This is a genomic window from Streptococcus infantis, assembly GCF_019929575.1.
GTDB classification, from domain to species: domain Bacteria; phylum Bacillota; class Bacilli; order Lactobacillales; family Streptococcaceae; genus Streptococcus; species Streptococcus infantis_L.
In genome coordinates, this window is the sequence record NZ_JAHZPU010000003.1 from 1 (window position 1) to 108,361 (window position 108,361).

General features: G+C 39.8%; 114 protein-coding genes and 2 pseudogenes. 100 read left to right on the forward strand and 16 right to left on the reverse strand.

Features of this window, described 5'->3' with window-relative positions; genetic code table 11:
- Positions 1-157: 157 nt before the first annotated feature.
- From yfmF to tsf, 13 genes are all read left to right on the forward strand, one after another.
- Complete coding sequence (yfmF, locus tag K1I67_RS01860) at positions 158-1,408, forward strand: EF-P 5-aminopentanol modification-associated protein YfmF (protein ID WP_223338548.1); 1,251 nt, start codon at positions 158-160, stop codon at positions 1,406-1,408.
- Positions 1,405-2,688 carry an EF-P 5-aminopentanol modification-associated protein YfmH gene (gene yfmH, locus K1I67_RS01865; protein ID WP_223338549.1) on the forward strand — a complete coding sequence of 428 codons (1,284 nt, stop codon included), beginning with the start codon at positions 1,405-1,407 and terminating at the stop codon, positions 2,686-2,688. The genes yfmF and yfmH overlap by 4 nt, the downstream gene beginning before the upstream one ends.
- A gap of 37 nt (positions 2,689-2,725) precedes the next feature.
- The gene (gene rodZ, locus K1I67_RS01870) at positions 2,726-3,550 is read left to right on the forward strand and encodes a cytoskeleton protein RodZ (RefSeq protein WP_075226780.1); all 825 of its coding nucleotides are present in this window, start codon (positions 2,726-2,728) and stop codon (positions 3,548-3,550) included.
- Positions 3,551-3,562: 12 nt separating this feature from the next.
- Positions 3,563-4,102, forward strand: a complete 540-nt coding sequence (gene pgsA / locus K1I67_RS01875; RefSeq protein ID WP_049530373.1) for a CDP-diacylglycerol--glycerol-3-phosphate 3-phosphatidyltransferase — start codon at positions 3,563-3,565, stop codon at positions 4,100-4,102.
- 2 nt (positions 4,103-4,104) lie between these two features.
- Positions 4,105-4,932 carry an energy-coupling factor ABC transporter ATP-binding protein gene (locus tag K1I67_RS01880; RefSeq protein WP_223338550.1) on the forward strand — a complete coding sequence of 276 codons (828 nt, stop codon included), beginning with the start codon at positions 4,105-4,107 and terminating at the stop codon, positions 4,930-4,932.
- Complete coding sequence (locus K1I67_RS01885; protein ID WP_223338551.1) at positions 4,917-5,756, forward strand: energy-coupling factor transporter ATPase; 840 nt, start codon at positions 4,917-4,919, stop codon at positions 5,754-5,756. The genes K1I67_RS01880 and K1I67_RS01885 overlap by 16 nt, the downstream gene beginning before the upstream one ends.
- Positions 5,749-6,543 (forward strand): energy-coupling factor transporter transmembrane component T family protein, encoded by a 795-nt coding sequence (locus tag K1I67_RS01890; protein WP_223338552.1) that lies wholly within the window; start codon positions 5,749-5,751, stop codon positions 6,541-6,543. Before K1I67_RS01885 ends, K1I67_RS01890 begins: the two co-directional genes overlap by 8 nt.
- A gap of 31 nt (positions 6,544-6,574) precedes the next feature.
- The gene (mreC, locus tag K1I67_RS01895; RefSeq protein ID WP_223338553.1) at positions 6,575-7,396 is read left to right on the forward strand and encodes a rod shape-determining protein MreC; all 822 of its coding nucleotides are present in this window, start codon (positions 6,575-6,577) and stop codon (positions 7,394-7,396) included.
- Entirely contained in the window at positions 7,393-7,887 is a 495-nt protein-coding gene (gene mreD / locus K1I67_RS01900; protein ID WP_223338554.1) for a rod shape-determining protein MreD, read from the forward strand. Before mreC ends, mreD begins: the two co-directional genes overlap by 4 nt.
- 91 nt (positions 7,888-7,978) lie before the next feature.
- The gene (pcsB, locus tag K1I67_RS01905; protein ID WP_223338555.1) at positions 7,979-9,184 is read left to right on the forward strand and encodes a peptidoglycan hydrolase PcsB; all 1,206 of its coding nucleotides are present in this window, start codon (positions 7,979-7,981) and stop codon (positions 9,182-9,184) included.
- A 304-nt stretch (positions 9,185-9,488) separates the two neighbouring features.
- Positions 9,489-10,703, forward strand: a complete 1,215-nt coding sequence (locus tag K1I67_RS01910) for an aminoacyltransferase (protein ID WP_223338556.1) — start codon at positions 9,489-9,491, stop codon at positions 10,701-10,703.
- A gap of 434 nt (positions 10,704-11,137) precedes the next feature.
- Positions 11,138-11,920 carry a 30S ribosomal protein S2 gene (gene rpsB, locus K1I67_RS01915; RefSeq protein WP_000268462.1) on the forward strand — a complete coding sequence of 261 codons (783 nt, stop codon included), beginning with the start codon at positions 11,138-11,140 and terminating at the stop codon, positions 11,918-11,920.
- Positions 11,921-11,999: 79 nt separating this feature from the next.
- Positions 12,000-13,040 (forward strand): translation elongation factor Ts, encoded by a 1,041-nt coding sequence (tsf, locus tag K1I67_RS01920; protein WP_000808094.1) that lies wholly within the window; start codon positions 12,000-12,002, stop codon positions 13,038-13,040.
- A gap of 123 nt (positions 13,041-13,163) precedes the next feature.
- Here tsf and cysK read toward each other — a convergent pair whose 3' ends face one another.
- From cysK to K1I67_RS01935, 3 genes are all read right to left on the reverse strand, one after another.
- The gene (cysK, locus tag K1I67_RS01925; RefSeq protein WP_153224651.1) at positions 13,164-14,090 is read right to left on the reverse strand and encodes a cysteine synthase A; all 927 of its coding nucleotides are present in this window, start codon (positions 14,088-14,090) and stop codon (positions 13,164-13,166) included.
- Positions 14,091-14,186: 96 nt separating this feature from the next.
- Positions 14,187-14,630 carry a PH domain-containing protein gene (locus K1I67_RS01930; protein WP_223338557.1) on the reverse strand — a complete coding sequence of 148 codons (444 nt, stop codon included), beginning with the start codon at positions 14,628-14,630 and terminating at the stop codon, positions 14,187-14,189.
- A 16-nt stretch (positions 14,631-14,646) separates the two neighbouring features.
- The gene (locus K1I67_RS01935) at positions 14,647-15,282 is read right to left on the reverse strand and encodes a YigZ family protein (protein WP_070458162.1); all 636 of its coding nucleotides are present in this window, start codon (positions 15,280-15,282) and stop codon (positions 14,647-14,649) included.
- A 55-nt stretch (positions 15,283-15,337) separates the two neighbouring features.
- Here K1I67_RS01935 and K1I67_RS01940 point away from each other — a divergent pair, with 55 nt between their 5' ends.
- The 9 genes from K1I67_RS01940 (at position 15,338) to polA (ending at position 26,085) form a co-directional block, all read left to right on the forward strand.
- Positions 15,338-16,636 carry a DEAD/DEAH box helicase gene (locus tag K1I67_RS01940; RefSeq protein WP_223338558.1) on the forward strand — a complete coding sequence of 433 codons (1,299 nt, stop codon included), beginning with the start codon at positions 15,338-15,340 and terminating at the stop codon, positions 16,634-16,636.
- On the forward strand, positions 16,633-17,295 hold the full coding sequence (locus K1I67_RS01945; protein WP_223338559.1) for a ComF family protein: 663 nt from the start codon (positions 16,633-16,635) through the stop codon (positions 17,293-17,295). The genes K1I67_RS01940 and K1I67_RS01945 overlap by 4 nt, the downstream gene beginning before the upstream one ends.
- A gap of 79 nt (positions 17,296-17,374) precedes the next feature.
- Positions 17,375-17,917, forward strand: a complete 543-nt coding sequence (gene hpf / locus K1I67_RS01950; protein WP_045762429.1) for a ribosome hibernation-promoting factor, HPF/YfiA family — start codon at positions 17,375-17,377, stop codon at positions 17,915-17,917.
- A gap of 148 nt (positions 17,918-18,065) precedes the next feature.
- Positions 18,066-20,039 (forward strand): DHH family phosphoesterase, encoded by a 1,974-nt coding sequence (locus K1I67_RS01955; protein ID WP_223338560.1) that lies wholly within the window; start codon positions 18,066-18,068, stop codon positions 20,037-20,039.
- The gene (gene rplI / locus K1I67_RS01960) at positions 20,036-20,488 is read left to right on the forward strand and encodes a 50S ribosomal protein L9 (protein WP_000864204.1); all 453 of its coding nucleotides are present in this window, start codon (positions 20,036-20,038) and stop codon (positions 20,486-20,488) included. The genes K1I67_RS01955 and rplI overlap by 4 nt, the downstream gene beginning before the upstream one ends.
- A 42-nt stretch (positions 20,489-20,530) precedes the next feature.
- Positions 20,531-21,889 (forward strand): replicative DNA helicase, encoded by a 1,359-nt coding sequence (gene dnaB, locus K1I67_RS01965; protein WP_000852500.1) that lies wholly within the window; start codon positions 20,531-20,533, stop codon positions 21,887-21,889.
- Positions 21,886-22,152, forward strand: a complete 267-nt coding sequence (locus K1I67_RS01970) for a Veg family protein (RefSeq protein WP_000128621.1) — start codon at positions 21,886-21,888, stop codon at positions 22,150-22,152. Before dnaB ends, K1I67_RS01970 begins: the two co-directional genes overlap by 4 nt.
- A 101-nt stretch (positions 22,153-22,253) precedes the next feature.
- Positions 22,254-23,387 carry an N-acetylmuramoyl-L-alanine amidase family protein gene (locus K1I67_RS01975; protein ID WP_223338561.1) on the forward strand — a complete coding sequence of 378 codons (1,134 nt, stop codon included), beginning with the start codon at positions 22,254-22,256 and terminating at the stop codon, positions 23,385-23,387.
- A 64-nt stretch (positions 23,388-23,451) separates the two neighbouring features.
- On the forward strand, positions 23,452-26,085 hold the full coding sequence (gene polA / locus K1I67_RS01980; RefSeq protein WP_223338562.1) for a DNA polymerase I: 2,634 nt from the start codon (positions 23,452-23,454) through the stop codon (positions 26,083-26,085).
- 116 nt (positions 26,086-26,201) lie between these two features.
- Here polA and K1I67_RS01985 read toward each other — a convergent pair whose 3' ends face one another.
- Entirely contained in the window at positions 26,202-27,650 is a 1,449-nt protein-coding gene (locus tag K1I67_RS01985) for an APC family permease (protein ID WP_223140384.1), read from the reverse strand.
- Positions 27,651-27,857: 207 nt separating this feature from the next.
- A complete protein-coding gene (locus K1I67_RS01990; RefSeq protein WP_223338563.1) occupies positions 27,858-29,942 on the reverse strand; it encodes a GH92 family glycosyl hydrolase in 2,085 nt (694 codons plus the stop codon).
- A gap of 172 nt (positions 29,943-30,114) precedes the next feature.
- Here K1I67_RS01990 and K1I67_RS01995 point away from each other — a divergent pair, with 172 nt between their 5' ends.
- The 10 genes and pseudogenes from K1I67_RS01995 to K1I67_RS02040 all read left to right on the forward strand — a co-directional run bounded on the left by K1I67_RS01995 (position 30,115) and on the right by K1I67_RS02040 (position 43,541).
- The gene (locus K1I67_RS01995; RefSeq protein ID WP_223338564.1) at positions 30,115-31,395 is read left to right on the forward strand and encodes a glycoside hydrolase family 125 protein; all 1,281 of its coding nucleotides are present in this window, start codon (positions 30,115-30,117) and stop codon (positions 31,393-31,395) included.
- Between the two features lie 76 nt (positions 31,396-31,471).
- A complete protein-coding gene (locus K1I67_RS02000) occupies positions 31,472-34,117 on the forward strand; it encodes an alpha-mannosidase (protein ID WP_223338565.1) in 2,646 nt (881 codons plus the stop codon).
- An 85-nt stretch (positions 34,118-34,202) separates the two neighbouring features.
- The gene (locus K1I67_RS02005; RefSeq protein WP_223338566.1) at positions 34,203-35,072 is read left to right on the forward strand and encodes an ROK family protein; all 870 of its coding nucleotides are present in this window, start codon (positions 34,203-34,205) and stop codon (positions 35,070-35,072) included.
- The gene (locus K1I67_RS02010; RefSeq protein ID WP_223338567.1) at positions 35,066-36,946 is read left to right on the forward strand and encodes a beta-N-acetylhexosaminidase; all 1,881 of its coding nucleotides are present in this window, start codon (positions 35,066-35,068) and stop codon (positions 36,944-36,946) included. The genes K1I67_RS02005 and K1I67_RS02010 overlap by 7 nt, the downstream gene beginning before the upstream one ends.
- A gap of 202 nt (positions 36,947-37,148) precedes the next feature.
- Entirely contained in the window at positions 37,149-38,078 is a 930-nt protein-coding gene (locus K1I67_RS02015) for an ABC transporter permease (RefSeq protein ID WP_049530327.1), read from the forward strand.
- A gap of 13 nt (positions 38,079-38,091) precedes the next feature.
- Positions 38,092-39,012 (forward strand): carbohydrate ABC transporter permease, encoded by a 921-nt coding sequence (locus K1I67_RS02020; RefSeq protein ID WP_006149055.1) that lies wholly within the window; start codon positions 38,092-38,094, stop codon positions 39,010-39,012.
- Between the two features lie 109 nt (positions 39,013-39,121).
- Complete coding sequence (locus K1I67_RS02025) at positions 39,122-40,606, forward strand: ABC transporter substrate-binding protein (protein WP_223338568.1); 1,485 nt, start codon at positions 39,122-39,124, stop codon at positions 40,604-40,606.
- A 157-nt stretch (positions 40,607-40,763) separates the two neighbouring features.
- A pseudogene (locus K1I67_RS02030) lies at positions 40,764-41,442 on the forward strand (lysostaphin resistance A-like protein).
- A gap of 131 nt (positions 41,443-41,573) precedes the next feature.
- Entirely contained in the window at positions 41,574-42,560 is a 987-nt protein-coding gene (gene trhO / locus K1I67_RS02035) for an oxygen-dependent tRNA uridine(34) hydroxylase TrhO (RefSeq protein WP_004251023.1), read from the forward strand.
- Positions 42,561-42,683: 123 nt separating this feature from the next.
- Positions 42,684-43,541, forward strand: coding sequence for a DUF4299 family protein (locus K1I67_RS02040; RefSeq protein ID WP_070458551.1), 858 nt, complete (start codon positions 42,684-42,686; stop codon positions 43,539-43,541).
- A gap of 156 nt (positions 43,542-43,697) precedes the next feature.
- On the opposite strand, the gene K1I67_RS02045 is transcribed toward K1I67_RS02040, so the two are convergent.
- The 7 genes from K1I67_RS02045 to K1I67_RS02075 form a co-directional block, all read right to left on the reverse strand.
- Positions 43,698-44,666, reverse strand: a complete 969-nt coding sequence (locus K1I67_RS02045; RefSeq protein ID WP_223338569.1) for a DUF6574 domain-containing protein — start codon at positions 44,664-44,666, stop codon at positions 43,698-43,700.
- Positions 44,667-44,753: 87 nt separating this feature from the next.
- Positions 44,754-45,662, reverse strand: coding sequence for a DUF4097 family beta strand repeat-containing protein (locus K1I67_RS02050; protein ID WP_223338570.1), 909 nt, complete (start codon positions 45,660-45,662; stop codon positions 44,754-44,756).
- Positions 45,655-46,248 carry a DUF1700 domain-containing protein gene (locus K1I67_RS02055; RefSeq protein ID WP_223338571.1) on the reverse strand — a complete coding sequence of 198 codons (594 nt, stop codon included), beginning with the start codon at positions 46,246-46,248 and terminating at the stop codon, positions 45,655-45,657. The genes K1I67_RS02050 and K1I67_RS02055 overlap by 8 nt, the downstream gene beginning before the upstream one ends.
- Complete coding sequence (locus K1I67_RS02060; RefSeq protein ID WP_223338572.1) at positions 46,235-46,561, reverse strand: PadR family transcriptional regulator; 327 nt, start codon at positions 46,559-46,561, stop codon at positions 46,235-46,237. Before K1I67_RS02060 ends, K1I67_RS02055 begins: the two co-directional genes overlap by 14 nt.
- A gap of 173 nt (positions 46,562-46,734) precedes the next feature.
- Entirely contained in the window at positions 46,735-47,160 is a 426-nt protein-coding gene (locus K1I67_RS02065; RefSeq protein ID WP_223338573.1) for a hypothetical protein, read from the reverse strand.
- Between the two features lie 41 nt (positions 47,161-47,201).
- Positions 47,202-48,698 (reverse strand): gliding motility protein, encoded by a 1,497-nt coding sequence (locus K1I67_RS02070; RefSeq protein WP_223338574.1) that lies wholly within the window; start codon positions 48,696-48,698, stop codon positions 47,202-47,204.
- 585 nt (positions 48,699-49,283) lie between these two features.
- Entirely contained in the window at positions 49,284-50,450 is a 1,167-nt protein-coding gene (locus K1I67_RS02075) for a CynX/NimT family MFS transporter (RefSeq protein WP_223338575.1), read from the reverse strand.
- Positions 50,451-50,667: 217 nt separating this feature from the next.
- Here K1I67_RS02075 and K1I67_RS02080 point away from each other — a divergent pair, with 217 nt between their 5' ends.
- The 4 genes from K1I67_RS02080 (at position 50,668) to K1I67_RS02095 (ending at position 54,675) form a co-directional block, all read left to right on the forward strand.
- Positions 50,668-51,498, forward strand: coding sequence for a glycosyltransferase (locus K1I67_RS02080; RefSeq protein WP_223338576.1), 831 nt, complete (start codon positions 50,668-50,670; stop codon positions 51,496-51,498).
- 70 nt (positions 51,499-51,568) lie between these two features.
- Positions 51,569-53,419 carry a polysaccharide biosynthesis protein gene (locus K1I67_RS02085; RefSeq protein ID WP_223338577.1) on the forward strand — a complete coding sequence of 617 codons (1,851 nt, stop codon included), beginning with the start codon at positions 51,569-51,571 and terminating at the stop codon, positions 53,417-53,419.
- Positions 53,420-53,680: 261 nt separating this feature from the next.
- On the forward strand, positions 53,681-54,106 hold the full coding sequence (locus K1I67_RS02090; protein WP_223338578.1) for a DUF805 domain-containing protein: 426 nt from the start codon (positions 53,681-53,683) through the stop codon (positions 54,104-54,106).
- A gap of 152 nt (positions 54,107-54,258) precedes the next feature.
- Positions 54,259-54,675: a DUF805 domain-containing protein gene (locus K1I67_RS02095; protein ID WP_223338579.1), complete on the forward strand. Its 417-nt coding sequence runs from the start codon at positions 54,259-54,261 to the stop codon at positions 54,673-54,675.
- Between the two features lie 86 nt (positions 54,676-54,761).
- On the opposite strand, the gene K1I67_RS02100 is transcribed toward K1I67_RS02095, so the two are convergent.
- The 3 genes from K1I67_RS02100 to sdaAB are packed head-to-tail and all read right to left on the reverse strand — an operon-like array spanning position 54,762 to position 56,979.
- Positions 54,762-55,403, reverse strand: a complete 642-nt coding sequence (locus K1I67_RS02100) for an HAD hydrolase-like protein (RefSeq protein WP_223338580.1) — start codon at positions 55,401-55,403, stop codon at positions 54,762-54,764.
- Positions 55,404-55,426: 23 nt separating this feature from the next.
- Complete coding sequence (gene sdaAA / locus K1I67_RS02105) at positions 55,427-56,299, reverse strand: L-serine ammonia-lyase, iron-sulfur-dependent, subunit alpha (RefSeq protein WP_223338581.1); 873 nt, start codon at positions 56,297-56,299, stop codon at positions 55,427-55,429.
- A gap of 8 nt (positions 56,300-56,307) precedes the next feature.
- Positions 56,308-56,979 (reverse strand): L-serine ammonia-lyase, iron-sulfur-dependent subunit beta, encoded by a 672-nt coding sequence (gene sdaAB, locus K1I67_RS02110; protein ID WP_001191178.1) that lies wholly within the window; start codon positions 56,977-56,979, stop codon positions 56,308-56,310.
- A gap of 241 nt (positions 56,980-57,220) precedes the next feature.
- Between sdaAB and K1I67_RS02115 the strand changes: the two genes are divergently transcribed.
- The 62 genes and pseudogenes from K1I67_RS02115 to gap all read left to right on the forward strand — a co-directional run bounded on the left by K1I67_RS02115 (position 57,221) and on the right by gap (position 104,352).
- The gene (locus K1I67_RS02115; RefSeq protein WP_223338582.1) at positions 57,221-57,847 is read left to right on the forward strand and encodes a LysM peptidoglycan-binding domain-containing protein; all 627 of its coding nucleotides are present in this window, start codon (positions 57,221-57,223) and stop codon (positions 57,845-57,847) included.
- Positions 57,848-58,044: 197 nt separating this feature from the next.
- Positions 58,045-59,166, forward strand: coding sequence for a tRNA 2-thiouridine(34) synthase MnmA (gene mnmA, locus K1I67_RS02120; RefSeq protein WP_223140405.1), 1,122 nt, complete (start codon positions 58,045-58,047; stop codon positions 59,164-59,166).
- Positions 59,167-59,185: 19 nt separating this feature from the next.
- Positions 59,186-59,800, forward strand: a complete 615-nt coding sequence (locus tag K1I67_RS02125) for a MarC family protein (protein ID WP_223338583.1) — start codon at positions 59,186-59,188, stop codon at positions 59,798-59,800.
- Positions 59,801-59,944: 144 nt separating this feature from the next.
- Entirely contained in the window at positions 59,945-60,400 is a 456-nt protein-coding gene (locus tag K1I67_RS02130) for an NUDIX hydrolase (RefSeq protein ID WP_045762459.1), read from the forward strand.
- Positions 60,401-60,408: 8 nt separating this feature from the next.
- Positions 60,409-60,840, forward strand: a complete 432-nt coding sequence (locus K1I67_RS02135; RefSeq protein ID WP_223338584.1) for an NUDIX hydrolase — start codon at positions 60,409-60,411, stop codon at positions 60,838-60,840.
- Entirely contained in the window at positions 60,830-62,746 is a 1,917-nt protein-coding gene (mnmG, locus tag K1I67_RS02140) for a tRNA uridine-5-carboxymethylaminomethyl(34) synthesis enzyme MnmG (RefSeq protein WP_223338585.1), read from the forward strand. Before K1I67_RS02135 ends, mnmG begins: the two co-directional genes overlap by 11 nt.
- Positions 62,747-62,830: 84 nt before the next feature.
- Positions 62,831-62,965: a hypothetical protein gene (locus K1I67_RS09920; RefSeq protein ID WP_263284456.1), complete on the forward strand. Its 135-nt coding sequence runs from the start codon at positions 62,831-62,833 to the stop codon at positions 62,963-62,965.
- A 44-nt stretch (positions 62,966-63,009) separates the two neighbouring features.
- Positions 63,010-64,563: a damage-inducible protein CinA gene (locus K1I67_RS02145; protein WP_223338586.1), complete on the forward strand. Its 1,554-nt coding sequence runs from the start codon at positions 63,010-63,012 to the stop codon at positions 64,561-64,563.
- A 119-nt stretch (positions 64,564-64,682) separates the two neighbouring features.
- On the forward strand, positions 64,683-66,890 hold the full coding sequence (gene nrdD, locus K1I67_RS02150) for an anaerobic ribonucleoside-triphosphate reductase (RefSeq protein WP_223338587.1): 2,208 nt from the start codon (positions 64,683-64,685) through the stop codon (positions 66,888-66,890).
- An 11-nt stretch (positions 66,891-66,901) separates the two neighbouring features.
- Positions 66,902-67,042: a hypothetical protein gene (locus K1I67_RS02155; RefSeq protein ID WP_000521611.1), complete on the forward strand. Its 141-nt coding sequence runs from the start codon at positions 66,902-66,904 to the stop codon at positions 67,040-67,042.
- 37 nt (positions 67,043-67,079) lie between these two features.
- Positions 67,080-67,580 carry a GNAT family N-acetyltransferase gene (locus tag K1I67_RS02160; protein ID WP_223338588.1) on the forward strand — a complete coding sequence of 167 codons (501 nt, stop codon included), beginning with the start codon at positions 67,080-67,082 and terminating at the stop codon, positions 67,578-67,580.
- 5 nt (positions 67,581-67,585) lie between these two features.
- The gene (gene nrdG / locus K1I67_RS02165; protein WP_223338589.1) at positions 67,586-68,182 is read left to right on the forward strand and encodes an anaerobic ribonucleoside-triphosphate reductase activating protein; all 597 of its coding nucleotides are present in this window, start codon (positions 67,586-67,588) and stop codon (positions 68,180-68,182) included.
- A complete protein-coding gene (locus tag K1I67_RS02170) occupies positions 68,179-68,802 on the forward strand; it encodes a uridine kinase family protein (protein ID WP_223338590.1) in 624 nt (207 codons plus the stop codon). Before nrdG ends, K1I67_RS02170 begins: the two co-directional genes overlap by 4 nt.
- Positions 68,803-69,067: 265 nt before the next feature.
- On the forward strand, positions 69,068-69,376 hold the full coding sequence (gene rpsJ, locus K1I67_RS02175) for a 30S ribosomal protein S10 (RefSeq protein ID WP_003009585.1): 309 nt from the start codon (positions 69,068-69,070) through the stop codon (positions 69,374-69,376).
- 216 nt (positions 69,377-69,592) lie between these two features.
- A complete protein-coding gene (gene rplC / locus K1I67_RS02180) occupies positions 69,593-70,219 on the forward strand; it encodes a 50S ribosomal protein L3 (protein WP_000160197.1) in 627 nt (208 codons plus the stop codon).
- 24 nt (positions 70,220-70,243) lie between these two features.
- Positions 70,244-70,867, forward strand: coding sequence for a 50S ribosomal protein L4 (gene rplD / locus K1I67_RS02185; protein ID WP_000024549.1), 624 nt, complete (start codon positions 70,244-70,246; stop codon positions 70,865-70,867).
- Positions 70,867-71,163, forward strand: coding sequence for a 50S ribosomal protein L23 (locus K1I67_RS02190; RefSeq protein ID WP_001055347.1), 297 nt, complete (start codon positions 70,867-70,869; stop codon positions 71,161-71,163). Before rplD ends, K1I67_RS02190 begins: the two co-directional genes overlap by 1 nt.
- A gap of 17 nt (positions 71,164-71,180) precedes the next feature.
- Positions 71,181-72,014 (forward strand): 50S ribosomal protein L2, encoded by an 834-nt coding sequence (gene rplB / locus K1I67_RS02195; RefSeq protein WP_223338591.1) that lies wholly within the window; start codon positions 71,181-71,183, stop codon positions 72,012-72,014.
- A gap of 102 nt (positions 72,015-72,116) precedes the next feature.
- Complete coding sequence (gene rpsS, locus K1I67_RS02200; protein WP_000533766.1) at positions 72,117-72,398, forward strand: 30S ribosomal protein S19; 282 nt, start codon at positions 72,117-72,119, stop codon at positions 72,396-72,398.
- Positions 72,399-72,409: 11 nt separating this feature from the next.
- Positions 72,410-72,754, forward strand: a complete 345-nt coding sequence (rplV, locus tag K1I67_RS02205) for a 50S ribosomal protein L22 (protein ID WP_000818137.1) — start codon at positions 72,410-72,412, stop codon at positions 72,752-72,754.
- Between the two features lie 12 nt (positions 72,755-72,766).
- Positions 72,767-73,420, forward strand: coding sequence for a 30S ribosomal protein S3 (rpsC, locus tag K1I67_RS02210; protein WP_000529936.1), 654 nt, complete (start codon positions 72,767-72,769; stop codon positions 73,418-73,420).
- A gap of 3 nt (positions 73,421-73,423) precedes the next feature.
- Positions 73,424-73,837: a 50S ribosomal protein L16 gene (rplP, locus tag K1I67_RS02215; protein ID WP_000960948.1), complete on the forward strand. Its 414-nt coding sequence runs from the start codon at positions 73,424-73,426 to the stop codon at positions 73,835-73,837.
- 9 nt (positions 73,838-73,846) lie between these two features.
- Entirely contained in the window at positions 73,847-74,053 is a 207-nt protein-coding gene (gene rpmC / locus K1I67_RS02220; RefSeq protein WP_000772918.1) for a 50S ribosomal protein L29, read from the forward strand.
- A gap of 24 nt (positions 74,054-74,077) precedes the next feature.
- On the forward strand, positions 74,078-74,338 hold the full coding sequence (gene rpsQ, locus K1I67_RS02225; RefSeq protein ID WP_000440801.1) for a 30S ribosomal protein S17: 261 nt from the start codon (positions 74,078-74,080) through the stop codon (positions 74,336-74,338).
- 25 nt (positions 74,339-74,363) lie between these two features.
- Positions 74,364-74,732 (forward strand): 50S ribosomal protein L14, encoded by a 369-nt coding sequence (gene rplN / locus K1I67_RS02230; RefSeq protein WP_000616548.1) that lies wholly within the window; start codon positions 74,364-74,366, stop codon positions 74,730-74,732.
- A 72-nt stretch (positions 74,733-74,804) separates the two neighbouring features.
- The gene (gene rplX, locus K1I67_RS02235; RefSeq protein WP_000497691.1) at positions 74,805-75,110 is read left to right on the forward strand and encodes a 50S ribosomal protein L24; all 306 of its coding nucleotides are present in this window, start codon (positions 74,805-74,807) and stop codon (positions 75,108-75,110) included.
- Between the two features lie 23 nt (positions 75,111-75,133).
- Positions 75,134-75,676, forward strand: a complete 543-nt coding sequence (gene rplE / locus K1I67_RS02240; protein WP_000013542.1) for a 50S ribosomal protein L5 — start codon at positions 75,134-75,136, stop codon at positions 75,674-75,676.
- Between the two features lie 17 nt (positions 75,677-75,693).
- Complete coding sequence (locus K1I67_RS02245) at positions 75,694-75,879, forward strand: type Z 30S ribosomal protein S14 (protein ID WP_001085697.1); 186 nt, start codon at positions 75,694-75,696, stop codon at positions 75,877-75,879.
- A 213-nt stretch (positions 75,880-76,092) separates the two neighbouring features.
- Positions 76,093-76,491, forward strand: a complete 399-nt coding sequence (rpsH, locus tag K1I67_RS02250) for a 30S ribosomal protein S8 (protein ID WP_000245504.1) — start codon at positions 76,093-76,095, stop codon at positions 76,489-76,491.
- A 187-nt stretch (positions 76,492-76,678) separates the two neighbouring features.
- The gene (gene rplF / locus K1I67_RS02255; RefSeq protein WP_000086625.1) at positions 76,679-77,215 is read left to right on the forward strand and encodes a 50S ribosomal protein L6; all 537 of its coding nucleotides are present in this window, start codon (positions 76,679-76,681) and stop codon (positions 77,213-77,215) included.
- 83 nt (positions 77,216-77,298) lie between these two features.
- A complete protein-coding gene (gene rplR / locus K1I67_RS02260; protein ID WP_000624044.1) occupies positions 77,299-77,655 on the forward strand; it encodes a 50S ribosomal protein L18 in 357 nt (118 codons plus the stop codon).
- 17 nt (positions 77,656-77,672) lie between these two features.
- Entirely contained in the window at positions 77,673-78,167 is a 495-nt protein-coding gene (gene rpsE, locus K1I67_RS02265) for a 30S ribosomal protein S5 (protein WP_000874203.1), read from the forward strand.
- A 13-nt stretch (positions 78,168-78,180) separates the two neighbouring features.
- Positions 78,181-78,363: a 50S ribosomal protein L30 gene (gene rpmD / locus K1I67_RS02270; protein WP_000057241.1), complete on the forward strand. Its 183-nt coding sequence runs from the start codon at positions 78,181-78,183 to the stop codon at positions 78,361-78,363.
- Between the two features lie 145 nt (positions 78,364-78,508).
- On the forward strand, positions 78,509-78,949 hold the full coding sequence (gene rplO, locus K1I67_RS02275; protein ID WP_000766078.1) for a 50S ribosomal protein L15: 441 nt from the start codon (positions 78,509-78,511) through the stop codon (positions 78,947-78,949).
- Between the two features lie 12 nt (positions 78,950-78,961).
- Positions 78,962-80,272 (forward strand): preprotein translocase subunit SecY, encoded by a 1,311-nt coding sequence (gene secY, locus K1I67_RS02280; protein ID WP_061863918.1) that lies wholly within the window; start codon positions 78,962-78,964, stop codon positions 80,270-80,272.
- Positions 80,273-80,427: 155 nt separating this feature from the next.
- Positions 80,428-81,066: an adenylate kinase gene (locus K1I67_RS02285; RefSeq protein ID WP_223338592.1), complete on the forward strand. Its 639-nt coding sequence runs from the start codon at positions 80,428-80,430 to the stop codon at positions 81,064-81,066.
- A 117-nt stretch (positions 81,067-81,183) separates the two neighbouring features.
- Complete coding sequence (gene infA, locus K1I67_RS02290; RefSeq protein ID WP_001029883.1) at positions 81,184-81,402, forward strand: translation initiation factor IF-1; 219 nt, start codon at positions 81,184-81,186, stop codon at positions 81,400-81,402.
- Between the two features lie 24 nt (positions 81,403-81,426).
- The gene (gene rpmJ, locus K1I67_RS02295; RefSeq protein ID WP_001808836.1) at positions 81,427-81,543 is read left to right on the forward strand and encodes a 50S ribosomal protein L36; all 117 of its coding nucleotides are present in this window, start codon (positions 81,427-81,429) and stop codon (positions 81,541-81,543) included.
- Between the two features lie 17 nt (positions 81,544-81,560).
- Positions 81,561-81,926, forward strand: a complete 366-nt coding sequence (gene rpsM / locus K1I67_RS02300; protein ID WP_000090783.1) for a 30S ribosomal protein S13 — start codon at positions 81,561-81,563, stop codon at positions 81,924-81,926.
- A gap of 17 nt (positions 81,927-81,943) precedes the next feature.
- Positions 81,944-82,327, forward strand: coding sequence for a 30S ribosomal protein S11 (gene rpsK / locus K1I67_RS02305; RefSeq protein ID WP_001118385.1), 384 nt, complete (start codon positions 81,944-81,946; stop codon positions 82,325-82,327).
- Positions 82,328-82,369: 42 nt separating this feature from the next.
- The gene (locus K1I67_RS02310; RefSeq protein WP_223338593.1) at positions 82,370-83,305 is read left to right on the forward strand and encodes a DNA-directed RNA polymerase subunit alpha; all 936 of its coding nucleotides are present in this window, start codon (positions 82,370-82,372) and stop codon (positions 83,303-83,305) included.
- Between the two features lie 11 nt (positions 83,306-83,316).
- A complete protein-coding gene (gene rplQ / locus K1I67_RS02315) occupies positions 83,317-83,703 on the forward strand; it encodes a 50S ribosomal protein L17 (protein ID WP_000331493.1) in 387 nt (128 codons plus the stop codon).
- Between the two features lie 468 nt (positions 83,704-84,171).
- Positions 84,172-84,438: an ACT domain-containing protein gene (locus tag K1I67_RS02320; RefSeq protein ID WP_223338594.1), complete on the forward strand. Its 267-nt coding sequence runs from the start codon at positions 84,172-84,174 to the stop codon at positions 84,436-84,438.
- Positions 84,439-84,446: 8 nt separating this feature from the next.
- The gene (locus K1I67_RS02325) at positions 84,447-85,784 is read left to right on the forward strand and encodes a PFL family protein (RefSeq protein ID WP_223338595.1); all 1,338 of its coding nucleotides are present in this window, start codon (positions 84,447-84,449) and stop codon (positions 85,782-85,784) included.
- A gap of 329 nt (positions 85,785-86,113) precedes the next feature.
- The gene (gene rnpA, locus K1I67_RS02330) at positions 86,114-86,485 is read left to right on the forward strand and encodes a ribonuclease P protein component (protein ID WP_223338596.1); all 372 of its coding nucleotides are present in this window, start codon (positions 86,114-86,116) and stop codon (positions 86,483-86,485) included.
- The gene (locus K1I67_RS02335; RefSeq protein ID WP_223338597.1) at positions 86,460-87,281 is read left to right on the forward strand and encodes a YidC/Oxa1 family membrane protein insertase; all 822 of its coding nucleotides are present in this window, start codon (positions 86,460-86,462) and stop codon (positions 87,279-87,281) included. The genes rnpA and K1I67_RS02335 overlap by 26 nt, the downstream gene beginning before the upstream one ends.
- A gap of 14 nt (positions 87,282-87,295) precedes the next feature.
- Positions 87,296-88,261 (forward strand): RNA-binding cell elongation regulator Jag/EloR, encoded by a 966-nt coding sequence (gene jag / locus K1I67_RS02340; protein WP_049548843.1) that lies wholly within the window; start codon positions 87,296-87,298, stop codon positions 88,259-88,261.
- A 55-nt stretch (positions 88,262-88,316) separates the two neighbouring features.
- The gene (locus tag K1I67_RS02345) at positions 88,317-88,952 is read left to right on the forward strand and encodes a ribonuclease P (RefSeq protein ID WP_223338598.1); all 636 of its coding nucleotides are present in this window, start codon (positions 88,317-88,319) and stop codon (positions 88,950-88,952) included.
- A 118-nt stretch (positions 88,953-89,070) separates the two neighbouring features.
- Positions 89,071-90,528 (forward strand): PTS ascorbate transporter subunit IIC, encoded by a 1,458-nt coding sequence (locus K1I67_RS02350; protein ID WP_060956301.1) that lies wholly within the window; start codon positions 89,071-89,073, stop codon positions 90,526-90,528.
- 22 nt (positions 90,529-90,550) lie between these two features.
- Positions 90,551-90,832, forward strand: a complete 282-nt coding sequence (locus K1I67_RS02355) for a PTS sugar transporter subunit IIB (RefSeq protein WP_000241466.1) — start codon at positions 90,551-90,553, stop codon at positions 90,830-90,832.
- Positions 90,833-90,908: 76 nt separating this feature from the next.
- Positions 90,909-91,394 (forward strand): PTS sugar transporter subunit IIA, encoded by a 486-nt coding sequence (locus K1I67_RS02360; protein WP_060956300.1) that lies wholly within the window; start codon positions 90,909-90,911, stop codon positions 91,392-91,394.
- 15 nt (positions 91,395-91,409) lie between these two features.
- Positions 91,410-92,075: a 3-keto-L-gulonate-6-phosphate decarboxylase UlaD gene (locus tag K1I67_RS02365; protein ID WP_049548839.1), complete on the forward strand. Its 666-nt coding sequence runs from the start codon at positions 91,410-91,412 to the stop codon at positions 92,073-92,075.
- A gap of 3 nt (positions 92,076-92,078) precedes the next feature.
- A complete protein-coding gene (locus K1I67_RS02370; RefSeq protein WP_223338599.1) occupies positions 92,079-92,942 on the forward strand; it encodes an L-ribulose-5-phosphate 3-epimerase in 864 nt (287 codons plus the stop codon).
- 1 nt (position 92,943) lies between these two features.
- On the forward strand, positions 92,944-93,651 hold the full coding sequence (locus K1I67_RS02375) for an L-ribulose-5-phosphate 4-epimerase (protein ID WP_006153388.1): 708 nt from the start codon (positions 92,944-92,946) through the stop codon (positions 93,649-93,651).
- 166 nt (positions 93,652-93,817) lie between these two features.
- Positions 93,818-95,492, forward strand: a pseudogene (locus K1I67_RS02380) (BglG family transcription antiterminator).
- A gap of 116 nt (positions 95,493-95,608) precedes the next feature.
- Positions 95,609-96,700, forward strand: coding sequence for an L-ascorbate 6-phosphate lactonase (gene ulaG / locus K1I67_RS02385; RefSeq protein ID WP_223338600.1), 1,092 nt, complete (start codon positions 95,609-95,611; stop codon positions 96,698-96,700).
- 114 nt (positions 96,701-96,814) lie between these two features.
- Positions 96,815-98,791 carry a transketolase gene (tkt, locus tag K1I67_RS02390; protein ID WP_223338601.1) on the forward strand — a complete coding sequence of 659 codons (1,977 nt, stop codon included), beginning with the start codon at positions 96,815-96,817 and terminating at the stop codon, positions 98,789-98,791.
- A gap of 117 nt (positions 98,792-98,908) precedes the next feature.
- The gene (gene yajC / locus K1I67_RS02395; protein ID WP_049504890.1) at positions 98,909-99,229 is read left to right on the forward strand and encodes a preprotein translocase subunit YajC; all 321 of its coding nucleotides are present in this window, start codon (positions 98,909-98,911) and stop codon (positions 99,227-99,229) included.
- Positions 99,230-99,277: 48 nt separating this feature from the next.
- Entirely contained in the window at positions 99,278-99,733 is a 456-nt protein-coding gene (locus K1I67_RS02400; protein ID WP_223338602.1) for a low molecular weight protein-tyrosine-phosphatase, read from the forward strand.
- Positions 99,708-100,121: an MORN repeat-containing protein gene (locus K1I67_RS02405; protein ID WP_223338603.1), complete on the forward strand. Its 414-nt coding sequence runs from the start codon at positions 99,708-99,710 to the stop codon at positions 100,119-100,121. Before K1I67_RS02400 ends, K1I67_RS02405 begins: the two co-directional genes overlap by 26 nt.
- 300 nt (positions 100,122-100,421) lie before the next feature.
- Positions 100,422-103,073 carry a bifunctional acetaldehyde-CoA/alcohol dehydrogenase gene (gene adhE, locus K1I67_RS02410; RefSeq protein ID WP_045762481.1) on the forward strand — a complete coding sequence of 884 codons (2,652 nt, stop codon included), beginning with the start codon at positions 100,422-100,424 and terminating at the stop codon, positions 103,071-103,073.
- A 268-nt stretch (positions 103,074-103,341) separates the two neighbouring features.
- Positions 103,342-104,352, forward strand: coding sequence for a type I glyceraldehyde-3-phosphate dehydrogenase (gap, locus tag K1I67_RS02415; RefSeq protein WP_045762475.1), 1,011 nt, complete (start codon positions 103,342-103,344; stop codon positions 104,350-104,352).
- 73 nt (positions 104,353-104,425) lie between these two features.
- Here the strand turns inward: gap and K1I67_RS02420 are convergent, their stop codons facing one another.
- A complete protein-coding gene (locus tag K1I67_RS02420; protein ID WP_317628363.1) occupies positions 104,426-105,301 on the reverse strand; it encodes an RluA family pseudouridine synthase in 876 nt (291 codons plus the stop codon).
- 88 nt (positions 105,302-105,389) lie between these two features.
- Between K1I67_RS02420 and pbp2a the strand changes: the two genes are divergently transcribed.
- Positions 105,390-107,615, forward strand: coding sequence for a penicillin-binding protein PBP2A (pbp2a, locus tag K1I67_RS02425; protein WP_223338604.1), 2,226 nt, complete (start codon positions 105,390-105,392; stop codon positions 107,613-107,615).
- A gap of 172 nt (positions 107,616-107,787) precedes the next feature.
- The gene (locus K1I67_RS02430; RefSeq protein ID WP_223338605.1) at positions 107,788-108,252 is read left to right on the forward strand and encodes a sigma-70 family RNA polymerase sigma factor; all 465 of its coding nucleotides are present in this window, start codon (positions 107,788-107,790) and stop codon (positions 108,250-108,252) included.
- Positions 108,253-108,361: the final 109 nt, after the last annotated feature.

Below are 108,361 nucleotides of genomic sequence, written 5' to 3' on the forward strand. Positions count from 1 at the left end.
CCTCTATACTGTTTTTTGCAACTCTAGTATATCAGATGAACATGTCTTTTGTGTTGCACTTCATTTTACAACAGGGCATTTCTAAAAGGGGTAAAGAGAACAAGAAAATTTTCTCTTTTCATGGTATAATAGAACTCTATGTAGAAGGAGGTAAGAGATGGAGTTAGTACCTGGAATTACAGTGCATTTTATCCAATCAAAAAAATTTAAAACCAATAAAATTACTGTGCGTTTCACAGCTCCATTGTCTTTGGCTTCAATTTCAAGTCGCATGCTAAGTGCCAGTATGCTTGAAACTGCCAACCAAAGTTATCCAACTGCTCAACTGTTTAGAAAACGTTTAGCAACCTTGTATGGAACTGATTTGTCAGCGCACGCCTATCGAAGAGGACAAAGTCATCTTGTGGATTTGAATATTACCTATGTGCGTGATGAATTTTTAAGTAAGAAAAACGTATTAACTTCTCAAATTTTAGAATTACTGCACCAGGTTCTGTTTACACCATTGTCGGATGAGGATGGATTTGAGAAAAATGCTTTTGACATCGAGAAAAAACAGATCTTATCAAGGCTGGAATCAGAATTGGAAGACCCATTCTTCTTTGCACATAAAGAGTTAGATCAATTGTTTTTCCAAGAAGAATCAATGCAGCTAGTTCCAAAAGATTTGATTTCTAGAATTTCAGAAGAGACTTCAAAAACATGTTTTTCAAGCTATCAAAAAATGCTAAAAGAAGACCAAATAGATATTTTCTTCTTAGGTGATTTTAATGAAATTGAAGTTTTAGAGTTTTTACATAAATTTCCTTTAACAGGTCGTAAATCAGCTGTAAACATTCAATACCAGCAACCCTATTCTAATATTCTTAGAGAAGGTATTGTTAGAAAGAGATTAGGACAGTCTGTTTTAGAGATGGGCTACCATAGTTCAGTGGCATATGGTGATGAAGAACAGATGGCAGTGCTTCTTGTAAATGGCCTTTTAGGAGCCTTTCCTCATTCGAAATTATTTACCCAAGTGCGAGAAAAAGAAGGACTGGCCTATACGGTATCAAGTCATTTGGATCTCTTTAGTGGATTTTTACGACTATTTGCTGGAATTGATCGGCAAAATCGAAATAAAGTAAGAAAATTGATGAATCATCAGTTACTTGACATAAAAAATGGCAAGTTTACAGATAAGGAAATTGATCAGACCAAACAAATGATTCGTCGCTCTTTACTACTAGCTCAGGATAATCAAGATTCTATCGTCGATAACTATTATTTGTCAACTTTTTTTGGGAAGGCGAATCTTGATACAAAAACTTTAATCAATAAGCTTGAACAAGTTGATAGAGAAGCAATATGTGAAGCAGCAAACAGTTTTAAGTTGCAGGCTATTTATTTTATGGAAGGAGCAGAATGACCAGACCTACTTTTCAAAAGAAATATTATCCTGCTGTAAAAGAAACTTTGTATCAAACTAGCTTAGAAAATGGTTTGACAGTTACTTTACTACCTAAAAAGGACTTTAACGAGGTTTATGGCGTTGTAAGTGTCCAAGTCGGCTCTGTTGACACAAGGTTTACAGTGGATGATAAGAACTTACAACAATATCCACAAGGAATCGCTCATTTCTTAGAGCATAAGCTTTTTGAAAGAGAAGATTCTGGAGATGTTATGGCAGCTTTTACAGAGTTGGGTGCTGAAAGTAATGCCTTTACGAGCTTTACGAACACTAACTATCTTTTCTCGACTTCTGAAAATGTTCTAGAGTGTTTAGATTTGCTAGAAGAACTTGTCACTACTTTCAATATGACTGAAGAATCTGTGGAGCGCGAAAAGGATATCATTCAACAGGAAAGAGAGATGTATCAGGATGATCCGGATTCTTGTTTATTTTTCAAGACTTTGGCAAATCTCTATCCAGAAAGTCCTTTAGCTTCAGATATTGTTGGTAGTGAAAACTCTATTGATACTATTTGTTTAGAGGATTTAGAAGAGAACTTTAAAGAGTTTTACAGACCTGTCAATAGTAATATCTTTTTAGTGGGGAATTTTGATTTTGAACTGCTTGAAGATTATTTTGCTAAGAAATCTCATCCTCAAGAAAAAAAACATGAGTTTAAGAGAGAAAAAATACCTTTACATCCTGTAAAGACTACTGAAAGTTTACGGATGGACGTGGCTTCTCCAAAATTAGCGATCGGTATTAGAGGAAATGAAGATATCGGAAATCGAGATCAGTATCGTTATCATCTTTTATTGAAATTGTTGTTTACAATGATGTTTGGTTGGACTTCACAAAGATTTCAAAAATTATATGAGACAGGTAAACTGGATGCTTCCCTGTCTCTAGAAATAGAAGTTGATCCTCGTTTCCATTTTGTGATATTAACAATGGATACAAAGGAACCTGTGGCACTTTCTCATCAATTTCGTAAAGCTATTCGCAATTTTGTTAAAGATGAGGATGTAACTGAGGATCACTTGGATATTGTAAAAACTGAGATGTATGGAGAATTTCTTCATAGTATGGATTCCCTAGAATACATTGCCACTCAGTATCATCCAACCGATACAGGTTCTACCCTGTTTGACCTTCCTAAACTTTTGCAGGAAATTACTTTAGAAGATGTTCTAGAGGCTGGACATGATTTGATAGATAATAGCGATATGGTTGATTGTACAATTTTCCCGATATAATCGCTAGAAAATACACTAGAAAGAAGGAATGTTAAGTATGAGAAAAAAAACAATTGGTGAGGTCTTACGTCTTGCAAGAATTAACCAAGGACTGAGCTTAGAGGAATTGCACAGAAAGACAGATATTCAGCTGGATTTGTTGGAGGCAATGGAGTCAGATGATTTTGACAAACTACCGAGTACTTTTTATGCTCGTTCATTTTTGAGAAAGTATGCTTGGGCTGTTGAATTAGATGAAAATATCGTTCTAGATGCCTATGATTCGGGAAGTATGATTACTTATGAAGAAGTTGATGTAGATGAGATTGAACTTTCAGGACGTAGACGGTCTAATCGAAAGAAAAATTCATTTCTCCCGCTATTTTACTTTGTTCTTTTTTCTTTATCAATTTTAATTTTTGTAACTTACTATGTGTGGAATTATATTCAAACCCAACCAACTGCGTCTTCTGCGGCAACTTATAGTGTTGTGAGTTCAACAAGTAGCTCTAGTAGTGTAGCATCAAGTAGTAGTCAAGCTACTAGTTCATCAAGTTCGAGTGAGGCAACTACTTTGACTGTTTCAGGTCAGGGAGATGCTTTATCAGTGGAATATAAGACATCTAAAGATTCTGCGGAGCTTCAGTTGTCTGTAACGGATGCAACAAGCTGGATTAGTGTTTCGGATACTGATTTAGCAGGAGGAGTGACTCTTGAACCTAATAATAAAACAGCTAAAACAACCATTTCTAAAGGTTCTCCAGTAACCATAACATTGGGTGTTGTTAAAGGAGTGTCGGTGAAAATTGATAATAAGGAAATTGACACTTCAAAATTAACTGGTCAAACTGGTTGGATTACTCTAACATTAAGTTCAAACTAAAGGAAGGATAACATGAAAAAAGAGAATATTCCTAATATGCTTACGCTTGGTAGAATTTTATTTATTCCGATTTTTATTCTCCTTCTATCAGTTGGACCATCTCCTGTGTTACATAAAATAGCAGCAGTTATTTTTGCTATTGCCAGTATCACTGATTATCTAGATGGTTATTTAGCTAGAAAATGGCAAGTGGTTAGTAATTTTGGTAAATTTGCAGATCCAATGGCTGATAAATTATTGGTCATGTCAGCCTTTATCATGTTGGTCGGTCTAAAGATGGCACCAGCTTGGGTGGTAGCAGTTATTATCTGCCGTGAACTTGCAGTCACTGGTTTGCGCTTGCTCTTAGTTGAAACAGGAGGTACTGTTCTAGCTGCTGCTATGCCTGGAAAAATCAAGACATTTAGTCAGATGTTTGCGATTATATTCTTGCTACTTCACTGGAATGTGCTTGGTCAGATAACTCTTTATATTGCCTTGTTCTTCACAGTTTATTCTGGTTATGATTATTTCAAGGGAAGCGCATATTTGTTTAAAGGAACCTTTCGTTAGATATGGAATCGATTATTGAGATAAAAGACCTGTCTTTTCGATATCAGGCAGATCAAGAACATTATGATGTTCATAACATTTCGTTTCACGTGAAACGTGGAGAATGGTTGTCTATCGTTGGTCATAATGGTAGTGGAAAATCAACGACAGTTCGCTTGATTGATGGTTTGCTCGAGGCTGAATCTGGAGAAATTTGGATAGACGGTGATTGCCTAACTCCAGAAAATGTCTGGGAAAAAAGACGTAAGATTGGTATGGTCTTTCAAAATCCTGATAACCAATTCGTAGGAGCAACTGTTGAAGACGACGTTGCTTTTGGACTGGAAAATCAAGGAATCCCACTTGAAGAGATGAAGAAACGCGTTTCTGAGGCTTTATCATTGGTTGGGATGGCTGAATTTGCTAAAAAGGAACCAGCTCGCTTGTCAGGAGGTCAGAAGCAGAGAGTAGCTATTGCAGGTGTTGTTGCTCTGCGACCAGATATTTTAATCTTGGATGAGGCTACAAGTATGTTGGACCCTGAGGGACGATTAGAGTTGATTAAGATAGTCCAGAAGATTCGCAAAGACCATCAGATGACAGTCATCTCCATTACGCATGATCTGGATGAGGTGGCCATGAGTGACAGAGTTTTGGTGATGAAAAAAGGAGAAGTCGAGTCAACTAGCACTCCTAGAGAGTTATTTTCTAGATCAGATTTAGATCAAATTGGCTTAGATCAACCCTTTGTCAACCAATTAAGAGAATCGCTACGTACCAGTGGTTTGGACTTGCCAGAGTTCTATCTAACGGAGGAGGAACTTGAGGAGGCTTTATGGGAATTATTCTAGACAATGTTAGTTATACGTATCAGGAAGGAACACCCTTTGCTTCAGCTGCTTTGTCAGATGTCAGTTTGTCAATAGAGGATGGCTCTTATACTGCGATTATTGGGCATACAGGAAGCGGAAAGTCTACAATCCTTCAACTTTTGAATGGTTTGTTGGTTCCTACAGAGGGAAGTGTTCGTGTCTTTGATACATTAATTACATCAACATCTGTCAATAAGCAAATTCGTCAAATTCGCAAGCAAGTTGGTTTGGTATTTCAGTTTGCAGAGAACCAAATTTTTGAGGAAACTGTCCTAAAAGATGTGGCTTTTGGACCTCAAAATTTTGGAGTTTCTTTAGAAGAGGCAGAAGCTATCGCGCGTGAAAAACTAGCTTTAGTAGGAATCGATGAATCCCTCTTTGAACGAAGCCCGTTTGAACTTTCAGGGGGACAAATGAGACGGGTTGCTATTGCTGGAATTTTGGCGATGGAGCCTAGCATTTTGGTCTTAGACGAGCCAACAGCTGGTTTGGACCCAATTGGTCGGAAAGAGTTGATGGCCTTGTTTAAAAAGCTTCATCAAGATGGCATAACAATTGTTTTAGTAACCCACCTTATGGATGATGTGGCCGAATTTGCTGACCAAGTTTATGTGATGGAAAAAGGGAAACTAGTTAAGGGTGGGAAGCCAAGTCTTGTCTTTCAAAATGTCGAATTTATGGAAAAAATCCAATTGGGTGTTCCTAAAATCACACGATTTGCTCAAAGGCTAGTTGACAGAGGAATTTCTTTCGAACAATTGCCGATAACGATAGAGGAGTTTAAGGAGTTTATCAATGGATAATATGATTTTAGGTCGATACATACCAGGAAATTCGATTATTCATCGTCTAGATCCTCGTAGTAAGTTAGTAGCAATGATTTTATTGATTATCATCGCTTTTTGGGCCAATAATCCAATAACAAATTTGATCCTTTTCGTTGCAACAGCTATATTTGTAGCTTTATCAGAAGTTCCCTTATCCTTTTTCATAAAAGGTTTGCGGTCTATGTTTTTTCTAATTGCTTTTACAACCCTTTTTCAACTTTTCTTTATCTCAGGTGGAGATGTCTTGTTCGAGGTAGGGTTTATAAAAATCACAAGCTATGGTATTGAGCAGGCAGGAATTATTTTTTGTCGTTTTGTGTTGATTATCTTTTTCTCAACCTTGCTTACTTTGACAACCATGCCATTGAGCTTGGCAACAGCGGTTGAATCCTTGCTTGGACCTTTAAAAAGATTTAAGGTTCCAGTTCATGAGATTGGGCTCATGTTGTCTATGAGTTTGCGATTTGTACCAACCTTGATGGATGATACGATTCGCATTATGAATGCTCAAAAGGCGCGTGGTGTTGATTTCGGAGAAGGTAATGTAATTCAAAAGGTTAAGGCTATGATTCCTATTTTGATTCCTTTGTTCGCTACAAGTTTGAAACGAGCGGATTCTCTTGCTACAGCCATGGAAGCTAGAGGCTATCAAGGTGGAAATGGCCGCAGCCAGTATCGACAGTTGAAATGGATGAATAAAGATAGTGTAACTCTATTACTTATTTGTGTATTGGGTGGCATTCTATTTTTATTGAAATCCTAAAGTGAAGTGTAGAATGAGATAGGGTAGAGGTATGAACCATTTTAAAAAATCAAAATATATCATTGTTCTATTTGTCGTTATATTAGTGGTATCCGTTTTTTTAGTGACAACACAATCAAGTGCAGTTGTGACAAAAGCTGGAGATGGAATTTCATTAGTTGATAGAATAGTGCAAAAGCCTTTTCAATGGCTTTCTTCCGTAAAATCTGATTTAGGTCGTTTGACCAGAACCTATAACGAGAATGAAACACTCAAAAAAGAACTCTATCAGATGAAGAAGGAAACGAATGAAGCAGACAGTCTGAAAGAAGAAAATGAGCAACTACGTCAGTTACTGGATATGAAATCAAAATTGAATGCAACCAAGTTGATTGCCTCTGACGTTATCATGAGAACTCCTGCAACCTGGAAACAAGAGCTAACAATTGATGCAGGTTCTAAACAAGGTGTGACAAGCAATATGCTTGTTATAGCTGGTGGAGGACTGATTGGAAGCGTGGGAAAGGTTGAAGATAACTCAACTGTGATCAACTTATTGACTAATGCTGAAAATACGGAGAAAATCTCCGTTAAAATCCAGCACGGTTCTACTAGTATATACGGTATTATCATTGGGTACGACAAAGAAAAAGATTTGCTTAAAATTAGCCAGTTAAATAGTAGTAGTGATATCAGCCAAGGAGACAAAGTAGTAACAGGAGGTCTGGGTAACTTTAAAACTACAGACATTCCAGTAGGGGAGGTTGTATCAGTTACCCATAGTAGTGACTATCTAACAAGAGAAGTTATGGTTAAACTACATGCTGATCCAATGAATCTAAAAGTCGTAGAGTTAGTGGGGAATCCATCATGAGACTGTTGAAGCAGATAGGGATGTTTTTACTCTTGCCTATAATTGTCTTAATAGACAGTCATTTAGGGCAATTTGTAAATAGTTTTTTTCCACATTTTCAAATTGTGAGCCACTTTATCTTCATCTTCTTGTTGTTTGAAACTATTGAAGTATCAGAGTATCTATTTTTAGTTTATTGCTTATTTATTGGTCTTATATACGATATTTATTTTTTCCATTTAGTAGGGATTGCTAGTCTTCTTTTCGTTATTATTGGTGCAATCATTTATAAAAATAATGCGGTCATTTTATCAAATAGATGGACTAGACTATTAGCTATTTTAATGATGACTTTCTCTTTTGAATTTGGCAGTTTTCTTGTAGCACAAATGATTGGATTAACTGCTGAAAGTATAACAGTTTTTATCGTTTATGGTCTAGTTCCATCAATGATATTAAACTGTCTATGGATGTTAGTTTTCCAGTTTATTTTTGAAAAATTATATCTATAAGAAAGAAACAAAACTGTAATAAAGGCGTAATATTTATTAGGCCTTTTTTTGATATACTAGTATTGTCTTAAAAGAAGGAGTATTTACACTTATGAAGAAAAAAATCCTAGCATCACTTTTGTTAAGTACAGTATTGGTCTCACAAGGAGCTGTTCTTTCAAGTGTTAAAGCAAATACAACAGATGCAAAGATTGCTGCTCAAGATAGTAAAATTAGTAACTTGACAGCGCAACAGAAAGAAGCTCAAAAACAAGTAGACGAAATTCAAACTAAAGTTTCAGCTATTCAATCAGAGCAAGAAAAATTACAATCTGAAAATGAAAAGCTTCAAGAAGAATCTAAAAAACTTGAAGGAGAAATCGCAGAGCTTTCAAAAAATATCGTAGCGCGTAATGAATCACTTGAAAACCAAGCTCGTAGTGCACAAACGAACGGAACTGCTACAAGTTACATCAATACGATTATTAACTCTGACTCAATCACAGAAGCTATTTCTCGTGTAGCAGCTATGAGTGAAATTGTATCAGCAAACAATAAAATGTTGCAACAACAAAAAGAAGATAAGAAAGCTATTTCTGAAAAACAAGTTGCAAACAACGAAGCAATCAATACAGTTATTGCTAACCAACAAACACTTGCTGACGATGCTCAAGCTTTGACAACAAAACAAGCAGAGTTGAAAGTAGCTGAGTTAAATCTTGCAGCTGAAAAAGCTACAGCAGAAAATGAAAAGGCTAGCTTGTTAGAGAAAAAAGCGGCAGCGGAGGCAGAAGCCAAAGCAGCAGCAGTAGCAGAGGCAGCTTATAAAGCTAAACAAGCAAGTCAACAACAATCGCTTGCAGCTTCAGCTAACACAACTTTTGCTGCACAAGTACAAGCAACTTCAAGTTCGTCATCAGATGATGAATCAAGCTATACACCTGCAGCAACGACTGTAAGTCAACGACCAACTTATAGTTCAAACGCTTCTAGTTATCCTGCAGGTCAATGTACATGGGGTGCTAAGACCTTGGCTCCATGGGCTGGTGATTATTGGGGTAATGGTGGTCAGTGGGCTACTAGTGCAGCAGCAGCAGGTTTCCGTACAGGTTCTACACCACAAGTTGGTGCGATTGCTTGTTGGGATGATGGTGGATATGGACACGTAGCGGTTGTTACAGCTGTTGAATCAACGACGCGTATTCAAGTTTCAGAATGTAACTATGATGGTAGTGGAACTCAACCAATTGGAAATTATCGTGGATGGTTTAATCCTACAGCATCACGTGGTACAGTAAGATACATTTATCCAAACTAACATACTGATTATTACTAAATTTAGGGTGAGATTTTATTAATCTCACCCTTTGTATAGTGCTGAAAAATAAATTTCATTATATAATTACTTGAACTTATTTTCCATTCTTCTAATAGTTTAGTTAAAGTAAAATGAAACGTAGAGATTTAGTACGATTGTAGCATGTTAATAAAAAATTTTCATCAGAATGTTTTTGTCATTATGGAATGAAAGATGGGATGAAAATTATCAGATATGTAGCTAGAATAAATATGTTTATCTAACGAAATAATAACAAGATTTTAAGAGAGTTGGTACTGGAATTATGTTTACTTATAAAATGAATGTTGATGTTCAAGAGTGGGATTTATTTTTAGAAAATCATCCTCAAGGGAATTTATTGCAGAGTAGTGATTGGGCCAAGATAAAGGATACTTGGGGGAATGAGAGAGTTGGATTTTATAAAGAGAATCAACTAGTTGGAGTAGCGAACATCTTAATTCAGCCTCTTCCATTAGGATTTTCCATGTTCTATATTCCAAGAGGCCCAGTTATTAATTATGAAGATAAAGAACTTCTGAAATTTGTGCTTTTAACATTGAAAAAACTTGCTAAAAAAAGCCATGCAATAATGGTTGAATTTGATCCAAGTTTGTTTATCAGTCGAAGTCTTATCGACCAAGAAACTATTCAAAATTCTAAAACTTTTGAAATTGTTGAGGAATTGCAAAAAAACAAAGTTCATTGGACAGGTTTGACAAAGGATATGGCAGAAAACATACAACCTCGTTTTCAAGCTAATATTCATAAAGAAAACTTCTCGCTAGATCAACTATCCAAGTCTACTAGACAGGCAATCCGAACTGCAAGAAATAAAGGATTGGAAGTGAAATTCGGTGGACTCGACTTATTAGATGAATTTTCATTTTTAATGAAGAAAACAGAGTCTCGTAAGAATATCAGTTTACGAGGCAAAGATTATTATCAGAAGTTACTGACTACTTATCCTGATCACTCTTTTATCACACTGAGCTACTTAGATTTACCTAATAGACTGAAAGAAGTTGAGCAGCAACTCGAAAAGAATCTTAAAATAGCGCAGAAATTTACTGATAAAACAAAAGAAGGCAAAATAAAAGAGAATCAGCAAGAGAGAAAACGATTAGAGGAAGAAATTTCTTTTCTTAAGAGCCATATTGATAGAGGGGACAGTGTCGTTCCATTGTCTGGAACTTTAACCATCGAATTTGGGAAAACTTCTGAAAACTTATATGCTGGAATGAATGAGGAATTTAGACATTATCAACCTGCTATTCCAACATGGTTTGAGACTGCTCAGCATTCATTTGAACGTGGAGCAGAGACTCATAATATGGGTGGAATTGAAAATCATTTAGAGGGTGGGTTATTTAATTTTAAATCTAAGTTTAATCCCACTATCGAGGAATTTGCTGGTGAGTTTAATTATCCAACTAGCTCATTGTATTTCTTGTTTAATATAGCCTATAAAATCCGTAAAAAACTGCGAAGTAGCAAGTAGAAAGTCAAAGATTTATTGGCAAGTTTAATCTTTATGAAGCTTTATTTACTAACATAGAGTATGAAGATATGACACTTGCTATCAAAAAATATAAAGTAGATTCTTTCATATCAAAATATTTAAGTTATCAACTCGAAATATTTTGTATTTATCTGAATCTCAACATAAGCGGTTATTGCACATTTAGCAGTAACAATTTATGTTGGGATGTTTTTTATTTAAAGTTAATAAATTTTTTTAAAATTTCTGTTTGGAAGTTAGGTTATGAAGGAAAAACTAGCAAAATTACTTGAAAAAAAGGCTCAACTATGATACAATGTAACTTGTCGTGTAAACGATAATACTCATTCTTGATGAATTGTGAAGCTGTTGCCTTCGGGTCGTTTTGCAAGCTGAAATCAAGGAGAGGAAAAAAACAAAAAGGAGAAATACTCATGGCAGTAATTTCAATGAAACAACTTCTTGAGGCTGGTGTACACTTTGGTCACCAAACTCGTCGCTGGAACCCTAAGATGGCTAAGTACATCTTCACTGAACGTAACGGAATCCACGTTATCGACTTGCAACAAACTGTAAAATACGCTGACCAAGCATACGACTTCATGCGTGATGCTGCAGCTAATGATGCAGTTGTATTGTTTGTTGGTACTAAGAAACAAGCAGCTGACGCAGTTGCTGAAGAAGCAGTACGTTCAGGTCAATACTTCATCAACCACCGTTGGTTGGGTGGAACTCTTACAAACTGGGGAACAATCCAAAAACGTATCGCTCGTTTGAAAGAAATCAAACGTATGGAAGAAGATGGAACTTTTGAAGTTCTTCCTAAGAAAGAAGTTGCACTTCTTAACAAACAACGTGCACGTCTTGAAAAATTCTTGGGTGGTATCGAAGATATGCCTCGTATCCCAGATGTAATGTACGTAGTTGACCCACATAAAGAGCAAATCGCTGTTAAAGAAGCTAAAAAATTGGGTATCCCAGTTGTAGCGATGGTTGACACAAACACTGATCCAGACGATATCGATGTAATCATCCCAGCTAACGATGACGCTATCCGCGCAGTTAAGTTGATCACAGCTAAATTGGCAGACGCTATCATCGAAGGTCGCCAAGGTGAAGATGCTGTTGCAGCAGTTGAAGCAGAATTTGCAGCTTCAGAAGCTCAAGCAGACTCAATCGAAGAAATCGTTGAAGTTGTAGAAGGCGACAACGCTTAATTCATAATAAATAGTAATTACCTAGGAGGGCGGGGCTTAGCCCGGCTCTCCTATTTTTAAAAAATATAGGAGAATCAAAATGGCAGAAATTACAGCTAAACTTGTTAAAGAGTTGCGTGAAAAATCTGGTGCTGGTGTTATGGACGCTAAAAAAGCATTAGTTGAAGTGGAAGGCGATATCGAAAAAGCGATTGAATTGCTTCGCGAAAAAGGTATGGCAAAAGCAGCTAAGAAAGCTGACCGTGTTGCTGCAGAAGGTTTGACTGGTGTTTATGTTGACGGTAACGTTGCAGCAGTTGTTGAAGTAAATGCTGAAACTGACTTCGTTGCGAAAAACGCTCAATTTGTTGAGTTGGTAAACGCAACAGCTAAAGCGATCGCAGAAGGAAAACCAGCTAACAACGAAGAAGCTCTTGCTTTGACAATGCCTTCAGGTGAAACTCTTGAAGCAGCTTATGTGTCTGCAACAGCAACTATCGGAGAAAAAATTTCATTCCGTCGCTTTGCTTTGATTGAAAAAACAGATGCACAACACTTCGGAGCATACCAACACAACGGTGGACGTATCGGTGTTATCTCTGTAATCGAAGGTGGAGACGAAGCACTTGCTAAACAAATTTCAATGCACATCGCTGCTATGAAACCAACAGTTCTTTCATACAAAGAATTGGATGAGCAATTTGTTAAAGATGAGTTGGCACAATTGAACCACGTTATCGACCAAGATAACGAAAGCCGTGCTATGGTTGGTAAACCAGCTCTTCCACACTTAAAATATGGATCAAAAGCTCAATTAACTGATGAAGTGATTGCTCAAGCTGAAGCTGATATTAAAGCTGAGTTGGCTGCAGAAGGCAAACCAGAAAAAATCTGGGATAAAATCATCCCAGGTAAAATGGATCGTTTCTTGCTTGACAATACTAAAGTTGACCAAGCATACACACTTCTTGCACAAGTTTACATCATGGATGACAGCAAGACAGTTGAAGCTTACCTTGAATCAGTTAACGCTTCAGTAGTTGAGTTCGCTCGCTTTGAAGTTGGTGAAGGTATCGAAAAAGCTGCAAACGACTTTGAAGCAGAAGTTGCAGCTACAATGGCAGCAGCCTTGAATAACTAATAAAAAAGTAAGGAAGCTAATTTGCTTCCTTTTCTTTTGTTGGAGGGGGACTCATATGAATCCTTTTTTTATTTTAAAAGGTAAACAAAAAGCCCTATACAAGGGCTTAGTGTATTTAGGAGACTACACTTCGAATTCATAGAGTGCTGTAGATAGATAACGTTCTCCATTATCTGGTGCAAGCGCAAGGACTTTTTTACCTGCTCCAAGTTTTTTAGCGACTTCAATTGCTGCATAGATAGCTGCTGCAGAAGAAATACCGACTAAGAATCCTTCTTTTCCACCGATTTCACGGCCAAGTGCAAGAGCGTTATCTGATGTTACACGAACGATACCATCGTAAGCTTTTGTATCAAGTGTATCTGGAATGAATCCAGCAGAGATACCTTGAATTTTGTGAGGACCTGGTTTTTCACCAGACAAAATAGCTGACTCGTCTGCCTCAACAGCAAAAACTTGAATGTTTGAGTTAGCAGTTTTAAGAGCATGAGAAACACCAGAAATAGTTCCTCCAGTACCAACACCAGCAACAAAGGCATCTAAACCATCAGCTCCGAAATCAGCTAGAATTTCAGCTCCTGTTGTTCTTTCGTGAACTTCTGGGTTAGCTTGGTTATTAAACTGTAATGGTAGGAAACCATCACGCTCAGCAGCAATTTCCTGCGCTTTAGCAATCGCACCTTTCATTCCTTCGCTACCAGGAGTGAGGACTAGTTCAGCTCCATAAGCTTGGATAATTTTACGACGTTCCACGCTCATTGTTTCAGGCATAACGATGACAACTTTGTAACCTTTAGCAGCACCAACCCATGAAAGTCCGATACCAGTATTTCCACTTGTTGCTTCCACAATAGTAGAACCTGGTTTGAGTTTACCCTCTTGTTCTGCTTTTTCAATCATGCTTAGGGCGATACGGTCCTTAACAGACGATCCTGGGTTAAAAGCTTCAAGTTTTACATAAACATCTGCTGCACCTTCTGGTACAATGTTATTTAATTTAACAATCGGTGTTCTACCGATGAGTTCTGTGATATTGTTATAAATTGCCATATTAGCACCTCTTTATATAAGATGCTACTAGTATAACGCTAACTTTAACTTTTGTAAAATATAGAAATCCTATCGGAGTGATAGGATTTTTTTATATCAGTGATTCAAACCATTCATATTCAAATGATTATGATAAGCTAAGTCAAATAGATAGGTGTAAAGAGGTACAATATCAGTTTTCTTTGGAAATTCAAATTTTTGAGAATTAAAATGCTCATTGTGAGATTTTAAAAAGGCATTTTCTAAATAAGTAATCGTAATCTCACTATCATCAATCCCAAGTCCAGCAGTTTCCATCTCAACATTAACGATGTTCATGAGGAAAATTGATTTGATAGACATCTTCCGTCCGGTCGCCCCTTGTTTATCTGTAAAGATGATTCGGATGTTTGTAAAGATAATTGAGTCACGAATGAGTTTATATCCGCTTTGAATTTCTTCATTTTCTAATAAATATTGTCCAAACTCCTTGGTAAGAGCTTCTTTACTTTGCTCACTGAAGTTTCCAGCGAGTCCCTGAATTAATCTTCCAAAAGCCATATGATATTTCCTTTCTTTACGATAGGTTTACAGGTACTTCAACTTCACGTAAACCTTTGTCAGTTAGAGTAACTTTTCCATTGAAAAATTCAATGAGATCAGCCTTGATACCGTCTTTCTTTTCTTTATCAATGAAAATCATAGTGTCAACTTGATCTGTAAAGTTTGTCTCTAATTCTATGAGATTATGCTCTTTAAGAAAATTCCCATATTCTTGATACTGGGCATAGGTCATGTGAATCTGTATCCCTGCCTGCTCTTTGATTTCAATAATGCCAATTTCTTTAACTGCTAGGGCAACACTACCAGCATAAGCGCGTATCAAACCACCAGCCCCTAGTTTAATACCGCCGAAATAACGAGTAACTACCACACAGACATTAGTAAGGTTGTGATTCTCCAGAACTCCTAGCATAGGAATACCAGCAGTTCCACTAGGCTCTCCGTCATCACTGGTTCGCTTGATTTCACTACGTTCACCGACAATAAAGGCAGAGCAGTTGTGGGTCGCTTTATAGTGTTCTTTTTTGATAGCTGTGATAAAATCACGAGCCTCTTCTTCACTATAGACACGCTTGGCATGACAGATAAAGCGTGATTTTTTGATTTCTTCTTGGACTTGTCCGTCCTCTTTTATAGTTCTGTATTCCATATTTTTATTGTACTAAAAAATAGCGTAAAGTTCTACATTTTACGAATAAAGAAATATGAAAGTAAATCCAAATTATCTCGGTCGCCTTTTTACGGAACAAGAATTAAGTTTTGAGGAGAGACAACTAGCAAAACAAATTCCATCCATAAAAAAAGAGAAGGGCCAACAATATTGTCAGCGTTGTGGTAGTCAGATAAAAGAAGAATGGCATTTGCCTGTTGGTGCTTTTTATTGTCGAGAATGCTTGATTATGAAGCGAATAAGAAGTGATCAAAAACTCTATTACTTTCCGCAAGAATGTTTTCCAAAGCAAGATGTACTCAAATGGTCAGGTCAACTGACTCCATTTCAAGAGCGAGTATCACAAGGACTCCTTCAGGCGGTAGATAAGAAGGAGGCCACCTTGGTACATGCAGTGACAGGAGCTGGTAAGACAGAGATGATCTACCAAGTTGTTGCCAAGGTGATAAATCAGGGTGGAACTGTTTGTCTGGCCAGTCCACGAATTGATGTTTGCCTAGAGCTCCATAAACGATTACAAAATGATTTTGCATGTGAGATTGCACTACTACATGGGGAGTCGGATCCCTATTTTCGTACACCTTTAGTTGTAGCAACCACTCACCAACTATTAAAATTTTATCAAGCTTTTGATTTATTGATTGTGGATGAAGTGGATGCCTTTCCTTATGTTGATAATCCTGTACTTTACCATGCTGTCAATAATTGTGTAAAGGAGACCGGATTGAGAATATTTTTAACAGCAACGTCAACTGATGAGTTAGATAGAAAAGTTAAACAAGGGGAGTTAAAGCGTCTCAGTTTACCTCGTCGTTTTCATGGAAATCCTCTCATTGTTCCCAAGCCAATCTGGTTATCGCATTTTAATAGATATTTAGAAAAAAATGGCTTACCTCCAAAATTAAAACTTTACATTGAGAAACAGAGAAAGACGGCCTATCCCTTACTAATCTTTGCCTCTGAGATTAAAAAGGGAGAAAAGCTAAAAGAAATTTTGCAGGAGAAGTTTCCGAATGAGAAAATAGGCTTTGTATCCTCAATTACGGAAGACCGATTAGAGCAGGTACAGGCCTTTCGAGATGGAGAGTTGACGATATTAATAAGCACAACTATATTAGAGCGTGGAGTTACCTTCCCTCGTGTAGATGTTTTTGTGGTGGAAGCCAATCATCAACTCTTTACCAAGTCAAGTTTAGTACAAATTGGTGGACGAGTTGGAAGAAGCATGGATCGTCCTACTGGAGAACTTATATTTTTCCATGACGGACTCAATCAGTCCATTAAGAGAGCCATAAAGGAGATTAAACAAATGAATCAAGAGGCAGGAGTATGAAGTGTTTATTGTGTGGTAAAAGTTTACAAACAGAGATAACTTTTACTAACTTGCTCTGTTTTAAAAAGGAGGAGGAACTAGTCTGTGAATCCTGTATTTCGTCTTTCGAGAGTATTGGTGGTAATCATTGTCCTACTTGTTTTAAAAAAGGAATGTCAATCATCTGTCAAGATTGTCAATTTTGGTGTAAAAAAGGTGTAAAGGTTGATCATGTGGCTCTTTATTCCTATAATCAGGCCATGAAAGAATATTTTAGTCGCTATAAATTTGATGGTGATTATCTTCTTAGAAAGGTATTTTCTGAGATATTGCAAAAAGAGTTAAAGAAGTATAAGAACTATCAGATTGTGATTGTTCCTCTGAGTGACCAGCGTTTAAAAAGCAGAGGCTTTAATCAAGTTGAAGGCCTGATAAAGGAGACAGGGTTAACATATCTGGATATTTTGGTTAAAAAAGAAGTGGAGGCTAGTTCTTCAAAAAATCGATCGGATCGCTTACTTGCAGAATTTCCCTTTTTGTTGAAAGATGGAGTGAAGCTCCCAGAAAATATCTTACTCTTTGATGATATTTATACAACTGGAACTACCTTGAATCGTCTTAAAAGTATGTTTTTAGAGGCTGGTTGTCAGAATATTAAAACTTTTTCCCTCGCAAGATGAGGAAAAAGTTTGCAAAAAAAATATGAAAGCGTTATAATATAATTAGAAAAACAAATATGTTTAGAAAGAAGGTACTTATATGATTAAATATAGTATCCGTGGTGAAAACCTAGAAGTAACAGAAGCAATTCGTGATTATGTAGTTTCTAAACTCGAAAAGATCGAAAAATACTTCCAAGCAGATCAAGAATTGGATGCGCGTGTTAACTTGAAAGTTTATCGTGAAAAGACTGCTAAAGTTGAAGTAACAATTCCGCTTGGATCTATTACTCTTCGTGCAGAAGATATTTCTCAAGATATGTACGGTTCTATTGATTTGGTGACAGATAAGATTGAGCGTCAGATTCGTAAAAACAAAACTAAAATTGAACGTAAGAACAGAAATAAAGTATCTACAAGTCAACTCTTTACAGATGCTTTAGTTGAGGACTTAGATGTAGCACAACCAAAAGTTGTTCGTTCAAAACAAATTGATTTGAAACCAATGGATTTGGAAGAAGCTATCTTACAGATGGATTTATTGGGACACGACTTCTTTATCTATGTAGATGTTGAAGATGAAACAACAAATGTTATTTATCGTCGTGAAGATGGAGATATTGGTCTTCTAGAAGTTAAATAATCAAAAAAATTAGTCTTTGAAAGTGGTTTACACTAGTGTAAACCACTTTTTAGTTTGGATGTTTTACTATTATTTGAAAATAGTGTTTCCTCTTTAAAAGTCGCATTTTGGCTACATTTATGGTATAATAATGCGCAAGAGGTTTGTAATGAAAAAAAATGAAATAAATCCCTTTTTTATGTATCTGATTGCTATAGTAACCTTTACGATTATGACCATTTTGATTGTGTTAGTAAAGGATAATCTTATCACTATAGCAAGTCTATTTTTATTTATCGTATTCTATGTTCTGCTATTTAATTTCCAGAGAAAATATTATAAAAAAACGGATATCGAGCAAATCCAGTATGTCAATCATCAGGCTACGGATAGTTTGAGTGCCCTCCTAGAGCAAATGCCTGTCGGGGTTGTTAAATTAAACATGAACAGCAGTGAGATTGAATGGTTCAATCCCTATGCAGAATTAATTTTAACAACTGAGGATGGAGAAATTGATTTTCCTCAATTTCAAAAGATTTTAAAGAGTTCGATTTCTACTCCAGGGGCTTATGCCATTATTGGGGAGAAACGTTATGCAGTGCATTTAGATAGAAATTCAGGTGTCTTATACTTTTTTGATGTTTCTGGTGAGTATGAGGCGACTGCTGAGCTTGTGACAAGTAGACCGGTAATCGGGATTATCTCAGTTGATAACTATGATGATTTGGAAAATGAAACGTCTGAATCAGACATTAGTCATATTAATAGCTTTGTTGCAAATTTTGTTTCAGAATTTGCTGGGAAACATGCCATGTTTTCTCGTAGAGTGAGTATGGATCGGTTTTATCTATTTACTGATTACACTGTACTTGATCACTTGATGCAGGATAAGTTTTCTGTAATTGATACCTTTCGTGAGGAAGCTAAGCAACGGAATTTACCACTAACGATGAGTATAGGAGTTTCCTATGGTGATGGGAATCATGACCAGATTGGGAAGGTTGCTCTCCTCAATCTCAACTTAGCCGAAGTTCGTGGTGGTGACCAAGTAGTTGTAAAAGAGAATGATGAAACCAAAAATCCAATCTACTTTGGAGGCGGTTCAGCAGCATCTGTTAAACGAACTCGGACACGAACTCGTGCTATGATGACAGCTATCTCAGATAAACTTAAAAGTGTCGATCGAGTTTTTGTTGTTGGTCACAAGAATCTTGACATGGATGCTCTTGGTTCAGCAGTTGGAATGCAGTTGTTTTCGAGTAATGTACTAGAAGATAGTTATGTGGTTTATGATCCTACACAGCTGTCTCCAGATATCGCTCGAGCGGTCAATTATTTGGAAGATGAGGGTGTTTCAAAACTTCTTCCTTTAAATCAAGCGATGACAATGGTTACCAAACGCTCCTTGTTGGTGATGGTTGACCATTCTAAGACAGCTTTAACCTTATCCAAAGAGTTTTATGACTTGTTTACCCAGACGATTGTCATTGACCATCATCGTCGTGACCAAGATTTTCCAGATAATTCGGTCATTACCTATATCGAGAGTGGAGCTAGTAGTGCTAGTGAACTAGTAACAGAATTGATTCAATTTCAAAACTCTAAGAAGAAACGTTTGAGTCGTATTCAGGCTAGTGTTCTTATGGGAGGGATGATGCTGGATACTAAAAATTTCACCTCTCGGGTAACTAGTCGAACTTTTGATGTTGCAAGTTATCTCAGAACGAGAGGGAGTGATAGCATTGTCATTCAGGAAATTTCAGCCACTGATTTTGAAGAATATCGATTGGTAAATGAACTCATTTTGCAGGGGCAAATGGTACAGCCATCAATCCTGGTTGCTCAAGCTTTGGAGGATAAAGAGTACGATACGGTTGTTATTAGTAAGGCTGCTGATGCTATGCTTGCCATGTCTGGTATAGAGGCCAGCTTTGTAGTTGCTAAGAATAGTCAAGGAGCAATCTCCATTTCTGCGCGAAGCAGAAGTAAGATCAATGTCCAGCGAATTATGGAAGAGTTAGGTGGCGGTGGTCACTTTAACTTAGCTGCGGCACGTCTGACAGATATGAGCCTGCAAGAAGCAGGAGATAAACTGAAAACAGTTATTTTTAATGAAACAAAAGAAAAGGAGTCAGAAGAATGAAAGTAATCTTTTTAGCAGATGTTAAAGGTAAAGGGAAAAAAGGTGAAATTAAAGAAGTGCCAACTGGATATGCACAAAACTTTTTAATTAAGAAAAACCTTGCTAAGGAAGCTACAGCTCAAGCTATTGGTGAATTGCGCGGTAAGCAAAAATCAGAAGAAAAAGCACATGCAGAGATGCTTGCAGAAGCGAAGGAAATTAAAGCAAAACTGGAAGCAGAAGAAACAATCGTTGAGTTTGTCGAAAAAGTTGGTCCAGACGGACGAACATTTGGGTCAATTACTAACAAGAAGATTGCAGAAGAATTGCAAAAACAATTTGGTATTAAAATTGATAAACGCCACATTCAAGTTCAATCACCAATTCGAGCAGTTGGTTTGATTGATGTTCCGGTTAAGATTTATCAAGATGTAACAAGTGTAATCAATCTTCGTGTCAAGGAAGCTTAATTTACGATTGGTTGACAATATTGTAAAAGGAAGGAAAGTCTGATGGCAGAAGTTGAAGAACTGCGTGTTCAGCCTCAAGATATCCTGGCAGAACAATCTGTTTTAGGAGCCATTTTTATTGATGAGACTAAACTCGTTTTTGTCCGAGAATATATCGATTCACAGGACTTCTTTAAGTATGCTCACCGTTTGATTTTTCAGGCTATGGTTGATTTATCTGATCGTGGAGATGCTATTGATGCAACCACAGTTCGGACGATACTAGATAGCCAGGGTGATTTACAAACTATTGGAGGCTTGTCTTATCTGGTTGAGATTGTCAATTCGGTGCCAACCTCTGCCAATGCGGAATACTATGCTAAAATTGTAGCAGAAAAGGCTATGCTTAGACGTCTAATTGCTAAGTTGACAGAGTCTGTAAACCTAGCCTATGAAGCTTCTCAACCTGCTGACGAAATTATTGCTCGTGCAGAAAAAGGCTTGATTGACGTTAGTGAGAATGCCAATCGAAATGGCTTTAAAAATATTCGCGATGTATTGAATATCAACTTTGGGAATTTAGAAGCTCGTTCGCAACAGACTTCAGATATCACGGGTATTGCGACAGGTTATCGAGATTTAGATCACATGACGACAGGTCTGCATGAGGAAGAATTGATTATTTTGGCAGCTCGTCCTGCGGTTGGTAAGACAGCCTTTGCTTTGAATATTGCGCAAAATATCGGAACCAAATTAGACAAGACAGTTGCTATTTTCTCTCTGGAAATGGGTGCTGAAAGTTTGGTCGATCGTATGCTGGCTGCGGAAGGCTTGGTAGAGTCGCATTCTATCCGTACAGGTCAATTGACTGAGGAAGAATGGCGCAAGTATACGATTGCTCAGGGTAATCTGGCTAATGCAAGTATCTACATTGATGATACACCAGGGATTCGGATCACAGAAATTCGCTCTCGTTCTCGTAAACTGGCTCAAGAAACAGGTAATCTAGGCTTGATTTTGATTGACTATCTTCAGCTGATCACAGGGACTGGTCGAGAAAATCGTCAACAAGAAGTATCTGAGATTTCCCGTCAGTTAAAAATCTTAGCAAAAGAACTCAAAGTTCCAGTTATAGCTCTTAGTCAGCTTTCTCGTGGTGTAGAGCAACGTCAAGATAAGAGACCAGTTTTGTCTGATATTCGTGAATCTGGATCTATTGAACAGGATGCTGATATCGTAGCCTTTCTCTATCGTGATGACTATTATGAGCGCGGTGGTGAAGAGGAGGAAGGCATTCCAAATAATAAAGTAGAAGTGATTATCGAGAAAAACCGTAGCGGTGCTCGCGGAACGGTAGAATTGATTTTCCAAAAAGAATATAATAAATTTTCAAGTATTTCTAAGATGGAGGAACCAAGATGACAGACGCATTTACAGATGTGGCTAAAATGAAAAAAATTAAAGAAGAGATTAAGGCGCATGAGGGACAAGTGGTGGAAATGACCTTAGAAAATGGTCGTAAACGCCAAAAAAATCGTTTAGGAAAACTAATTGAGGTTTATCCATCGCTCTTCATCGTTGAGTTTGGAAATGTTGAAGGAGACAAACAGGCTAATGTCTATGTTGAATCTTTCACCTATTCAGATATTTTAACAGAAAAGAACCTGATTCATTATTTGGATTAAGGATAATCATGAAAGTGAGAAGATTTCTCACTTTTTTTATTTTCTTTCGAATGATATAGATGAGGTCAACCTCAAAAATCTAATTATTTGAAGGAGAATGAATGACATTTACTAAAGCAGGACATAAAAAGGGAACTTTTCTCAGAAAGACAGCTGTAGGATCAGCTTCACTATTACTAGCAGGAGCTTTTTTGTTTGGTGGAGGAACTGTTCATGCCAACCAGGCAAACAATGGATCACTGGCACGAGGAGATGATTATCCCTATTATTATAAAAATGGAAGTCAAAAAATTGATAAGTGGCGCATGTACTCAGGACAGTGTACCTCTTTTGCTGCTTTTCGTTTAAGTAGCGTCAATGGTTTTGAGCTACCAGCTGCTTATGGGAATGCCAATCAATGGGGTTATCGAGCCCAAAAAGAAGGCTATCGTGTGGACCAGCAACCAGCAATTGGTGCGATTGCTTGGAGTACAAGAGGGCAATATGGTCACGTAGCTTGGGTATCTAACGTGATTGGAGACATGATTGAAATTGAGGAGTACAATTACGATTATACAGAAACGTATCATCGTAGAATTGTAAAAGCGAGTTCTATGACTGGTTTTATTCATTTTAAAGATGTTGGGAATGCTAGTGTAGGGCATCATCAGTCTCTACTAGCTTCTAGTGGGACACATTACTTTACGGAAAAAGCAGCTATTATGGATCAGCCGACACTGACAGCTACTATTATTGAATACTATGAACCTGGACAGAGTGTTCATTATGATCAAACCTTTGAAAAAGAAGGATATAAATGGATTAGTTATATTTCACGAAGTGGAAACAGACGCTATATCCCCTTAACTAAAACAAGTAGTTCTAAAAATGGTTGGGAAAAAGAGGGAACAAGTTGGTATTACTATGACAATGGTCAAAAAGCAGTCGGTTGGAAGAAGATTAATGGGAACTGGTATCATTTGCAAGCTGATGGTAGAATGACGACAGGCTGGTTAAAAGAAGGTTCGAATTGGTATTATCTGAAGTCATCTGGTGAAATGCAGACAGGTTGGCTGAAGGATAAAGGTATTTGGTATTATCTGGAAAGTTCTGGAGCTATGAAAACCAGTCAGTGGTTCCAGGTTTCAGGAAAACATTACTATGTAAATGCATCTGGAGAATTGGCAGTAAATACTACTATCGATGGATTTCAAGTTGATGCTGATGGAGTTCGAGTAGAAAACCCAGCCTCATAAGTGTTATTCAGCATTTGGGCTCTTCCTAATGGTATTTTTCTCTGCTTTCCTTTATAATGGATGTATGGACAAGAAAAAATTATTACTAATTGACGGCTCTTCAGTTGCTTTCCGAGCATTTTTTGCACTTTACCAGCAACTGGATCGTTTTAAAAATGACAATGGACTACATACCAATGCAATCTATGGATTTCATTTGATGCTAAATCACCTGTTGGAGCGTGTTCAACCGAGTCATATCTTGGTTGCTTTTGATGCGGGTAAAACGACTTTCCGTACAGAGATGTATGCTGATTATAAGGGTGGTCGTGCTAAGACTCCGGATGAGTTTCGCGAGCAATTTCCTTTTATTCGTGAGTTGCTAGATCATCTTGGGATTCGTCATTATGAGTTAGCCCAGTATGAGGCGGATGATATCATAGGGACTCTGGGTCGTTTGGCTGAAAAGGATTCATTTGACGTAACTATCGTCAGTGGAGACAAGGACTTGATCCAGTTGACAGATGAACATACAGTGGTTGAGATTTCTAAGAAAGGTGTAGCTGAGTTTGAGGCATTTACACCAGAATATCTCATGGAAAAGATGGGCATCACACCAACTCAGTTCATTGATCTTAAAGCCCTCATGGGAGATAAGGCGGATAATATCCCTGGCGTAACCAAGATTGGTGAAAAGACGGGTATCAAGCTCTTGTTAGAACATGGCTCGCTCGAAGGTATTTATGAAAATATCGATGGGATGAAGGCTTCTAAGATGAAGGAAAATCTCATTAACGACAAGGAACAAGCTTTCCTATCTAAAACACTGGCTACCATCGACACGAAAGCGCCGATTGAGATTGGACTGGATGATTTGGTTTATAGCGGACCAAATGTGGAAAGCTTAGGTAAATTCTACGATGAGATGGGCTTCAAACAACTCAAGCAGGCTTTAAATGTATCATCAGCTGATGTGGCTGAGAGTTTGGACTTTACTATGGTTGACAAATTCAGTCAAGATATGCTAAGTGCGGACTCCATCTTCCACTTTGAACTCTTTGGAGAAAACTACCATACAGATGACTTGATTGGCTTTGCTTGGTCGTGCGGAGACAAACTCTATGCTACAGATAAGCTGGAACTTCTGCAGGAGCCGATTCTTAAGGATTTTCTAGAAAAAACAGCTCTGAAAGTGTATGATTTTAAGAAAGCAAAAGTTCTCTTAAATCGCTTTGGTTTGAATTTGCAGGCTCCTGCTTTTGACAGTCGTTTGGCCAAATACCTTCTCTCTACTGTCGAGAATAATGAAATTTCAACTATTGCTAGTCTCTATGGTCAAACTTACCTAGTCGATGATGAAACCTTCTATGGTAAGGGTGTCAAGAAAGCTATTCCTGAGCGAGAGAAATTCTTGGAACACTTAGCTCGTAAGGTTGCTGTATTGGTTGAGACAGAGCCTGTTTTACTTGACAAGTTAAGTGAGAATGGGCAACTAGACCTTCTCTATGGAATGGAGCAGCCTCTGGCCTTTGTTCTTGCTAAGATGGAAATCGCTGGAATCAAGGTCAAAAAAGAAACCTTGCTTGAAATGCAGGCTGAAAATGAGCTTGTTATTGAAAAGCTGACGCAAGAGATTTATGACCTAGCTGGTGAGGAATTTAATATCAACTCGCCTAAACAACTTGGCGAATTGCTTTTTGAAAAGCTAGGTCTCCCTCTCGAATATACCAAGAAGACCAAGACAGGTTACTCGACAGCCGTGGATGTATTGGAGCGTCTAGCTCCTATTGCACCAATCGTCAAGAAAATTCTCGATTACCGTCAGATTGCTAAGATTCAATCCACTTATGTGATTGGTTTGCAGGACTGGATTTTAGCTGATGGCAAGATTCACACGCGCTATGTGCAAGATTTGACTCAGACAGGTCGTCTGTCTAGTGTCGATCCAAACTTGCAAAATATTCCTGTGCGTTTGGAGCAAGGTCGTCTCATTCGTAAGGCTTTCGTGCCAGAGTGGGAGGACAGTGTCCTTCTCAGCTCGGACTATTCACAGATTGAGTTGCGCGTTTTGGCGCATATCTCTAAGGATGAGCACTTAATTAAGGCCTTCCAAGAAGGAGCTGATATCCATACCTCGACAGCCATGCGTGTCTTTGGAATTGAACGTCCTGAGGATGTGACTCCGAATGACCGTCGTAATGCCAAGGCGGTTAACTTTGGAGTGGTTTACGGGATTTCAGACTTTGGCTTGTCTAATAATCTGGGCATCAGCCGTAAGGAAGCAAAAGCCTATATTGATACTTACTTTGAACGCTTCCCAGGTATTAAAAACTACATGGATGAAGTGGTGCGTGAAGCGCGTGATAAAGGTTATGTAGAGACCCTCTTCAAACGTCGCCGTGAGTTGCCAGACATCAATTCACGTAACTTTAACATTCGTGGTTTTGCAGAACGTACAGCGATCAATTCCCCTATCCAAGGTTCAGCAGCAGATATTCTCAAAATCGCTATGATTCAGCTGGATAAAGCCTTGGTTGCAGGTGGTTATCAGACTAAGATGCTTCTACAAGTACACGATGAAATCGTTCTTGAAGTGCCTAAGTCGGAATTAGCTGCTATTAAAAAACTTGTCAAACAAACCATGGAAGATGCCATTCAACTCAGTGTGCCCCTCATTGCTGATGAAAATGAAGGCGTAACTTGGTATGAGGCCAAGTAAAAAATAGACTATTGAACAAAAAGAAATCCCCTTGAACAGTAACGTTCAAGGGGATTTTTGCTGAAAAAATTTTTGTAAGCAAAGATAAAAGCGATTTTATCCAGCTAGTAGTAGACTTACTTGATTTGTTTCTTTTGTTCTTTTTTGGCAAGTACTGGTAGAATCACACCTAATCCAATCAGAATAATTGGGGTTAAGATGTTTGTAAGAAGAGAGAATTGCCAAGCAGTTGGATTCTCAGCGTAGTTAATTTTTGGAACCATACCAAGGATACAAGCAAAGGCAGTAAAGAGGAAGCACCAAGTACCGATAATAAAGCCAAGCTTAGGATTGTTCACAAACTTGTATTCGGCATTTTTGTATGTTTTCCAAGCACGGTTGAGCATCATATAGGCAAGGAATACCCAGAGATAACGCATTGGCATTACGATCGAATTGAGGTTGGTCATCCATTTTACAAGTCCGTCAATTTCCTGAATACCAAAAATTGGGAGTATGATGATAAGACTAACGAGGACGCCTGTAAGGAGGTAACCGTTAATGAGGACACCTTTCTCAGTACGTTTACGAAGCCAGCTTGGGATATAGTTCTCATCAGCATTATTGAGAAGGATTTGTAATGGTGCATCAATAGAGAAGGCAAGTGCTGCGATTTGTCCGACCATGTTTGTAAGAGCGTAGATTACGACAAAGAGGTTTCCAACTCCCCAAGAATTTCCTAACATTTGGAAGGCTTGATAAGCACCATTACGCATGAGGTCTTCAGGGATATTATTGCCATCAAATAGCATTCCCATGGCAACTGATCCGAGGATAGCAGAGAGCCCCACCATGATGGCCATGACAATCATACCTTTTGGAAATTCTTTTGCAGGGTTGCGAGTTTGATTAACATAAGGGGAAATTTTTTCACAACCACCAACGGCAAAGACTAGTAGTGAAATCGTTGTAAAATAAGAAAAATCAAAGTTTGGAATGTAGGTGCTCAGTTGATCCATGTGCGGTGTCGCAAACTGAATATCTGGCTTGATGAAAGGCAGACCGACAGCCAAAAGCACAAAGAGTAAAGACATAATCAACATAGCACTTCCTGCCAAGCTACCAATGACTTTTAGAGTTGCCAATCCCTTTGTAGAAAGGTAGAGGAAAAGTCCAAAGATTAGCAAGCAGAGAATAACGATCCAGTGGATGTCGATTTGTTTAAGGAATTGTCCGTTACCTTGCAAAGCCCATCCAAGTGGAATCAGAATTCCTTGAGGTTTTTGTGCGAGATAAGGGATATGCACAACCCAGTAGGTCCAAGCAGCAAAGTAGGCTAGACGTTTGGTTGATGTTTTTTCAACCCAGTCACTAACACCGCTTCCGCTTTCCTTAAAGGTAGAACCAAGTTGTCCAACGATGAGGGAATAAGGGATGAAGTAGAGTGCGAGGATCAAAATCCAAGATACGACGACTGAAATTCCCTGTTGAGAATAGTTGTTGACGACGTTTCCTAGCCCCCAAACCATATTGAAAGCGATTAGAGAAACCATCAGCCAATTAAGTTGGTGTTGATCTTTTTTCATAATGTCTCCTTTTCTGATAATTTCAGTATATCATGTTTTTTTGAAAGCGCCTAACAAAATTTGAAATTTCCTATAAAAAATGTAGGGGGAATTTATCAGATGGAGTTTGTACTTGAGTAAAAGTTATACACAATCTGTGGATAACTTTGTGGAGGATTTGGTATAAATCAGAAAATCCCCTTGTACATGACAAAGGGATTTGAACTATTAGTGATTTGGTAACCAGCTGAGTGTAAAGTTGAGATTTTGGGCGTTTAGCAAATCCTGGTGACCAATACTCTGAACTTCTTTTCCGTCAAGATGACAGTCTTGTACAAAGTGGAAGTGTTCATGATTTTGCTGAGTACGAACATCCAACCACTGGTTTTTTTCTGTCAGATAGACACGAAGGTGATCAAAGAGCGGAATTCCAAGATCATAGCTTGCTTTTCCTGGGCAGGTTGGGTAAAGTCCGATAGCAGCCCAGACATACCAAGCAGAGAGGCTTCCGTTATCCTCATCACCTGGATAGGCATCCCAGCTAGCTCGGAAGGCTTTTTGACGGAGGGTCTTGATTAAGAGACTGGTATATTGGGGATAATTACTGTAGCGGAACAGATAAGGGATGTGGAAACTTGGTTGGTTTGAAATGGCTAGTTGCCCAAATGGCGCTGTTGCCATTTCACTCATCTCATGAATTTCATATCCATAACCCGTCGTTTCAAAGAGTGGGAGACTTTGACAAGCTTTCAAAAGATAGTTGCTAAAGGCTTCTTTCCCACCCATTAGCTGGCTCAGTCCAGAAATATTATGCAAGACACCGAGACTGGCTTGGATGGCTGAACACTCAGCATAATCACGGCCCCAACTATAAGGAGAAAAGTCAGGACGGAAGTTGCCATCTACATCACGCGCCCTCATGTATCCTGTCTCAGAGTCAAAGAGGTTTTGATAATTCTTAGCATATTGGGAATAGGTTTGGGCTAGCTCTTCTTGACCTAATTTTGCTGCGCAAGTAGAGATGCAAAAATCACTGTAGGCATAGTCTAGCGTGTGGCTGACACTTTCATGATAGTCTGTGGATAGGTAGCCTAGCTCTTGGTATTGGGCCAGACCGTGTCGTCCATTGATAGCTTTTGGATCTGCCTTGGTCGCAGTTTCAAGCATAGCTTTGAGAAATTCTTCTTCAAGATCAGGCGCCATATCTTTACAAGCACTATCTGCAATAAGACCATCGATCAAAGTACCAGGCATCATGCCTCGTTCGTCAGGCGCCAGCCATTTAGGGAGATACCCAGTATCTCGATAGCTATTAAGGAAGCCCTCAAGAAATTGGCGATAGTATTCCGGAATAATCAAGGCAAAGAGTGGGAAAGAAGTGCGGAAGGTATCCCAAAAACCATTGTTGGTAAAGAGAAGACCTGGTTTAATTGTTCCTGAAGCAAGGTCTATATGAATCTCTTCTCCCTGTTCACTCACTTCATAAAAGGTTTGCGGGAAGAGAAAGAGTCTATAAAGACAGTGATCAAAAAATGTTCGGTCTACAGAGCCAGTTTCCACGACATCAAAACGGCCTAGAAGGTCTTCCCAACTTGCTTTGGCCTCTGACTTCGTTTCTTCAAAGTCTTTTCTAGGCAGATTAAAGAGGGCATGTTCTTTAGAAATAAAAGAAGTAGCCAGTTGAACTTGAGCTTCTGCTCCAGCCAAGTCGATACGCCAGTCTTGCCCCACTTGATTGATAGATAGAATATCCGTAGAGAATGCGAGAGCAGTAAACATGACGAGGGGACTTTTGTTGGTTTCGGTTAATCCGCTTTGACCAAGGCTGACAGTACGCTCATCTACTTGTTCTAATGATAAATCATCAGCTGCATGCAGATAGAGTGAGAGCTTCTTGCCTTGTATCTGTCTTAGTTGAATAGAAGCCCCATAGCAAGTAGGTGTGAGTTGGGTTTCAATCTGATAACGCTCAGAAAAAATTCTGAGATAATGGGGATTGAAAATAGCACGTTCAAGATTATAAGAAGATTGACGATGAAAGAGAGTGTTACCCTTGATTTTTCCTGTAACTGGAGTCAGTAAGAGCCAGGAGTAATCGCCAATCCAAGGGCTAGGCTGATGGGTTAGTCGAACACCCTGAAATATGGAAAGATGGGGATCAAAAAACCAAGACCCTTCCTGGTCACTAGTTTGTGAAACAAAGTAATTCATCCCAAAAGGGACTCCAGTGTATGGTAGTGTATTGCCTCGTGAAAATGCATGTTTACTGGCTGTTCCAAAACGCGTATCTATGGTTTCAAGTATAGGCTTCATAGCGATTTCCTTCTGTAGTTTTCTACATTATATCAGAAAAAGGATACTTTTAGAAAATGACTTCAAAATATAACAATTTTGTAGAAAAATGACTAACATTTGTGTATATATTTTCTGGACTAAAAGCTATATACTGAAAATGAAAATTTGTTTGAAAGAGGCAAAATAGTTTATGGTTTATTCTAAAGAAATCGTCAGAGAGTGGCTAGATGAGGTAGCGGAGAGAGCCAAGGAACATCCAGAATGGGTAGATGTCTTTGAGCGTTGCTATACAGACACTTTAGACAATACAGTTGAAATCTTAGAAGATGGCTCGACTTTTGTACTAACTGGGGATATCCCAGCTATGTGGCTTCGTGATTCAACTGCTCAGCTTAGACCATACCTTCATGTGGCAAAAAGAGATCCTCGTTTACGTCAGACCATTGCAGGTTTGGTCAAACGTCAGATGGCCTTGATTCTCAAGGATCCCTATGCCAACTCTTTCAATATTGAGGAGAACTGGAAGGGTCACCACGAAACAGACCATACAGATCTCAATGGCTGGATTTGGGAACGCAAGTATGAAGTAGATTCGCTTTGTTATCCATTGCAGTTAGCTTATCTCCTTTGGAAAGAAACTGGTGAGACTAGCCAATTTGATGAAACTTTTGTCACAGCGACCAAGGAGATCCTTCATCTCTGGACGGTGGAGCAAGATCACAATAACTCACCATACCGTTTCGTCCGTGATACCGATCGTAAGGAAGATACCTTGATAAATGACGGTTTTGGACCTAACTTTGCCGTGACAGGAATGACCTGGTCAGCCTTCCGTCCAAGCGATGACTGCTGTCAGTATAGCTACTTGATCCCATCAAATATGTTTGCAGTCGTTGTCTTAGGTTATGTCCAAGAAATCTTTGCAGAATTGAATCTAGACGATAGTGAGAGCATTATTGCTGATGCCAAACATCTCCAAGCTGAGATTCAAGAAGGGATCGAAAATTATGCCTACACCACCAACAGTAAGGGTGAGAAGATCTATGCCTTTGAAGTAGACGGTCTAGGAAATACTAGCATCATGGATGACCCAAACGTGCCAAGTCTATTGGCTGCGCCATACCTTGGTTACTGCGATGTGAACGATGAAGTCTATCAAGCAACTCGTCGCACCATTCTCAGTCCGGAAAATCCTTACTTCTACCAAGGAGAATACGCTAGCGGTCTCGGAAGCTCTCATACCTTCTATCGTTATATCTGGCCGATTGCCCTATCAATTCAAGGCTTAACAGCTACAGATAAAGCTGAGAAAAAATTCTTGCTAGACCAACTAGTTGCTTGTGATGGAGGTACGGGGGTTATGCACGAAAGCTTCCACGTGGATGATCCGACTCTCTACTCTCGTGAATGGTTCTCATGGGCCAACATGATGTTCTGCGAATTGGTCTTGGATTACCTAGATATTCGCTAATGAGCCTTAGCTCAATAGGTTCTTGCAAAGAATCACAAATCTATTTTTAAATTTAAGTTAGAATGAGGTTTTACTCATGGAAAATGTTGTTGTACATATTATTTCTCACAGTCACTGGGATCGTGAGTGGTATCTACCTTTTGAAAGTCACCGTATGCAATTGGTGGAACTTTTTGATGATCTTTTTGATCTTTTTGAAAATGATCCTGAGTTCAAGAGCTTCCACTTGGATGGACAAACCATTGTTCTCGATGACTATTTAGAAATTCGCCCTGAAAACCGTGACAAGGTGCAGCGTTATATCGACGAAGACAAATTGAAGATTGGGCCTTTCTATATCTTGCAGGATGATTACTTGATTTCCAGTGAAGCTAACGTCCGCAATACTTTGATTGGACAAGCGGAATGTGCTAAATGGGGCAAATCTACTCAAATTGGTTACTTCCCTGATACCTTTGGAAATATGGGGCAGGCTCCTCAAATCCTTCAAAAATCAGGGATTCACGTCGCAGCCTTTGGTCGCGGTGTCAAGCCAATCGGATTTGACAATCAAGTCCTTGAAGATGAACAGTTCACCTCTCAATTTTCTGAAATGTACTGGCAGGGGGCTGATGGTAGCCGTGTGCTTGGTATTCTCTTTGCTAACTGGTACAGTAATGGGAATGAAATTCCAGTGGATAAAGATGAAGCTTTGGCTTTCTGGAAACAAAAATTGGCAGATGTTCGTGATTATGCATCGACCAACCAATGGTTGATGATGAACGGCTGTGACCACCAACCTGTTCAGAGAAATATTACTGAAGCGATTCGTGTGGCAAACGAACTCTTTCCAGACGTAACCTTTATTCATAGCTCCTTTGACGAATATGTCCAAGCAGTGGAAAGTGCACTTCCTGAACAATTATCAACGGTTACGGGGGAATTGACCAGTCAGGAAACCGATGGCTGGTACACCCTTGCCAATACCTCTTCTTCACGTGTTTACCTCAAACAAGCCTTCCAAGAAAATAGCAACTTGTTAGAGCAGGTCGTGGAACCATTAACCATTATCACTGGTGGACACAACCACAAGGATCAATTGACCTATGCTTGGAAAGTACTTCTGCAAAATGCACCGCACGATAGTATCTGTGGTTGTAGTATTGACGAAGTTCACCGTGAAATGGAAACTCGTTTTGCAAAGGTTAATCAAGTCGGGAATTTTGTTAAGACTAATCTTCTGAATGAATGGAAAGCTAAACTTGCGACTCAGAAAGCTCAGGGGGAGCACCTCTTTACGGTTATTAACACGGGCTTGCATAGCAAGGTGGACACTGTCAGCACGATTGTCGACGTAGCGGTTTGTCCATTTAAGGAATTGCACCCGACAGAGGGCTTCAAGAAAATGGCATCCTTGACCTTGCCAGAGTATCACGTTGAAGATTTGGATGGTCATGTCATTGAAGCCAAGATTGAAGACTTGGGAGCAAGTTTTGGCTATACTTTGCCTAAGGATAAATTCCGTCAGCCTTATATCTCTCGTCAAGTGCGTGTGACAATTCCAATTCACCTTGCACCACTTTCTTGGGCAAGTTTCCAATTAGTGGAAGGGGTAGCAGAACACAGCGACGGCATCTTCCAAAATGGAGTCATTGATACACCATTCGTGACTCTTAGTGTAGACGAAGGAATCACAGTCTACGACAAGACTACAAATGAAGCTTACGAGGACTTTATCCAATTTGAGGACCGTGGTGATATCGGGAATGAGTACATTTACTTCCAACCAAAAGGAACTGAGCCAATTTTTGCTCAACTGAAAGGTTATGAAGTTCTGGAAAATAATTCTCGCTATGCTAAGGTTTTACTCAAACACGACTTGACCATTCCAGTTAGCGCAGATGAAAAATTGGATGCTGAACAAAGAGGCGTTATTGAGTTCATGAAACGAGATGCAGGACGTTCAGAAGAATTGACAACTATTCCTCTTGAAACTGAGATGACTGTCTTTGTGGATAATCCACAGATTCGCTTCAAGACTCGCTTTACCAATACAGCCAAAGACCACCGCATTCGTCTCTTGGTCAAAACTCATAACACACGCCCAAGTAATGATTCTGAAAGCATCTATGAAGTTGTGACAAGACCAAATAAACCGGCGGCTTCTTGGGAAAATCCTGAAAATCCACAACACCAACAAGCCTTTGTCAGCTTGTATGATGATGTTAAAGGAGTGACAGTTTCTAATAAAGGATTGAACGAATACGAAATCCTAGGAGACGACACAATAGCTGTAACACTTCTTCGTGCTTCAGGGGAACTCGGTGACTGGGGCTACTTCCCAACACCAGAAGCACAATGCTTGCGCGATATCGAAGTTGAGTTTGCAGTAGAATGCCATCAGGCTCAGGATCGTTTCTCAGCCTTCCGTCGTGCCAAAGCCTTCCAAGTGCCATTTACAGCTCTTCAGGTTGCAAAACAAGAAGGTAGCGTTGCAGCAACGGGTAGTCTCTTCAACCATCCAGCATTGAACTTGCCACAAGTTTGTCCAACAGCATTTAAGGTAGCTGAAAATGAAGAAGGTTACGTCCTTCGTTACTACAATATGAGCCAAGAAAATGTTCGTGTGTCTGACAAACAACAAACCATTCTTGACTTATTGGAACGACCATATCCAGTTCATTCAGGACTATTGGCGCCACAAGAAATTCGTACAGAATTGATCAAAAAAGAAGAAATCTAATTTTAAAAAGATAACATAAAAAGAAAGGAGGAGCGAAAAGAGTAAGAACCGACTGCTGACTCGCTCCTTTTTACAGGTAAAAGCAATGACCATTGCAACGATTGATATCGGAGGGACCGGTATAAAATTTGCTAGTCTAACTCCTGATGGAAAGATTTTAGATAAGGCCAGCACCCCAACGCCAGAGACTCTAGAAGAGTTGCTTGCTTGGTTGGACCAACGTTTGTCAGAACGTGACTATCGTGGGATTGCTATGAGTGTACCAGGTGCAGTTAATCAAGAAACAGGTGTGATTGAGGGAATCAGTGCTATTCCATACATTCATGGTTTTTCATGGTATGAGGCGCTTGCTCATCACAAGCTTCCTGTTCATCTAGAAAATGATGCTAACTGTGTTGGACTTAGTGAACTGCTAGCTCATCCTGAGATTGAAAATGCAGCCTGTGTCGTGATTGGTACAGGAATCGGTGGGGCTATGATTATCAATGGCAAGCTTCACCGTGGTCGTCATGGCTTGGGTGGAGAGTTTGGTTATATGACAACCATCGAACCAGCAGAAAAACTCAACAACTGGTCGCAACTAGCATCAACAGGAAATATGGTTCGTTATGTGATTGAAAAATCAGGTCAGTCAGACTGGGATGGGCGTAAGATTTACCAAGAGGCTGCGGCAGGAAATGCCCTTTGCCAAGAAGCCATTGAACGCATGAATCGCAACCTAGCTCAAGGCCTGCTCAATATCCAGTATCTCATCGATCCAGATGTGATTAGCCTAGGTGGCTCTATCAGTCAGAACCCTGATTTTATCAAGGGTGTGCAAAAAGCAGTAGACGCTTTTGTCGAAACTTATGAAGAATATACAATTGCTCCAGTTATTCAAGCCTGCACCTATCACGCAGATGCCAATCTCTACGGTGCCCTTGTCAACTGGTTACAGGAGGAAAACCAATGGTAATTTTTACAGGACTTAGTTCCAAACAAGCGCAAGCTATCGAAGTATTAAAAAGTCACATTTCTCTATCAGATGTAGAGGTGGCAGTCGCTCAATCTGACCAAGCTTCTATCTCTATCAAGGGTGAGAAGGGGCAGTATCAACTGACCTACCGTAAACCTCATCAACTCTACCGTGCTTTATCTGTGCTAGCAACAGCTTTAGCAGAAGGGGACAAGGTAGAGATTGAAGAGCAGGCGGCCTATGAAGATTTAGCCTATATGGCGGACTGTTCGCGAAATGCCGTGATAAATGTCGCATCTGCCAAACAGATGATTGAAGTCTTGGCTCTCATGGGTTATTCAACCTTTGAGCTCTATATGGAAGACACCTATCAGATTGAGGGGCAACCTTACTTTGGTTATTTCCGCGGGGCTTATTCAGCTGAAGAGTTACAGGAAATTGAAGCATACGCCCAGCAGTTTGACATGACCTTTGTCCCATGCATCCAGACCTTGGCCCACTTGTCAGCCTTTGTCAAATGGGGCGTCAAAGAAGTGCAAGAACTCCGCGATGTAGAGGATATTCTCCTCATCGGTGAAGAAAAAGTCTACGATCTGATTGACGGTATGTTTGCTACTTTGTCTAAACTACAAACTCGCAAGGTCAATATCGGGATGGACGAAGCTCACTTGGTTGGTTTGGGACGTTACCTTATCCTAAACGGTGTGGTGGATCGGAGCCTCCTCATGTGCCAACACTTGGAGCGTGTGTTGGATATTGCAGACAAGTATGGTTTCCACTGCCAGATGTGGAGCGATATGTTCTTCAAGCTCATGTCAGCAGATGGCCAGTACGACCGTGAGGTGGAAATTCCAGAAGAAACTCGTGTTTACCTTGACCGTCTCAAAGACCGTGTGACCTTGGTTTACTGGGATTATTACCAAGATAGCGAGGAAAAATACAACCGTAACTTTAATAATCACCACAAGATTAGCCAGGATATTGCCTTTGCAGGTGGTGCTTGGAAGTGGATTGGTTTCACACCACACAACCATTTCAGTCGTCTCATCGCTGTCGAAGCTAACAAAGCCTGCCGTGCTAATCAGATCAAGGAAGTCATTGTGACTGGTTGGGGAGATAATGGTGGTGAAACAGCTCAGTTCTCTATTCTGCCAAGTCTACAAATCTGGGCAGAACTCAGCTACCGCAACGATTTAGACCGTTTGTCAGATCATTTCAAGACCAATACAGGTCTATCCGTTGAGGATTTCATGCAACTTGATCTTGCCAATCTCTTGCCAGATCTACCAAATAATCTCAGTGGCATCAATCCCAACCGATATGTCTTTTACCAGGATATTCTTTGCCCAATTCTTGATCAGCACATGACACCTGAACAAGACAATCCGCACTTTGCCCAGGCAGCTGTGACTCTTGCTGCTATCAAAGAAAAAGCAGGTACCTACGCTTATCTTTTCGAAACTCAGGCCCAGTTGAATGCTATTTTAAGTGGCAAGGTTGATGTGGGACGACGCATTCGTCAAGCCTATCAAGCAGATGATAAAGAAAGCTTGCAACAAATTGCTAGGGAAGAATTACCAAAATTAAGAAGCCAGGTTGAAACCTTCCACAAGCTCTTTAGCCAGCAATGGTTGAAAGAAAACAAGGTCTTTGGTTTGGATACAGTAGATATCCGTATGGGTGGACTCTTGCAGCGGATCAAGCGAGCAGAAAGTCGCATTGAAAACTACCTAGCAGGCGAAATCTCTCGTATTGACGAACTAGAAGTAGAGATTCTTCCATTTACTGACTTCTACGCAGACAAGGACTTCGCAGCAACAACAGCCAACCAGTGGCATACCATCGCGACAGCTTCGACCATTTATACAACCTAGAAAAACTCTATTCAGGAAGAAAGTTTCTCGTGAAACCTATTCTTATATAAAAAAGTTCTCCACATAAAATAATTTGTGGAGTTTTTTCTATAATTAGTAGTTTAAACTATCCTTAAAATAAGAGTATACTATTTTTGTAAACGTTATCAAATCTAAAAATTGTGAGATTATCAAGTTTTAGAAAATAAAAAGGGAGGAAATTATGAACAAGTTTTCAAAAACTTTGAGAGATAATTGGATTTTTCTCTTAATGGTTTTACCAGGGACATTATGGTTGATTTTATTCTTCTATATCCCAGTATTTGGAAATGTGGTTGCCTTCAAAGACTACCATATGACTGGTGAAGGATTCGTTCACAGTATTATAAATAGTAAATGGGTCGGACTAGATAACTTTAAATTCTTGTTTAGTTCCAAAGATGCCTTTGTCATTACTCGAAACACTGTCCTTTATAACCTTGGATTTATCTTTATCGGTTTGATCGTGTCAGTTGGTATCGCTATTATCCTTAGTGAACTTCGCTCTAAGCAAATGGTTAAAATCTACCAAACATCTATGTTATTCCCTTACTTCCTATCTTGGGTTATCATCAGTTTCTTTACAGATGCTTTCCTAAATATCGATAAAGGGCTTATTAACCACACCTTAGAAGCTCTTGGCATGAAGGGGATTAACTTCTACGCTGACATCAGTATCTGGCCTTATCTTCTCCTCTTCCTAGGAATTTGGAAAGGCTTTGGATACAGTAGTGTTATGTACTATGCAACAATCATGGGTATTGATCCAACCTACTACGAAGCAGCGACAGTGGACGGTGCTAGCAAATGGCAACGTATCCGCAACGTAACCATCCCTCAGTTAACACCACTTGTGACAGTATTGACCATCCTTGCAGTCGGAAACATCTTCCGTGCAGACTTCGGTCTCTTCTACCAAATCCCTCACAATGCTGGTCAGCTCTATAGCGTAACAAACGTATTGGACGTCTACGTCTTTAACGGTTTGACTCAGACAGCAGATATCGGTATGGCATCAGCAGCCGGTCTCTATCAGTCAGTCGTCGGTTTGATTCTGGTTATTCTATCAAACTTACTTGCAAGACGTGTTGATCCTAACTCGGCACTATTCTAGAAAGGAGGAGCATATGGCAAAAAAAATTCAAAAAGAAAAAATTGATAATGTTGGCATACACTCCTTCAGCAAAAAGGCAGATATCTTCTTTAGTATCATATCTGGTTTGCTGGCCTTCTCTTGTATCTTGCCTTTCATCTTTGTCATCATTATCTCAGTTACAGATGAGAAGAGTATCGTTCAATATGGATATAGCTTCTTCCCATCACAGTTTGGATTAGATGGTTTTGAGTTTTTGGCTCAGTTCAAAGATAAGATTTTACAAGCACTCTTTATCTCAGTGTTTGTGACAGTTGTCGGTACATTGACAAACGTCTTTATCACTACAACTTATGCCTATGCCATCTCGCGTTCAACATTTAAGTATCGTAAATTCTTTACAATCTTCGCTCTTCTTAGTATGTTGTTCAACGCTGGTTTGGTACCCGGCTATATCGTGGTGACACAATTGCTTCACCTTGGTGATACCATTTGGGCCTTGATTGTTCCAATGCTTCTATCACCATTCAACATCATGTTGATGCGTTCTTTCTTCAAGAAAACCATCCCAGAAGCAATCCTCGAATCAGCTCGTATCGATGGAGCTAGTGAAGCTCGTATCTTCTTCCAAATCTGTTTGCCACTGTCATTACCAGGTATCGCAACGATCACACTATTGACAGCGCTTGGCTTCTGGAATGACTGGTTTAACGCCCTTCTTTACATCAAGAGTGATAACTTGTATCCGTTGCAATATTTGCTCATGCAAATCCAGAACAACATGGATTACATTGCTAAGTCAGTTGGTATGTCAGGACAGCTTGCAGTTGCCCTACCAAAAGAAACAGGTCGTATGGCTATGGTCGTAGTTGCGACTGTTCCGATTGCGATCCTCTACCCATTCTTCCAACGCTACTTTGTAAAAGGTTTGACTATCGGTGGTGTTAAAGAGTAAGGATATTTAAGAAACAATGTTTCTTTTCTAACTCTGATTTTTCTGGCAAAGGAAAATCAAGAATCTAATTTTGTTAATAACTTTAAAAATAAAAAAAGGAGTTTTTATCATGAAAAACTGGAAAAAATATGCTTTTGCATCTGCTAGCCTTGTAGCTTTAGCTGCTAGCCTCGCTGCTTGTGGAAACCTTAAAGGTAACAACCAAAAAGCTGCTGACTCAGCTTCAGGTGACAAAACTGTTATCAAAATGTACCAAATCGGTGACAAACCAGATAACTTGGATGAGTTGCTAGAAAATGCAAACAAAATCATCAGAGAAAAAGTTGGTGCTAAATTAGATATCCAATACCTTGGATGGGGTGACTACAGCAAGAAAATGTCAGTTATCACTTCATCAGGTGAAAACTATGATATCGCCTTTGCAGATAACTATGTTGTAAACGCTCAAAAAGGTGCTTATGCTGACTTGACAGAATTGTACAAGAAAGAAGGAGCTGACCTTTACAAAGCACTTGACCCAGCTTACATCAAAGGTAACACTATAAACGGTAAGATTTATTCTGTTCCAGTTGCAGCTAACGTTGCATCTTCACAAAACTTTGCTTTCAACGGCCCACTTCTTGTAAAATATGGAATCGATATCTCAGGTGTAACTTCATATGAAACACTTGAACCAGTATTGAAACAAATCAAAGAAAAAGCTCCAGATGTAATGCCATTCGCTGTTGGTAAAAACTTTATCCCATCAGAAAACTTTGACTACCCAGTTGCAAACGGACTTCCATTCGTCATCGATCTTGAAGGCGACACTACTAAGATCGTAAACCGTTACGAAGTTCCTCGTTTCGTAGAACACTTGAAGACTCTTCACAAATTCTATGAAGCAGGATACATTCCAAAAGACGTAGCAACAAGCGAAACTTCATATGACCTTACTCAAGATACTTGGTTTGCTCGCGAAGAAACAGTAGGACCAGCTGACTACGGTAGCAGCTTGCTTTCTCGTGTAGCTAACAGAGACATCCAAATCAAACCATTTACTAACTTCATCAAGAAAAACCAAACAACTCAAGTTGCTAACTTTGTAATCTCAAACAACTCTAAGAACAAAGAAAAAGCAATGGAAGTGTTGAACCTCTTGAACACTAACCCAGAACTCTTGAACGGACTTGTTTATGGACCAGAAGGCAAGAACTGGGAAAAAGTTGAAGGTAAAGAAAACCGTGTTCGTGTCCTTGATGGATACAAAGGAAACACTCACATGTCAGGATGGAACACTGGTAACAACTGGATCCTTTACATCAACGAAAACGTTACAGATGAGCAAATCGCACAATCTAAGAAAGACTTGGAAACTGCAAAAGAATCTCCAGCTCTTGGATTCATCTTTAACACTGACAGCGTGAAATCTGAAATTTCAGCTATCACAAACACTATGCAACAATTCGATACAGCTATCAACACTGGTACTGTAGACCCAGAAAAAGCTATTCCAGAATTGATGGAAAAACTTAAATCTGAAGGTGCTTACCAAAAAGTATTGGATGAAATGCAAAAACAATACGACGAATTCTTGAAAAGCAAAAAATCATAAGAATAATTGATTTCGTGTATTCATTCCTAAAAAGAGCGATCACTGCCTTGTCTAGAGCCTTCTAGATAAGGTGGTGATTCTTTTTTTAGTATTTGCATATAATTATCTGTATTTTGTTCAGAGTTTTGCTCTTACATTTAACATAGGTTATAGACATATGAAAAAATACCATCTTATTTTCAAAACAAGTGCAATCTTATCCTACTTATTTTTCGTATATGGGCTTTCTCAGTTGACGCTTATGATCCAAAATTACTGGCAATTTTCTTCTCAGATTGGCAATTTTTTCTGGATCCGAAACCTTGTCAGTCTTGTCTTTATTGGCATTATGATAGGGATTTTAGTCAAGACAGGTCATGGATATCTTTTTGTTATTCCTAAGAAAAAATGGCTGTGGTATACAGTGCTGACAATTCTCGTAGCTGTGCTTCATAAAACGTTTGGCTAGACATGTTCAGTCTACCTATGAAGGTTGGGCCGTGTTGATCGGTTATAGTGAGACAAATTTTGCCGAGTTGGGACTCTATCTATCCTTATTTTTTCTAGGGCCTCTGATGGAAGAGTTGATTTATAGAGGATTGCTCCAACATGCCTTCTTTAAAGATTCGAAATTTGGGCTTGACCTGATTCTTCCTTCGGTTTTATTTGCTCTTCCTCACTTTACAAGTTTTCCCAGTGTACTAGATAGTCTTGTTTTTGCGACATTTGGAATCTTTTATGCGGGTCTAACTCGCTATACCAAGAGTATCTATCCCGGTTATATCGTTCATGTTATCAATAATATTGTTGCAGCCTTACCATTTTTGGTAACTTTTCTTCATCGAATATTCAGCTAAACAAGACCTGTTTTCAGGTCTTGTTTTCAATTTTCAGTCAAATAAATTGCATTCGCTTTCTTGGGAGAGTATACTGGTATAGTTGAATGAAAAATTCTGATAATTTAATCTTAGAAAAGAGAATCAATCTTATGTCAAAAGATATTCGAGTTTTACTTTATTATAAATATGTTCCCATCGAAAACGCGGAACAATTTGCGGCTGACCACTTGGCTTTCTGTAAGTCAATCGGCCTCAAAGGTCGTATCCTAGTCGCTGACGAAGGGATTAACGGAACCGTTTCTGGTGACTATGAGACTACGCAAAAATATATGGACTATGTTCACAGCCTTCCAGGTATGGAAGACCTTTGGTTCAAGATTGATGAAGAAAGTGAGCAAGCTTTCAAGAAGATGTTTGTTCGCTATAAAAAGGAAATCGTCCACCTTGGTTTAGAGGATGATAACTTTGACAATGATATCAATCCTCTTGAAACAACAGGTGCTTACTTGTCTCCAAAGGAATTTAAAGAAGCCCTCCTAGATGAAGATACAGTTGTCCTTGATACTCGTAATGACTATGAGTACGACCTTGGACACTTCCGTGGGGCTATCCGTCCAGACATTCGTAACTTCCGTGAGTTACCACAATGGGTCCGTGATAACAAAGAAAAATTCATGGACAAGCGTGTCGTAGTTTACTGTACAGGTGGAGTCCGCTGTGAGAAATTCTCAGGTTGGATGGTTCGTGAAGGCTACAAAGATGTCGGTCAATTGCACGGAGGAATCGCGACTTACGGGAAAGACCCAGAAGTTCAAGGGGAACTTTGGGATGGGAAAATGTACGTATTTGATGAACGTATCGCAGTCGATGTCAACCATGTCAACCCAACAATCGTCGGAAAAGATTGGTTTGATGGAACACCATGTGAACGTTATGTCAACTGTGGAAATCCATTCTGTAACCGTCGTATCTTGGCATCAGAAGACAACGAAGATAAATATCTCCGTGGTTGCTCACACGAGTGCCGTGTTCACCCACGTAATCGCTATGTTTTAGAACATGAATTGACGCAAGACCAAGTTATCGAGCGTTTAGCAGCGATTGGTGAGAACCTAGATCATTCTGAAGTTGTATAATAGTATCAACAGTCCTGATGGGCTGTTTTTCTATGCTTTTGACTAAAAAATCTTAAATTTGTTTCTGCATCTTTCAGGAAAATGGTGTATACTATATGTAAACGATTTCAAAGGAGACCATTTATGGTGAAAACATTTTTTATTCCAAATAAACAAAGTATTTTAGGACAACAGGAGATTCTAACAGCTAAGTCAGTCTTGGCCCTAGTAGATGGCTTAGAGTCACATAGTTATGATGCTGTCTATCTTCGTCAACCCCTCAATCGCCTTGAGTATATCGAGTGTGGAATCGTAGGTAAGTCTCAATTTCTCTTTAAAGTTCGTTATGTAGATGCTCAAAAAGGCTATCAAGTGATCATTCCTGACTTAATTACAAGAGCTGACTGGGAAATTGTAGAAGCTCTCTTGCAAGCCTTGTCTAGCAAGGTTGGTGAATCTGTTGAAGGTTTGGCAGACTTTGATTTGGAAAACTATTTCCAAGAAACGGTTAAGAACTATCTAGCTGATAAGGCTGCTCGTTTAGGTTTCTGTCAGGGTATTCTATCAACTATTTACTTTGATAAGAAGGATTTGGAAAGTTTCCTAGAAGAAGATGGACTGGCACGTTTTGAAGAATTAGTTAAGAGGGTTCAAGGGTCAGATGCTTATCCTGCAAGTGCTAAATTCTACCCAGATAGTGAGGGTAAGGTTCATGGAATCTACCACCTGGCTCAAGGAGTAAAGACTATTTTGCCAAAAGGTCCTGTTGTTCCTGTGCCTTATGTTGAGCAGTTGGTAGGAAAAGAGCTTGTCTGGGAGATTGACCTGGTAAAAATCTCTGGAGATGGTTCTAAGCCTGAAGACTATGAAGCTGTAGCTAGACTGGATTACCAAGCCTTTTTAGAAGTTCTTCCAAAGGAACTTTGTCAGGATTTGGATGCCAACCAAGTAGAGGTAGGACCAGTTTCAGGAGAGGATTTTGAAGCTTTAGCAAATAGATAAATAAGGAATCTGTGACAAAAGTTTCTATAAAGTTAAAAAGCGAACAAGATTAGTTTTCTGATTATCAGAATTCTGTCTTGTTCGCTTTTTTTGTTTTTAAAATTTTATAGTAATGATCCTCTAAAGCTAATATCTTTCTATCTCGCTACCTTTATCTTACATAAAAGCTAGGATTCGTAAATATTCAAAAACCAGAGTCATTTCCGCTAGGAAGAAGAGAAATAGGATACCACCGTTAACTAGAAATGCTAAGAGAAGGCGATAGAAGGAGTCAGTTTGGCTATCTTTACTTGGTCTTGAGATGGTATAGAGGTTGGCAAGAAGTACCAGACCAATGCTAATGAGGCAAAGAAGAGCCGCAAAACGTAGACTATTAAAGAAGGCAAAGAAACTCGCGATACCCGTGAGCAGGATAGGAAGGGCGAAGAGTCTGCTGTACTCTTGCAAGGATTTTTCCAGTGTCCAGTCATTGTCCTGATTGACAAAACGTTTAACTACAAATCCACCCATAAGGATAGAAAAGAAGAATAAACTTGTCGCTACCAAGATGGAGAAGATAGAAAAGAGATTCAGTGAAGGGAACTGCTCGCTGACATGAGAGTTGATAGCCGCCATATGGCCGTAGTAGTTATGCTTGATATGATAAATCGCACAGAAGAAACTAAGAGCAGAAAAGATAGTCAGCAGGGCAAAGGCATTATAACTATGTTTTTTATCTGTATCAATGCTTGTTGTCGGTTCTTTAAGGGCACCTTGTAGCCAAAACCAAAGATCAGCCAGTTCTTCTTTGAATACTGCGAATAGTGCTGTTTTGGCAGATACAGAATCTGGTAAAAACGGGCTTTCCAAAGATTGACTTTTCTGAGAAGCTTCTTTAACAGGTTCTTCTGACTCGTCTATCTTTTCTGATTTTTCAGCGAGCTCTTCAGTCTCTACAGTTTCCTCACTAGTTTCCTTATCTTCTGGATTGGTATGAAGATTTTCTTGAGGATTTTCCTCAACTACTGGCGCCTTGTCTCTTGTCTCTGAATCTTCTTCAAGGAGAACTGAGTCGGATGGGCTATCTTTTTTATCATTGTTGGCTGTTTTTTCGAAATCAGCACTTTCAAACCATTCTTGAGTCATAATAGACCTCCCTTTTTTGATTAATTTTTGAGTAGTAACTACTAGTTGTCTTTATTCATGATTTCTATAAGAAAGCAAGCGATCTTATTATGGGAAATAGATACTTTGATTAGATTTTGCGACGAGGAGATCTTGCGTATCTTTTTTTTCTGTTTTGTAAGGGTTCGCTAATGCTTCACCTTTACTACCTCCCGTAGGTATGTCATGTCTGTCTCGATGCCAACGATAGATATCACCATGTTCAGCAGAAAATTCAAGATTGATTCGATCAAGTTCCTTCTGAGATAACTCGAGTGAGATATCTTTTCTTGCCTCGAATTCCACTCGACCATGCACTTGGATATCGTCTGCCTTGATATGTTCATGATCTGCTTGGATGCGGCTATCTGTTAGACTGGTTTCAAATACATTGACAATTCCAGTTGTGATCAGTTGGCTATTTTTAATCTCGCTATCAGTGATACGAAGAAGATAGCCATTTGACTGGATCTTGGCATTGCTGACTTTTACATCGGCAATCGAAAGGACACCGTGGTCGACCTGGGCGGTTAGATCTTTTAATTCTCTTCCTTTTGGCAACGATAGAACGACCTCATCATTGCGGCTAGAGACTCCGCTTACGATAAATAGGATACCCTCGATACTAGAACCTATAGAGCGACGTGTAGTTGACTTGGTGTCAGAAATCTCAAGAGTTTTTTCTTTGATAGAATGCTGGAGGTTTTCTTTTTCAGAGATGGTCGGGTGATACTGAAGGTGAATCTTGTCATCGCTAGATTCTCTAATGACTAACGAATGTTCTGTCAGTGACATGTTAAGATTTTCAATATCTTGATCAAAAACGAGCTCTTCCATTCGGCTCTCAAAGACTGGTTTTTGTGACATTGCAAGGAGGCCTCTGACACCGTCTGTTTGGATGCCGATGATAATCATTGAAAAACCGATGATACTAGTAACAACACCAAAGATAAGAAATCCTTTTGTCCATTTACGCATGTCTTTCACCTCTCTTTCCTCTATTAAGAATCCATTGGATGAGTCGAAGGACCAGTAATCCAAAGAAACGTGTTACGTAAGAAGTGGCTAGTAAGACTAGGGATGAAGCTCCGATCGCCAGTAAACCACCACCAAAAATAAGTACAAAAGCAGATGTCGATTCAGCCAGAATGTAGAAGCTTTCAAATAGGAGAACAGCTCCGAGAACCATCCCAGCTGCTGAAACAGCAAAGAAGGCAATAAGTACGCTGACAGCGGCGATAAAAATGCCGATGATAGCCATGAGAAGAGCAATTCCGACCGGAATTCCGATAGGCGCTGCAAGAAGGGCTAGTAGAGCGATGCGTAAAATATGGCGGTCGTTCTTACTGGAATTTTCTTCGTTGATTTTCTTATCAAGAAGTGTAGTCAGGACATCATGGGCAGCCTCTTTTGGACTTCCCAGACTAGTCATTAGCTCCTCCTCACCTTCTGGACCCGCATCATCAAAGAGTTCTTTGAAGTAATCCATGGCTTCAATGCGATCAGATTGAGGAAGCTTCATCAGATAGGCTTCAAGCTGATTCAAATATTCAGTTCTTGTCATGGCGAATGCTCCCTTCTATGATTCCATTGATAGTGTCAGCGTAGAGTGTCCACTCTTCTCTGAGTACAAATAGTTGTTCCTCCCCAATCTCTGTCAAGGAGTAGTACTTCCGCATCCGACCTTGGTATTCGCGAGAGTATGTAGTCAGATAGCGGTTGGTATCCAGTTTTTTCAAGATGGGGTAGAGAGTAGATTCCTTGATTTTGGCAATGAGTTTAATGGTTTGGCTGATCTCATAACCATAGGAATCCCCTTGTTCTAGAATGGCCAAGATGAGAAATTCAATCAAAGCCGCTGATGTTGGAAAATACATGGGGCACCTCCTTTTTTAGTATGTAAAAATTTTATATATAATTATTCTACACATACATCATACATCTAAATGTAAGCCCTGTCAAGTAATATGTGTAAAAATTTTATATATAAAAAATCTTCTAGCAAAAACTAGAAGATTGGAGGATGTTTTGCATCACTTTGAGGCAATGCCTATCTGTAATTCTCATCATAAATGGGCGGTAGATAAAAATACTTGTCTTCAATCTTGATTTTGGCACAGAGGATGCCGTTTTGATAGACATATCCGTTAAATGGAGGATAGCTATCCAAGTTTTTTAAGATATTCTCAGGTAAAGATCTGAAATTGTAATCCCTCAAGGCCCCAGAACCAATCAATCTTTCAGTCCGATAAGCCTTGATTTCTTTTTCATATTTTTTGAGAAATGCTTCTCGTTTCTTTTCAAAGAGAGCCAAATCTCCATCATCTAACTCGTAATAGCGGTCATAACCAGCAATCCAAGAAATATAAACACACAGTAAAGATTTTTCTATCTCAGGAGAGTAGCCAATTGTAAAGTAATTTTCTTTGTCGACCTGCCGATTTTCTACTGTGATAGTCTGTATAAAGTTAGTCATGATAATCTCCGTTTCAGGAATGAACTAGAAAGGCTTCTCATTTAAAAATCCTTTAGCTCATCAAAGATTTCTATAAATTTTTCTTTGTCCATTCCTAAATCTTCAGGTATTAAGTCTAAGATTTCGCTTAGAGCACTATAGATATCCTCTCTCTCGATTGTTTCAATAAAACAGTTACGTTTGTCCATTTTATTGAAACCTTGAGTATATTCTCTTATGAGAACTTCTACGTTTTTAATAGTGTTTTCATTGGGGTTTTCTAGAAGCTTTATAAGGCTTGCTCTAGTCTTTCTATAAAGAGAGGCTGCTTTTTTTGCATTTGCGGTTGAAATATTTTCTTGTCCATCCCATGAGCGAAATGGATTATCTAGGTTTTGGGCTAGCCATTCAGCTTTCCTCGGTTTTGTTATCCAAAGATTCAGTCCCTTGTCCTTCAGTTTTTTATAATATTTTTTGGCTCCTTTAGCTGCATCTTCTGGTAAGCTACTCATCCAAAACATGCTTAATTGAGGTAAATCTTCTGGTTTTGGGATATCCTCTGCAGTAAAGCCAAACAAATCAACGGTTGAAAAATTGATTAACTCTTTTAACTCTGATAATTTATGGAAATTAAGAATATTACCAGGTTTCCCCCACAATCTCAATTCCCTAAGATTTGGATAGTTATTCAAGATTTGTGCAAAGTCTATTTCAAGGATGTTAGAACAATGGATGGCTCCCAAATCCTTTAATCCCAGCACCTTAGGCAGAGAACGATCAAGTTGTAATCGTAAGCTGGCTCCATGATCCTTTACAAGTATCTGACAATTGTCGCTCATGTCTCCTAATAAGAGTAGCTCCTCCAAATCATCATTCAATCTAAGTTCCTCTACACTTGTCAAATCAATGGAAAGTCGATGTATGGATGTCTTAGAAAAATCCAGTTTTGTTTGTCCATGATTTTCAAGAACTAGTTCAGTAATAAAAGGAGTCGACTGCAAATACTCATATATATTTTTGTGCCATTTAGTTAATTCTAACTTAGATAAACAAGGGAAGACCTTTAATTCTAATGCGTTTTCAAAAGGTGTCCACTCGTCATTAATATTGTGTTTAGAAATACGGTAGTCATTCCCTGCAAATGAAACCTTTTCCTTGCTTTTATCTGCTTTCTTAAATAAATCTCTTTTTTCTTTTGGGATTTCTTGCCATTTCAGTTGCCTATAAATATCGTAACCACTCCCCCAAAACATAGCATATGTGTTTGTGCTTTCGGTTGTTAATGGTGTTGTATTCCCAATAAAAATATAATTTGACGGTACATGAATATCAACATTACACAGATGCAAGCCTCTATCCCAGTACATAAAATCAATGTACAGTGGCTTTAAGAAAGATAGTTCTTCTTCTGTAAGAGGTTGTTCTCCTGACCAGTCTAATGACAGTAGGACAGCCTGAGGCTTTTTCTCCCCCTCTTCGATCTTGGTTATCTGGCAAGCTATGTATTTTTTTAGATGGGTATTGTAAACACAATAGACGTCCCCTGCTTTTGCTAGCATAAAAATTTCTCCTTAAATGTTACTACATTTTCAATAGTCTTTTTAGACTTTTAAACAAATACTTGTTTGTAATTGAGTTAAAACAAGTAAAGTTCTTTAAGATTTTATTTTAGATAGATTTCTGGTTTCTCAATGACTGAGCCATCCTTCAATTTGGTAATTGAAGGATTTTATGATGCAAAAGTTTAACCTCCTTGGAAGGTTTGATTGTTAGATATTCTAGCTTTATCAGATTAATGATTGAAGTTGCGTCCTTACTTTTTAGGATACCAGTAAAAAAGTTGAAATAGCGTAACTATGGTATATCATTTAAAAAGTTAGAGGAATCTACATGGATGTTTTTAGGGGCAAAACAATCCCCTTCAATTGAGAGAGTTTCGACTTCTTTGAGAGATAAATTGTATAGTTGTTTCCATCATGGTCTTCTTTATCAAATTTAAACGATAAATCTTCCTAGGTATATTATAGCATGTTTTAGCTTAACGAAAGTCTTATGAGGAGGCCTTTCAAACCTTTTTAAAAGAAAAAAGCCAGACAGATGTCTAGCTTGAAAAGTGAGTTTATTGTAGTAAATTCTAAAATTTTTTAGAGGATTTTATCCGCTCGATCCACCATAAAGAGGGCGATTGTCATGATAATATCAATTACTAGAAGAATCAGTACCGCTGGGACCCAAGACTGGAACATGTTAAAACTGTAACCAAAGAGAGTTGGTCCAAAGGCGGCTAGAATGTAGCCACCGGTCTGGGCAAGTCCAGACAATTGAGCCGTCTTTTCAGGTGAGCTTGTTTTGATAGAGAAGCAAACCATGAGATAGGGGAAAAGTGCGCTACAGGCAGTACCAATCAAGAGATGAGCTACTAACCAGTAGAGGAAACTATTGCTCGGGTATAAAAGCATAGCAATTCCAAGCATTCCAGCGAGAGAGACGATTGTTAACATGATTTGACGGTGACGATTGGACAAACGAGTCGTTAGACTTGGAATGGTCATGGAGAAGGGGATACTAGTCAGAGAAAAGATAGAAGCTAGAAGTCCGGCATCTGTGTGAGATAAGCCAGCACTGATTGCCATGGTAGGTAACCAGGTCATACTAGTGTAAAAGAGTAAGGATTGGAGACCGCAAAAGATCATAATGGCCCAAACTTGCTTGTTTTTTAAGATATTCTCTTTCTTTTGTTTTTTCTCATTCCCTTTTAGAAAATGATTGTGACTATGGTTAGGTAACCAGACCACCAAAGTTAGTAGGCAGACCAAGGACAAACAGAGAATCAAGCCTTTCCAAGAACTTGCTTGGCTGATGGGTACAGATAGATAGGAAGCAAGAGCCGTTGCAATTCCCATGGAAGTTACATAAATTGTTGTCAGAAAGCCAATCTTTTGTGGGTAGTTGGCTTGAATAAGGCTAGGAAGGAGCACGTTAAAGATCGCAATACTCGCTCCGATGAGTAGGGTTCCCAGATAAAGTAATGGGAGATTAAAGATACGAATCCCGGAGCCTACAGATAAGACGATAAGACTATAGGTGAAAAGGTGCTCAAGTCCAATTTTTTGAGCCAAATGGGTCGCAAAAGAGGAGAAGAGGGCAAACATTAAGAGAGGGAGACTGGTCAAAACACCAAGTGAACTAACTTCCACTCCAAAACCTTGGGCAATATCTCCCAAAACAGTTGGCAAAGCTGTAAAAGGAGCTCTTAAGACCGCTCCGATTAAGATAATTCCTAGAATAAAAAAGAGTGATCGTTTTTTCATGTGAACCTCAACAAACTGATTTTGATAACAGCTTATTTTAAGGCTTTTTCCTATAGATGTCAAGATGGCGTGAGGGAATCCGTCTGTTAGCTGCGAAAAATCATTGAAAAAAGTTTGATAGATTTACTAGTTTTTTTCTTGTATTCAAATAAAAATAGGAAAGTCAGGAAATTTGTGATAAAATAGTGAAAGAAAATCTATACATTGGAGAAAAGCTGTGTCTGAAAATCGGAAATTTAGTGTCTTGATGTCGGTCTACATCAAAGAGAACCCAGCCTTTTTGAAGGAGGCAGTGGAGAGTATCTTACATCAAACACTCCAACCAAGCGAAGTGGTCATCGTTGAAGATGGCCCACTGACACCTGAACTATATCAAGTGTTGGAGGAATTGGAAGCACAGTCAAGCATTCCAATCAAACGCTGTCCGCTTGAGCAAAATCGTGGTCTAGGGTTGGCACTTAAGTATGGTGTTACACAGTGCCAATATGATATCATTGCCCGTATGGATACGGATGATATTGCTGTTGAAGATCGTTTCGAACAACAGTTCAAGTTAATGGGAACAGAAAATTTGGACCTGCTAGGTGGTCATATCGCTGAATTTATCGACCAGCCTGATGAAATTGTATCTTACCGTCGTGTACCGATTAAGCATGAGGATATCATTGTTTACCAACGTATGAGAAGTGCCTTTAATCACATGACAGTTATGTTCAAAAAAGAGATGGTGCTCAAGGCGGGTAACTACGAAGATGGACTTTATATGGAAGATGATCTCCTCTGGCTCAATATGATTAGTGCCGGAGCTCGAACTGGGAATGTGGATCAAATCCTTTGTAAGGTGCGCGTGGGAGCAGGGATGTTTGAACGTCGAGGAGGTCTCCGTTATCTCAAACTTTATCGCCAAGCACGTAAAAGAATGTATGAACGTGGGCAGATTTCTTATGGCGAATACCTGAAAAGTGTTTTAATCCAAGTTGTTGTTGCTCTCTGTCCAGGATTTGTACGACAGTTTATCTTTTTAAAACTATTGAGAAAAAGTAAATAGCTAATTAGTTTTAAAAAAATGTCTTGTAATTACTAGAAAATGTGATTTTGTGTAGGAGGATACCATTCACATGAATAAAAAAATGACAGATTATGTAATTGATCTGGTTGAAGTGTTAAATAAACAACAAAAACAAGTCTTTTGGGGGATTTTTGATGCTGCCAGCATGATTTCCTCAATCATTGTTTCTTATATCTTGTTTTATGGATTGATCAATCCAGCACCTGTGGACTATGTCATCTATACGAGCTTGACCTTCTTGTTCTATCAGATTATGATTGGGTTCTGGGGGCTCAATGCTAGCATTAGTCGTTATAGCAAAATCACAGACTTTATGAAGATATTCATCGGAGTAAGTGTCAGCAGTGTTTTGTCTTATCTTCTTTGCTATGCCTTCTTGCCACTTTTCTCTGTGCGTTTTATCGTTCTCTTTATCTTGCTCAGCACCTTCTTGATCTTACTCCCACGTATTACTTGGCAGTTGATCTATTCAAGACGCAAAAAGGGTGATGGAGAAGGGGAACATCGTCGTACCTTCTTGATTGGTGCGGGAGACGGTGGAGCTCTCTTTATGAACAGCTATCAACATCCTACGAGTGATCTTGAGTTAGTGGGTATTTTGGATAATGATGAAAAGAAAAAAGGTCAGAAACTAGGTGGAATCCCAGTCTTAGGATCTTATGAACAGTTACCAGAACTCTCAAAACGTCATCAGATTGAAAAAGTTATCGTTGCGATTCCTTCTCTTGATCCATCCGAGTATGAGCGTATCCTAAAAATGTGTAACCAACTTGGCTTGAAGTGTTATAAGATGCCCAAGATTGAGTCGGTTGTTCAAGGATTGCATCCTCAGGTAGGTAGTTTCCAAAAAATCGATATTACTGACCTTTTGGGACGTAAAGAAATTCAACTAGATGAGTCACGCCTAGGCTCAGAAATTACTGGAAAAACTATCTTAGTGACAGGTGCAGGAGGTTCTATCGGGTCTGAGATTTGCCGTCAGGTTAGTCGCTTTAATCCAGAGCGCGTGGTTCTCTTGGGTCATGGGGAAAACTCCATTTATCTTATCTATCATGAATTGATTCGTAGCTTCCAAGGAATTGACTATGTTCCTGTGATTGCAGACATCCAAGACTACGATCGCTTGCTTCAAGTATTTGAGCAGTACCAACTAGCCATTGTTTACCACGCTGCTGCCCATAAGCACGTGCCAATGATGGAACGTAATCCAAAAGAAGCCTTTAAAAATAATATCCTCGGAACTTACAATGTTGCCAAGGCAGTTGACGCCGCTAAGGTACCGAAGATGGTTATGATTTCGACCGATAAGGCCGTTAATCCACCAAACGTAATGGGAGCTACCAAACGTGTGGCAGAGTTGATTGTTACAGGATTTAACCAACGTAGTCAATCTACCTATTGTGCGGTTCGTTTTGGGAATGTTCTTGGTAGCCGTGGTAGTGTGATTCCAGTATTTGAGCGTCAGATTGCAGAGGGTGGTCCAGTGACTGTGACAGACTTCCGTATGACTCGTTACTTTATGACCATTCCAGAAGCTAGCCGTTTGGTGATCCATGCAGGAGCTTATGCTAAAGATGGAGAGGTCTTTATCCTCGATATGGGCAAACCAGTTAAGATTTATGATTTGGCCAAGAAAATGGTTCTTCTCAGCGGACGTACTGAAAATGAAATTCCGATTGTAGAAGTGGGGATTCGTCCAGGTGAGAAACTCTATGAGGAATTGTTGGTATCTACTGAATTAGTTGATAATCAAGTCATGGATAAGATTTTTGTTGGTAAGGTTAATGTCATGCCACTTGAAGTCATCAATCAAAAGATTGAAGAATTCCGTGCTTTGCAAGGTTCAGAGTTGAAGCAAGCTATTATCGGTTTTGCTAACGAAACAACTCACATTCATTAAAAAAGATAAAGGTATGATTCCTAGCTTCATGTTAGAGGTAAGTGGAATCATACCTTTTATTGATAACTGCTACTCCTTTACCAATTTTTGAACAAACTTGTCAATGTTGAACATTTATGGTAAACTAAATTTATACTATTTGAAAATCAAAGTAAATGAGGTCTGCATCGTTTGACTGTACTTAGATATGGTTTATAACGAACTTTCTAATTTGCTCTTTCATTTTCATTTCGTATGAATTAAAAAAATAGGGAGTAACTTATGATTAACGCATATAAGAATTTCTTTAAAGGTTATGTAGATTTTACAGGCCGTTCAACACGCTCAGAGTATTGGTGGATTTGGTTAACAAATATGATCCTCCTTGTCCCTTTTTACTCAGCATATTTTAAGGTGCTAGCAAATCCAAGAAATGAGGCTGCTCTTATGGCCTTGGGTGGAATTGCTATTATCTACATGATTTTCGGGCTAGCCCTAATATTACCTATGTTAGCTTTGACAGTTCGTCGTCTACGTGATGCTGGTTTCCACTGGGCTCTAATCTTTATCATTTTTATTCCGATGGTTGGACCTCTTGCTCTTTTAGTTTTGTTAGCCATGCCATCGAAACAAGTAGAAGTAGTAACCATCAATGAAACTGAAGAAGTTGTAGAAGTTTCACCATTCGAAGAATCAGACAAAAACTAAGAAGTTTAGGTTTTACAAGTGAAACTGTTTTAGAGTTTTCTTTATATTGTTAAGCAAATATCTAACACTCCCATATCTAAAAATAGATTTGGGAGTGTTTTAGAACAATGAGGCTGCTTTATAGTATACAGTTGTTAAAAAGGAGAAATATCTTGTTTAGGGCTTATATAAATTTTTTAAAAGGTTATGTAGATTTTGTAGGACGCTCAACACGTCCAGAATATTGGTGGGTTTGGCTGATGAATCATATCTTGTTCCTACCCCTGTATATCCTTATCTTCAATAAAGAGATAAACCAAGGTCCTGCCCTGAACTTTACTTTAGTTATATTGGTTGTCAGTATTTATGCCATTTTGGCTCTACTCCTTTTGTTGCCTACTTTAGCGTTAAAGATTCGACGTTTGCGTGATGGAGGTTTCCACTGGGCCTTTATCTTCCTTCACTTTGTTCCAATGGTCGGACGTTTTGCTCTATTAGTTCTGCTAGCCATGCCAAGTAAGGAAGTAGAAATAGTAACAATCAATAGACCTAAAGAAGTTGAAAGCGAAGAAGTTTCCCCTTTTGAATAATTGGACGAGTACGGGGAATGTCATTCTCCTCATTAAGATCAGACAAAAAGCTCCCAAACCTAACTTTTAGGCTGGGAGTCTTTTGTTTAACGTTTTAATTGTAGATGCTGTAAAATGTCTGCCGGGTGGTGAGCAATCCAGTCAGGATGATATCCCATGAGGTCATTCTCCTCCCCAAATCCCCAGGTTACCGCTAGTTTTTTAATGCCAGTTTCTTGAGCACCAATCATATCAAACTTGGTATCTCCGATAATAACGACTGTTTCGGGCGCTAGATGATGAGTTCCCAGAGCCTGACGAATGACATCAGCCTTGTGTAGGGCTTGAGGGCTTGAACCATAAATGCCATCAAAGAAGTGGTCAATCCCAAAATTGCTAGTCATGTCAACTGCGGTTGGTGTATTCTTCGTAGTAGTGATATAAAGAGGATAATGCTCAGCTAGTTCTACGAGTAAATCTTTGATATGTGGAAAGAGTTGGGCTTCGTAAACACCCTTTTCCTTATAATAAGAACGATAGAGCTGGATGGCTTCCTCTATCTGCTCAGCTGGTAAACAACTAGCAAAGCTGGTTTCTAGTGGAGGCCCCATAAAACCTCGAATGGTTTTGGCACCAGGACTAGAAACTCCAAGTTGGTCAAAGGTATAGGTGAAACCATTGTGGATACCGATAGAACTATCAACTAGCGTTCCATCTAAGTCAAAAAAGATAGCAGATATAGATGACATTGATTCTCCTCATAATGATGAAATTATTCGCCGAAGATTTCTTTTTGAAGGCGACGACCTGTAGGTGTGGCAGCGAGCCCCCCTTCAGCAGTTTCACGAAAGGCAGTTGGTAAGCTAGATCCTACTTGATACATGGCGTCAATGACCTCATCAACTGGAATTTTTGATTCGATACCAGCCAGAGCCATATCGGCTGCGATGAAGGCAAAACTTGCTCCCATGGCATTTCGCTTGACGCAAGGAACTTCAACCAAACCTGCAACGGGGTCACAGATAAGACCGAGCATGTTTTTGATAACGAAGGCGATAGCCTGGCTCGCTTGATAAGGCGTTCCGCCTGCAGCTAGAGTTAGGGCAGCGGCACTCATGGCTGAAGCTGAACCGACTTCGGCCTGGCAGCCACCTTCGGCTCCCGAGATAGAAGCGTTGTTAGCAATCACGAGTCCAAAAGCACCTGCAGCGAATAAGAAGTCTAGTTGTTGTTCATGAGTTAAATCCAACTTTTGAATAGCAGCAGTGAGAACGGCTGGAAGGCAGCCTGCACTACCAGCAGTAGGTGTCGCACAGACCAGCCCCATCTTGGCATTGTGTTCATTAACGGCGATAGCATTACGGGCAGCAGACAAGACAGTGAAGTCTGATAGGGTCTTTCCTTTTTTGATGTAGTGGTCAAGCTTGGCAGCGTCACCACCTGTCAAACCGCTACGAGATTTTTTTTCACTAAGACCAAGCTCAACTGAAGCTTTCATGACTTCAAGGTTGCGCTCCATGAGAAGGATGACTTCTTCGCGTTCACGACCGGTTAGCTCAAACTCGGTCGTAATCATGAGTTCAGCGACATTGCCTTGAAAATCAAGTTCGGCTTGTTGGACTAATTCTTTGATAGAGTAAAACATATTTTCTCCTATTGAAAGAAATTGACATTATGCAAATGAGGAATTTTACGAATCTCTTCGATAGATTCATCACAGTTGCGACTATCAACTTCGATAATCATAATGGCTTTCTCCCCAGCTTTTTCTCGGGTTACATTCATTTGGGCGATGTTAATGTCAAAGCGAGAGAGGGCCTCTGTTACATGAGCGATCATACCAGGAACATCCTGATGAACGATGATAATGGTAGGGGTGTTCATGTTGAGGGATACGGCAAAGCCATTGAGCTCTGTTACCTGGATATTTCCACCACCGATTGAAATTCCTGTCACACTGATGGTCTTGTGCTCATTCTTAACAGTGATTTTCGTAGTATTTGGGTGAGGGGCGTTACTGTCTTTCTGGATGGTCCAGACAATTTTGATGCCACGCTTGTGGGCAATTTCTAAACTATTTGGAATTTCTGGATCATCTGTGTCCATTCCTAAGATTCCAGCGACAAGGGCTAGGTCAGTTCCGTGCCCGCGATAGGTTTTTGCAAAAGAATTAAAAAGCTGGAACTCGACCTCGGTTGGAGTATCGTCAAAGATAGAAGAGACGATTTTACCGATACGAACAGCTCCTGCCGTGTGACTACTAGATGGGCCAATCATGACTGGCCCAATGATATCAAAGACAGATTGAAAACGAAGTGATTGCATCTGTTTCCCCTTAAAAAGATTCTTAACTCTATTATATCAAAGATTAGATGCAAGCGCTCAATTCCATGATAAAATATCTAAAATCCCCATAAAGCCTATAAAATCAAGCCTTTTGTAACAAAAAGAGGCTGTTTAAGTGAAATAAAACATAGTCTTGTAACATTTCTACATAAAACCGTCAAGAAACAGTAATAATAGTAGGGTATGATGGAAATATAAGAAAGAAGGAGAATCTTTTAATATGAAATCAACAACTAACAAAATTAAAACAGGACTTGTAGGAGTAGCAGCAGCGCTTGCTTTCCTTGCACCATCACTTACTTTTGCACAAGAAACAACAACTTATACAGTAAAATCAGGTGACACTCTATCAGGAATCGCTGAAAAATACAATACAACTGTTGAAAAATTGGCAGAAAAAAATAAGATTAAAGATATTCATTTGATCTATGTAGACCAAGTATTGGTTATTGATGGTGAAGCACCAGCAACTTCAACTACTTCAGCTGCGACAGCAGAAGCTCCAGTAGCAGCACCTGCAGCTACTGAAACAACAACTTATGAAGCACCAGCAGCAAGCGTAACTGTAGCAGAAGAAACTGTTGCTACAACAGAAACTTCAGCATCAACTTCAACTGTAAGCGGATCTGAAGCAGAAGCTAAAGAATGGATCGCTCAAAAAGAATCAGGCGGTAGTTACACAGCTACAAACGGACGTTACATCGGACGTTACCAATTGACAGATTCATACTTGAACGGTGACTACTCAGCAGAAAACCAAGAACGTGTAGCAGACGCTTATGTAGCAAGACGTTACGGTTCATGGACAGCTGCTAAGAACTTCTGGCTTAACAACGGTTGGTACTAAGAACTAACTAGCAGAATAAGATGCAAAAGTCGAGGGATTTCCTCGACTTTTTTCGTGTTTCCTAATTGAAGGCCTCTGTCATCTTTCTTGTCTTCTCTAAGCAAGCATGTTATAATGAAAACTGCTCAAACGACCTTCAATCGTAGTAGCAAACACGACCTTCAATCGTGAATAAACGAATAGATGGGAGAACTACCATGAGTGATAACTCTAAAACACGTGTTGTCGTGGGGATGAGTGGTGGTGTCGATTCGTCGGTGACGGCTCTCTTGCTCAAAGAGCAGGGCTATGATGTGATCGGTATCTTCATGAAGAACTGGGATGACACAGATGAAAACGGCGTCTGTACGGCGACCGAAGATTACAAGGATGTGGCTGCAGTGGCAGACCAGATTGGCATTCCTTACTACTCTGTCAATTTTGAAAAAGAGTACTGGGACCGCGTTTTTGAGTATTTCCTAGCAGAATACCGTGCAGGACGCACGCCAAATCCAGATGTTATGTGTAACAAAGAAATCAAGTTTAAGGCCTTTTTGGACTATGCCATGACATTGGGGGCTGACTATGTGGCGACTGGTCACTATGCTCGAGTGGCGCGTGATGAGGATGGCATCGTTCACATGCTTCGTGGCGTGGACAATGGCAAAGACCAGACCTATTTCCTCAGTCAACTTTCGCAAGAACAACTTCAAAAAACCATGTTCCCACTGGGGCATTTGGAAAAACCTGAAGTCCGAAAAATAGCTGAAGAAGCAGGACTTGCGACTGCTAAGAAGAAAGACTCGACAGGGATATGCTTTATCGGAGAAAAGAACTTTAAAGAATTTCTCAGCAACTACCTACCAGCTCAACCTGGTCGCATGATGACTGTGGATGGTCGCGATATGGGCGAGCATGCAGGCCTTATGTATTATACGATTGGTCAGCGTGGCGGGCTTGGTATCGGTGGGCAACACGGTGGGGACAATGCCCCTTGGTTCGTTGTCGGAAAAGATCTAAGCAAGAATATCCTCTATGTCGGCCAAGGTTTCTACCATGATTCGCTCATGTCAACCAGTCTAGAAGCCAGTCAAGTCCACTTTACTCGTGACATGCCAGAGGAATTTACGCTCGAATGTACGGCTAAATTCCGCTACCGTCAGCCAGACTCGAAGGTAACGGTTCATGTCAAAGGAGACAAGGCAGAGGTCATTTTCGCAGAACCGCAACGCGCCATTACACCAGGACAGGCGGTTGTCTTTTACGATGGTGAAGAATGTCTCGGTGGTGGTTTGATTGACAATGCCTACCGTGATGGCAAAGTTTGTCAGTATGTCTAACTGGAGTTAAGTAAAAACGATGAGTTCTCAATTTTTTTATGCATTTATGGCATTTTTCGCTATAATGAACCCAATTTCAAATCTTCCTGCTTACATGGCTTTAGTAGCAGATGATAGTCAAAAAATTTCACGAAAAATTGCTTTTAGGAGTCTTTTGATTGCCTTTGTTATTGTAACTGTTTTTATCTTTTCAGGAGATTTCATTTTTAAAGTATTTGGAATTACAATTGTTTCTTTCAGAATTGCTGGTGGAATATTAGTGGCCGTTATCGGTTATCATATGATTAATGGTAATCATTCACCCAGCTATAAAGGAATGGAGCAGCAAACAGTAAATTCAGATCCAATGTCTATTGCTATTTCTCCTCTTGCAATGCCACTTTTTGCGGGACCAGGTACAATTACAACTGCTTTAAGTCTGGCTAATGGAGGTTTGCAGAATCAACTGATAACCGTAGTTGCTTTTGCTCTACTATGTGTCATCACTTATCTCCTGTTAAGAAGTGCAAAACAAATTGCAGGCTTCTTGGGAGAAAATTTGATGAAAATTATAACGAAAATGATGGGACTTTTACTATTCTCGATAGGAATACAGATGATTATCGTCAGTGTGCAGACCTTGCTCAGACAGTGATTTGCATTGACAAAATGATTTGATTTGATAAAATAACTTTAACAATAGTCATGATGGTCAAAGCTCATGGATATTGCAGGCTTTTTGTTCTGCACTTCTTACGAGTTTTGACTGTTTTTGTGTCGTTTAGAGGAAAGGATAAAAATGACTCAACAAGACTTTCGGACAAAGGTGGGGAACACAGTTTTTGGCGTTCGGGCGACAGCCTTGATTCTCCAAAATGGCAAACTTCTAGTCACAAAAGATAAGGGCAAGTATTACACTATTGGCGGTGCGATTCAAGTCAATGAAAGCACGGAAGACGCGGTAGTCCGTGAAGTGAGGGAAGAACTGGGTGTAAAAGCTCAAGCTGGGCAGCTAGCTTTTGTGGTTGAAAATCGTTTTGAAGAAGACGGCGTCTATTATCACAACATCGAGTTTCATTATTTAGTGGACTTACTTGAGGATGCCCCATTGACCATGCAGGAAGATGAGAAAATGCAGCCCTGTGAGTGGATTGATTTGGACAAGCTTGAGGATATTCAGCTAGTTCCAGCCTTTTTGAAAACAGCCCTGCCAAATTGGGACGGACAATTACGACACATCCATCTTAACGAATAGGAGAGAAAATGATGGTTAAGCTTATTGCCCATGTACTTGTTCATAGTGGTGGTGATTATTTACTCATTCAGCGTTCGGAAATTAAAAGAGGACAACCCAACGTTTATCCAACTTACTGGGATATTCCTGGTGGCGGGGTTGAAAAGGGTGAACTTCCGCGAGATGGAGCTCTTAGAGAATGTATTGAAGAAGCGGGAGTTAGGCTAGACAGCAGTTCGCTCAAACTTCTTCACGAAGATAGTCAACTGGATACCTCTAAGGATACTGTCTTTACTCGCTTAGTTTATAAAGCAGAGTGGGTTGGGGAGAAGCCAATTATCAGATTAGATCCTGAAGAGCATACGCACTTTAAATGGGTTGCTATGGATCAAGTTCTAGAGGAGGAAAAGTTAGTTCCTTATTTGCGAGAAATTTTTGAAAGGTTAAGAAATGACTTATAATTTTATAGAAGAATACGATATTATTGTAATTGGTGCTGGACACGCTGGGGTCGAGGCTTCCCTAGCTGCTAGCCGTATGGGTTGCAAGGTCTTGCTTGCGACTATTAACATTGAAATGTTGGCTTTCATGCCCTGTAATCCCTCTATCGGTGGTTCTGCCAAGGGGATTGTCGTGCGTGAAGTAGACGCCCTTGGTGGTGAAATGGCCAAAACCATTGACAAGACTTACATCCAGATGAAGATGCTCAACACAGGGAAAGGCCCAGCTGTCCGTGCCCTTCGTGCGCAGGCTGACAAGGAACTTTACTCTAAGGAAATGCGTAAAACGGTTGAAAACCAAGAAAATCTGACCCTTCGTCAAACCATGATTGATGAGATTTTGGTGGAAGATGGCAAGGTTGTCGGTGTGCGTACTGCGACCCATCAAGAGTATGCTGCTAAGGCTGTTATTGTGACTACAGGGACAGCCCTCCGTGGGGAAATCATCATCGGAGACCTCAAGTACTCATCAGGTCCAAATCACAGCCTAGCTTCGATTAACCTAGCTGACAATCTCAAGGAACTGGGCCTCGAAATCGGTCGTTTCAAGACAGGAACCCCTCCACGTGTCAAGGCTTCCTCTATCAACTACGATGTGACAGAGATTCAGCCAGGAGATGAAACACCAAATCACTTTTCTTATACTTCACGTGATGAGGATTATGTTAAAGACCAAGTACCGTGCTGGTTGACCTATACCAATGGTACCAGTCATGAGATTATCCAAAACAATCTCCACCGTGCTCCTATGTTTACAGGTGTGGTCAAGGGAGTGGGACCTCGTTACTGTCCGTCGATTGAGGATAAAATTGTACGTTTTGCGGACAAGGAACGCCACCAACTTTTCCTAGAGCCAGAAGGACGCAATACAGAAGAAGTCTATGTCCAAGGGCTTTCAACCAGCCTTCCTGAGGATGTCCAACGTGACTTGGTACATTCCATCAAAGGTTTGGAAAATGCAGAGATGATGCGTACAGGTTATGCTATCGAGTATGACATGGTTTTGCCTCATCAGTTGCGTGCAACTCTGGAAACCAAGAAAATCTCAGGACTTTTCACAGCGGGTCAGACAAATGGAACGTCAGGTTACGAAGAGGCTGCTGGACAAGGGATTATCGCGGGTATCAATGCGGCTCTGAAAATCCAAGGCAAGCCTGAGTTGATTCTGAAACGAAGCGACGGTTATATCGGAGTGATGATTGATGACTTGGTGACCAAGGGGACCATTGAACCCTACCGTCTCTTGACCAGTCGTGCTGAATATCGTCTCATTCTCCGTCATGACAATGCTGATATGCGTTTAACTGAGATGGGGCGCGAGATTGGGCTTGTGGACGATGAACGCTGGGCTCGCTTTGAAATCAAGAAAAATCAATTTGACAATGAGATGAAGCGCCTAGACAGCATCAAACTTAAGCCGGTCAAGGAAACTAACGCCAAGGTCGAAGCGATGGGATTCAAACCATTGACTGATGCAGTCACTGCCAAGGAATTCCTCCGTCGTCCAGAAGTCTCTTACCAAGATGTGGTTGCCTTCATCGGACCTGCTGCTGAAGAATTGGATGACAAAATTATCGAATTGATTGAAACGGAAATCAAGTACGAAGGATACATCTCAAAAGCCATGGATCAGGTTGCCAAGATGAAACGCATGGAAGAAAAACGTATTCCAGCCAACATCGACTGGGATGACATTGACTCTATCGCGACTGAAGCTCGCCAGAAGTTCAAACTCATTAATCCAGAAACCATCGGGCAAGCTAGCCGTATCTCTGGTGTAAACCCAGCAGATATCTCCATTCTTATGGTGTATTTGGAAGGTAAAAATCGAAGCATTTCAAAAAACTTAGAAAAGAAAGCTGACTAAAGATAAAAGACTGAATTCTCTTTTGGGGGATTCAGTTTTTTTAGTTTTTTCTTCATTTTTCGAATTAAGAGAAAAGGAGGAGAGATGATAACAGTAGAAGAAAAAATTTTTTTAGAAACCTATAAAAAAGCGTCTTATCATCGTTTTTATGAGATTGAATACTTCGCTAATCTCTGTAAAAAGCTGAACAAATGCCCTCGGCAGGCTGACAAGAACTAGACTTTTTGATATACTAGAACAAATTGAAATATAGGAGAGAGCGAATGAACGTATATGGCAGATTAGAAGACGAACCAATCCCAACTTGGACTGGAAATCAAGATAATTCAGGTGGGGGAGAGGTGCGAGAAGAGTTTGAAACAGGTTACCCTGTCCAATTGCCATTTTTTAGAATCCTCATCTGGAGTTCTTTAGCAGCATTTGTATCTGTAGTACTTCCTGTTTTGATAGGGGTAACTAGTCCAGAGCAGTCTCAGGATTTTTATATTGGATGGGCAATGCACCAAGGAGGGGAAATCTACACAGACTATTTTGGAACTAGTGGTCTCCTCTATTATCTCTTACAGTATCTAGCTCAAGGAAGTATTTTATTTGTTATTTTTAATTGGATAGCATTTATAGGAGCGGGAATTTATCTTTTTTACTCAGCTTTTGTTCTCACAGGTCAGGAGAAGAAATCGCTGGAAATTCTGCCAATTTTTTATGTTCTTGCTGGAAGCTTGAGTTTTGGCGGGGGATATGCAATAGTTACTGCACTACCTTTTTTATTGTTTTCGCTATATTTTGCGATAGTATATATGGTTAATCCAACTCAAGATAGCGGATTTGTTCGAATTGGAATTGGTCTAGCTCTATCTTTATTTTTAGCTCCCTTGATGACAATATTATTTTCAGTATTCTTGTTTTTGTCGCTTTTTGTTTTTAATATTGTTCGTGGTCGGTTTTCTCATGGGATATATCAGTTTTTATCATCAGGTCTAGGATTCTCATTATTCTTTTATCCAATCGGATATTATACAGTATATAAAGGAAGTTTCGGAAACGCTATTAGTCAGATTCTATATCCAATCTATAGTTTAAATTTTATCTGGAATTATGAACTACTAGATAATCTACTGTTTTATGGCTTACTGGCAATTGGACTTGGAGCTCTATCCTTCATTTTTTTGAGTCTTTTTCGCTCAAAACCTTTAGCCCAGTATATTTTATCTATATTTTCACTGTTGGGTTTATTGGTAGTATTGGCGTGGGCTATTTTTTTAACGGAACCAATTCATGGAAGCCGTCTAGTATCTTTTCTTCCTTTCATAAGTGTCATGGTTCTAACGACAATACGTGAGCATGATGTCGATAATTCTAGTCGCCTTACAAGATATGCAGATATATCTTCAATGTGGAGTCGTTATCTTACGAGAAATGGCTATCTACCAATTCTTGCAGTTGCCTATTTATTATTGGCTCCGTTTGTGTCACGTTATGTGCTTCATATAGAACAATATCAAGAACGAACTCGTATAGAAACTACGGTTAAAGGACAAACACAGGCAACCGATCGTATTTATATATGGGATGATCTTACTAATGGTTATAAGACTAGTGAACGTCTATCAGCTAGTCAATTGTTATCACCGATCTTGCATATGGGGCTTGCCGAAAATCGTACTAAGCTGATCAATGATTTACGTGATAATCAGCCTAAAGTTATTGTGGTCAATACTAAAACAGCTCTTTGGACAGAAGTCGAGCAGCTACTTGCTGAAAATTATCAGCTGCTTCAGGGTGATTTCCAGGAATTTAAAATATACAAATTAAAATAAATTAATCAATATCTTGTGTAATTTTAACAAAAATTTATTTTTTGACACAAGATATTGATTTTTATTTTTTAAGTGATATAATACTTCTTAGATATTATATTTTAGAAAAGAGCCTGGATATGATTGTATTAGAAGAGAAAACAACCCCTGATCCAACCTTATTCGTTGAAAAACGAGATGGTAGACGCGTCATTTTTGATGTGGATAAAATTGACAAAGCGCTTCATAAAGCTGCTGAGAAGGTTATGGATGTAAGTCCTTTGGTCGAAAAACGACTTAGCACCCTTATTGAACGTATTGTCGCTGAGATTCATAGTCGCTTTCCTCAAGGTGTAAAAATCTATGAAATCCAAAACATCGTAGAACACGAGTTGTTGGAAGCCAAAGAATATGCCTTGGCAGAGGAATATATCACTTATCGAACTCAAAGGGATTTTGAGCGCTCAAAAGCAACAGATATTAACTTCAGTATCCATAAACTTCTCAATAAAGACCGGGCAGTTGTCAATGAGAACGCTAATAAGGACAGTGACGTCTTTAATACCCAGCGTGATTTGACTGCGGGGATTGTTGGCAAATCAATCGGTCTTCAAATGCTTCCTAAGCACGTAGCTAATGCCCACCAAAAAGGGGATATTCACTATCACGACTTGGATTACAGCCCCTACACACCTATGACTAACTGCTGTTTGATTGATTTCAAGGGTATGTTGGAAAATGGTTTTAAGATTGGGAATGCTGAGGTTGAGAGTCCTAAGTCTATTCAGACTGCGACAGCACAGATTTCACAAATCATCGCAAACGTTGCCTCTAGTCAGTACGGAGGTTGTTCAGCAGACCGTATTGATGAAGTCTTGGCACCTTACGCAGAGAAAAATTACCAAAAGCATCTCAAAGATGCAGAGGAGTGGGTTCTGCCTGACAAGCGTGAGGAATACGCCTGGAAGAAAACCCAAAAAGACATCTATGATGCCATGCAATCTCTAGAGTACGAGATTAATACCCTCTTTACATCAAATGGACAAACACCTTTTACTTCACTTGGTTTCGGTCTAGGAACCAGTCGTTTTGAACGAGAAATTCAAAAGGCAATCCTGAGCATTCGAATCAAGGGGTTAGGTTCAGAACACCGCACAGCTATCTTCCCTAAATTGATCTTTACTCTTAAAAGAGGACTTAATCTGGAGGAAGGTTCACCTAACTACGACATTAAACAATTGGCTCTCGAGTGTGCCACTAAGCGCATGTATCCGGATGTTTTGTCTTACGATAAGATTGTCGAGTTGACAGGTTCTTTCAAAGTTCCGATGGGATGCCGTTCTTTTCTTCAAGGATGGAAGGATGAAAATGGAGTTGAAGTTAATTCAGGTCGAATGAATCTAGGTGTGGTAACGGTCAATCTTCCTCGTATTGCCCTCGAATCAGAAGGCGACTTGAATAAGTTCTGGGAAATTTTCAACGAGCGTATGAATATTGCAGAAGATGCACTGGTCTATCGTGTAGAGAGAACCAAGGAAGCAACTCCAGCTAATGCTCCGATCCTTTATCAATACGGAGCTTTTGGCCGTCGTCTTGGTAAGGAAGAAAGTGTTGACGAGCTCTTTAAGAATCGCCGTGCTACTGTTTCGCTTGGCTATATTGGACTTTATGAAGTAGCGACAGTATTCTTTGGCAACAATTGGGAAACCAATCCAGAAGCTAAAGAATTCACCCTTGATATCATTCGAGACATGAAACATCGAGTAGAAGAGTGGTCAGACCAATACGGTTATCACTTCTCTATTTATTCAACGCCATCTGAAAGTCTGACAGATCGTTTCTGTCGTTTGGACACAGAGAAATTTGGTTCTATTCCAGACATTACAGATAAAGAGTACTACACAAATTCCTTCCATTATGATGTGCGTAAAAATCCAACTCCTTTTGAAAAATTGGATTTTGAGAAGGTTTATCCAGAAGCAGGTGCATCAGGTGGCTTTATCCACTACTGCGAGTACCCAGTTCTCCAACAAAATCCAAAGGCTTTGGAAGCTGTGTGGGACTATGCCTATGACCGTGTAGGTTATCTCGGAACTAATACTCCGATTGACCGTTGCTACAAGTGTGATTTTGAAGGAGATTTTGAGCCAACTGAGAGAGGCTTTGCTTGTCCTAACTGTGGGAATAATGATCCTAAAACAGTAGATGTTGTTAAACGGACCTGTGGTTATCTTGGGAATCCACAAGCTCGTCCGATGGTGAATGGTCGCCACAAGGAAATTGCTGCGCGTGTTAAACACATGAACGGTTCAACTATTAAATCAGCAGGGCATGAAGTAAGAAATTAGAAAGAAATAGAATGGGAAAATATCAATTAGATGATAAGGGCAAGGCCTTGGTACAACGATTCCACGAAAAGCATTCAAAGGGTGGAGTTAATAAAAAAGACCGAGTGGCTAGCCTTAGAGAGCAATTTTTAAATAAGAATAAGAAAAAGTGAGAGTCTGCTCTCGCTTTTCTCTTAGTTGGAGGTAAAGATGATACTACGCAGACCGACATTGGCAGATAAAGAAACAGTTTTAGAGATGATGGCAGAGTTTGAACAGAGTCAGTCAGCCCATGATGGCGGATTTTGGGACGCTGAGGGTTTTTCTTACGAGAAATGGTTAGAAACTAACCTGAATAAAGAAATGGGAATAAACTTGCCTGAAAATCGCGTTCCATCAATTCAGTTCGTATTGTTTGATGAATCAGACCATGCTTTAGGTTTTTTAAATTTACGATTGAGACTAAATGAGGGGTTGCTGAATTATGCTGGCCACATTGGCTACTCCATTCGTCCATCAGAAAGAGGTAAGGGCTACGCCAAAGAGTCCCTCCGCCAAGGTTTACAAATTGCCAAGGAAAAGAATATCCATCGGGCTCTGGTGACTTGTAGCACAGAAAATCCAGCAAGCCGAGCTGTTATCTTAGCTAATGGTGGAGAGTTGGAGGATGTTCGAAATGGAACGGAGCGCTATTGGATAGAGTTGGAGTAGAAAGCATGACATGGAATACACCAAAACCAGGCGAGTGGAAGAGTGAGGAGCTTAGTCAAGGGCGTATCATTGACTATAAGGCTTTTAACTTTGTGGATGGAGAAGGGGTGCGCAATTCTCTCTATGTAGCAGGCTGTATGTTTCACTGTGAAGGTTGCTACAATGTAGCTACCTGGTCTTTTAATGCAGGAATTCCTTATACGCCAGAATTGGAAGAACAAATCATGGCAGACTTAGCCCAGCCCTATGTTCAAGGATTGACTTTGTTAGGAGGAGAGCCATTCCTCAATACAGGTATTCTTTTGCCCCTTGTAAAACGCATTCGAAAGGAATTGCCAGAAAAAGACATCTGGTCTTGGACAGGCTACACTTGGGAAGAAATGATGCTGGAAACTCCAGATAAGCTAGAACTCTTATCATTGATTGACATCCTTGTCGATGGACGGTATGATAAAAGCAAGCGTAATCTCATGCTACAGTTCCGTGGCTCTTCCAACCAACGGATTATCGATGTGCAAAAATCTCTCCAAAGTGGAGAGGTAGTCATTTGGGAGAAACTAAACGATGGGAAAGAAAGCTATGAACAGGTGAAGAGAGAATGAAGAAAAAAGAGTTAATAGAAAGACTAGTATCAGAAATAGAGTTGGGAAAAGTAAAAACACTGGGTATCTACGGTCACGGCGCTTCAGGAAAATCAACTTTTGCTCAGGAATTATATCAAGCCCTAGATTCTACTACAGTAAATTTGCTAGAAACAGATCCCTATATCACCTCAGAACATTACCTAGTAGTACCAAAGCAAGCACCTGATCAAAAGGTGACAGCCTGTCTGCAAGTGGCGCATGAACTGGCAAGTTTGCAGAGAGACATCCTAGCCTTACAGGCGGGTATGGATGTCTTGACAATCGAAGAACCTTGGAAGGCTAGCGAGATCTTATCGGGAGCAAAACCAATTCTGATAGTCGAAGGGATGTCTGTAGGTTTTCTACCAAAGAAACTCTTTGATAAAACTGTTTGTTTCTACACGAATGAAGAGACAGAATTAAAGAGACGTCTAGCTCGAGATACGACTGTGAGAAATGGCGATGCATCCTTTATATTGGCTAGTCAGCAAATGAGACGAGAACAGTATCTGCAATACTATAAAGAAACCGAGTCAAAAGCGGATATCTTGATAAACCAATCAAATGATAAATTTCAGATCAAAACGAATATTATATAGAAGAAAAAATAAAAATTTACTCTTCATTTATGCTTTTTTGAGATAAGGAGCGATAAGAAAACATTTTCATTTGAAAAATTAAAAAAATCTTAATAAATCCCTTGCAATAGCAGGGGATTTGTGTTATTCTATTATGGTGCTGTAAATTACAGCCTTAGCTTTGATGCAAGAGGTTGCGACACGCTCGGTTGCATTGCCACGCAACGCGCGTCGGTTTTCTTGTGGAGCTAGCCTATTATCTTAAATAGACGAAAAGGAGAAAAAGATGGCAAACAAAAAAATCCGTATCCGTTTGAAAGCTTACGAACACCGTACGCTTGACACAGCGGCTGCTAAAATCGTAGAATCAGCTACTCGTACAGGTGCACAAGTTGCGGGTCCAATCCCACTTCCAACTGAGCGTAGCCTCTACACAATTATTCGTGCGACTCACAAATATAAAGATTCTCGCGAACAATTCGAAATGCGTACACACAAACGTTTGATCGATATCATCAACCCAACTCAAAAAACAGTTGACGCTTTGATGAAATTGGATCTTCCAAGTGGTGTAAACGTAGAAATCAAACTTTAATCTAAAATATAAAAGAGCAGAAGCTGGTGTTTCAATTTAATTGAACACGGGCTAAACTCGGTGTGAAAAAGATAAACCTCCTAGTGTCTGCAAGACACTGCGTCAGTTTCCTATTTTCACTTTGAGTTTGACGCCCTTTGTATCTTAGACTTGAGCATAAAAAACGCTCGTTAAAAACTTTTTGAATAAAAAATATAGAAAAGGAACTATTTTCTCATGACAAAAGGAATCTTAGGGAAAAAAGTGGGAATGACTCAAATCTTCACTGAAGCTGGCGAATTGATCCCTGTAACAGTTATTGAAGCAACTCCAAACGTTGTCCTTCAAGTTAAAACTGTTGAAACAGACGGTTACAACGCTATCCAAGTTGGTTTCGATGACAAACGCGAAGTATTGAGCAACAAACCTGCTAAAGGACATGTAGCAAAAGCTAACACGGCTCCTAAGCGCTTCATTCGTGAATTCAAAAACGTTGAAGGCTTGGAAGTTGGTGCTGAAATCACAGTTGAAACTTTCGCAGCTGGAGATGTTGTTGACGTAACTGGTACTTCTAAAGGTAAAGGTTTCCAAGGTGTTATCAAACGCCACGGACAATCACGTGGACCTATGGCTCACGGTTCTCGTTACCACCGTCGTCCAGGTTCTATGGGACCTGTTGCACCTAACCGCGTATTCAAAGGTAAAAACCTTGCAGGACGTATGGGTGGTGACCGTGTAACAATTCAAAACCTTGAAGTTGTACAAGTTGTTCCAGAAAAGAACGTTATCCTTATCAAAGGTAACGTACCAGGTGCTAAGAAATCTCTTATCACTATCAAATCAGCAGTTAAAGCTGGTAAATAATAAGGAAAGGGGAATACAGTCAAAATGGCAAATGTAACATTATTCGACCAAACTGGTAAACAAGCGGGCGAAGTTGTTCTTAACGATGCAATCTTTGGTATCGAACCAAACCAATCTGTTGTGTTTGATGTCATCATCAGCCAACGTGCTAGCCTTCGTCAAGGAACTCACGCTGTTAAAAACCGTTCAGCCGTTTCAGGTGGCGGACGCAAACCATGGCGTCAAAAAGGAACTGGACGTGCTCGTCAAGGTTCTATCCGCTCTCCACAATGGCGTGGTGGTGGAATCGTCTTCGGACCAACTCCACGTAGCTATGCGTACAAACTTCCTCAAAAAGTTCGTCGCCTTGCGCTTAAATCTGTTTACTCAGAAAAAGTTGCTGAAAACAAATTTGTAGCCGTTGATTCTCTTGAATTTACAGCTCCAAAAACTGCTGAATTTGCAAAAGTTCTTGCAGCTTTGAGCATCGATTCTAAAGTCCTTGTTATTCTTGAAGAAGGAAACGAATTCGCAGCTCTTTCAGCTCGTAACCTTCCAAACGTGAAAGTTGCGACTGCTACAACTGCAAGTGTTCTTGACATCGCAAATAGTGACAAACTTCTTGTTACTCAAGCAGCTATCTCTAAAATCGAGGAGGTTCTTGCATAATGAATTTGTATGATGTTATCAAAAAACCTGTTATTACTGAAAGCTCAATGGCTCAACTTGAAGCAGGCAAATATGTATTTGAAGTTGACACTCGTGCGCACAAACTTTTGATCAAGCAAGCTGTTGAAGCTGCTTTCGAAGGTGTTAAAGTTGCAAATGTTAACACAATCAACGTAAAACCTAAAGCTAAACGTGTTGGACGTTACACTGGTTTTACTAACAAAACTAAAAAAGCTATCATCACTCTTACAGCTGATTCAAAAGCAATCGAGTTGTTTGCTGCTGAAGCTGAATAATCTAAGGAGGAAATATCGTGGGAATTCGTGTTTATAAACCAACAACAAACGGTCGCCGTAATATGACTTCTTTGGATTTCGCTGAAATCACAACAAGCACACCAGAAAAATCATTGCTTGTTGCTTTGAAGAACAAGGCTGGTCGTAACAACAACGGTCGTATCACAGTTCGTCACCAAGGTGGTGGACACAAACGTTTCTACCGTTTGGTTGACTTTAAACGTAACAAAGATAACGTTGAAGCAGTTGTTAAAACTATCGAGTACGATCCAAACCGTTCTGCAAACATCGCTCTTGTACACTACACTGACGGTGTGAAAGCATACATCATCGCTCCAAAAGGTCTTGAAGTTGGACAACGTATCGTTTCAGGTCCTGAAGCAGATATCAAAGTAGGTAACGCTCTTCCACTTGCTAACATCCCAGTTGGTACTTTGGTCCACAACATTGAGTTGAAACCAGGTCGTGGTGGTGAATTGGTTCGTGCTGCTGGAGCTTCTGCTCAAGTATTGGGACAAGAAGGTAAATACGTTCTTGTTCGTCTTCAATCAGGCGAAGTTCGTATGATTCTTGGAACTTGTCGTGCTACAGTTGGTGTTGTCGGAAACGAACAACATGGACTTGTAAACCTTGGTAAAGCAGGACGTAGCCGTTGGAAAGGTATCCGCCCAACAGTTCGTGGTTCTGTAATGAACCCTAACGATCACCCACACGGTGGTGGTGAAGGTAAAGCACCAGTTGGTCGTAAAGCACCATCAACTCCATGGGGCAAACCTGCTCTTGGTCTTAAAACTCGTAACAAGAAAGCGAAATCTGACAAACTTATCGTTCGTCGTCGCAACGAGAAATAATTTAAAACTAGTAGCATAAGCGCTAGATGATCCGCCAGCTCGGTAGCGCTCTTAGGGAGCGCAAGCCGCTGTGGTACAACATTTAAAGGAGAAAAAATAAAAATGGGACGCAGTCTTAAAAAAGGACCTTTCGTCGATGAGCATTTGATGAAAAAAGTTGAAGCTCAAGCTAATGACGAAAAGAAAAAAGTTATCAAAACTTGGTCACGTCGTTCAACGATCTTCCCAAGTTTCATTGGTTACACTATCGCAGTTTATGATGGACGTAAACACGTACCTGTTTACATCCAAGAAGACATGGTAGGTCACAAACTTGGTGAATTCGCACCAACTCGTACTTACAAAGGTCACGCCGCAGACGACAAGAAGACACGTAGAAAATAAGGAGAACATAAATGGCAGAAATTACTTCAGCTAAAGCAATGGCTCGCACAGTACGTGTTTCACCTCGTAAATCACGTCTTGTTCTTGACAACATCCGTGGTAAAAGCGTAGCCGATGCAATCGCAATTTTGACATTCACTCCAAACAAAGCTGCTGAAATCATCTTGAAAGTTTTGAACTCAGCTGTAGCTAACGCTGAAAACAACTTTGGTTTGGATAAAGCTAACTTGGTAGTATCTGAAGCATTCGCAAACGAAGGACCAACTATGAAACGTTTCCGTCCACGTGCGAAGGGTTCAGCTTCACCAATCAACAAACGTACAGCTCACATCACTGTAGCTGTTGCAGAAAAATAAGGAGGTAAAATCGTGGGTCAAAAAGTACATCCAATTGGTATGCGTGTCGGCATCATCCGTGATTGGGATGCCAAATGGTATGCTGAAAAAGAATACGCGGATTACCTTCATGAAGATCTTGCAATCCGTAAATTCGTTCAAAAAGAACTAGCTGACGCAGCAGTTTCAACTATCGAAATCGAGCGCGCAGTAAACAAAGTTAACGTTTCACTTCACACTGCTAAACCAGGTATGGTTATCGGTAAAGGTGGTGCTAACGTTGATGCACTCCGTGCTAAACTTAATAAATTGACTGGAAAACAAGTACACATCAACATCATCGAAATCAAACAACCTGATTTGGATGCTCACCTTGTAGGTGAAGGAATTGCTCGACAATTGGAGCAACGTGTTGCTTTCCGTCGTGCACAAAAACAAGCAATCCAACGTGCTATGCGTGCTGGAGCTAAAGGAATCAAAACTCAAGTATCAGGTCGTTTGAACGGTGCAGATATCGCCCGTGCTGAAGGATACTCTGAAGGAACTGTTCCACTTCACACACTTCGTGCAGATATCGATTACGCTTGGGAAGAAGCAGACACTACATACGGTAAACTTGGTGTTAAAGTATGGATCTACCGTGGTGAAGTTCTTCCAGCTCGTAAAAACACTAAAGGAGGTAAATAACCAATGTTAGTACCTAAACGTGTTAAACACCGTCGTGAATTCCGTGGAAAAATGCGCGGTGAAGCTAAAGGTGGTAAAGAAGTAGCATTCGGTGAATACGGTCTTCAAGCTACAACTAGCCACTGGATCACTAACCGCCAAATCGAAGCTGCTCGTATCGCCATGACTCGTTACATGAAACGTGGTGGTAAAGTTTGGATTAAAATTTTCCCACACAAATCATACACAGCAAAAGCTATCGGGGTTCGTATGGGATCTGGTAAAGGGGCACCTGAAGGTTGGGTAGCACCAGTTAAACGTGGTAAAGTAATGTTTGAAGTTGCTGGTGTATCTGAAGAGATCGCTCGCGAAGCGCTTCGTCTTGCAAGCCACAAATTGCCAGTTAAATGTAAATTCGTAAAACGTGAAGCAGAATAAGGAGAAGGCATGAAACTTAATGAAGTAAAAGAATTTGTTAAAGAACTTCGTGGTCTTTCTCAAGAAGAACTCGCGAAGCGCGAAAACGAATTGAAAAAAGAATTGTTTGAACTTCGTTTCCAAGCTGCTACTGGTCAATTAGAACAAACAGCTCGCTTGAAAGAAGTTAAAAAACAAATCGCTCGTATCAAAACAGTTCAATCTGAAGCGAAATAATAGACTAGGGAAGGAGAAATTTCAATGGAACGCAATAATCGTAAAGTTCTTGTTGGACGTGTTGTATCTGACAAAATGGACAAGACAATCACAGTTGTAGTTGAAACAAAACGTAACCACCCAGTCTATGGTAAACGTATTAACTACTCTAAAAAATATAAAGCACATGATGAAAACAATGTTGCCAAAGAAGGCGATATCGTACGTATCATGGAAACTCGTCCGCTTTCAGCTACAAAACGTTTCCGTCTTGTAGAAGTCGTTGAAGAAGCGGTTATCATCTAATCAAACCTGAAAGGAGAAAACTGAAATGATTCAAACAGAAACTCGTTTGAAAGTCGCAGACAACAGCGGTGCACGCGAAATCTTGACTATCAAAGTTCTTGGTGGTTCTAAACGTAAATTTGCGAACATCGGTGATGTTATTGTGGCATCTGTAAAACAAGCTACTCCTGGTGGTGCGGTTAAAAAAGGTGACGTTGTTAAAGCAGTTATCGTTCGTACTAAATCAGGTGCTCGTCGTGCTGATGGTTCATACATCAAGTTTGACGAAAACGCAGCAGTTATCATCCGTGAAGATAAAACTCCTCGCGGAACACGTATCTTTGGCCCAGTTGCACGTGAATTGCGTGAAGGTGGCTTCATGAAGATCGTGTCACTTGCTCCAGAAGTACTTTAATTAATAAAAACAAACACAGTCCCCTGGCCTAGCCAGGGTGCCCATTGGGCGTAAGAATAAAAGGAGAAAAAAATGTTTGTAAAAAAAGGCGACAAAGTTCGCGTAATCGCTGGTAAAGATAAGGGAACAGAAGCTGTTGTCCTTACTGCCCTTCCAAAAGTAAATAAAGTTATCGTTGAAGGTGTTAACATCGTTAAGAAACACCAACGTCCAACTAACGAGCTTCCTCAAGGTGGTATCATCGAGAAAGAAGCAGCTATCCACGTATCAAACGTTCAAGTTTTGGACAAAAATGGTGTAGCTGGTCGTGTTGGTTACAAATTTGTAGACGGTAAAAAAGTTCGCTACAACAAAAAATCAGGCGAAGTGCTTGATTAATCACGAAGGAAAGGAGAAGTATAATGGCAAATCGTTTAAAAGAAAAATATCTTAATGAAGTAGTTCCTGCTTTGACAGAACAATTCAACTACTCATCAGTGATGGCTGTGCCTAAAGTAGATAAGATCGTTTTGAACATGGGTGTTGGTGAAGCTGTATCAAACGCTAAAAGCCTTGAAAAAGCTGCTGAAGAATTGGCGCTTATCTCAGGTCAAAAACCACTTATCACTAAAGCTAAAAAATCAATCGCCGGCTTCCGTCTTCGTGAAGGTGTTGCGATCGGTGCAAAAGTTACCCTTCGTGGTGAACGTATGTACGAATTTTTGGACAAATTGGTTTCAGTTTCACTTCCACGTGTACGTGACTTCCACGGAGTTCCAACAAAATCATTTGATGGACGCGGAAACTACACACTTGGTGTGAAAGAACAATTGATTTTCCCAGAAATCAACTTTGATGACGTTGACAAAACTCGTGGTCTTGACATCGTTATCGTAACTACTGCTAACACTGACGAAGAGTCACGTGCATTGCTTACAGGCCTTGGAATGCCTTTTGCAAAATAATATAGGAGGTAAATCTAATGGCTAAAAAATCAATGATTGCTAAGAACAAACGTCCAGCGAAGTTCTCTACTCAAGCTTATACTCGTTGTGAAAAATGTGGTCGTCCACATTCAGTTTACCGCAAGTTTAAACTTTGCCGTGTTTGCTTCCGTGAATTGGCATATAAAGGTCAAATCCCTGGTGTAACAAAAGCATCTTGGTAATATCATGATACAAAGAGCGTAACAACCCCAGCAAAAATAGGAGATTTGGTGCAGGAGCGATGCTCCAAGACAAATCTATCTTTTTTGCCCAGGTTGTAGCTCGTGTTCAAATGAGAGTTATCTTGTTTGAATGTGTCAATACTATCTGAGCCCAGCTCAATCATTAACTAGCAAGTGCAACTTGCAAACTACTAGTAAGAGGAGAAAAATAAAATGGTTATGACTGACCCAATCGCAGACTTCCTAACTCGTATTCGTAACGCTAACCAAGCAAAACACGAAGTACTTGAAGTACCTGCATCAAACATCAAAAAAGGGATTGCAGAAATCCTTAAACGCGAAGGTTTTGTTAAGAACGTAGAAATCATCGAAGATGACAAACAAGGCATCATCCGTGTATTCCTTAAATACGGACCAAACGGTGAAAAAGTTATCACAAACTTGAAACGTGTTTCTAAACCAGGACTTCGTGTCTACAAAAAACGTGAAGACCTTCCAAAAGTACTTAACGGTCTTGGAATTGCTATCCTTTCAACTTCTGAAGGTTTGCTTACTGATAAAGAAGCACGCCAAAAGAACGTTGGTGGTGAGGTTATCGCTTACGTTTGGTAATATTTAGCTCCCAATTTCTTTGTGACTCGTCGTTATCGTCTCTTGCCTAACCCAAAGTTATGCCTGCGAGACGATGCCTAGATTCACTTTGAAATTAAAACCTAAATATTCCTTTAAATCGAGAAATCGATTTAACCCCGTGAAAACTGGCCAACATGGCCTGACAATTTAACAGGAGAATAAAAACATGTCACGTATTGGTAATAAAGTTATCGTGTTGCCTGCTGGTGTTGAAATCACTAACAATGACAACGTTGTAACTGTAAAAGGACCTAAAGGAGAACTTACTCGTGAGTTCTCAAAAGATATTGAAATTCGTGTGGAAGGTACTGAAGTAACTCTTCACCGTCCAAACGATTCAAAAGAAATGAAAACTATCCACGGAACTACTCGTGCTCTTTTGAACAACATGGTTATTGGTGTATCAGAAGGATTCAAGAAACAACTTGAAATGCGTGGGGTTGGTTACCGTGCACAACTTCAAGGATCAAAACTTGTTTTGGCTGTTGGGAAATCACATCCAGACGAAGTTGAAGCTCCAGAAGGAATTACTTTTGAACTTCCAAACCCAACAACAATCGTTGTTAGCGGAATTTCAAAAGAAGTAGTTGGTCAAACAGCTGCTTACGTACGTAGCCTTCGTTCACCAGAACCATACAAAGGTAAAGGTATCCGTTACGTTGGCGAATATGTTCGTCTTAAAGAAGGTAAAACAGGTAAATAATATTGAGTGGTTGATTTTCAACCACCAATACTATTTCCAACTTTGTGCATAGCACACGATTTAAAACTAAAGAGGTGAAAACTGTGATTTCTAAACCAGATAAAAACAAACTCCGCCAAAAACGCCACCGTCGCGTTCGCGGAAAACTCTCTGGAACTGCTGATCGCCCACGTTTGAACGTATTCCGTTCTAATACAGGCATCTACGCTCAAGTTATTGATGACGTAGCGGGTGTAACGCTCGCAAGTGCTTCAACTCTTGACAAAGAAGTTTCAAAAGGAACAAAAACTGAACAAGCCGTTGCTGTCGGTAAACTCGTTGCAGAACGTGCAAACGCTAAAGGTATTTCAGAAGTGGTGTTCGACCGCGGTGGATATCTATATCACGGACGTGTGAAAGCTTTGGCTGATGCAGCTCGTGAAAACGGATTGAAATTCTAATAGGAGGACACTAGAAAATGGCATTTAAAGACAATGCAGTTGAATTAGAAGAACGCGTAGTTGCTGTTAACCGTGTTACTAAAGTTGTTAAAGGTGGACGTCGTCTTCGTTTTGCAGCTCTTGTAGTCGTTGGTGACCACAATGGTCGCGTAGGATTTGGTACTGGTAAAGCTCAAGAAGTTCCAGAAGCAATCCGCAAAGCAGTAGAAGATGCTAAGAAAAACTTGATCGAAGTTCCTATGGTTGGAACAACAATCCCACACGAAGTTATTTCAGAATTCGGTGGAGCTAAAGTATTGTTGAAACCTGCTGTAGAAGGTTCTGGAGTTGCCGCTGGTGGCGCTGTTCGTGCCGTTATCGAGTTGGCAGGTGTGGCTGATGTTACATCTAAATCTCTTGGCTCAAATACTCCAATCAACATTGTTCGCGCAACTGTTGAAGGTTTGAAACAATTGAAACGCGCTGAAGAAGTTGCTGCCCTTCGTGGTATCTCAGTTTCTGATTTGGCATAAGAAAGGGGATAAAATGGCTCAAATTAAAATTACTTTGACTAAGTCTCCAATCGGACGCATTCCATCACAACGTAAAACTGTTGTAGCACTTGGACTTGGCAAATTGAACAGCTCTGTTATTAAAGAAGATAACGCTGCAATCCGTGGTATGATCACTGCAGTATCTCACTTGGTAACAGTTGAAGAAGTAAACTAATTAAATTTTAGGGGATGTGCAGTATACCATCCCCTAAAACTAGATATAGTCATCTAAGATGACAATGTATAGGCGAGTTGATAGGAGAGACAACCTTTTCTCTCTTATCGGCGCTAGCATTTTACAAAAGAGGAGAAAATATAAAATGAAACTTCATGAATTGAAACCTGCAGAAGGTTCTCGTAAAACTCGTAACCGTGTTGGTCGTGGTACTTCATCAGGTAACGGTAAGACATCTGGTCGTGGTCAAAAAGGTCAAAAAGCTCGTAGCGGTGGCGGAGTTCGCCTTGGTTTTGAAGGTGGACAAACTCCATTGTTCCGTCGTCTTCCAAAACGTGGATTCACTAACATCAACGCTAAAGAATACGCAATTGTTAACCTTGACCAATTGAACGTCTTTGAAGATGGTGCAGAAGTAACTCCAGTTGTTCTTATCGAAGCAGGAATTGTTAAAGCTGAAAAATCAGGTATCAAGATTCTTGGTAACGGTGAGTTGACTAAGAAATTATCTGTAAAAGCAGCTAAATTCTCTAAATCAGCTGAAGAAGCTATCACTGCTAAAGGTGGTTCAGTAGAAGTCATCTAAGAGAGGTGACCTATGTTTTTTAAATTATTGAGAGAGGCCTTCAAAGTCAAGCAAGTTCGATCAAAAATTCTTTTTACAATTTTTATCGTTTTTGTCTTCCGTATCGGGACTAGTATTACTGTTCCATGGGTGAATGCCAATAGCTTGAATGCTTTGAGTGGTTTATCTTTTCTAAATATGTTAAGTTTGGTGTCTGGTAATGCCATGAAAAACTTCTCAGTTTTTGCACTTGGTGTTAGTCCATACATTACCGCTTCTATCGTTGTCCAACTCTTACAAATGGATCTATTACCGAAGTTTGTGGAGTGGGGCAAACAAGGGGAAGTTGGTCGTAGAAAGTTGAATCAAGCAACTCGTTATATTGCCCTTGTTCTTGCATTCGTGCAATCTATAGGGATTACCGCTGGTTTTAATGCTTTATCTGGAGCTAAACTCTTGACTGTTCCTCTAACACCACAAGTTTTCCTTGTGATTGGAGGGATCCTAACAGCAGGTAGTATGATTGTTACTTGGTTGGGTGAACAGATTACTGATAAGGGATATGGGAATGGTGTTTCTATGATCATCTTCGCAGGTATTGTTGCTTCAATTCCTGATATGATCAAGGGCATCTATGTAGACTATTTTGTCAACGTACCAAGTGACCGCTTGAACTCATCTCTCATTTTTGTAGGAATTTTAATCATAGCCGTTTTGTTGATTATCTATTTCACAACATATGTTCAACAAGCTGAATATAAGATACCAATTCAGTATACCAAGGTAGCACAAGGAGCACCGTCGAGTTCCTATCTTCCATTGAAGATTAACCCTGCTGGAGTTATTCCAGTTATCTTTGCTAGCTCGATTACAGCAGCACCAGCAGCAATTTTACAATTTGTAAGTGCATCTGGTCTTGATTGGGCTTGGGTACGTAGTGCTCAGGAGTTACTATCTACAACAGCCCCAACAGGTATCGCTTTGTACGCTCTGTTGATTATACTCTTTACATTCTTCTATACATTTGTACAGATTAATCCAGAGAAAGCCGCAGAGAATTTACAAAAGAGCGGTGCTTACATTCATGGTGTCCGTCCTGGTAAAGGGACTGAAGAATATATGTCAAAACTTCTTCGTCGTCTTGCTACAGTCGGATCGCTCTTCCTTGGTGTGATTTCTATTTTACCAATTGTAGCTAAGGATGTTTTTGGTCTTTCAGAAGCTGTTGCTTTTGGGGGAACCAGTCTCTTAATCATTATCTCAACAGGTATTGAAGGAATTAAACAGTTGGAAGGATATTTATTGAAACGAAAATATGTAGGTTTCATGAATACAACAGAATAATTGTAATAGAAAAGAAAATTCACTATTGCTCAGAGAGTGGAGTTTAAAAATCAAAGACCTGGTCAGATTTTTATCTCCTCTCTTCTATTTTGTTTTTAAATAGGAGTTGAAATGAATTTTTGCTTCTATTTAAAAACAAAAAAGGAGTTTCAATCATGAATCTTTTGATTATGGGCTTACCTGGTGCAGGTAAGGGTACACAAGCAGCAAAAATTGTTGAACAATTTCATGTTGCTCATATCTCAACTGGTGATATGTTCCGTGCGGCAATGGCTAATCAAACTGAAATGGGTGTATTAGCTAAGTCTTATATCGACAAAGGCGAATTGGTTCCAGATGAAGTTACAAATGGAATCGTAAAAGAACGTCTTTCGCAAGATGACATTAAAGAAACTGGTTTCTTGTTGGACGGGTATCCTCGTACAATTGAGCAAGCTCATGCATTGGATAAAACTTTGGCTGAATTAGGAATTGAGCTTGAAGGTGTTATTAACATTGAAGTAAATCCAGATTGTCTTTTAGAGCGTTTGAGTGGTCGTATCATTCACCGTGAAACTGGTGAAACTTTCCATAAAGTTTTCAACCCACCAGTTGACTACAAAGAAGAAGACTACTATCAACGTGAAGATGACAAACCTGAAACAGTAAAACGTCGTTTGGATGTTAATATTGCCCAAGGTGAACCAATTATTGCCCACTATCGTGCTAAGGGTTTGGTGCATGATATCGAAGGTAATCAAGATATCAACGATGTATTTGCAGATATCGAAAAAGTATTGATAAAATTGAAATAAAAGCGTTTTTCATGCTTGCAAAATGTCTCTACAAATGTTATACTGAATTAGTCTGACTTATAATTGTTGTCTCTGTGTCTAGAGGCATCAAATCGAAATTTATGGAGGTGCTTTTGCGTGGCAAAAGACGATGTGATTGAAGTTGAAGGCAAAGTAGTTGATACTATGCCGAATGCAATGTTTACGGTTGAACTTGAAAATGGACATCAGATTTTAGCAACAGTTTCTGGTAAAATTCGTAAAAACTATATTCGTATTTTAGCGGGAGATCGTGTTACTGTCGAAATGAGTCCATATGACTTGACGCGTGGACGTATCACTTACCGCTTTAAATAATCGAAAAACTTGGAGGGATAAGAAATGAAAGTAAGACCATCGGTCAAACCAATTTGCGAATACTGTAAAGTGATTCGTCGTAATGGTCGTGTTATGGTAATTTGCCCAGCAAATCCAAAACACAAACAACGTCAAGGATAAGATAGAAAGGAGAAAACATGGCTCGTATTGCTGGAGTTGACATTCCAAATGACAAACGCGTAGTAATTTCATTGACTTATGTGTACGGTATCGGACTTCCAACATCTAAGAAAATCTTGGCAGCTGCTGGAATTTCAGAAGATGTACGTGTTCGCGATCTTACACCAGATCAAGAAGATGCTATCCGTCGTGAAGTGGATGCAATCAAAGTTGAAGGTGACCTTCGTCGTGAAGTTAACTTGAACATCAAACGTTTGATGGAAATCGGTTCATACCGTGGTATCCGTCACCGTCGTGGACTTCCTGTCCGTGGACAAAACACTAAAAACAACGCTCGCACTCGTAAAGGTAAAGCTGTTGCGATTGCTGGTAAGAAAAAATAATATAGGAGGTAAAAGTCTTGGCTAAACCAACACGTAAACGTCGTGTGAAAAAGAATATCGAATCTGGTATTGCTCATATTCACGCTACATTTAATAACACTATTGTTATGATTACTGATGTGCATGGTAATGCAATTGCTTGGTCATCAGCTGGTGCTCTTGGTTTCAAAGGTTCTCGTAAATCTACACCATTTGCTGCTCAAATGGCTTCTGAAGCTGCTGCTAAATCTGCACAAGAACACGGTCTTAAGTCAGTTGAAGTTACTGTTAAAGGTCCAGGTTCTGGTCGTGAGTCAGCTATTCGTGCTCTTGCTGCCGCTGGTCTTGAAGTAACAGCAATTCGTGATGTGACTCCAGTGCCACACAATGGTGCTCGTCCTCCAAAACGTCGCCGTGTATAATCATAACCTTACACTGCTTTTCGTTTAAGAGGGAGTAACTAAATGATCGAGTTTGAAAAACCAAATATAACAAAAATTGATGAAAATAAAGATTATGGCAAGTTTGTAATCGAACCGCTTGAACGTGGTTACGGTACAACACTTGGTAACTCTCTTCGTCGTGTACTTCTAGCTTCTCTTCCAGGGGCTGCTGTAACATCTATCAATATCGAAGGTGTATTGCATGAATTTGATACAGTTCCGGGTGTTCGCGAAGACGTGATGCAAATCATTCTGAACATCAAAGGTATTGCAGTAAAATCTTACGTTAAAGACGAAAAGATCATTGAACTAGATGTGCAAGGTCCTGCTGAAATTACAGCTGGAGATATCTTGACAGATAGCGACATTGAAATTGTAAATCCAGATCATTATCTCTTTACAATCGGTGAAGGTTCTTCTCTAAAAGCGACAATGACTGTTAACAGTGGTCGTGGATATGTACCTGCTGATGAAAACAAAAAAGATAATGCACCAGTTGGAACACTTGCTGTAGATTCTATTTATACACCAGTTACAAAAGTCAACTATCAAGTTGAACCTGCTCGTGTAGGTAGCAATGATGGTTTCGACAAATTAACCCTTGAAATCTTGACTAATGGAACAATTATTCCAGAAGATGCTTTAGGGCTTTCAGCACGTATCTTGACAGAGCACCTTGATTTGTTTACAAATCTTACAGAGATTGCTAAGTCAGCAGAAGTGATGAAAGAAGCTGATACTGAATCGGACGACCGTATCTTGGAACGTACGATTGAGGAACTTGACTTGTCTGTGCGTTCATACAACTGTTTGAAACGTGCCGGTATCAACACTGTGCATGATTTGACAGCAAAATCTGAAGCAGAGATGATGAAAGTAAGAAATCTTGGACGCAAGAGTTTGGAAGAAGTGAAAGTCAAACTCATTGATTTGGGTCTTGGATTAAAAGATAAATAAAGGAGGAATAAATGGCTTACCGTAAACTAGGACGCACTAGCTCACAACGTAAAGCAATGCTTCGCGATTTGACAACTGACCTTTTGATCAACGAATCAATCGTAACTACAGAAGCTCGTGCTAAAGAAATCCGTAAAACTGTTGAAAAAATGATTACTCTAGGTAAACGTGGTGATTTGCATGCACGTCGTCAAGCAGCTGCTTTCGTACGTAATGAAATCGCATCTGAAAACTATGATGAAGCAACTGATAAGTACACTTCTACTACAGCACTTCAAAAATTGTTCTCAGAAATCGCACCTCGTTATGCTGAACGTAACGGTGGATACACTCGTATCCTTAAAACTGAACCACGTCGTGGTGATGCAGCGCCAATGGCGATCATCGAATTAGTATAAAATCATCAATTTTGTTGAGTGTTATGATGATGGAGTCTTGTGCTCTTAGTCTAGCTCTGGTCTACCGCTAGGACTTATGTCCTAGCGGGAACACTCATCATAAGATGATAAGGTAGACGCTTGTTTACGAAATTGTTTTTTACTTAAGAACAATTTCGTAAGCAGGCGTTTTTGAGTATTTTATTAAGAAATATGCTATACTATTGAAAAAGAAAATCAACAATGTTCATTTTTTCAAAAATATTCTATAAAGAAGTTATGAGCCGATATATTATCAGTTTCAAGTTTTAAACTAGTGAGTTAACAAAAAAGATACTAGCCAGGCACAAGATCTTCTATGAGATTTTGTTAGGATTTCAACTTGAAGAATTGTTCGCTATTAAGTGTTTAGTAGTTACTCTGTCCCCTTTTTTCATTTTATTTTTGTCTGAAATGGATATCGTGCTGTGTTAGAAATGGAGTTTAATCATGAAGGCTATTATTACAGTTGTAGGTAAAGATAAGTCTGGTATTGTTGCGGGTGTCGCATCAAAAATAGCAGAGTTAGGCTTAAATATCGATGATATTTCACAAACAGTTTTAGATGAATTTTTTACAATGATGGCAATTGTTAGCAGTGATGAAAAACAAGATTTCACTTATCTTAGAAGTGAATTTGAAACTTTTGGACAGTCTTTGAATGTTAAAATTAATATTCAAAGTGCAGCTATTTTTGATGCTATGTACAATATCTAGGAGGGGTTATGGATATTAGACAAGTTACCGAAACAATCGCAATGATTGAGGAGCAGAACTTCGACATTAGAACCATTACCATGGGAATTTCTCTTTTAGACTGTATTGATCCTGATATTCATCGTGCTGCAGATAAAATATATGAAAAGATTACTACAAAAGCGGCTAATCTAGTTGCAGTTGGTGATGAAATCGCTGCGGAATTGGGCATTCCCATCGTAAATAAACGTGTGTCCGTAACTCCAATTTCCTTGATTGGTGCTGCTACAGATGCAACAGACTATGTCCCGTTAGCCAAAGCTTTGGACAGAGCTGCTAAGGAAATTGGCGTTGATTTCATTGGTGGTTTTTCAGCCTTGGTACAAAAGGGTTATCAAAAAGGTGATGAAATCCTCATCAATTCCATTCCTCGTGCCTTAGCAGAAACGGATAAGGTTTGTTCATCTGTAAATATTGGTTCTACTAAGTCGGGTATCAATATGACTGCAGTAGCGGATATGGGGCGAATTATCAAGGAAACAGCTTTTCTTTCTGATATGGGTGCTGCTAAATTAGTTGTATTTGCCAACGCGGTAGAGGACAATCCTTTTATGGCAGGTGCCTTCCATGGAGTAGGTGAAGCAGATGTCATCATTAATGTAGGTGTTTCAGGGCCGGGTGTTGTCAAACGTGCCTTAGAAAAGGTTCGTGGTCAGAGTTTTGATGTTGTAGCAGAAACTGTTAAAAAGACAGCCTTCAAGATTACACGTATTGGTCAATTAGTCGGACAGATGGCTAGTGAGCGTCTTGGAGTTGATTTTGGAATTGTCGATCTGAGCTTGGCTCCAACCCCAGCAGTGGGGGATTCTGTAGCTCGTGTTCTTGAAGAAATGGGACTTGAGACTGTTGGAACACATGGAACGACTGCTGCCTTGGCTCTTTTGAACGACCAAGTTAAGAAGGGCGGAGTTATGGCCTGCAACCAAGTGGGTGGTTTATCAGGTGCCTTTATCCCAGTTTCTGAGGACGAGGGGATGATTGCTGCTGTGCAAAATGGCTCCCTTAATTTGGAAAAACTAGAAGCTATGACGGCTATCTGTTCAGTTGGTTTGGATATGATTGCCATTCCTGAGGATACACCTGCAGAAACGATTGCCGCTATGATTGCGGATGAAGCTGCTATCGGAGTCATCAATATGAAAACAACAGCTGTACGTATTATTCCAAAAGGAAAAGAAGGCGATATGATTGAGTTTGGTGGGCTTTTAGGAACAGCGCCGGTCATGAAAGTCAATGGTGCATCGTCTGTTGATTTCATTGCTCGTGGAGGACAAATCCCAGCTCCAATCCATAGTTTTAAAAATTAAAAAGAAATTGAATCTGTTTAAGTTGAGTTTAAGGATAGACAGGTATACTACAATCATTAAATAAAGACCTCCTAACTTTATTTAATAGAAATCCTAACTTTTTCATAATAATCTCCTACAAAAGTCACTCCAAAGGGTGACTTTTGTTTTTTCTGATCAGAAATGAGCAGACCAGTCCGTCCAAATTTAAGAAATTTTTGAAAAAAGATGATGATTTTAGAGTGAAATTAGTCTTTTCATTAGGTAAACATGGGCTAAAACCTTGCTATTATTGGCTTTTTGAAAAATTATGGTATAATAGTACTAGTTTTAATAGATGGAGTTGAATTTTGAAAAAACGCTTTCGTGTAAAAAAAGAGAAAGATTTTAGTGCAATATTTAAAGAAGGGAAGAGTTTTGCTAATCGTAAATTTGTTATTTATCGATTAGAAAATGATGAGCAGCATTTTCGAGTTGGTCTGTCTGTCAGCAAAAAATTGGGAAATGCTGTTACGAGGAATCAGATCAAAAGAAGGATTCGACATATTCTGATTGAATATAAAAATCAGCTGGTTGAAAACGTAGATTTTGTTGTGATTGCTCGAAAAGGTGTCGAAATCTTGGAATACGCGGAAATGGAAAAAAATCTTCTTCACGTATTAAAGTTATCAAAGATTTACCAGGAAGGAATTGGGAGTGAAAAAGAAATTACAGTTGACTAGCTTAATGGTGCTTGCTTTATTTGTGATGAGCGCCTGCACAGCTAGTGGAACGACTAGTGAGATTACAGCTGAATCAACAGATTTTTGGAGTAGATTTGTTTATTTTTTTGCTGAAATCATTCGCTTTTTATCATTTGATACAAGTATTGGTCTGGGGATTATTTTATTTACCCTTCTAATCAGAACCATTCTTTTACCAGTCTTTCAGATACAAATGGTGGCATCTAGAAAGATGCAAGAAGTACAACCACTGGTTAAGGAGTTGCGAGAACGTTATCCGGGACGGGATATGGAGAGCCGTACCAAGTTGGACCAAGAAATGCGTCAGTTGTTCAAGCAACATGGTGTCAAACAGTCAGCTTCTCTTTGGCCAATCTTAATCCAAATGCCAGTCTTGTTGGCCTTGTTCCAAGCTTTGAGTAGGGTAGAATTTCTAAAAACGGGTCATTTCTTATGGATTAACCTTGGTGGTGTTGATACGACTTTCGTTTTGCCTATTTTGGCAGCTATCTTTACTTTCCTTAGTACCTGGTTATCCAATAAGGCCATGGTTGAGAAAAATGGCGCCATGACAGGAATGATGTATGCAATGCCAGTCATGATTTTCTTCTTTGCCATGTATTCACCAAGTGGGGTTGCCTTATACTGGGCGGTATCCAATGCTTATCAGGTGCTCCAAACCTATCTGCTCAACAATCCATACAAGATTATTGCAGAGCGTGAGGCGGGAGTACAGGCTAAGAAGGATTTAGAAATCAAGAAGAGAAAAGCTCTCAAGAAAGCACAGAAAAAGTAAGGAGGAATCTTGTAATGGTATTATTTACAGGTTCAACTGTTGAGGAAGCGATCCAAACGGGATTGAAGGAATTGGGGATTCCTAGAATGAAGGCGCATATCAAGGTTGTCTCAAGGGAGAAAAAAGGTTTCTTTGGTCTTTTTGGGAAGAAACCAGCGCAAGTTGATATCGAAGCAATTAGTGAGACAACTGTTGTGAAGGCAAATCAGCAAGCAGTCAAAGGAGTTCCAAAGGAAGTTAATGCTAAGAACGAACCCGTTAAGACTGTTAGTGAGGCAACAGTAGACTTAGGTCATGTTGTTGAAGCAATCAAGAAAATCGAGGAAGAAGGACAAGGGATCTCTGAAGAGGTTAAGGCCGAAATTCTAAAAAATGAGAAAGAGGCTAGTACAATTTTAGAGGAGACTGGTCATATTGCCATTCTAAAAGATTTACTGCCAGAAGAATCTAAAGAGCAGGAAGAGCAGGAAGAAGTCGAGCAGAATGATGATTTAGAAAATCTAGGTTTGAAGATTGAACCGACCTATGATATTGACCAGGTGGTCGAAGAAGTGACCAACTATGTTCAAGGTATTATTGATGATATGGATGTTGAGGGAGCAATCTCAAGCACTTCAAATCGTCGTTCTATCAATATGCAAATTGATACCAATGAACCGGGTCGTATTATCGGTTACCATGGTAAGGTTTTGAAATCTCTCCAACTTTTAGCGCAAAATTATCTTTATAACCGCTATTCAAGAACCTTCTATATTACCATCAATGTTAATGATTATGTAGAACACCGTGCAGAAGTCTTGCAGAGCTATGCACAGAAGTTAGCTACACGTGTCCTAGAAGAGGGGCGTAGTCAGGTGACTGATCCAATGTCTAGCAGCGAACGCAAAATCATCCATCGCATTATTTCACGTATGGAGGGTGTTACTAGTTACTCAGAAGGTGATGAGCCAAATCGTTACGTTGTGGTTGATACAGAATAATCAAAGCAAAATCAGGGGCACCCTGATTTTTTGCTAGCTAAGGGAGGTTGATCTTATGTTGAATACAATGAGAGAATATCTAGCTTTCTCTGGTTTACAGTATCAAAAACCCGAGAAGGCAGGTCAAGAAGTTGAAAAAATGCTTTATTTGAGGAGTAAGGGGCAGGAGGCCAGAAAGGTCTTTACACACTTAGCCAAGGATTTTCAAGAAAGACATCCAGAATGGGATCTCCAAGGGACGAGTCAGTGGATGAATCAAGCCCAACGTTTGCGACCGCATTTCTGGGCCTATCTACAGCGTGAGGGGGAAGTGTCAGAACCTATGTTGGCCCTTCGTTTATATGGAAGCCCTTCTGATTTTGGAGTTTCACTAGAAGTGAGTTTTATTGAGCGTAAGAAGGATGAGCAAACATTAGACAAACAAGCCAAGGTTTTAGAAGTTCCAGTGGCAGAAGGGATTTACTATCTAGTCTACTCAAATGGAGAAAGTCACAAGATGGAGGCTACTGAGGAAAATCGTCAAATTTTAAGAGAAAAACTATCCCATCAGGAAGTCCGAAAGGTTTTAGTTAAGGTAGATGTTTCAGTGGCAGAAAATTCATCTGAAGAAGAAATCGTAGAAGGTCTACTGAAGTCTTATTCTACAATTCTTCCCTATTATTTAGCTACAAGAGAATCAGATAATCCGTAAAATATCATAAATCATACAGTCCAAGAGTGAACAGTTCGCTGTGTAATTCTTGGTCTTTTTGTTTCCGTTTTCACATTATATAATAAACTTACAAAAACAATTCAAAAGGAGAACAATTATGGAAGTCATTTCAAGTGTTCTAAATTGGTTTTCTAGCAATATTTTGCAGAATCCCGCATTTTTCGTAGGTTTATTGGTGTTGATAGGATACGCACTTTTGAAAAAACCTGCTCATGATGTTTTCTCAGGTTTCGTTAAAGCAACAGTAGGTTATATGTTGCTCAACGTGGGTGCTGGTGGTTTGGTTACAACCTTCCGTCCAATCTTGGCAGCCCTTAACTATAAATTCCAAATCGGTGCAGCGGTTATTGACCCTTACTTTGGATTGGCTGCAGCAAACAACAAAATTGCAGCAGAGTTTCCAGATTTCGTTGGAACTGCAACAACAGCTCTATTGATCGGTTTTGGAGTAAATATCTTGCTTGTAGCTCTACGCAAGATTACGAAAGTAAGAACCCTCTTTATTACTGGTCACATCATGGTACAACAAGCTGCGACTGTATCTCTTATGGTTCTATTCTTAGTCCCACAATTGCGCAATGCTTATGGTACAGCAGCAATCGGTATCATCTGTGGCCTTTACTGGGCAGTTAGTTCAAATATGACTGTTGAGGCAACTCAACGTCTGACTGGTGGTGGCGGATTTGCGATTGGTCACCAACAACAATTTGCAATCTGGTTTGTAGATAAAGTGGCAGGACGCTTTGGCAAGAAAGAAGAAAGTCTAGACAATCTTAAATTGCCTAAGTTCCTCTCAATCTTCCATGATACAGTTGTTGCCTCTGCTACTTTGATGCTCGTATTCTTTGGAGCCATTCTGTTAATCTTGGGTCCAGATATTATGTCTAATAAAGAAGTCATCACTTCAGGAACTCTATTCAATCCTGCAAAACAAGATTTCTTTATGTACATTATCCAAACAGCCTTCACCTTCTCAGTTTACTTGTTCGTTTTGATGCAAGGTGTCCGCATGTTCGTATCTGAGTTGACAAATGCCTTCCAAGGTATTTCAAACAAATTGTTGCCAGGTTCATTCCCAGCAGTTGACGTTGCAGCTTCTTATGGATTTGGTTCTCCAAACGCTGTCTTGTCTGGATTTGCCTTTGGTTTGATTGGTCAATTGATTACAATTGTCTTGCTCATCGTCTTTAAAAACCCTGTCCTTATTATTACAGGATTTGTACCAGTATTCTTTGATAATGCAGCCATCGCGGTCTATGCTGATAAGCGTGGCGGATGGAAAGCAGCCGTTATCCTATCCTTCATTTCAGGTGTCCTCCAAGTTGCTCTAGGAGCTCTCTGTGTAGCCCTTCTCGACTTAGCATCTTACGGTGGTTACCATGGAAATATCGACTTTGAATTCCCATGGCTTGGATTTGGCTATATCTTCAAATACCTCGGTATCGTTGGTTATGTACTTGTATGTCTCTTCTTGCTCGTTATTCCTCAACTTCAATTTGCAAAAGCAAAAGATAAAGAGAAATATTACAACGGTGAAGTTCAAGAAGAAGCTTAGTGTCTAGAAAAGGAGAAATAAAATGGTTAAAGTATTAGCAGCGTGCGGAAATGGAATGGGTTCATCTATGGTTATCAAGATGAAGGTTGAAAATGCCCTCCGTAAGCTTAATCAAACAGACTTTACAGTCAATTCATGCAGTGTTGGTGAAGCAAAAGGTTTAGCAGCAGGCTATGACATCGTAATCGCTTCTCTTCATTTGATCCAAGAATTGGAAGGCCGAACTAATGGGAAGTTAATTGGGCTTGACAACTTGATGGATGATAAAGAAATCACTGAAAAACTCAGTCAAGCACTACAGTAAAAGGTTGGAGGGGGCTGGACAGAAACTGAGAGTTATCGTTTCTGTCCTTCTCCCTCTTTAAATAAAGGAGGCAGATATGAATTTAAAACAAGCTTTAATTGAAAATGACTCAATCCGACTAGGTCTAGAAGCTAAAGACTGGAAGGAAGCAGTCAAGGTAGCAGTAGATCCCTTGATTGAAAGTGGGGCGATTGTGCCAGAGTATTACGATGCTATCATCGAATCGACAGAAGAGTATGGTCCTTACTATATCTTGATGCCAGGTATGGCTATGCCCCATGCTAGACCTGAAGCTGGAGTGCAAAGAGATGCCTTTTCATTGATTACCTTGCAAAATCCTGTTGTATTTTCAGATGGGAAAGAGGTCTCTGTTTTGTTGGCACTAGCTGCAACAAGCTCAAAAATTCACACAAGTGTAGCCATTCCACAAATCATTGCCTTATTTGAATTAGAAGATTCTATTGCACGTTTACAGGCTTGCCAGACTAAAGAAGATGTATTGGCGATGATCGAAGAATCTAAGGATAGCCCTTATCTTGAAGGATTGGATTTGGAAAGTTAGAAGAGGAATAAAGAAATGACAAAAAGAATACCTAATTTACAAGTTGCATTAGACCATTCAGACTTGCAAGGAGCGATTAAAGCAGCTGTTTCTGTTGGTCAGGAAGTAGATATTATCGAAGCTGGAACTGTTTGCTTGCTTCAAGTTGGAAGTGAACTGGTTGAAGTCTTACGTAGCCTTTTCCCAGATAAGATTATTGTGGCAGATACAAAATGTGCTGATGCTGGTGGAACAGTTGCCAAAAATAATGCCGTTCGTGGAGCAGATTGGATGACTTGTATCTGTTGTGCAACCATCCCTACTATGGAAGCAGCTCTAAAGGCTATCAAGGCTGAACGTGGGGACCGAGGCGAAATCCAGATCGAGCTTTATGGTGATTGGACTTTTGAACAAGCTCAGCTTTGGCTAGATGCAGGTATCTCACAAGCTATCTATCACCAATCTCGTGATGCCCTTCTTGCTGGTGAAACTTGGGGTGAAAAAGACCTTAATAAGGTTAAAAAACTCATTGACATGGGCTTCCGAGTTTCTGTAACAGGTGGTCTAGATGTAGATACTCTCAAACTCTTTGAAGGTGTTGATGTCTTTACCTTTATCGCAGGTCGTGGAATTACGGAGGCTGCGGATCCAGCAGGAGCAGCGCGTGCCTTCAAGGATGAAATCAAACGGATTTGGGGGTAAACCATGGCACGTCCAATTGGAATTTATGAAAAGGCAACCCCGACCCACTTTACTTGGATAGAACGTTTAAATTTCGCTAAGGAGTTAGGCTTTGATTTTGTCGAGATGTCTATTGATGAACGTGACGAGCGTTTAGCAAGACTTGACTGGAGCAAGGAAGAACGCTTGGAAGTTGTCAAAGCTATCTATGAAACAGGTGTTCGTATACCGTCTATCTGTTTCTCAGGTCATCGTCGCTATCCGCTAGGATCAAACGATCCAGCCCTCGAAGCCAAGTCGCTGGAAACCATGAAGCAATGTATCGAGTTGGCGCAGGATTTGGGTGTGCGGGTCATTCAGCTGGCGGGCTATGATGTATACTATGAGGAAAAATCGCCAGAAACACGAGCGCGCTTCCTCAAAAATCTACGCAAGGCTTGTGATTGGGCGGAGCAAGCGCAGGTTATTCTTGCGATTGAGATTATGGATGACCCATTTATCAATAGTATCGAAAAATATCTAGCTGTTGAAAAGGCTATCAACTCGCCTTATCTCTTTGTCTATCCAGACACAGGCAATCTCTCAGCTTGGCACAATGACCTCTATAGTGAGTTTGTTATCGGGCACCAGGCTCTGGCAGCTCTGCATCTCAAGGATACCTATCCTGTGACCGAGCAGTCCAAGGGGCAATTCCGCGATGTGCCTTTTGGTCAAGGATGTGTCAACTGGGAGGATACTTTCAGAATTTTAAAAGAAACCAATTATCAAGGGCCATTTTTGATTGAAATGTGGTCTGAAAATTGTGAAACTGTAGAAGAAACACGCGCAGCCATTCAAGAGGCCCAAGCCTTTCTCTACCCACTTATTAAGAAAGCAGGTCTGATGTAAGATGAATCAAGTAATCAATGCTATGCGTAAACGAGTCTGTGATGCCAATCAATCATTGCCAAAACATGGACTTGTTAAATTTACCTGGGGCAATGTATCGGAAGTCAATCGCGAACTCGGTGTCATTGTTATCAAACCATCAGGTGTAGATTATGACGAATTGACACCTGAAAATATGGTGGTAACTGACCTGGATGGCAAGGTTCTAGAAGGAGATTTAAGACCATCTTCTGACCTTCCAACTCATGTGCAGTTATATAAGGCTTGGCCAGAGATTGCTAGTGTGGTTCATACCCATTCGACTGAAGCCGTTGGTTGGGCTCAGGCAGGTCGTGATATTCCTTTCTACGGAACAACCCATGCAGACTACTTCTACGGTTCAATCCCTTGCGCTCGTAGTTTGACTAAGGATGAAGTAGAAGTAGCCTATGAAAAAGATACTGGCCTAGTTATCGTAGAAGAGTTTGAACGTCGTGGTCTCAACCCTGTTGAAGTACCAGGGATTGTCGTACGTAATCACGGTCCATTCACCTGGGGCAAAAACCCAGAGAATGCTGTCTATCACTCTGTTGTACTAGAGGAAGTATCTAAGATGAATCGCTTTACAGAGCAAATCAATCCAAGAGTTGAACCTGCTCCCCAGTACATCCTAGAAAAACACTACCAACGTAAACATGGACCAAATGCTTATTACGGTCAAAAGAAATAAGAAATTGAATTGAAAAGAGGCTAGGAGCTTTCGATCCAAGCCTCGCTTTTGTAGTTGTCAGTATCCACTGTTAAGAGTTTACAGCATATAATTGCAAAGTCTGTACGAATGTGATACCATTATAAAGTTGTTTTGGAAGCGATTGACAAATAGAGGAGTATGAATTATGGTTTTAGATAAGGCGAGCTGTGACTTGCTTCAATATTTGATGGATCAAGAAACGTCCAAAACGATTATGACGATTTCGAAAGATCTAGCTCAATCTCGAAGAAAAATCTACTATCACATTGATAAAATCAATGATGCTCTGGATGATGAGAATTTGCACATCATCAGTCTGCCTCGGATTGGTATTTACTTGACCGATGAGCAAAGAGAAGCTTGTCGTCAATTATTAGACGAAGTTGATTCTTATGATTACATCATGAGTGCCAACGAGCGGATGCAGCTGATGCTCCTTCTGATTGGTATTTCCAAAGAGAGAATCACTCTTGAAAAACTCATGGAATTAACAGAAGTCTCTCGAAATACGGTCCTAAATGATTTAAATACTATTCGTTACCAGCTGACACTAGAGCAGTATCAAGTAACGCTTCAAGTTAGTAAATCTCGCGGTTACTATCTAAATGCACATCCTCTTAATAAAATCCAGTATCTTCAATCCCTTCTCTATCATATCTTTATGGAGGAAAATCCAGCCTTTGTAGCTATTTTAGAGGAGAAAATCAAGGAGCGATTAGAAGGTGAGATGCTTCTTTCTGATGAGGTCAATCAATTCCTCAAAAAACAAGTTCCACTGGTTGAGCAGGATTTGGGGGAAAAAATAAACCATCACGAAGTCACTTTTATGCTACAGGTTCTCCCTTATCTTCTACTTGGATGTGATACCGTTACTCGTAATCAGGACAAACACCAAGAAATTGAGCAAGAGTTTTCATTGATTCGAAAGAGAATTGAATATCAGGTATCCAAAAAACTAGGAGAGCGCTTGTTTGAAACATTTGGAATCTCATTTTCAGAATTAGATAGATCTCTGTTAGCCATTCTTTTGTTATCCTATCGAAAAGATCGAGACATCCATGCAGAAAGTAAAGATTTTCAGCATTTGAGAATGGCTTTAGAAGAGTTTATTTGGTATTTTGAATCCCAAACCAGAATGGAGATTGAACAGAAAGAAGACTTATTGAGGAATCTTGTGATTCATTGTAAGGCGCTATTATTCAGAAAGAACTATGGTATTTTCTCAAAAAATCCTTTAACTCGGCAGATTCGTTCCAAGTATAGTGAACTTTTCGTAATTACAAAAAAAATGTGCAGAAGTGTTAGAAGAAGCTTGGCAGATTCGATTGACGGATGATGAGATTGCCTATTTGACCATTCATGTTGGAGGTTTTTTAAAGTATACTCCATCGATTCAAAACAATACCAAGAAGATTTATATTGTGTGCGATGAAGGAGTGGGTGTCTCTAAACTTTTACTCAAACAGTGTCGATTCTATCTTCCAAATGAACAGATAGGGGCAGTCTTTACAACTGAGCAGTTCAAAAGCGTAGAGGATATTACTCAGGTTGATTTACTGATCACAACCAACGATGAACTTGAGAGTCATTTCCCGGTTTTAAAGGTAAATCCTATACTTGAGGCAGAAGATATTTTACGCATGACAGACTTTATGAAGAATAAGGTTCTTAGAAAAGACGGTCGAACCTTCAAGGAAAATCTATCAACCATTATCGGCACCTATATATCGGATAAACATGCAGCGGCAAAATTACAAGAAGAAATTCAACTTTTAATCAATCAAGAATTAGTCATCCAAGCTTTTTTAGATGAATCATAAACATCACAGTCCAATGATGAACACAAACCTGTGTTTTTCTTGGTCTTTTTTAATATATCGGTCGGTGTTATACTAAGTATGAAATAAATACTTGAACAAAATATGGAGGATTTCAAATGCCAAACGTAAAAGAAATTACGAGAGAATCATGGATTTTAGCTACTTTCCCAGAGTGGGGAACATGGTTGAATGAAGAAATCGAAGAAGAAGTCGTGCCTGAAGGCAACTTCGCCATGTGGTGGCTAGGCAACTGTGGTACTTGGATTAAGACACCAGGTGGTGCTAACGTTGTCATGGACCTTTGGTCAAACCGTGGAAAATCAACCAAAAAAGTGAAAGATATGGTTCGTGGACACCAAATGGCAAATATGGCAGGTGTTCGTAAATTGCAACCAAACTTGCGTGTTCAACCAATGGTTATCGATCCATTTGCTATCAATGAACTCGACTACTACTTGGTTTCACACTTCCATAGTGACCATATCGCCCCATACACAGCTGCAGCAATTCTCAACAATCCTAAGTTAGATCATGTTAAGTTTATCGGTCCTTACCATTGTGGTCGAATCTGGGAAAGCTGGGGTGTTCCAAAAGAACGAATCATCGTTGTCAAACCAGGTGATACTATCGAACTAAAAGACATGAAGATTCATGCAGTAGAATCATTTGACCGTACTTGCTTGGTAACTCTACCAGTAAATGGAGCTGACGAAACAGGCGGTGAACTTGCTGGGTTGGCTGTTACAGATGAAGAAATGGCTCAAAAGGCGGTTAACTATGTTTTTGAAACACCAGGTGGAACCATCTATCATGGAGCTGATTCTCACTTCTCTAACTACTTTGCAAAACATGGTAAAGACTTCAAAATTGATGTTGCTTTGAATAACTATGGTGAAAATCCAGTAGGTATCCAAGATAAAATGACTTCTATCGACCTTCTTCGCATGGCAGAAAATCTACGTGCTAAAGTCATTATCCCAGTTCACTATGATATCTGGTCTAACTTCATGGCTTCTACGAATGAAATCCTAGAACTTTGGAAAATGAGAAAAGATCGCTTGCAATACGATTTCCATCCATTTATCTGGGAAGTTGGTGGTAAATACACTTATCCTCAAGACCAACACTTAATAGAATACCATCACCCACGTGGTTTTGATGACTGCTTCGAACAAGACTCAAATATCCAATTCAAAGCCTTGCTTTAATATAAAAATTTTTTCTGGAGGTTATCCGTATGTTGCACGATACGGATAATTTTCATATAATAGTACAAATAGAATATGTGATAGACCTATCACCTCAAAGAGAAAGGAAATTCTATGTCAAATCTATCTGTTAATGCGATTCGTTTTCTAGGTATTGACGCTATCAATAAAGCGAACTCAGGTCACCCAGGGGTGGTTATGGGAGCTGCACCGATGGCCTACAGCCTATTCACTAAAGAACTTCGTATCAATCCAGCTCAACCAAACTGGATTAACCGCGACCGTTTTATTCTTTCAGCTGGTCACGGGTCAATGCTCCTCTACGCCCTTCTTCATCTCTCTGGATTTGAAGATGTGAGCATGGATGAAGTGAAGAACTTCCGTCAATGGGGTTCTAAAACACCAGGTCACCCAGAATTTGGTCATACAGCAGGGGTTGATGCAACAACAGGTCCTCTAGGACAAGGGATTGCAACTGCGACTGGTTTTGCACAAGCAGAACGTTTCCTTGCAGCTAAGTACAACCGTGAAGGTTATAACATCTTTGACCACTACACTTACGTTATCTGTGGAGATGGTGACTTGATGGAAGGTGTCTCAAGCGAAGCTGCTTCTTATGCAGGCTTGCAAAAGCTTGACAAGTTGGTTGTTCTTTATGATTCAAATGATATCAACTTGGATGGTGAGACAAAAGATTCATTCACAGAAAGTGTTCGCGATCGTTACAATGCCTACGGTTGGCATACAGCCTTGGTAGAAGATGGAACAGACTTAGAAGCTATTCATGCTGCTATTGAAGAAGCTAAGGCTTCAGGCAAACCATCTTTGATCGAAGTGAAAACTGTTATTGGATATGGTTCTCCAAACAAACAAGGGACTAATGCTGTACACGGTGCTCCTCTTGGAGCGGATGAAACTGCAGCAACTCGCCAAGCCCTTGGTTGGGACTACGAACCGTTTGAAATCCCAGCAGAAGTTTATGCTGATTTCAAAGAAAATGTTGCAGACCGTGGTGCATCAGCATACGAAGCATGGACAAAACTAGTCGCAGATTACAAAGAAGCTCACCCAGAACTTGCTGCAGAAGTGGAAGCAATCATCGAAGGACGCGATCCAGTTGAGGTGACTCCAGAAGACTTCCCAGCTTTAGAAAATGGTTTCTCTCAAGCGACACGTAACTCAAGCCAAGATGCCTTGAATGTTGTGGCTGCTAAATTGCCAACCTTCCTTGGTGGATCAGCAGACCTTGCTCATTCAAATATGACTTACATCAAAACGGACGGACTTCAAGATGATGCAAATCGTTTGAATCGTAACATCCAATTTGGTGTTCGTGAATTTGCAATGGGTACTGTCTTGAACGGAATGGCTCTTCACGGTGGACTTCGTGTTTATGGTGGAACATTCTTCGTATTCTCAGACTATCTTAAGGCAGCAGTTCGATTGTCAGCTCTACAAGGTCTTCCTGTAACCTATGTCTTTACTCACGATTCAATCGCAGTTGGTGAAGATGGGCCAACTCATGAACCGATTGAGCACTTGGCAGGCCTTCGTGCGATTCCAAACCTCAACGTTTTCCGTCCAGCAGATGCGCGTGAAACTCAAGCAGCTTGGTATCAAGCTGTCAAAAGCGAGAAAACTCCGACTGTTCTTGTCTTGACTCGTCAAAACTTGACTGTTGAAGAAGGAACAGACTTTGACAAGGTTGCAAAAGGTGCTTACGTTGTATATGAAAATGCAGCAGACTTTGACACTATCTTGATTGCAACAGGTTCAGAAGTGAACTTAGCAGTAGCAGCCGCTAAAGAATTGGCAAGTCAAGGTGGAAAAGTTCGCGTAGTCAGCATGCCATCTACAGATGTATTTGATGCACAAGATGCAGCATATAAAGAAGAGATTTTACCAAATGCAGTTCGTCGCCGTGTAGCAGTTGAAATGGGAGCAACTCAAAACTGGTACAAATACGTTGGTCTTGATGGAGCAGTTCTTGGTATTGATACCTTTGGAGCATCTGCACCAGCACCAAAAGTTTTAGCAGAATATGGATTTACAGTTGAAAACTTAGTAGAACTTGTAAACAACTTGAAATAAGAAAAATCAGGGCATTTGCTCTGGTTTTTTATTGTCCCAAAACCAGGGTATAATCTTGTAAAAACAAGTGAAATTTGATATAGTAGTTTTATCTGAATTACAAAGGAGTAAAAAATAATGGGTGGGAATTTAACATTCTTGATTATGCTTGTTTTGATGTTGGGCTTGATGTTCTTCATGCAACGTTCTCAAAAGAAACAAGCTGAAAAACGTATGGAGAGCCTCAACAAACTTCAAAAAGGCTACGAAGTAATCACTATCGGTGGTCTCTACGGTACAGTGGATGAAGTTGACACTGAAAACAAAACGATTGTACTTGATGTAGACGGAGTATACTTGACTTTCGAATTAGGTGCAATTAGAACAGTTTTGCCAGTCAAAGAAGCTGTCACACCTGAAGGTGCAGTTATCGAAGAAGGCAGTGCTATTGAAGAATAAAACGGGGTGGATCTCATTCCCGTTTTTCTATAAGTGAGAGGAAGAGTAATGAAAAAAATTGCCTTTGTCTGTCTTGGCAATATTTGTCGTAGTCCTATGGCGGAATTTGTGATGAAATCCTTGACCGATAAGTATGAGGTTCAAAGCCGAGCGACTTCTTCCTGGGAACATGGTAATCCGATCCACAAAGGGACACAAGGAATCTTTCGAAGTCATGGAGTTCCTTATGATACTTCGAAAACTTCCCAACAAATTTCTAAAAAAGATTTTGAGTATTTTGACTATATCATTGGGATGGATGAGTCTAATCTCGCTGATTTGCGTGAGATGTGTCCACAGGATCAACAATACAAGATACAGCCTTTTGCATCTGAAAGCGTTCCAGATCCCTGGTATACAGGTGATTTTGAAGAAACTTATGACCGAGTTTTAGCTGGTTGCCAGGCTTGGTTAAGTCGCTTAGAAAATGAGAGTGAACATGGAAAATTTAAAAAAACTCTATGAAAAATATAGTGTCTATTTAACACGTCCCCGTTTAGAAATTACGACAGTGATCGTCATTGTTGTCTGTGCAGGTCTTGTATTTCTGACCAATCTTCCAAAACAGGGCGTTCTTAAGCTTGATAACGATGCTATTATTTATGACGGGAGCCTAGTTCGTGGTAAGATGAATGGTCAGGGCACTGTTACCTTCTCGAACGGTGATACCTATACTGGAGAATTTAGCAATGGCGCCTTCAATGGTAAAGGTACCTACCAAGCTAAAGCAGGTTGGGTATATGAGGGAGACTTTGTAAATGGCCAAGCTGAAGGAAAAGGAAAACTGACTACCGAACAAGAAGTAGTCTATGAAGGGGACTTCAAACAAGGTTTATTTCAACAAGCACAATAACCTCCTCCTAGAAGGAGGTATTCTTCCAGACCGACAGAAAGCGCTTACATGGAAATAAAAACGGCTTACAAGACTGTTTTACAACTAAGTTTGTGAAAAATAAAACTTTTATGGAATAATTCACAAACTTTAAGTGAAAAAGTGCATGTGTGGGTATATTTGAAATTGTTTTCACAAACAAATAAAAAAAGTTTGTGAAATGCTCATGAAACTGTTTACAAATGTTTAAAAAAGAGTTATAATAAACTTGTGAAAAAATTAACAAAGGACTTACAATCCTTGAAAGCTATGGAGGAAAATATGGCTGATAAAAAAACTGTAACACCAGAAGAAAAGAAACTCGCTGCTGAAAAGCATGTCGATGGTTTGGTGCAAAAAGCTTTAGTTGCCCTTGAAGAAATGCGTAAACTTGACCAAGATCAAGTCGATTATATCGTAGCAAAAGCTTCAGTTGCAGCACTTGATGCTCACGGAGAATTGGCTTTACATGCCTTTGAAGAAACAGGACGTGGAGTATTTGAAGATAAAGCAACTAAAAACCTATTTGCTTGTGAGCACGTAGTAAATAACATGCGCCACACTAAAACAGTTGGTGTTATCGAAGAAGATGATGTAACAGGATTGACTCTTATCGCTGAACCAGTTGGTGTTGTTTGTGGTATCACTCCAACAACTAACCCAACTTCAACAGCAATCTTTAAAGCGTTGATTTCATTGAAGACTCGTAATCCTATTGTCTTTGCATTCCACCCATCAGCTCAAGAATCATCAGCTCACGCAGCTCAAATCGTTCGTGATGCAGCGATTAAAGCAGGTGCTCCTGAAAACTGTGTACAGTGGATTACTGAACCATCTATGGAAGCAACTAGTGCATTGATGAACCACGAAGGTATTGCAACAATCCTTGCAACAGGAGGTAATGCCATGGTTAAAGCTGCATATTCATGTGGTAAACCAGCTCTTGGGGTAGGTGCCGGAAACGTTCCAGCTTATGTTGAAAAATCAGCTAACATCCGCCAAGCTGCTCACGATATCGTAATGTCTAAATCATTTGACAATGGTATGGTCTGTGCATCTGAACAAGCGGTTATCATTGATAAAGAAATTTACGATGAATTTGTAGCAGAGTTCAAATCTTACCATACTTACTTTGTAAACAAAAAAGAAAAAGCCCTTCTTGAAGAGTTCTGTTTCGGCGTGAAAGCAAACAGCAAAAACTGTGCTGGTGCAAAATTGAACGCTGACATCGTTGGTAAACCAGCAACTTGGATTGCAGAACAAGCAGGATTTACGGTTCCAGAAGGAACAAACATTCTTGCTGCAGAATGTAAAGAAGTTGGTGAAAACGAGCCATTAACTCGTGAAAAATTGTCACCAGTTATCGCAGTTTTGAAAGCTGAAAGCCGTGAAGATGGTATTGCTAAAGCTCGTCAAATGGTTGAATTTAACGGTCTTGGACACTCAGCTGCCATCCATACTGCTGATGAAGAATTGACTAAAGAATTTGGTAAAGCTGTTAAAGCTATTCGTGTTATCTGTAACTCACCTTCTACTTTCGGTGGTATCGGGGACGTTTACAATGCCTTCTTGCCATCATTGACACTCGGATGTGGTTCTTACGGACGTAACTCAGTTGGGGATAACGTTAGCGCCATTAACCTCTTGAACATCAAAAAAGTCGGAAGACGGAGAAATAACATGCAATGGATGAAACTTCCTTCAAAAACATACTTTGAACGTGATTCAATTCAATACCTTCAAAAATGTCGTGACGTTGAGCGTGTCATGATCGTTACTGACCACGCTATGGTAGAGCTTGGCTTCCTTGATCGTATCATCGAACAACTTGACCTTCGTCGCAATAAGGTTGTTTACCAAATCTTTGCAGATGTAGAACCAGATCCAGATATCACTACAGTTGAACGTGGTACTGAGATTATGCGCTCTTTCAAACCAGATACAATCATCGCTCTTGGTGGTGGATCACCAATGGATGCTGCTAAAGTTATGTGGCTCTTCTACGAGCAACCAGAAGTGGACTTCCGTGACCTTGTACAAAAATTCATGGATATCCGTAAACGTGCCTTCAAATTCCCATTGCTTGGTAAGAAGACTAAATTCATCGCGATCCCAACTACATCTGGTACAGGATCTGAAGTAACTCCATTTGCCGTTATCTCTGATAAAGCAAACAACCGTAAATACCCAATCGCTGACTACTCATTGACACCAACTGTGGCAATCGTAGACCCTGCTTTGGTATTGACAGTTCCTGGATTTGTAGCCGCTGATACTGGTATGGACGTATTGACTCACGCAACTGAAGCTTACGTATCACAAATGGCTAGTGACTATACTGATGGTCTTGCTCTTCAAGCAATCAAACTTGTATTCGAAAACCTTGAAAGCTCAGTTAAGAATGCAGACTTCCACTCACGTGAGAAAATGCATAACGCTTCAACAATCGCTGGTATGGCCTTTGCGAATGCCTTCCTAGGTATTTCTCACTCAATGGCTCACAAGATTGGTGCGCAATTCCACACAGTTCACGGACGTACAAATGCAATCTTGCTTCCATACGTTATCCGTTACAACGGTACTCGCCCAGCTAAGACAGCTACATGGCCTAAGTACAACTACTACCGTGCAGACGAGAAATATCAAGATATCGCTCGTATGCTTGGCCTTCCAGCTTCTACACCAGAAGAAGGGGTGGAATCTTACGCAAAAGCTGTCTACGAACTTGGTGAGCGCGTAGGTATCCAAATGAACTTCAAAGCACAAGGTATTGACGAAAAAGAATGGAAAGAACATTCACGTGAATTGGCCTTCCTTGCTTATGAAGACCAATGTTCACCTGCTAACCCACGTCTTCCAATGGTTGACCATATGCAAGAAATCATCGAAGATGCTTACTATGGTTACAAAGAAAGACCAGGACGCCGTAAATAATTGATTATCAGCCAAAACCGAGGGTAAACCTCGGTTTTTTATGCTTAGAGAATATATTATTTATTAAGAAATGCATAGAATTGGAGTAGGCTGCAAGGCTAAGTAAAGAAATGAAAATATTACCAAAGCTTATCAGAAAAACAAGGCCAGCGCTTGCAATTAAACTAAAATAGTTATATAATAGGTATGTTGAAAGGTGATTTGTAGTGATTCAAGTTACTCTTTTCACAATAAAATTTTCATGATTTTCATAAGGAGGAAATCACTAATGGTAGTTAAAGTTGGTATTAACGGTTTCGGACGTATCGGTCGTCTTGCTTTCCGCCGTATCCAAAACGTAGAAGGTGTTGAAGTTACTCGCATCAACGACCTTACAGATCCAGTTATGCTTGCACACTTGTTGAAATATGACACAACTCAAGGTCGTTTCGACGGAACTGTGGAAGTTAAAGAAGGTGGATTTGAAGTTAACGGTAAATTCGTTAAAGTTTCTGCTGAACGTGATCCAGAACAAATTGACTGGGCTAACGACGGTGTAGAAATCGTTCTTGAAGCAACTGGTTTCTTTGCTACTAAAGCAGCTGCTGAAAAACACTTGCACCCAGGTGGAGCTAAAAAAGTTGTTATCACTGCTCCTGGTGGATCAGATGTTAAAACAGTTGTATTTAACACTAACCACGACGTTCTTGACGGTACTGAAACAGTTATCTCAGGTGCTTCATGTACTACAAACTGCTTGGCTCCAATGGCTAAAGCTCTTCAAGATAACTTCGGTGTTGTTGAAGGATTGATGACTACTATCCACGCTTACACTGGTGACCAAATGATTCTTGACGGACCACACCGTAAAGGTGACCTCCGTCGTGCTCGCGCTGGTGCTGCTAACATCGTACCTAACTCAACTGGTGCTGCTAAAGCTATCGGTCTTGTAATCCCAGAATTGAACGGTAAACTTGACGGAGCTGCACAACGCGTTCCTACACCAACTGGTTCAGTAACTGAATTGGTAGTTGTTCTTGAAAAGAACGTTACTGTTGATGAAGTGAATGCAGCTATGAAAGCAGTAGCCAATGAATCATACGGTTACACAGAAGATCCAATCGTATCTTCAGATGTTGTAGGTATGTCTTACGGATCATTGTTTGACGCAACTCAAACTAAAGTTCTTGACGTTGACGGTAAACAATTGGTTAAAGTTGTTTCATGGTACGACAACGAAATGTCATACACTGCACAACTTGTACGTACTCTTGAATACTTCGCTAAAATCGCTAAATAATTCTTGAGTTGATAAAAGCAAGGCCAACTGGTCTTGCTTTTTTGGTATCTATAAGAAAAAATGGATGAAAGTGTCATCCATTTTGGTTTAATTCTCTTTCAAATGTATCTGATAGCGCAGTAAAGCTTAATTTGTTTAAGGTCAGAGGGTGGACAAAGGATAGTTTAAATGCGTGTAACATTAGTCTACTAGCTTTGGAATGTGGGTTGTAGAGCGGATCTCCAAGGATTGGATGTCCGTGGTGAGATAGATGCACTCGAATCTGATGAGTTCGTCCTGTTTTTAATCGACAGCGAAGAAGACTGGTTTTGTTTTGAAATTGTTTCAACCGAGTTACTTGGGTTTCGGCGTATTGACCATTTTTTTGATCCACCACCCGTTTTCTACGATCGTGACGATCGCGACCGATTTTGTCTCGAAAGACAAGCTCTTTAGTTCCTATTTTTCCCTCAACCAGAGCCCAGTATTCGCGGGAGATTTCTTTTTTCTCCAATAATCGATTGAGGATGGGCAGTATAAATGGATTTTTAGCAAACAGTACGAGTCCACTTGTTTCTTTGTCTAGTCTATGAACGACATAGCAAGTTTGACCTACATAGGCGCTGACATGATTGAGAAGAGCAATCTCATCAGGCTGATTTCCATGTGTTTTCATACCCTCGGGTTTGTTGACGATAATTAAATGTTGGTCTTGATAAACTTCTTGGACAAGATTAGGATTCCCCCAAACAATTTCTTTTGTAGGATAATCCTCCTCATCGAAAATCAGTTGACATTCATCTCCGGCTTTGACAGTTTGATGCCAATGGACTTCTTCTTGATTGATGAGAATGTGCTTTTTAATTCTCAAGAAATGCCGTATTTTTCTCGGAATAAGTAGTTGATCTTCCAAGAAGACTTTGACAGTCATTTCAGGAAGAGAGTCAGGGATAACAAAGGTAAATTTCATACAGATATTGTAACAAAAAATAGATTATTTGGATAGAGAAACTAGCTAAATTCTTGTCTTCCTATGGGGAAGATGATAAAATAAACGCATGAAATTAGATACATTATTTGAAAAGTTTCTTTCTTTATTTAAAAAAGAAGGAGCTGAAATGGAAGAAATAGAAATCGACGAAGCTAATAATGAAGAAAATACCTCGACTAATTTAAGACGGTCAAGAGGTGGGCGAAAGAAAGTTGGGCAAGTCGGACCTATTCGAAAATTTTGGCGTCGCTATCATCTGACCAAAATCTTTCTAATTCTTGGACTAAGTGCAAGCTTGTTTGTTGGGGTTTATCTATTTGCCTTGGCTAAATCGACAAATGTTACAGACTTGCAGAATGCTTTGAAAACAAGAACGGTGATTTTTGATAGAGAAGAGAATGAGGCTGGTGCCTTGTCAGGTCAAAAAGGGACCTATGTTGAACTTTCGGAAATTAGTGAAGATTTGCAGAATGCTGTTATTGCGACAGAAGATAGAAGCTTCTATAAAAATAGTGGAATTAACTATAGTCGCTTTTTCCTAGCTATCCTAACAGCTGGTCGCTCGGGTGGTGGTTCTACAATTACCCAACAGTTAGCGAAAAATGCTTATCTTTCACAAGACCAAACTGTTCAGAGAAAGGCTAAAGAATTCTTTCTTGCTTTAGAATTAACCAAAAAATACAGTAAAAAAGAAATTCTAACCATGTATTTGAACAATGCCTACTTCGGTAATGGAGTTTGGGGTGTTGAGGATGCTAGTAAAAAGTACTTTGGAGTTTCGGCATCGGAATTAACTCTTGATGAAGCTGCCACTTTAGCAGGCATGCTTAAAGGCCCAGAATTGTACAATCCTCTGAATTCCATTGAGCATTCAACTAATCGAAGAGATACTGTCTTACAAAATATGGTGGCTGCCGGCTACCTTGATAAAAATAAGGAAGCAGAAGCAGCAAGTGTTGATATGGCTTCTCAATTGAAAGATAGTTATGAAGGGAAAATATCAGACTACCGTTATCCTTCTTATTTTGATGCAGTTGTTAATGAAGCTATTGAAAAGTATAATCTAACAGAGGAAGAAATCGTTAATAACGGTTATCGAATTTATACGGAGCTAGATCAAAATTACCAAGCAAATATGCAGGTTATCTATCAAAATACTTCGCTCTTTCCGACAGCTGAAGATGGGACGCATGCAGAGTCTGGTAGTGTCGCTTTGGAGCCAAAAACGGGTGGAGTTCGGGGAGTTGTTGGTCGAGTGGCAGGGGATGATAAGACAGGTTTCAGGAATTTTAACTATGCAACCCAATCAAAAAGAAGCCCAGGATCGACTATTAAACCCTTGATAGTGTACACACCAGCGGTTGAAGCGGGTTGGTCTCTTAATAAGGAGTTGGATAATCATACCATGCAATATGGTGATTATAAAGTAGACAACTACGCAGGAATCAAGACATCACGAGAAGTACCCATGTATCAAGCTTTGGCTAAATCTCTAAATTTACCTGCAGTAGCTACTGTTAAAGAACTTGGAATTGATAAAGCCTTTGAAGCGGGTGAAAAGTTTGGTCTCAACATGAGCGATGTAGATCGTGTGCTTGGAGTAGCTTTAGGTGGCGGCGTAGAAACTAACCCTCTTCAGATGGCCCAAGCCTACGCAGTGTTTGCAAATGAAGGACTCATGCCGGATGCTCACTTTATCACCCGTATTGAAAATGCTAGTGGTCAAGTGATTGCTAGTCATAAAAATACTCAAAAACGAGTGGTTGACAAATCGGTAGCTGATAAAATGACCAGTATGATGTTAGGTACTTTTACAAATGGTACAGGGGTCAGTTCGTCTCCAGATGATTATGTCATGGCTGGAAAAACAGGAACAACAGAGGCAGCCTTTAACCCAGAATATACCAGTGATCAATGGGTGATTGGCTATACCCCTGATTTAGTGATTAGTCACTGGCTTGGTTTCCCTACTACTGATGAAAATCACTATTTAGCAGGTTCAACTTCGAATGGTGCTGCTCACATTTTTAGAAGTATGGCGGAAACAATCCTACCATATACGCCAGGTAGCACCTTTACAGTTGAAAATGCTTATAAAATGAATGGTATTGCACCAGAAAATACACCTAAACAAACTACAAGTGATACTAGTACGCAGTCGGATGATATATTAGCAGATATTCGTGGACGAGCACAAAATCTGGTCGATGAAGCAGGACGAGCGATTTCGGATGCTAAAATTAAAGAAAAAGCTCAGACTGTCTGGGATACCATTGTAGATCTCTTTCGCTAATACGTTTATAAGCTAAAAGACAAGGATTCAAATCTTTGTCTTTTTTTACTCTCACTTGTCAGTATTCACAACTGCCATAACATTAGAGAGTAAAAACAGCACAAGATAGAAACTAGTGCCCTTCTTTCGGCCTTTCTCTGCTATACTACAAGCAGAGAAAGGGGGAAAGCAAATGCTTGAAAAGAATTATGAGAAGGTAAAAGGTATTGTCCATAGATGCCGAAAAGATTATTATCTCCACCTGTGGGAAAAAGAAGATTGGGACCAAGAGGGAATGATCTGTCTCCATGAACTTCTAGAACACCATCCAGAATTAGTGGAAGAGGAAAAGAAACTCTACGTCTACTTCAAAACAAAATTTCGCAATCGAATCCTTGATAGCGTCAGAAAACAAGAGAGTCAAAAGCGTCGCCTAGACCGGATGGCCTATGAAGAAGTAGGGGAGATTAGCCATCGCCTACCAGAAGGAGGATTGTGGTTGGATGATTACTACGCCCTACATGAATTGTTGAATACTTATAGAAGAAAATTACCAGAAGATAAGCAAGAAGCCTATGAACGCCTCTGGGCAGACGAACGATTTAAAGGCCGCAAAGCCCTTCTCAGAGAACTGAAGGAAACATTACAAGACTTCTAAAAAAAATTAAAAAAAGGTGTTGACAAAGTAAAAAAAGTCGGTATAATAGTAAGAGTTGAAAATAACAACTCCGGTCCGTTGGTCAAGGGGTTAAGACACCGCCTTTTCA

Excerpts from the sequence above, each read along its gene's own strand:
- yfmF (WP_223338548.1), top strand. The coding sequence starts at position 158 with ATGGAGTTAGTACCTGGAATTACAGTGCATTTTATCCAATCAAAAAAA.
- yfmH (WP_223338549.1), top strand. The coding sequence starts at position 1,405 with ATGACCAGACCTACTTTTCAAAAGAAATATTATCCTGCTGTAAAAGAA.
- rodZ (WP_075226780.1), top strand. The coding sequence starts at position 2,726 with ATGAGAAAAAAAACAATTGGTGAGGTCTTACGTCTTGCAAGAATTAAC.
- pgsA (WP_049530373.1), top strand. The coding sequence starts at position 3,563 with ATGAAAAAAGAGAATATTCCTAATATGCTTACGCTTGGTAGAATTTTA.
- K1I67_RS01880 (WP_223338550.1), top strand. The coding sequence starts at position 4,105 with ATGGAATCGATTATTGAGATAAAAGACCTGTCTTTTCGATATCAGGCA.
- K1I67_RS01885 (WP_223338551.1), top strand. The coding sequence starts at position 4,917 with ATGGGAATTATTCTAGACAATGTTAGTTATACGTATCAGGAAGGAACA.
- K1I67_RS01890 (WP_223338552.1), top strand. The coding sequence starts at position 5,749 with ATGGATAATATGATTTTAGGTCGATACATACCAGGAAATTCGATTATT.
- mreC (WP_223338553.1), top strand. The coding sequence starts at position 6,575 with ATGAACCATTTTAAAAAATCAAAATATATCATTGTTCTATTTGTCGTT.
- mreD (WP_223338554.1), top strand. The coding sequence starts at position 7,393 with ATGAGACTGTTGAAGCAGATAGGGATGTTTTTACTCTTGCCTATAATT.
- pcsB (WP_223338555.1), top strand. The coding sequence starts at position 7,979 with ATGAAGAAAAAAATCCTAGCATCACTTTTGTTAAGTACAGTATTGGTC.
- K1I67_RS01910 (WP_223338556.1), top strand. The coding sequence starts at position 9,489 with ATGTTTACTTATAAAATGAATGTTGATGTTCAAGAGTGGGATTTATTT.
- rpsB (WP_000268462.1), top strand. The coding sequence starts at position 11,138 with ATGGCAGTAATTTCAATGAAACAACTTCTTGAGGCTGGTGTACACTTT.
- tsf (WP_000808094.1), top strand. The coding sequence starts at position 12,000 with ATGGCAGAAATTACAGCTAAACTTGTTAAAGAGTTGCGTGAAAAATCT.
- cysK (WP_153224651.1), bottom strand. The coding sequence starts at position 14,090 with ATGGCAATTTATAACAATATCACAGAACTCATCGGTAGAACACCGATT.
- K1I67_RS01930 (WP_223338557.1), bottom strand. The coding sequence starts at position 14,630 with ATGGCTTTTGGAAGATTAATTCAGGGACTCGCTGGAAACTTCAGTGAG.
- K1I67_RS01935 (WP_070458162.1), bottom strand. The coding sequence starts at position 15,282 with ATGGAATACAGAACTATAAAAGAGGACGGACAAGTCCAAGAAGAAATC.
- K1I67_RS01940 (WP_223338558.1), top strand. The coding sequence starts at position 15,338 with ATGAAAGTAAATCCAAATTATCTCGGTCGCCTTTTTACGGAACAAGAA.
- K1I67_RS01945 (WP_223338559.1), top strand. The coding sequence starts at position 16,633 with ATGAAGTGTTTATTGTGTGGTAAAAGTTTACAAACAGAGATAACTTTT.
- hpf (WP_045762429.1), top strand. The coding sequence starts at position 17,375 with ATGATTAAATATAGTATCCGTGGTGAAAACCTAGAAGTAACAGAAGCA.
- K1I67_RS01955 (WP_223338560.1), top strand. The coding sequence starts at position 18,066 with ATGAAAAAAAATGAAATAAATCCCTTTTTTATGTATCTGATTGCTATA.
- rplI (WP_000864204.1), top strand. The coding sequence starts at position 20,036 with ATGAAAGTAATCTTTTTAGCAGATGTTAAAGGTAAAGGGAAAAAAGGT.
- dnaB (WP_000852500.1), top strand. The coding sequence starts at position 20,531 with ATGGCAGAAGTTGAAGAACTGCGTGTTCAGCCTCAAGATATCCTGGCA.
- K1I67_RS01970 (WP_000128621.1), top strand. The coding sequence starts at position 21,886 with ATGACAGACGCATTTACAGATGTGGCTAAAATGAAAAAAATTAAAGAA.
- K1I67_RS01975 (WP_223338561.1), top strand. The coding sequence starts at position 22,254 with ATGACATTTACTAAAGCAGGACATAAAAAGGGAACTTTTCTCAGAAAG.
- polA (WP_223338562.1), top strand. The coding sequence starts at position 23,452 with ATGGACAAGAAAAAATTATTACTAATTGACGGCTCTTCAGTTGCTTTC.
- K1I67_RS01985 (WP_223140384.1), bottom strand. The coding sequence starts at position 27,650 with ATGAAAAAAGATCAACACCAACTTAATTGGCTGATGGTTTCTCTAATC.
- K1I67_RS01990 (WP_223338563.1), bottom strand. The coding sequence starts at position 29,942 with ATGAAGCCTATACTTGAAACCATAGATACGCGTTTTGGAACAGCCAGT.
- K1I67_RS01995 (WP_223338564.1), top strand. The coding sequence starts at position 30,115 with ATGGTTTATTCTAAAGAAATCGTCAGAGAGTGGCTAGATGAGGTAGCG.
- K1I67_RS02000 (WP_223338565.1), top strand. The coding sequence starts at position 31,472 with ATGGAAAATGTTGTTGTACATATTATTTCTCACAGTCACTGGGATCGT.
- K1I67_RS02005 (WP_223338566.1), top strand. The coding sequence starts at position 34,203 with ATGACCATTGCAACGATTGATATCGGAGGGACCGGTATAAAATTTGCT.
- K1I67_RS02010 (WP_223338567.1), top strand. The coding sequence starts at position 35,066 with ATGGTAATTTTTACAGGACTTAGTTCCAAACAAGCGCAAGCTATCGAA.
- K1I67_RS02015 (WP_049530327.1), top strand. The coding sequence starts at position 37,149 with ATGAACAAGTTTTCAAAAACTTTGAGAGATAATTGGATTTTTCTCTTA.
- K1I67_RS02020 (WP_006149055.1), top strand. The coding sequence starts at position 38,092 with ATGGCAAAAAAAATTCAAAAAGAAAAAATTGATAATGTTGGCATACAC.
- K1I67_RS02025 (WP_223338568.1), top strand. The coding sequence starts at position 39,122 with ATGAAAAACTGGAAAAAATATGCTTTTGCATCTGCTAGCCTTGTAGCT.
- trhO (WP_004251023.1), top strand. The coding sequence starts at position 41,574 with ATGTCAAAAGATATTCGAGTTTTACTTTATTATAAATATGTTCCCATC.
- K1I67_RS02040 (WP_070458551.1), top strand. The coding sequence starts at position 42,684 with ATGGTGAAAACATTTTTTATTCCAAATAAACAAAGTATTTTAGGACAA.
- K1I67_RS02045 (WP_223338569.1), bottom strand. The coding sequence starts at position 44,666 with ATGACTCAAGAATGGTTTGAAAGTGCTGATTTCGAAAAAACAGCCAAC.
- K1I67_RS02050 (WP_223338570.1), bottom strand. The coding sequence starts at position 45,662 with ATGCGTAAATGGACAAAAGGATTTCTTATCTTTGGTGTTGTTACTAGT.
- K1I67_RS02055 (WP_223338571.1), bottom strand. The coding sequence starts at position 46,248 with ATGACAAGAACTGAATATTTGAATCAGCTTGAAGCCTATCTGATGAAG.
- K1I67_RS02060 (WP_223338572.1), bottom strand. The coding sequence starts at position 46,561 with ATGTATTTTCCAACATCAGCGGCTTTGATTGAATTTCTCATCTTGGCC.
- K1I67_RS02065 (WP_223338573.1), bottom strand. The coding sequence starts at position 47,160 with ATGACTAACTTTATACAGACTATCACAGTAGAAAATCGGCAGGTCGAC.
- K1I67_RS02070 (WP_223338574.1), bottom strand. The coding sequence starts at position 48,698 with ATGCTAGCAAAAGCAGGGGACGTCTATTGTGTTTACAATACCCATCTA.
- K1I67_RS02075 (WP_223338575.1), bottom strand. The coding sequence starts at position 50,450 with ATGAAAAAACGATCACTCTTTTTTATTCTAGGAATTATCTTAATCGGA.
- K1I67_RS02085 (WP_223338577.1), top strand. The coding sequence starts at position 51,569 with ATGAATAAAAAAATGACAGATTATGTAATTGATCTGGTTGAAGTGTTA.
- K1I67_RS02090 (WP_223338578.1), top strand. The coding sequence starts at position 53,681 with ATGATTAACGCATATAAGAATTTCTTTAAAGGTTATGTAGATTTTACA.
- K1I67_RS02100 (WP_223338580.1), bottom strand. The coding sequence starts at position 55,403 with ATGTCATCTATATCTGCTATCTTTTTTGACTTAGATGGAACGCTAGTT.
- sdaAA (WP_223338581.1), bottom strand. The coding sequence starts at position 56,299 with ATGTTTTACTCTATCAAAGAATTAGTCCAACAAGCCGAACTTGATTTT.
- sdaAB (WP_001191178.1), bottom strand. The coding sequence starts at position 56,979 with ATGCAATCACTTCGTTTTCAATCTGTCTTTGATATCATTGGGCCAGTC.
- K1I67_RS02115 (WP_223338582.1), top strand. The coding sequence starts at position 57,221 with ATGAAATCAACAACTAACAAAATTAAAACAGGACTTGTAGGAGTAGCA.
- mnmA (WP_223140405.1), top strand. The coding sequence starts at position 58,045 with ATGAGTGATAACTCTAAAACACGTGTTGTCGTGGGGATGAGTGGTGGT.
- K1I67_RS02125 (WP_223338583.1), top strand. The coding sequence starts at position 59,186 with ATGAGTTCTCAATTTTTTTATGCATTTATGGCATTTTTCGCTATAATG.
- K1I67_RS02130 (WP_045762459.1), top strand. The coding sequence starts at position 59,945 with ATGACTCAACAAGACTTTCGGACAAAGGTGGGGAACACAGTTTTTGGC.
- K1I67_RS02135 (WP_223338584.1), top strand. The coding sequence starts at position 60,409 with ATGATGGTTAAGCTTATTGCCCATGTACTTGTTCATAGTGGTGGTGAT.
- mnmG (WP_223338585.1), top strand. The coding sequence starts at position 60,830 with ATGACTTATAATTTTATAGAAGAATACGATATTATTGTAATTGGTGCT.
- K1I67_RS09920 (WP_263284456.1), top strand. The coding sequence starts at position 62,831 with ATGATAACAGTAGAAGAAAAAATTTTTTTAGAAACCTATAAAAAAGCG.
- K1I67_RS02145 (WP_223338586.1), top strand. The coding sequence starts at position 63,010 with ATGAACGTATATGGCAGATTAGAAGACGAACCAATCCCAACTTGGACT.
- nrdD (WP_223338587.1), top strand. The coding sequence starts at position 64,683 with ATGATTGTATTAGAAGAGAAAACAACCCCTGATCCAACCTTATTCGTT.
- K1I67_RS02155 (WP_000521611.1), top strand. The coding sequence starts at position 66,902 with ATGGGAAAATATCAATTAGATGATAAGGGCAAGGCCTTGGTACAACGA.
- K1I67_RS02160 (WP_223338588.1), top strand. The coding sequence starts at position 67,080 with ATGATACTACGCAGACCGACATTGGCAGATAAAGAAACAGTTTTAGAG.
- nrdG (WP_223338589.1), top strand. The coding sequence starts at position 67,586 with ATGACATGGAATACACCAAAACCAGGCGAGTGGAAGAGTGAGGAGCTT.
- K1I67_RS02170 (WP_223338590.1), top strand. The coding sequence starts at position 68,179 with ATGAAGAAAAAAGAGTTAATAGAAAGACTAGTATCAGAAATAGAGTTG.
- rpsJ (WP_003009585.1), top strand. The coding sequence starts at position 69,068 with ATGGCAAACAAAAAAATCCGTATCCGTTTGAAAGCTTACGAACACCGT.
- rplC (WP_000160197.1), top strand. The coding sequence starts at position 69,593 with ATGACAAAAGGAATCTTAGGGAAAAAAGTGGGAATGACTCAAATCTTC.
- rplD (WP_000024549.1), top strand. The coding sequence starts at position 70,244 with ATGGCAAATGTAACATTATTCGACCAAACTGGTAAACAAGCGGGCGAA.
- K1I67_RS02190 (WP_001055347.1), top strand. The coding sequence starts at position 70,867 with ATGAATTTGTATGATGTTATCAAAAAACCTGTTATTACTGAAAGCTCA.
- rpsS (WP_000533766.1), top strand. The coding sequence starts at position 72,117 with ATGGGACGCAGTCTTAAAAAAGGACCTTTCGTCGATGAGCATTTGATG.
- rplV (WP_000818137.1), top strand. The coding sequence starts at position 72,410 with ATGGCAGAAATTACTTCAGCTAAAGCAATGGCTCGCACAGTACGTGTT.
- rplP (WP_000960948.1), top strand. The coding sequence starts at position 73,424 with ATGTTAGTACCTAAACGTGTTAAACACCGTCGTGAATTCCGTGGAAAA.
- rpmC (WP_000772918.1), top strand. The coding sequence starts at position 73,847 with ATGAAACTTAATGAAGTAAAAGAATTTGTTAAAGAACTTCGTGGTCTT.
- rpsQ (WP_000440801.1), top strand. The coding sequence starts at position 74,078 with ATGGAACGCAATAATCGTAAAGTTCTTGTTGGACGTGTTGTATCTGAC.
- rplN (WP_000616548.1), top strand. The coding sequence starts at position 74,364 with ATGATTCAAACAGAAACTCGTTTGAAAGTCGCAGACAACAGCGGTGCA.
- rplX (WP_000497691.1), top strand. The coding sequence starts at position 74,805 with ATGTTTGTAAAAAAAGGCGACAAAGTTCGCGTAATCGCTGGTAAAGAT.
- rplE (WP_000013542.1), top strand. The coding sequence starts at position 75,134 with ATGGCAAATCGTTTAAAAGAAAAATATCTTAATGAAGTAGTTCCTGCT.
- K1I67_RS02245 (WP_001085697.1), top strand. The coding sequence starts at position 75,694 with ATGGCTAAAAAATCAATGATTGCTAAGAACAAACGTCCAGCGAAGTTC.
- rpsH (WP_000245504.1), top strand. The coding sequence starts at position 76,093 with ATGGTTATGACTGACCCAATCGCAGACTTCCTAACTCGTATTCGTAAC.
- rplF (WP_000086625.1), top strand. The coding sequence starts at position 76,679 with ATGTCACGTATTGGTAATAAAGTTATCGTGTTGCCTGCTGGTGTTGAA.
- rpsE (WP_000874203.1), top strand. The coding sequence starts at position 77,673 with ATGGCATTTAAAGACAATGCAGTTGAATTAGAAGAACGCGTAGTTGCT.
- rpmD (WP_000057241.1), top strand. The coding sequence starts at position 78,181 with ATGGCTCAAATTAAAATTACTTTGACTAAGTCTCCAATCGGACGCATT.
- rplO (WP_000766078.1), top strand. The coding sequence starts at position 78,509 with ATGAAACTTCATGAATTGAAACCTGCAGAAGGTTCTCGTAAAACTCGT.
- secY (WP_061863918.1), top strand. The coding sequence starts at position 78,962 with ATGTTTTTTAAATTATTGAGAGAGGCCTTCAAAGTCAAGCAAGTTCGA.
- K1I67_RS02285 (WP_223338592.1), top strand. The coding sequence starts at position 80,428 with ATGAATCTTTTGATTATGGGCTTACCTGGTGCAGGTAAGGGTACACAA.
- rpmJ (WP_001808836.1), top strand. The coding sequence starts at position 81,427 with ATGAAAGTAAGACCATCGGTCAAACCAATTTGCGAATACTGTAAAGTG.
- rpsM (WP_000090783.1), top strand. The coding sequence starts at position 81,561 with ATGGCTCGTATTGCTGGAGTTGACATTCCAAATGACAAACGCGTAGTA.
- K1I67_RS02310 (WP_223338593.1), top strand. The coding sequence starts at position 82,370 with ATGATCGAGTTTGAAAAACCAAATATAACAAAAATTGATGAAAATAAA.
- rplQ (WP_000331493.1), top strand. The coding sequence starts at position 83,317 with ATGGCTTACCGTAAACTAGGACGCACTAGCTCACAACGTAAAGCAATG.
- K1I67_RS02320 (WP_223338594.1), top strand. The coding sequence starts at position 84,172 with ATGAAGGCTATTATTACAGTTGTAGGTAAAGATAAGTCTGGTATTGTT.
- K1I67_RS02325 (WP_223338595.1), top strand. The coding sequence starts at position 84,447 with ATGGATATTAGACAAGTTACCGAAACAATCGCAATGATTGAGGAGCAG.
- jag (WP_049548843.1), top strand. The coding sequence starts at position 87,296 with ATGGTATTATTTACAGGTTCAACTGTTGAGGAAGCGATCCAAACGGGA.
- K1I67_RS02345 (WP_223338598.1), top strand. The coding sequence starts at position 88,317 with ATGTTGAATACAATGAGAGAATATCTAGCTTTCTCTGGTTTACAGTAT.
- K1I67_RS02350 (WP_060956301.1), top strand. The coding sequence starts at position 89,071 with ATGGAAGTCATTTCAAGTGTTCTAAATTGGTTTTCTAGCAATATTTTG.
- K1I67_RS02355 (WP_000241466.1), top strand. The coding sequence starts at position 90,551 with ATGGTTAAAGTATTAGCAGCGTGCGGAAATGGAATGGGTTCATCTATG.
- K1I67_RS02360 (WP_060956300.1), top strand. The coding sequence starts at position 90,909 with ATGAATTTAAAACAAGCTTTAATTGAAAATGACTCAATCCGACTAGGT.
- K1I67_RS02365 (WP_049548839.1), top strand. The coding sequence starts at position 91,410 with ATGACAAAAAGAATACCTAATTTACAAGTTGCATTAGACCATTCAGAC.
- K1I67_RS02370 (WP_223338599.1), top strand. The coding sequence starts at position 92,079 with ATGGCACGTCCAATTGGAATTTATGAAAAGGCAACCCCGACCCACTTT.
- K1I67_RS02375 (WP_006153388.1), top strand. The coding sequence starts at position 92,944 with ATGAATCAAGTAATCAATGCTATGCGTAAACGAGTCTGTGATGCCAAT.
- ulaG (WP_223338600.1), top strand. The coding sequence starts at position 95,609 with ATGCCAAACGTAAAAGAAATTACGAGAGAATCATGGATTTTAGCTACT.
- tkt (WP_223338601.1), top strand. The coding sequence starts at position 96,815 with ATGTCAAATCTATCTGTTAATGCGATTCGTTTTCTAGGTATTGACGCT.
- yajC (WP_049504890.1), top strand. The coding sequence starts at position 98,909 with ATGGGTGGGAATTTAACATTCTTGATTATGCTTGTTTTGATGTTGGGC.
- K1I67_RS02400 (WP_223338602.1), top strand. The coding sequence starts at position 99,278 with ATGAAAAAAATTGCCTTTGTCTGTCTTGGCAATATTTGTCGTAGTCCT.
- K1I67_RS02405 (WP_223338603.1), top strand. The coding sequence starts at position 99,708 with ATGGAAAATTTAAAAAAACTCTATGAAAAATATAGTGTCTATTTAACA.
- adhE (WP_045762481.1), top strand. The coding sequence starts at position 100,422 with ATGGCTGATAAAAAAACTGTAACACCAGAAGAAAAGAAACTCGCTGCT.
- gap (WP_045762475.1), top strand. The coding sequence starts at position 103,342 with ATGGTAGTTAAAGTTGGTATTAACGGTTTCGGACGTATCGGTCGTCTT.
- K1I67_RS02420 (WP_317628363.1), bottom strand. The coding sequence starts at position 105,301 with ATGAAATTTACCTTTGTTATCCCTGACTCTCTTCCTGAAATGACTGTC.
- pbp2a (WP_223338604.1), top strand. The coding sequence starts at position 105,390 with ATGAAATTAGATACATTATTTGAAAAGTTTCTTTCTTTATTTAAAAAA.
- K1I67_RS02430 (WP_223338605.1), top strand. The coding sequence starts at position 107,788 with ATGCTTGAAAAGAATTATGAGAAGGTAAAAGGTATTGTCCATAGATGC.